Source organism: Bacillus sp. 220_BSPC (genome assembly GCF_001054655.1).
GTDB classification, from domain to species: domain Bacteria; phylum Bacillota; class Bacilli; order Bacillales; family DSM-1321; genus Peribacillus; species Peribacillus frigoritolerans.
On record NZ_JVPL01000078.1, the window covers coordinates 1 to 102,924 of the forward strand.

The 102,924-nt window shown below is 40.1% G+C and carries 86 protein-coding genes, 4 pseudogenes and 1 riboswitch; of the genes and pseudogenes, 14 read left to right on the forward strand and 76 right to left on the reverse strand.

Going from position 1 to position 102,924, the window contains the following annotated elements:
- The first annotated feature begins 352 nt into the window (after positions 1-352).
- Complete coding sequence (locus ADA55_RS04370; protein WP_048679624.1) at positions 353-952, forward strand: exonuclease domain-containing protein; 600 nt, start codon at positions 353-355, stop codon at positions 950-952.
- A gap of 543 nt (positions 953-1,495) precedes the next feature.
- Here the strand turns inward: ADA55_RS04370 and ADA55_RS04380 are convergent.
- The 8 genes from ADA55_RS04380 to ADA55_RS04415 form a co-directional block, all read right to left on the reverse strand.
- Complete coding sequence (locus tag ADA55_RS04380; RefSeq protein ID WP_048679629.1) at positions 1,496-3,892, reverse strand: YhgE/Pip domain-containing protein; 2,397 nt, start codon at positions 3,890-3,892, stop codon at positions 1,496-1,498.
- 416 nt (positions 3,893-4,308) lie between these two features.
- Positions 4,309-5,307, reverse strand: coding sequence for an NAD(P)H-dependent flavin oxidoreductase (locus tag ADA55_RS04385; RefSeq protein ID WP_048679632.1), 999 nt, complete (start codon positions 5,305-5,307; stop codon positions 4,309-4,311).
- A gap of 172 nt (positions 5,308-5,479) precedes the next feature.
- Complete coding sequence (locus ADA55_RS04390; protein WP_176474892.1) at positions 5,480-6,223, reverse strand: Cof-type HAD-IIB family hydrolase; 744 nt, start codon at positions 6,221-6,223, stop codon at positions 5,480-5,482.
- A 167-nt stretch (positions 6,224-6,390) separates the two neighbouring features.
- Entirely contained in the window at positions 6,391-7,386 is a 996-nt protein-coding gene (locus tag ADA55_RS04395) for a cation diffusion facilitator family transporter (RefSeq protein ID WP_048679638.1), read from the reverse strand.
- A 266-nt stretch (positions 7,387-7,652) separates the two neighbouring features.
- Positions 7,653-8,402, reverse strand: coding sequence for a hypothetical protein (locus ADA55_RS04400; RefSeq protein ID WP_048679641.1), 750 nt, complete (start codon positions 8,400-8,402; stop codon positions 7,653-7,655).
- Between the two features lie 784 nt (positions 8,403-9,186).
- A complete protein-coding gene (locus ADA55_RS04405; protein WP_142398482.1) occupies positions 9,187-10,605 on the reverse strand; it encodes an amino acid permease in 1,419 nt (472 codons plus the stop codon).
- A 798-nt stretch (positions 10,606-11,403) separates the two neighbouring features.
- Positions 11,404-12,549, reverse strand: a complete 1,146-nt coding sequence (locus ADA55_RS04410) for a histidine kinase N-terminal domain-containing protein (protein WP_048679646.1) — start codon at positions 12,547-12,549, stop codon at positions 11,404-11,406.
- Between the two features lie 243 nt (positions 12,550-12,792).
- The gene (locus tag ADA55_RS04415) at positions 12,793-14,625 is read right to left on the reverse strand and encodes a sigma-54-dependent Fis family transcriptional regulator (RefSeq protein WP_048679648.1); all 1,833 of its coding nucleotides are present in this window, start codon (positions 14,623-14,625) and stop codon (positions 12,793-12,795) included.
- Between the two features lie 441 nt (positions 14,626-15,066).
- On the opposite strand from ADA55_RS04415, the gene ADA55_RS04420 reads away from it, so the two are divergent.
- Complete coding sequence (locus ADA55_RS04420) at positions 15,067-16,548, forward strand: aldehyde dehydrogenase family protein (protein ID WP_048679651.1); 1,482 nt, start codon at positions 15,067-15,069, stop codon at positions 16,546-16,548.
- Positions 16,549-16,740: 192 nt separating this feature from the next.
- Here the strand turns inward: ADA55_RS04420 and ADA55_RS04425 are convergent, their stop codons facing one another.
- The 4 genes from ADA55_RS04425 to ADA55_RS04440 form a co-directional block, all read right to left on the reverse strand.
- Complete coding sequence (locus tag ADA55_RS04425) at positions 16,741-17,445, reverse strand: TerC family protein (RefSeq protein ID WP_048679653.1); 705 nt, start codon at positions 17,443-17,445, stop codon at positions 16,741-16,743.
- A 324-nt stretch (positions 17,446-17,769) separates the two neighbouring features.
- Complete coding sequence (locus ADA55_RS04430) at positions 17,770-19,257, reverse strand: tagaturonate reductase (protein WP_053087362.1); 1,488 nt, start codon at positions 19,255-19,257, stop codon at positions 17,770-17,772.
- Between the two features lie 67 nt (positions 19,258-19,324).
- Positions 19,325-20,338, reverse strand: a complete 1,014-nt coding sequence (locus ADA55_RS04435; RefSeq protein WP_048679655.1) for a zinc-binding alcohol dehydrogenase family protein — start codon at positions 20,336-20,338, stop codon at positions 19,325-19,327.
- Positions 20,339-20,383: 45 nt separating this feature from the next.
- The gene (locus ADA55_RS04440) at positions 20,384-21,889 is read right to left on the reverse strand and encodes a UxaA family hydrolase (RefSeq protein ID WP_048679657.1); all 1,506 of its coding nucleotides are present in this window, start codon (positions 21,887-21,889) and stop codon (positions 20,384-20,386) included.
- Between the two features lie 198 nt (positions 21,890-22,087).
- On the opposite strand from ADA55_RS04440, the gene ADA55_RS04445 reads away from it, so the two are divergent.
- Positions 22,088-22,957: an AraC family transcriptional regulator gene (locus ADA55_RS04445; RefSeq protein ID WP_048679659.1), complete on the forward strand. Its 870-nt coding sequence runs from the start codon at positions 22,088-22,090 to the stop codon at positions 22,955-22,957.
- Positions 22,958-23,046: 89 nt separating this feature from the next.
- On the opposite strand, the gene ADA55_RS04450 is transcribed toward ADA55_RS04445, so the two are convergent.
- The 8 genes from ADA55_RS04450 to ADA55_RS04485 form a co-directional block, all read right to left on the reverse strand.
- Positions 23,047-24,288 (reverse strand): MFS transporter, encoded by a 1,242-nt coding sequence (locus ADA55_RS04450; protein WP_048679661.1) that lies wholly within the window; start codon positions 24,286-24,288, stop codon positions 23,047-23,049.
- Positions 24,289-24,446: 158 nt separating this feature from the next.
- A complete protein-coding gene (locus ADA55_RS04455; RefSeq protein WP_048679665.1) occupies positions 24,447-25,448 on the reverse strand; it encodes a LacI family DNA-binding transcriptional regulator in 1,002 nt (333 codons plus the stop codon).
- 161 nt (positions 25,449-25,609) lie between these two features.
- Positions 25,610-26,446 carry an SDR family oxidoreductase gene (locus tag ADA55_RS04460; protein ID WP_048679670.1) on the reverse strand — a complete coding sequence of 279 codons (837 nt, stop codon included), beginning with the start codon at positions 26,444-26,446 and terminating at the stop codon, positions 25,610-25,612.
- Positions 26,443-27,519: a mannonate dehydratase gene (gene uxuA / locus ADA55_RS04465; RefSeq protein ID WP_048679674.1), complete on the reverse strand. Its 1,077-nt coding sequence runs from the start codon at positions 27,517-27,519 to the stop codon at positions 26,443-26,445. Before uxuA ends, ADA55_RS04460 begins: the two co-directional genes overlap by 4 nt.
- A gap of 12 nt (positions 27,520-27,531) precedes the next feature.
- The gene (locus ADA55_RS04470) at positions 27,532-28,152 is read right to left on the reverse strand and encodes a bifunctional 2-keto-4-hydroxyglutarate aldolase/2-keto-3-deoxy-6-phosphogluconate aldolase (protein WP_048679678.1); all 621 of its coding nucleotides are present in this window, start codon (positions 28,150-28,152) and stop codon (positions 27,532-27,534) included.
- A 14-nt stretch (positions 28,153-28,166) separates the two neighbouring features.
- The gene (locus tag ADA55_RS04475) at positions 28,167-29,186 is read right to left on the reverse strand and encodes a zinc-binding alcohol dehydrogenase family protein (protein WP_048679683.1); all 1,020 of its coding nucleotides are present in this window, start codon (positions 29,184-29,186) and stop codon (positions 28,167-28,169) included.
- Positions 29,187-29,195: 9 nt separating this feature from the next.
- Positions 29,196-30,206 (reverse strand): ureidoglycolate dehydrogenase, encoded by a 1,011-nt coding sequence (gene allD, locus ADA55_RS04480; protein ID WP_048679687.1) that lies wholly within the window; start codon positions 30,204-30,206, stop codon positions 29,196-29,198.
- Between the two features lie 26 nt (positions 30,207-30,232).
- Positions 30,233-31,189, reverse strand: coding sequence for a sugar kinase (locus ADA55_RS04485; protein ID WP_048679691.1), 957 nt, complete (start codon positions 31,187-31,189; stop codon positions 30,233-30,235).
- Positions 31,190-31,534: 345 nt separating this feature from the next.
- Here ADA55_RS04485 and ADA55_RS04490 point away from each other — a divergent pair, with 345 nt between their 5' ends.
- A complete protein-coding gene (locus tag ADA55_RS04490) occupies positions 31,535-32,470 on the forward strand; it encodes a DMT family transporter (protein ID WP_048679696.1) in 936 nt (311 codons plus the stop codon).
- A 345-nt stretch (positions 32,471-32,815) separates the two neighbouring features.
- Here the strand turns inward: ADA55_RS04490 and ADA55_RS04495 are convergent, their stop codons facing one another.
- From ADA55_RS04495 to ADA55_RS04605, 23 genes are all read right to left on the reverse strand, one after another.
- The gene (locus ADA55_RS04495; RefSeq protein ID WP_105718812.1) at positions 32,816-33,454 is read right to left on the reverse strand and encodes an urease accessory protein UreH; all 639 of its coding nucleotides are present in this window, start codon (positions 33,452-33,454) and stop codon (positions 32,816-32,818) included.
- Positions 33,451-33,927: a nickel insertion protein gene (larC, locus tag ADA55_RS30930; RefSeq protein WP_048679706.1), complete on the reverse strand. Its 477-nt coding sequence runs from the start codon at positions 33,925-33,927 to the stop codon at positions 33,451-33,453. The genes ADA55_RS04495 and larC overlap by 4 nt, the downstream gene beginning before the upstream one ends.
- Positions 33,924-34,772, reverse strand: a complete 849-nt coding sequence (locus tag ADA55_RS30935; RefSeq protein ID WP_048679710.1) for a LarC family nickel insertion protein — start codon at positions 34,770-34,772, stop codon at positions 33,924-33,926. The genes larC and ADA55_RS30935 overlap by 4 nt, the downstream gene beginning before the upstream one ends.
- Positions 34,753-35,523, reverse strand: coding sequence for a nickel pincer cofactor biosynthesis protein LarB (gene larB, locus ADA55_RS04510; protein WP_048679713.1), 771 nt, complete (start codon positions 35,521-35,523; stop codon positions 34,753-34,755). The genes ADA55_RS30935 and larB overlap by 20 nt, the downstream gene beginning before the upstream one ends.
- The gene (gene larE / locus ADA55_RS04515; protein WP_048679715.1) at positions 35,520-36,335 is read right to left on the reverse strand and encodes an ATP-dependent sacrificial sulfur transferase LarE; all 816 of its coding nucleotides are present in this window, start codon (positions 36,333-36,335) and stop codon (positions 35,520-35,522) included. Before larE ends, larB begins: the two co-directional genes overlap by 4 nt.
- A gap of 161 nt (positions 36,336-36,496) precedes the next feature.
- Positions 36,497-37,129: a bifunctional 4-hydroxy-2-oxoglutarate aldolase/2-dehydro-3-deoxy-phosphogluconate aldolase gene (locus ADA55_RS04520; RefSeq protein WP_048679717.1), complete on the reverse strand. Its 633-nt coding sequence runs from the start codon at positions 37,127-37,129 to the stop codon at positions 36,497-36,499.
- 14 nt (positions 37,130-37,143) lie between these two features.
- A complete protein-coding gene (locus ADA55_RS04525) occupies positions 37,144-38,100 on the reverse strand; it encodes a sugar kinase (protein ID WP_048679719.1) in 957 nt (318 codons plus the stop codon).
- 21 nt (positions 38,101-38,121) lie between these two features.
- Complete coding sequence (locus ADA55_RS04530) at positions 38,122-38,985, reverse strand: fumarylacetoacetate hydrolase family protein (RefSeq protein WP_048679722.1); 864 nt, start codon at positions 38,983-38,985, stop codon at positions 38,122-38,124.
- Between the two features lie 14 nt (positions 38,986-38,999).
- Positions 39,000-39,959 carry a C-terminal binding protein gene (locus tag ADA55_RS04535; protein ID WP_048679726.1) on the reverse strand — a complete coding sequence of 320 codons (960 nt, stop codon included), beginning with the start codon at positions 39,957-39,959 and terminating at the stop codon, positions 39,000-39,002.
- Between the two features lie 38 nt (positions 39,960-39,997).
- The gene (locus ADA55_RS04540; RefSeq protein WP_048679730.1) at positions 39,998-40,945 is read right to left on the reverse strand and encodes a U32 family peptidase; all 948 of its coding nucleotides are present in this window, start codon (positions 40,943-40,945) and stop codon (positions 39,998-40,000) included.
- Positions 40,942-41,853 carry a dihydrodipicolinate synthase family protein gene (locus ADA55_RS04545; RefSeq protein WP_048679734.1) on the reverse strand — a complete coding sequence of 304 codons (912 nt, stop codon included), beginning with the start codon at positions 41,851-41,853 and terminating at the stop codon, positions 40,942-40,944. The genes ADA55_RS04540 and ADA55_RS04545 overlap by 4 nt, the downstream gene beginning before the upstream one ends.
- A gap of 17 nt (positions 41,854-41,870) precedes the next feature.
- Positions 41,871-43,019 carry a galactonate dehydratase gene (dgoD, locus tag ADA55_RS04550; RefSeq protein WP_048679740.1) on the reverse strand — a complete coding sequence of 383 codons (1,149 nt, stop codon included), beginning with the start codon at positions 43,017-43,019 and terminating at the stop codon, positions 41,871-41,873.
- Positions 43,020-43,086: 67 nt separating this feature from the next.
- The gene (gene gucD / locus ADA55_RS04555; protein WP_048679742.1) at positions 43,087-44,556 is read right to left on the reverse strand and encodes an alpha-ketoglutaric semialdehyde dehydrogenase GucD; all 1,470 of its coding nucleotides are present in this window, start codon (positions 44,554-44,556) and stop codon (positions 43,087-43,089) included.
- 21 nt (positions 44,557-44,577) lie between these two features.
- Entirely contained in the window at positions 44,578-45,735 is a 1,158-nt protein-coding gene (locus tag ADA55_RS04560) for a UxaA family hydrolase (RefSeq protein WP_048679869.1), read from the reverse strand.
- 4 nt (positions 45,736-45,739) lie between these two features.
- Positions 45,740-46,039: a UxaA family hydrolase gene (locus ADA55_RS04565; protein WP_048679745.1), complete on the reverse strand. Its 300-nt coding sequence runs from the start codon at positions 46,037-46,039 to the stop codon at positions 45,740-45,742.
- 11 nt (positions 46,040-46,050) lie between these two features.
- Positions 46,051-46,938: a fumarylacetoacetate hydrolase family protein gene (locus tag ADA55_RS04570; protein ID WP_048679749.1), complete on the reverse strand. Its 888-nt coding sequence runs from the start codon at positions 46,936-46,938 to the stop codon at positions 46,051-46,053.
- Positions 46,939-46,969: 31 nt separating this feature from the next.
- The gene (locus tag ADA55_RS04575) at positions 46,970-47,737 is read right to left on the reverse strand and encodes an IclR family transcriptional regulator (RefSeq protein ID WP_048679752.1); all 768 of its coding nucleotides are present in this window, start codon (positions 47,735-47,737) and stop codon (positions 46,970-46,972) included.
- Positions 47,738-47,800: 63 nt separating this feature from the next.
- Positions 47,801-50,005: a dihydroxy-acid dehydratase gene (locus tag ADA55_RS04580; RefSeq protein ID WP_048679755.1), complete on the reverse strand. Its 2,205-nt coding sequence runs from the start codon at positions 50,003-50,005 to the stop codon at positions 47,801-47,803.
- A 64-nt stretch (positions 50,006-50,069) separates the two neighbouring features.
- Positions 50,070-51,320 carry a lactate racemase domain-containing protein gene (locus ADA55_RS04585; protein WP_048679757.1) on the reverse strand — a complete coding sequence of 417 codons (1,251 nt, stop codon included), beginning with the start codon at positions 51,318-51,320 and terminating at the stop codon, positions 50,070-50,072.
- A gap of 24 nt (positions 51,321-51,344) precedes the next feature.
- A complete protein-coding gene (locus tag ADA55_RS04590; protein ID WP_048679759.1) occupies positions 51,345-52,391 on the reverse strand; it encodes a TRAP transporter substrate-binding protein in 1,047 nt (348 codons plus the stop codon).
- Positions 52,392-52,451: 60 nt separating this feature from the next.
- Entirely contained in the window at positions 52,452-53,729 is a 1,278-nt protein-coding gene (locus ADA55_RS04595) for a TRAP transporter large permease subunit (protein ID WP_048679762.1), read from the reverse strand.
- Positions 53,726-54,298 (reverse strand): TRAP transporter small permease, encoded by a 573-nt coding sequence (locus ADA55_RS04600; protein WP_048679765.1) that lies wholly within the window; start codon positions 54,296-54,298, stop codon positions 53,726-53,728. Before ADA55_RS04600 ends, ADA55_RS04595 begins: the two co-directional genes overlap by 4 nt.
- A 36-nt stretch (positions 54,299-54,334) precedes the next feature.
- Positions 54,335-55,363 (reverse strand): TRAP transporter substrate-binding protein, encoded by a 1,029-nt coding sequence (locus ADA55_RS04605; RefSeq protein ID WP_226990408.1) that lies wholly within the window; start codon positions 55,361-55,363, stop codon positions 54,335-54,337.
- A 606-nt stretch (positions 55,364-55,969) separates the two neighbouring features.
- Between ADA55_RS04605 and ADA55_RS28220 the strand changes: the two genes are divergently transcribed.
- The 3 genes and pseudogenes from ADA55_RS28220 (at position 55,970) to ADA55_RS27895 (ending at position 57,695) form a co-directional block, all read left to right on the forward strand.
- Entirely contained in the window at positions 55,970-56,614 is a 645-nt protein-coding gene (locus tag ADA55_RS28220) for a hypothetical protein (protein WP_048679768.1), read from the forward strand.
- Positions 56,586-56,756: pseudogene (locus tag ADA55_RS31315) on the forward strand (HAMP domain-containing protein); the annotation flags it as partial. The gene ADA55_RS28220 and the pseudogene ADA55_RS31315, both read left to right, overlap by 29 nt.
- A gap of 87 nt (positions 56,757-56,843) precedes the next feature.
- Entirely contained in the window at positions 56,844-57,695 is an 852-nt protein-coding gene (locus ADA55_RS27895) for a methyl-accepting chemotaxis protein (protein ID WP_414629827.1), read from the forward strand.
- Positions 57,696-57,771: 76 nt separating this feature from the next.
- Here ADA55_RS27895 and ADA55_RS04620 read toward each other — a convergent pair whose 3' ends face one another.
- From ADA55_RS04620 to ADA55_RS31320, 5 genes and pseudogenes are all read right to left on the reverse strand, one after another.
- The gene (locus ADA55_RS04620) at positions 57,772-58,731 is read right to left on the reverse strand and encodes a DUF4822 domain-containing protein (protein ID WP_048679774.1); all 960 of its coding nucleotides are present in this window, start codon (positions 58,729-58,731) and stop codon (positions 57,772-57,774) included.
- A gap of 83 nt (positions 58,732-58,814) precedes the next feature.
- Entirely contained in the window at positions 58,815-59,516 is a 702-nt protein-coding gene (locus ADA55_RS04625; protein ID WP_048679776.1) for an ankyrin repeat domain-containing protein, read from the reverse strand.
- Positions 59,517-59,790: 274 nt separating this feature from the next.
- Positions 59,791-60,477 (reverse strand): response regulator transcription factor, encoded by a 687-nt coding sequence (locus tag ADA55_RS04630; protein ID WP_034307161.1) that lies wholly within the window; start codon positions 60,475-60,477, stop codon positions 59,791-59,793.
- Positions 60,474-61,922 (reverse strand): sensor histidine kinase, encoded by a 1,449-nt coding sequence (locus ADA55_RS04635; RefSeq protein ID WP_048679780.1) that lies wholly within the window; start codon positions 61,920-61,922, stop codon positions 60,474-60,476. The genes ADA55_RS04630 and ADA55_RS04635 overlap by 4 nt, the downstream gene beginning before the upstream one ends.
- Before the next feature lie 1,824 nt (positions 61,923-63,746).
- Positions 63,747-65,057, reverse strand: a pseudogene (locus ADA55_RS31320) (metallophosphoesterase); the annotation flags it as partial.
- A 411-nt stretch (positions 65,058-65,468) separates the two neighbouring features.
- Here ADA55_RS31320 and ADA55_RS04645 point away from each other — a divergent pair.
- Complete coding sequence (locus tag ADA55_RS04645; protein WP_063594989.1) at positions 65,469-65,885, forward strand: DUF2690 domain-containing protein; 417 nt, start codon at positions 65,469-65,471, stop codon at positions 65,883-65,885.
- Positions 65,886-66,047: 162 nt separating this feature from the next.
- Here the strand turns inward: ADA55_RS04645 and sdaAA are convergent, their stop codons facing one another.
- The 9 genes and pseudogenes from sdaAA to ADA55_RS04685 form a co-directional block, all read right to left on the reverse strand.
- A complete protein-coding gene (sdaAA, locus tag ADA55_RS31185) occupies positions 66,048-67,610 on the reverse strand; it encodes an L-serine ammonia-lyase, iron-sulfur-dependent, subunit alpha (protein ID WP_048679788.1) in 1,563 nt (520 codons plus the stop codon).
- A gap of 69 nt (positions 67,611-67,679) precedes the next feature.
- Positions 67,680-68,861, reverse strand: coding sequence for a M20 family metallopeptidase (locus tag ADA55_RS04655; RefSeq protein ID WP_048679790.1), 1,182 nt, complete (start codon positions 68,859-68,861; stop codon positions 67,680-67,682).
- A 14-nt stretch (positions 68,862-68,875) separates the two neighbouring features.
- A complete protein-coding gene (locus ADA55_RS04660; protein WP_082162807.1) occupies positions 68,876-70,111 on the reverse strand; it encodes an MFS transporter in 1,236 nt (411 codons plus the stop codon).
- Between the two features lie 162 nt (positions 70,112-70,273).
- A complete protein-coding gene (locus ADA55_RS04665; RefSeq protein WP_048679793.1) occupies positions 70,274-72,592 on the reverse strand; it encodes an AraC family transcriptional regulator in 2,319 nt (772 codons plus the stop codon).
- Between the two features lie 212 nt (positions 72,593-72,804).
- A complete protein-coding gene (locus ADA55_RS04670) occupies positions 72,805-73,365 on the reverse strand; it encodes an HPP family protein (protein ID WP_034307163.1) in 561 nt (186 codons plus the stop codon).
- A 194-nt stretch (positions 73,366-73,559) separates the two neighbouring features.
- On the reverse strand, positions 73,560-74,084 hold the full coding sequence (locus ADA55_RS04675) for a GNAT family N-acetyltransferase (RefSeq protein WP_048679797.1): 525 nt from the start codon (positions 74,082-74,084) through the stop codon (positions 73,560-73,562).
- A gap of 147 nt (positions 74,085-74,231) precedes the next feature.
- On the reverse strand, positions 74,232-75,215 hold the full coding sequence (locus ADA55_RS04680; RefSeq protein WP_048679801.1) for an NAD(P)-dependent alcohol dehydrogenase: 984 nt from the start codon (positions 75,213-75,215) through the stop codon (positions 74,232-74,234).
- Between the two features lie 252 nt (positions 75,216-75,467).
- Positions 75,468-75,572: pseudogene (locus ADA55_RS29145) on the reverse strand (hypothetical protein); the annotation flags it as partial.
- A gap of 210 nt (positions 75,573-75,782) precedes the next feature.
- The gene (locus ADA55_RS04685) at positions 75,783-77,498 is read right to left on the reverse strand and encodes an ABC transporter ATP-binding protein (RefSeq protein ID WP_048679803.1); all 1,716 of its coding nucleotides are present in this window, start codon (positions 77,496-77,498) and stop codon (positions 75,783-75,785) included.
- A gap of 219 nt (positions 77,499-77,717) precedes the next feature.
- On the opposite strand from ADA55_RS04685, the pseudogene ADA55_RS04690 reads away from it, so the two are divergent.
- A pseudogene (locus ADA55_RS04690) lies at positions 77,718-78,168 on the forward strand (aldo/keto reductase); the annotation flags it as partial.
- A gap of 154 nt (positions 78,169-78,322) precedes the next feature.
- Entirely contained in the window at positions 78,323-79,117 is a 795-nt protein-coding gene (locus tag ADA55_RS04695; RefSeq protein WP_048679807.1) for an SDR family NAD(P)-dependent oxidoreductase, read from the forward strand.
- A gap of 903 nt (positions 79,118-80,020) precedes the next feature.
- On the opposite strand, the gene ADA55_RS04705 is transcribed toward ADA55_RS04695, so the two are convergent.
- The 6 genes from ADA55_RS04705 to ADA55_RS04730 all read right to left on the reverse strand — a co-directional run bounded on the left by ADA55_RS04705 (position 80,021) and on the right by ADA55_RS04730 (position 86,212).
- Positions 80,021-81,283: a LysM peptidoglycan-binding domain-containing protein gene (locus ADA55_RS04705; RefSeq protein ID WP_048679814.1), complete on the reverse strand. Its 1,263-nt coding sequence runs from the start codon at positions 81,281-81,283 to the stop codon at positions 80,021-80,023.
- A gap of 186 nt (positions 81,284-81,469) precedes the next feature.
- Positions 81,470-82,219: a (S)-benzoin forming benzil reductase gene (locus tag ADA55_RS04710; protein ID WP_048679817.1), complete on the reverse strand. Its 750-nt coding sequence runs from the start codon at positions 82,217-82,219 to the stop codon at positions 81,470-81,472.
- A gap of 438 nt (positions 82,220-82,657) precedes the next feature.
- Positions 82,658-84,115: a cardiolipin synthase gene (gene cls / locus ADA55_RS04715; RefSeq protein ID WP_048679819.1), complete on the reverse strand. Its 1,458-nt coding sequence runs from the start codon at positions 84,113-84,115 to the stop codon at positions 82,658-82,660.
- A 228-nt stretch (positions 84,116-84,343) separates the two neighbouring features.
- On the reverse strand, positions 84,344-84,607 hold the full coding sequence (locus ADA55_RS04720) for a metal-sensitive transcriptional regulator (RefSeq protein WP_034307218.1): 264 nt from the start codon (positions 84,605-84,607) through the stop codon (positions 84,344-84,346).
- A gap of 167 nt (positions 84,608-84,774) precedes the next feature.
- Positions 84,775-85,218: a CoxG family protein gene (locus tag ADA55_RS04725; RefSeq protein ID WP_048679821.1), complete on the reverse strand. Its 444-nt coding sequence runs from the start codon at positions 85,216-85,218 to the stop codon at positions 84,775-84,777.
- 463 nt (positions 85,219-85,681) lie between these two features.
- Positions 85,682-86,212, reverse strand: coding sequence for a DUF4309 domain-containing protein (locus ADA55_RS04730; protein WP_226990410.1), 531 nt, complete (start codon positions 86,210-86,212; stop codon positions 85,682-85,684).
- A gap of 485 nt (positions 86,213-86,697) precedes the next feature.
- Between ADA55_RS04730 and glpT the strand changes: the two genes are divergently transcribed.
- Entirely contained in the window at positions 86,698-88,059 is a 1,362-nt protein-coding gene (gene glpT, locus ADA55_RS04735; protein ID WP_034307225.1) for a glycerol-3-phosphate transporter, read from the forward strand.
- Positions 88,060-88,338: 279 nt separating this feature from the next.
- Here the strand turns inward: glpT and aspA are convergent, their stop codons facing one another.
- The gene (gene aspA / locus ADA55_RS04740) at positions 88,339-89,769 is read right to left on the reverse strand and encodes an aspartate ammonia-lyase (protein WP_048679826.1); all 1,431 of its coding nucleotides are present in this window, start codon (positions 89,767-89,769) and stop codon (positions 88,339-88,341) included.
- A 23-nt stretch (positions 89,770-89,792) separates the two neighbouring features.
- A complete protein-coding gene (locus ADA55_RS04745; RefSeq protein WP_048679883.1) occupies positions 89,793-90,782 on the reverse strand; it encodes an asparaginase in 990 nt (329 codons plus the stop codon).
- A 230-nt stretch (positions 90,783-91,012) separates the two neighbouring features.
- Between ADA55_RS04745 and ADA55_RS04750 the strand changes: the two genes are divergently transcribed.
- On the forward strand, positions 91,013-91,387 hold the full coding sequence (locus ADA55_RS04750; RefSeq protein WP_048679829.1) for a helix-turn-helix domain-containing protein: 375 nt from the start codon (positions 91,013-91,015) through the stop codon (positions 91,385-91,387).
- A 498-nt stretch (positions 91,388-91,885) separates the two neighbouring features.
- Here ADA55_RS04750 and ADA55_RS29980 read toward each other — a convergent pair whose 3' ends face one another.
- The 7 genes from ADA55_RS29980 to ADA55_RS04780 all read right to left on the reverse strand — a co-directional run bounded on the left by ADA55_RS29980 (position 91,886) and on the right by ADA55_RS04780 (position 98,252).
- Complete coding sequence (locus tag ADA55_RS29980) at positions 91,886-92,053, reverse strand: hypothetical protein (RefSeq protein ID WP_162878727.1); 168 nt, start codon at positions 92,051-92,053, stop codon at positions 91,886-91,888.
- Positions 92,054-92,350: 297 nt separating this feature from the next.
- Positions 92,351-93,313 (reverse strand): homocysteine S-methyltransferase, encoded by a 963-nt coding sequence (gene mmuM, locus ADA55_RS04755; RefSeq protein ID WP_048679832.1) that lies wholly within the window; start codon positions 93,311-93,313, stop codon positions 92,351-92,353.
- Complete coding sequence (mmuP, locus tag ADA55_RS04760) at positions 93,303-94,697, reverse strand: S-methylmethionine permease (RefSeq protein WP_048679835.1); 1,395 nt, start codon at positions 94,695-94,697, stop codon at positions 93,303-93,305. Before mmuP ends, mmuM begins: the two co-directional genes overlap by 11 nt.
- Before the next feature lie 83 nt (positions 94,698-94,780).
- Positions 94,781-94,883: riboswitch (SAM riboswitch) on the reverse strand.
- 184 nt (positions 94,884-95,067) lie between these two features.
- Positions 95,068-95,676 (reverse strand): flavin reductase family protein, encoded by a 609-nt coding sequence (locus ADA55_RS04765; RefSeq protein WP_048679840.1) that lies wholly within the window; start codon positions 95,674-95,676, stop codon positions 95,068-95,070.
- An 18-nt stretch (positions 95,677-95,694) separates the two neighbouring features.
- On the reverse strand, positions 95,695-96,303 hold the full coding sequence (locus ADA55_RS04770; RefSeq protein WP_048679844.1) for an alpha/beta hydrolase: 609 nt from the start codon (positions 96,301-96,303) through the stop codon (positions 95,695-95,697).
- Positions 96,303-97,250, reverse strand: coding sequence for a ring-cleaving dioxygenase (locus ADA55_RS04775; protein ID WP_048679847.1), 948 nt, complete (start codon positions 97,248-97,250; stop codon positions 96,303-96,305). Before ADA55_RS04775 ends, ADA55_RS04770 begins: the two co-directional genes overlap by 1 nt.
- A gap of 24 nt (positions 97,251-97,274) precedes the next feature.
- Positions 97,275-98,252, reverse strand: a complete 978-nt coding sequence (locus tag ADA55_RS04780) for a ring-cleaving dioxygenase (protein WP_048679851.1) — start codon at positions 98,250-98,252, stop codon at positions 97,275-97,277.
- 242 nt (positions 98,253-98,494) lie between these two features.
- Here ADA55_RS04780 and ADA55_RS04785 point away from each other — a divergent pair, with 242 nt between their 5' ends.
- A complete protein-coding gene (locus ADA55_RS04785) occupies positions 98,495-99,094 on the forward strand; it encodes a nitroreductase family protein (protein WP_048679855.1) in 600 nt (199 codons plus the stop codon).
- Between the two features lie 178 nt (positions 99,095-99,272).
- On the opposite strand, the gene ADA55_RS04790 is transcribed toward ADA55_RS04785, so the two are convergent.
- Genes ADA55_RS04790 through ADA55_RS04800 form a run of 3 tightly spaced genes read right to left on the reverse strand, consistent with a single transcriptional unit; the run spans position 99,273 to position 101,610 of the window.
- Positions 99,273-100,325, reverse strand: a complete 1,053-nt coding sequence (locus ADA55_RS04790; RefSeq protein ID WP_081088619.1) for an alpha/beta fold hydrolase — start codon at positions 100,323-100,325, stop codon at positions 99,273-99,275.
- Entirely contained in the window at positions 100,318-100,821 is a 504-nt protein-coding gene (locus ADA55_RS04795) for a hypothetical protein (RefSeq protein ID WP_034307255.1), read from the reverse strand. Before ADA55_RS04795 ends, ADA55_RS04790 begins: the two co-directional genes overlap by 8 nt.
- Positions 100,822-100,848: 27 nt before the next feature.
- Complete coding sequence (locus tag ADA55_RS04800; RefSeq protein WP_048679861.1) at positions 100,849-101,610, reverse strand: SDR family oxidoreductase; 762 nt, start codon at positions 101,608-101,610, stop codon at positions 100,849-100,851.
- A 405-nt stretch (positions 101,611-102,015) separates the two neighbouring features.
- On the opposite strand from ADA55_RS04800, the gene ADA55_RS04805 reads away from it, so the two are divergent.
- Positions 102,016-102,465, forward strand: a complete 450-nt coding sequence (locus ADA55_RS04805) for an OsmC family protein (protein ID WP_048679864.1) — start codon at positions 102,016-102,018, stop codon at positions 102,463-102,465.
- Between the two features lie 55 nt (positions 102,466-102,520).
- Here the strand turns inward: ADA55_RS04805 and ADA55_RS04810 are convergent, their stop codons facing one another.
- Complete coding sequence (locus ADA55_RS04810) at positions 102,521-102,772, reverse strand: YkuS family protein (RefSeq protein ID WP_034307261.1); 252 nt, start codon at positions 102,770-102,772, stop codon at positions 102,521-102,523.
- Positions 102,773-102,924: the final 152 nt, after the last annotated feature.

Sequence of the window (102,924 nt, forward strand, 5' to 3'; positions counted from 1 at the left end):
TTAAACATAGTTGATTGGAGCGGGTGTGCGAGACTCCTGCGGGAATAGCGGTCCAAGGGAGACCCCACAGGCGCAAGTGCCCCCAGGGCGGACCGCCCGCGGAAAGCGAGTGCCTGAAGTGGAAATTAACGTCCAAATTTTTATAAGCAAAAAACAGTAGACAAATTCGATTTTCATCAAGTTTGTCTACTGTCTAAGATAGAGATTGCTTAAAAATCTCTATCTTTTTTTAGTTTCGTTAGTTCACCCTTACCTTCAATATTTCAAATCCTTTAAAACGATCATAATGCTTTCAATAGCCATTCTATGTCAGCTATAATAGAAGAATGTAACCCAACTGGAGGAAAAAAAATTGACTAATAGATTAGGTTTAGTACTGGACGTAGAAACTACTGGTTTACGTCCCTCTTCAGATGAAATTATCGAGCTTGCCCTTATACTCTTTACATACAGCAGTGAAACAGGGGAAATCATTAATCTTATTGATCAAGAATCATTTTTAAGGGAGCCTCTCTCCTATGGAGCAAGAAGGAATTATGATCAAGCATACAGAATTCATGGAATTCCATACAGCTCCGTAGAAGGAAAGAGTTTTCATGATGAAAAAATTAAAACCTTCATTGACCGTACCGATTCGATTTTCGCACATAATGCTTCTTTCGATAGAAGTTTTCTCTACCAAATGTATCCGGAAATCAATGATCAAAAGTGGTACTGTACGATGCGGAATGTACCTTGGAAGCAATATGGATTTGAGAATAGTAAACTCTTAACATTACTGCAGGCACATAATATCACCAATTTTCAAACACACAGGGCCATGGACGATATATCTTACCTAATGGAGCTTATGAGAAAACCAGGTCCTTCTGGCCATCCTTATTTAAAGGATGTCATTGCAAAAAATCCAATGAAGAAATATGCACCTGCATCCCAAAAGACAAGGGTATAAAAGCTGTTTAAATACTTTTACACTCTTGTACAGGTTGCGCCATAGTTTTGTCACTATAATCGTTTTTTGACATCTTTCCCTTTCCTTGTGAACAGGAAGCGCTTGGCACATATAATACTCAGGTTTTTAATAGCGACTCATGACGGGTACCTGTTTCAGTTTGTAGACAATGGGGTTCGGAATTAAAAAATTCAGAACCCCCTTTGAAATATGTTTAGAAAGGATCCTCATCACCTCAGCTTTTAAAATTATATTTTAAACCAATAAAGACTTTAGGCAAAGGGTTCTATCTAAAAGTTAAAACAAAGTTGATTGAAGCAGAGGGTGCGAGACTCCTGCGGGAATAGCGCCTCTAGGGGAGACCCCGCAGGCGTAAAGGCGCCGAGGGCGGACCGCCCGCGGAAAGCGAGTGCCCGAAGCGGAAATCAACGTCTAAATTGTACATCCATAAAATACTGTAAACAAACTCACTTTCCTCGAATTTGTCTACAGTCTGAAACAGCGACCCAGATGGGTCGCTGTTTTTTTGATCATTGTTTTTGATCATTGTACAGTTGCTTCTTCCTGATTTTCATTCAATGTGCCGTTCATTTTCTTATACCGATAAATAAAGTAAAGAAGTGATAAGATTAATGCTGTAACGAGGAATATCGCCAATATGGCAAGATTATGCCACATGAAGCTATAATCTCCTGTTGAGATGACAGCACGAAAAGCATTAATGGAATAAGTCATCGGCAGGAACGGTGTGAATCCTTGCAAGAAACCAGGTACTAATTCATTGGGGAATGTTCCGCCACTGCTGGTCAGTTGGAGAATCAAAATCAATAATGCTATGAACCGGCCTGGATTGTCAAAGGCTGAACCCAGGAACTGAATGATTGCCATGAATGTGCAGCTAGCAAGAATGCTTACTGCAAAAAACAGCGGCAGGCTCGTAACATTGATTCCAAGGCCCAAAATTAAAATCGAGTCCACCAATATGGCTTGACAGATTCCGATGAGTGCCATGACGCTGTATTTACTAATAAACCAGCTAAATCCACTCGCAGGTTTAACAGCAGGATCTCTTAACGGGAAAATGATCGTCAGAACGATAGCCCCGATAAATAAACTTAATGAAATTAAATACGGTGCAAAACTAGTGCCATAGTTCGGTACATTATTAATTGGTAATTTATCTACTTTAACTGGGCTTGCAAACATGTCATAAACTTCTTCATTGGATTTGATCTTGCCTGCTTCATTTGCCCCGTCATTCAATTCGTCATGTAATTCTGCAGAACCATCTGAAAGTTTGGCGATTCCATCTTGTAACTTAATGGCTCCATTCGCCAGTTCTCCCATACCGCTAGTTAGGCTGTTTGAACCCTCCTTCAATCTATCCGTTCCTGTAACGAGACCTTTGGAACCTTCTGAAAGCTGTGAGGTTCCACTTGATAATTGCTTGGAGCCATCTTCAAGCTGATCAAGCCCGCTTACCAAGTTATTGCTGCCTTCCGTTAATTGTCCAAGTCCACTCTGTGCTGAATCTATACTTTCGCCAAATGTTGTCAAACCAGACACCAATTGACCTTGGCCATTTTTCAGTTCATTCGCCCCATTGGCGAGTTTATCCTGAGCTTGCTTCAATTGCGTGAAACCGCCGCTTAACGCACTAGTGCCTTCACTTAACTGATTGGCTCCATCACTAAGGCTATTTGAGCCTTTAGCCATTTCGGTTGCACTGGCCGATAGTTTTCCCACTCCTTCAGATACTCCTTTACTACCTTCACTGATGCGTGTTAGAGAAGAAATCACTCCCTCCAAACGCGCTTTCTCTGCAGGATCATCCGTAGCTTCAGATTGTTGTTCCAATCCGGAAATAACCTCATCCAAACCTGCCGAAACTTCAGATGCCCCCGCTTTTGCTTCGTTCGATGCTGCACTCCATTCAGACAATGAACCTGAAAGCTGGGCGGCACCAGCCGCTACACCATTTGCCCCCTCAGTCAAAGCGGGCAGCTTTTCATCCATTTGATTGAAGCCCTCTAATGACTGCTGCAATCCAGAGGCCAATTCACCAGTTCCCGCTTCAGATTTCTTTGCCCCTTGCAAAAGCTCGGATTGACCATCTTTCATTTGCCCAACACCAGAGCTAAACTGTTGTAACCCTTGATTAAGTTCCTTTGATCCTGCAGCTGCCGAACCGACCCCATTCGAAAAGGTCAATGATTTTTCAGCTAATTTTTCCAGGTTTTCATGGATTTCGACAGAACCTGAATGAAGGGAGTCAATTCCTTTATCCACTTTTTTGGAACCTTCTTTAGCTGAGATAATCCCTTCACCAAGTTCACTGGAGCCGTTTTTCACTGTATCTGTTCCGTCTTTCAATTCTCCAGCTCCATCACTGGCACTTTTGAGTCCGTCAGCCACTTCGTTCAAATTATCGAACATTGACTCCGCATAGGTTTTCGTTACCGCCGACGAAACCTCCCCTTTGATTCTCTCCGAAGCTGCATCACCTATTTTAGTGGATATATAATTGAACCCTTCATTGGACGTATAAATTAAATCAAGTTTTTTCGGATTGTCCTCCTGCAAGGTCGTTGCATTCTTCGAAAAGTTTTTCGGAATTTCTATTTTCATGTAATAATCTTGATTTTCCAGGCCTTCATTGGCTTCTTTTTGACTGACGAAATGCCAATCGAAATCCTTCTTTTCCTTTAACTCCTTGACTAAATCTTTTCCTATTGTAAGTTCCGTTTCATTGAATTCCGCACCTTCATCCAAATTGACAATGGCTACAGGCAATTGATCCACCTTACCATATGGATCCCAAAATGCCCAAAGGAATGTGCCGCTATATAACAAAGGAATCAGTATGATCCCTATTATGGAAATGAGTATCATAGGATGTTTTATTATGGCTAAAAATTCACCCTTTAAAGATTTTAACACGCCTACCAAGCCCTCCTATACGACGAATATGCCGTTTATTTAATCTATCTCGGTGAAAACGGATGAAAGAATACAAAATTAAGTCATATGCTTCTGCAATGTAAATTTAAAATTCTTCATCTTCACCTAAATATATATTACTTTTTAAACAATTAATAATATATGACTAGATTGTTCATTTGGTCATTATCACGAAAATAATATAACATTTATCCATCTTTTTATCAATATTTTTTCACAGCGATACATCCTATATATATACTGCTGCTTTTATCTTTAAATCCATTTAGATTGCCTTTTAAGCTGAAAATACTTTATTATGAATTAGCCCTGATATTACATGGAAAAAAAGGGTACCCATAATGGATACCCCTTTTATTAGCTATATTAGCATAATTAAATAAAGCGCTTTCATATCATTTCGATATAATTCCTTTTAATTTTTCCGCCTGCCCGGTCAATTTATTCAAGGACTCCTGATACTCTTTTTCTAATTGTTTTATGATGCCTGCAGCGGTATCTATTTTTTTAATCGCCCCCACACCATGACCCGCTGACCAAATATCACGCCACGCTTTAGATTCAGACGATTTGGACATGCTGTCAAAATCGACTTTTTCTTTTTTGGATAATTTTTCTGGGTCCAATCCTTCCTTCCTTATGCTCGGTTTAAGCATATTACAATTAACGCCTGAAAATGCATCAGTCAAGATGATGTCATCATGGTCAGAATCGACAAGCATTTCACGATATTCATCATTTGCCCTGCTCTCTTTCGCCACGATAAAACGTGTACCCATATATGCAAGATCCGCTCCTGCCGCCTGAGCTGCCAAAATACTGTGACCAGTACTGATCGATCCGGCGAGCAAAATAATTCCGTCCCAGAATGTCCTAACGCTGTCCACGAAAGCAAAGCTATTTATGTCACCAGCATGACCGCCTGCTCCCGCAGCAACCAAGATCAATCCGTCCACACCTGACTCCGCAGCTTTCTTTGCAAAATCCACAGAGCTGACATCCGAAAAGACCAACCCGCCATAGCTATGTACGACATCCACCACATGTTTTGGTGAACCTAATGATGTAATGACGATGGGAGGCTGATGCTTTTTGACCAATTCCAACTCTTCTTCAAGCCGACTATATGTACGGTGAACAACCATATTCATTGCCCATGGGGCTATCTTTGAGCCTGGTTCTTTATCCTTTGCTGCAAACAATGTATCGTTTATGTCACCCATCCATTGATCCAGTACCTCTATCGGCCGCGCATTCGGTGCTGGAAAAGAGCCGATCACCCCATTCAAACAGCATTCTTTCACTAACTCAGGGCCGGATATTAAAAACATAGGTGCTGAGATAACTGGTAAAGTTAATTGATTCCACCACTGTTCAGGCAAACTACTTGTCATCCTTATACCTCCCATTATTAATATATTACCAAAATATAACACTACAAGATTATCATACTTCTAAAAGACACAATTTTCAAGAAATTAATTCAGCAGCTAAAATTTACTTGTCATGCAGCGCCATTTAAATAAAAAAACTGTATATGGAATACGTTCCATATACAGTTTCGATTCAATTTGAAAGCACCCATTTCCGAATGGCCTTAGCTACACCATCTTCTTCGTTTGTCGCTGTAATCCAATCTGCTTTTTCTTTCACAATTTCTTGGGCATTTCCCATTGCCACGCCCACTTTTGCTTCAGAAATCATCGCAAGGTCATTAAGGCTGTCACCCACTGCCATTACATTTTCCATGGTAATGTCGAGCAATGAACATACGAGCTTTATCGCTTTCGCTTTATTGACGCCCATGGCATTCACTTCAATATTCGTTGGACTTGAATTGCTTATTTCAAAGGTTCCTTTTGATACCAGTTCATCCATGATGATTTGGCGGATGCTTTCATCATTTGTATCAAAACCGAATTTAAGCCATTGCGAATCATGGATTTTTTCAGGCATTTCAGCTCTGTAAATATTATCGCAGCTAATGGCCCAAAAATGTGTACCATGTTTTTGGCTTAATTCCCACATCCATTGTATGGATTCACTATCGACGATATTCCTTTCCACCAGTTTTCCTTGGTTATCGTAAATTTCGCTTCCGTTTACTGTAATGAGGTATGATTGGAGTTCCATTGACTTTGCAAAATCACTGCACGTCGCATAGGATCTTCCTGTGCTCAATACCACAAAAACCCCTTGATTTTCGGCTTCTTTTATCGCTCTCCGATTTTCTTCAGATATCTCTCCAGCCTTATTGAGAAGCGTGCCATCCATATCAAGTGCAACTAGCTTAATATTTTGTTTCTCCATTCTTATTCACCCTTCCATAATCCTTCTTTATGTAACTAAGTCCATGATAGCTTATAATGCATACCCAAGGAAAGTACGTGATGAATTGAACAGGCATTATCATTAGTGTCATGATTTATAATCACACAATTATCCTGATCATGACACTTTGTATTCTGCCAATATTTCTACTCGCTGTCTTTTTTCATTTCATTCAATTCTTTTTTTATCTGACCTTCCCATTTTGGGATACCATCATTTTCATCAAATTCTATAATGACATCCGTTACCCCTCTTTCCTTTAATATCTGATTAAACAGCCGATCTTTAATGTCGTCCGCCTGTGCGATTGAAATATGGGGATCCAGTTCAACTTCAAGTTCAACATGAAAGTCTTCCCCTTCTTTTATTACGGCCAGTTTCTGTATATCCCTTACGTCTGCATCATCCATGACCATCGTTCCAATTTTTTGCCGCATTTCAATATCGGCTTCCCCAAGAGCACCTGCAGCATTGTCAAGAAATACCCTTCCAACCACATAGAACATACCAAGACCGATCATGACGGAAGCAACTCCTTCCGCCTGGATAAAAGGCGTGAAGTTTGCTAATAAAATGGCAATTATCGCAAGTACGCCGCCACCGGTCGCAACCATATCTTCCATAAATACTAATTTCGTCGCTGGTTTTGCCCTTTTTAAACCAGAAAAGCTCTTGAATATGACGGCTGCCCCTTTAGCTTCGATGCCAGTCTCATGGACCACTTCTTTCATCGCTTTAAATAATACATATGATTCCAACACAACCGCTAACGAAAGGACGGACAAGTTAATAAGGATACCAGTTGATTCTGCAGGGTGCAAAATGTGATGGAACCCTTCTTTAATCGTTTCATAAGACATGATCCCGACAACCAATACTGCCCCTAGTAATACAAGGTTAACCAAACGTCCAAAACCATCAGGGAATCGATCAGTTGGTGACTTTTTACTTAGTGCGGAACCAATGAAGACGAAAAACTGATTCGCAGCATCGCCCAAAGTATGTAAAGTTTCTGCGAACATCGCGACATTTCCTGTCATGAAATAGGCAATCCCCTTTAGCACTGCGATGATACTATTCACACAGGCAGCAATGAACGCCGATTTATTACCTTGTTTCAATAATCGAAATAATTCTTTCATATAAAAATCCCCCCTCATCTTTTTTATAAAAGCATGATCATAATGTATTATCCCCAACACGGGAAAATATGAAACCACAAACCCAAAACCAATACGATTGGAGAAAGGTTATAAGTTGTATCTCCCACAAACGAATATATTCCAGTGGTGGACGCATCTATTCTAATAAGTTCATGTAATCATTCATTTCTTTAGATGCCTGAATACGGCAATAAAAAAAGGAGTAAGCGGCGGCTTACTCCAAATCATCCAATAACTTCGTGTGTTCATCCTTCTTTTTTCACTAACTTGGATGGATTATTTACTTTATAGCGTATTTCTTTATTGTATTTTTTGTCGACCACTTTTCCATCAAATTCGATTGCGTCTCCTTCTTCGAGCTCAGCTTTTTTTAATGTCTTGCTATATCCACACCAAGCATCGCCGATAGTCAATTCAGGCTCCGTTGTCACTTTGACATTCTCCAAGAGTATGACTTCATCTTCTTCACCAGTGAAATGGTTCATTTTTTCCGCGAACTCCTTGACGGTCGCGGTGAAATGCACTTTTTCCCCAGGCAAGTCCAGCTTAGGTTTTGCTGTTTTTTTAGTTTTGGTTTTTGCCTTTTTTGGTTCTTCACTTGGCTGATCGGCGTTTTCCGTAATTGGTGCTTCATCCACCTGCTCAGTTTCACTTGAAACTGCAGCTGTTTCGGAAACCGGGCCACTCAACAGTTCTTTTCCGAAACTGGAGCTTTGCATTTCCTTTAAATAGGAAGGGTTAATGCAGCTAAGCTTACCATTTTCAAATTGAACGACTACAGTGTCAAGTCCGTTGCCATATTGTTCATAACCTGCCAATTTGACTTTTGCTTGAAAACTTCCGCTTTTATATAATAGTTCTCTTTTAACCGAACGGGCAGTGAATAATTTCCATTCCAATCCTTTAGCGATATAGTCCGTATCATCTAAAAAAGGGATATACTCTCCTTTTGGTGCAATATAATGAATCAAACCTTCAGCTGGAGTTTCAGCCACAGTCACCACTCCTAATCTTTTCTATAGATTATATTCTAGCAAAGGATTTCAAAGTTGCAAATGAATGAATATCATAATAGATCAGAGGGGGTGGCAGTCATGGTTACGATCATACATAAACGCCCTCATGAAATGAATGCAATCATTTTTGGAACCAGAAAAAAAACTGCCCACTAAGGGCAGCCCAGGCTGTAGACAAATTCAAAAGAGCCTTTGCCTGCAATTTTATATTTAAAAAAAGTTCCAGTTGATTTCAGAAATCCGCTCCCTTTCCACCAAGCCTCATCAAAGCAGGCGCCTGTAGGATTTCGGCAAGCCAGTTATTCGGCAGGATTGTTGCAAATTCCTTCTATCAAGTGAGGATGGTTTCATAAAACAGTAAAAACCATGAAGTAAAAATAGTCTTTAACATGGTTCAGGATGAGACCAACCTACAGTTTTTTCTTAATAAACAATCCAGTTGATTGGAGCGGGTGTTCGAGACTCCTGCGGGAAAAGCGCGTCCAAGGGAGACCACACAGGCGCAAAGAGCGCCGCTGAGGCTCCCGGGACCGCCCGAGGAAAGCGAGTGCCTTGAGTGGAAATCAACGTCCAAAGTGTACAAACCCCGAAAAAAAGTAAAAAACATGAAGGATAACTTAGTCTTCTTTTAAAATCATGGTTTGTTGGGAAGAGACTATTTCGAAACCCCTATAGTCGACAAACGGAGCTGCCCACTAAAGGGAGTCTTTTATTAGAATAGTCAATCTTTTTTCTCTATAATCGGACAAAACGACTACATTCCTCACCCTTCCTTAACGTGGATATTTTTTAGTTTTTCTTTTTGTTCAGCAGCAATTACGTTTTTCTTATGATAAAACAGAAAGTATGACCCAATAACTAGAATCGTGAGAAGGGTTGTAAGAAAGAATTGCAATCTCATGGAATCAATAAACGCCTGAGCAACGAATATAATAAATAAGACAGCAATGGTCGCATAGGTTAAATAAGGGAATAGCCACATTTTCACTTTAAGTGTCCCGGGATTTTCTTTTTCCGTCTTTTTCCGTAAATATAGATGAGAAAAGGCGATAAAGATATACATGATCATCGTGACTCCTCCCGAGCTGTTTGCGAGAAAAGCAAACAATTTATCAGGGGAAACAAATTTAAATGTCGTGAACACATAAGCAAAGAAAACACTTGCCATTAACGCCCAAATCGGGATTCCCCGCTTATTCACTCGGGAAAGGATTTTCGGTGCATCACCTTTTTTTGATAAAGAATATAACATACGAGAGCTTGTATATAGGCCAGAATTCAAAACAGAAAGCAATGAAGTGAAGATAACGATATTCATGATTTGACCCGCTGCCGGCAGGCCTGCCATGTCAAATACGCTGGCATAGGGGGTTTTCAGTAAATCTTCAGCACCTTGGGGGATTACGAGAACCAACACAGTCACTGAACCAACAAAGAAAAGAAGAAGACGCCATACGACACTGTTTATGGCTCTAATAATGTTCTTTTCAGGGTTTTCAGACTCTCCTGCAGCAATGGCAGCTACCTCACTTCCCGATAAAGAGAAAGTGATGAATATCACACTAAGAAGGACAGGCAGAAAACCTTTTGGTAAAAATCCTCCCTCTCCAGTAATGTTTGAAAGGCCTGGTGAATCAAATCCCGGAACCAATCCAAAAATCATGGCGGCACCAAGGAAGAGGAATATTACAATGGCAGCCACTTTCATGAAAGCTAACCAGTATTCAAATTCCCCATAAGCTTTGACTGAATAGATATTCGTAATCGTCATTAATATAGGGAATGATAGACTGGCAGCCCACATAGGTATACCAGGAAACCAATCATGAATCATAGTTCCCAATAACGTAGTTTCAATAGCAATGATGATAACCCAGTTGAACCAGTATAGCCAGCCGATCGTGTACCCGGCCCAAGGACCGAATGCTTGATGTGCATATGTTGAGAAGGATCCGCTATCAGGATTTACAACAGCCATTTCACCCAGCATACGCATTATAAGCACGATCATCAATCCTGCGATTATATACGATAAAATCGCACCAGGTCCTGCTGAATCAATTATGGTTCCGCTTCCGATAAATAGTCCTGCCCCAATTACCCCGCCAATAGAAATCATTGTGACATGCCTGGTCTTGAGACCATGTTTCAATTCATTTGTTTGAAGTGCCACTATTGTCACCATCCTTTAAAACTGTCAATTTACCGTTTTGTAAGCAGTAAACCACTGCTCATGGGTACCCTAGTAGAAATCTTTCATTCAAAAAAACAATGTTTACAGTCCTATCCTCGTTTCATCATTAGTTTTAATGAGGCCAAATTCACAATCGTTATATGTATATTGCGCGTCGTATATTCTATTGACCGGTAATGCATTTCTATTTATACTCTCTCTTTACTACCATCAGCCCCTCAATGAATTACACGGAAAGTACAATGGTTGTTGATTTTTCACTTTCGCTTTTTGTTGAGTGAAGTCCTTTTATGTAAAAAAACCAGCTCTTATTCTTTCTTTCCTCACTCTTCTTTGTTATAAGCACCCTCCCTCACTAAAATTTCTTACCTATATAAAAATAAAAGCAATATCCATGCCAAAAAAAGGATAGTTATTTAATTAGGGTTTAACGCTTTTATAAATCCAAAACGATTCATTGTTGCATCATAAATGCATTTTTTGATTCATATATTAATTATTGACCCTTTTTGATTCACAATTGAATTAAAAAATGACAATTTAACTGATTTTTTTTAGATTTCGACACCGTTATATACCGAAAAATAACAGAGATAAAAAGAAGATGCCAAAAACCAAATTATGATTTTGCATCTTCCAAAAATATTTATTTTCATTGAATGGTTTTATGTAAAATACCGGCAGATCCGAAACGGCCTTTCCTATTAATCAAAAATCTGTACATGCTTCTAAAAATAACGATATGTATACTATATTGTTATATGAAAAGTCACTATATGATATGTATTAAACCCTTATAAGCTCATTCTGGACTTTAGGGAAATGGATGCTGAATGTGGTTAAATTTTCATTGGAGACACAATTCATATATCCATCATTACTTTCAATGATCTTTTTACATACGTATAACCCAATTCCCGTTCCTAACTCTTTCGTCGTGACAAAGGGTTCAAAAATAGATTCAATCAATTCACTGGCAATGGCCGGTCCATTATTTGAAATTCTAATTATTCTCTCATTCGCCTCGATTAAAGAGTTTATCCTCAAAATTCTTGGATGTTCCTTATCTTTTAAGGCATCAATCGAATTTATAAAAAGATTCAAGAACACTTGTTTTAACCCATCCTTGCTCGCTGTCATGACGAAGTTTGGATAAATATCTATTTCCACATTAACACTGGCATCCACAATATTTGCATAAGTCAGTTCTTGTATTTCTTCAATTAGCTTTAACACTGAAATTTCCTCTCTTTGTTCCTCATTAAAATCTGATTTAGAGGTATGGAGGAATTGGGTTATCCTGAAATTCAACTGATTTAACTCATAATCAATGATATCCAAATATTTCAAATCCGGGTTCTCCCTCTTCAGTAATTTATTGAACCCCATGATAGCTGTAAGAGGATTTCGGAATTCATGTACAAAGCTTGATGATATCTGGCCCAATACCGCTAATTTATCTTTGTGGTTTTCACTTATATAAGACTTTTTTTCCTCAATCACTTCATTTGTAAGATTCGTATATCTCGTTACTGCATGGTAGCTGAACGTATCAAAGTGCAAGTTGATGTCATTAATGAATTTCTGCATATAATTAATCGGGATATTTGCCCCAAAAAGATTTCTGATTATGATATTTCTCCCCAAATTGATATTATATAGAAAATCCCCAATGTTGATATTCGCTTCAAGACGTTCTTTTGCAACCTGGTAAGCCAATTTAATCAGCACATCTTCAGACAGTACTTCCTTGAACGTTTGGATCACCAGTGAGTACATTCCATAACCATTTTCTTTAATCTTTTCTTTGTAGGGATCTATTTCATTGATCTTAATAGTCTCGTTCCATTCATTTAAAAACTCAGATTCTTTTTCTTCCAAATATTGAATCAATACAAATTTATACTTCTTATGTTCAGATGACAACTTCATACTATTGACCACACATCCCCTTACGGAAATTTAGATACTATATCAATAACATCATTCTATATGAGATTTTGATTTCCTGCACTTCATTATTTATAGTAGTGAAATGTAGCTTATAAGGAGACAAGGTATGCATGTTCGCATATAGTTACTTGCAATAACAAGAACCGACCAAATCAGGTCGGGAATCTGAGAGATTTTAAAAGAAAAATTATCATACATGTTTTTTTATATACTAAGGAACTCTTACTTTTGAAAGTTGATTCCATATTTTTTCATTTTTCTATAAAGCGTATTTCGGCCGATGTCGAGTTGTTTCGCGGCGTTACTGATATTTCCACCTGTTCGTTCCAATGCATTTCTGATAAGCTGGGTTTCTTGTTCTTGAAAGTTTCTTGGTTCTCGATCGGCAATTGCCCCTTCCTCATTTGTAATGGAAGAAACAGGACAAAGTGCCACAAGCATGTCCCTTGTAATCGGGCCCTTATCAGCTAGGAATGCAGCCTGTCCGAGAACGTTTTGCAATTCACGGAAATTTCCTGGCCACGAATATTCCAAAATGAATGTTTTAGCTTCGACTGTTAGTTCGGTATATTCGCTCTTATAAGGTAAATCCGCTAAAATGTATTCTGCTAAGAGCAATAAATCTTTACGACTCCTCAGATTTGGAAGTTTTAAAGATAATCCACAAAGGCGGAAAAATAAATCTGCACGGAATTCTCCAGCTTCCATTTCTTTTTGTAAGTCTTTATTGGTGGCAGCAATGACCCTGACATCGATTGGAATGGAAGCATGTCCGCCGACACGCGTCACACTTCGTTCCTGAAGCACACGGAGCAGAGACGCTTGAGCTTGAAGCGGCATGTCCCCGATTTCATCCAAAAACAGGGTTCCTCCATCTGCAGCTTCGAACTTCCCCTTATGCCCGCCGCTTTTTGCTCCAGTAAAGGCACCCTTTTCATACCCAAATAACTCACTTTCCAATAAGTTTTCAGGAATTGCGCTGCAATTGACGGCGATGAAAGGCTTATCACTTCTTAAGCTATACCCATGAATGGATTGGGCGAACAGTTCTTTTCCCGTTCCGCTTTCTCCAGTGATTAGCAGGCTGATATCAAGCGCTGAAGCTCTTTTAGCAATGGATATGGTTTGATTCATTTGCGGATCATTACTTATTATATCGGTAAATTGATAACGATTGGTTGTTAATCCATCAATCAATTTCTGTTTTTTTAACCGTACGGTCACGGATGATTGATGTTCCATATTTTTGCCAAGGGTTTGAACCAAGAATTCCTGGTCTTTAATCGAAACCCTCCGCTCTAGAACAAGTGGGTCTGTTCCTGATACAATATTCGATACCTGTTTTTCCAATGTGCCGATAACATGTGACGCCGCTGAATTGAGATCTGTAACTTTCCCCTCTTTATCAAGGGTAATTAACGGATCAGGGTATGAGTCATATATAAAATAAAGGTTTTTCTCCCTTTTTTGTGTATGGGACAACAAGAGTGCTTGTTTGATGCTATCAGCCACCCTCTGAACTAAGCTAATGGAAAAAGGATGATAATTCTGTTGATGACTGCTTAAGTTCAAAACTCCAAGCAGGTGCCCATCAGGGTGATAAATGGGCGATGCGGCACAAGTAAGGAAATGGTTATCCTGATGAAAGTGTTGACTGCCATGAATCAATACAGGGTTCTTCTCCACTATGGCTGTTCCTATTGCATTTGTTCCTTTTGATTCTTCTAGCCAATTGGCCCCTTTTCTTAAGGAAACATTATCTGCATGGCGGATGAAAGCTGGATCCCCAACTGTTTCGATGATATATCCTTCAGGAGCAGCAAGTAATAAAATGGACTCCAAACCATTAATCGAATGATAAACTTCTTCTAAAATGGGAGAAGAATGGTACAGGAGTTCTGCATATCGATCGTGGTATTCGGCCAGCTCAAAAGCACCAAGCATATCTTCCTTATCCATCATGCTTGGCTGAAGTCCCTTCGAAATGCACCGCTGCCATGATTCTTGAATAAATGCCGGTATGGTTCCTTTATCCGCGCTTATATTAACAGACATTGAATAATCCTCCCGTATGTATAATCAAGTAAATCGGCTTCTTTTTTTAGGGTTCGTTCCTTCAATTTAATTATAACAGAAAATTCAGATATCCACCAAAATGAAAACAAGCATATGTGAACTACTAAACTTTTTTGTTCCATATTGGAACACCTGCCTGTTCCAATATGGAACAGTAAGGCACCTTCCCTTTTCCCTCCACCACCTTATTAACTGATTTCATCGGTTTTTTGTTATGGCATCAGTCTTGCATAATTACATGTCGAGATATTGATTCCTTTTGATAAAGGGGGGAAAGAAAGAAATCAAGATAGTCAGAATTGCTGCAAGTCTGCCAAAGGGAATTGGATAAAAAACATAATAGTATGCCTGATCCTTTTACTTAGAGCCATTGTCCAAAAGATATCGAACTTATAATCCAATTGAAAAGGGGTATTATACATGGAACAAACTATTAAACTCAATCCACGTGTGCAAGAATTCTTGAAGGGCACTAAAAAGCTTTTGATAAATGGGGAGTTGGTGGAAGCTGCTTCAGGAAAAACCTTTGAGACTCTCGATCCTTCAAACGGCAAGGTTTTAGCGGTTGTGAGTGAAGCAGGTCCGGAAGATGTAGATAAAGCAGTCAAAGCAGCCCGTACGGCTTTCGACAATGGTCCTTGGAAAAAAATGAGTGCATCGGAACGCAGTCGCCTCATTTATAAATTAGCGGACCTCATGGAGGAACATAAAGAGGCGTTAGCGCAATTGGATACCCTGGATAATGGCAAGCCAATTGGCGAAACCACTAATGCCGATGTCCCCCTTGCAATCGATCACTTCCGTTATTATGCGGGATGGACCACTAAGATAGTAGGACAAACCATACCTGTTGCTGGGAATTACTTCAATTATACCCGTCATGAAGCGGTTGGAGTGGTAGGACAGATCATCCCTTGGAATTTCCCTCTACTTATGGCCGCATGGAAATTAGGTGCAGCCCTTGCCACCGGATGCACGATCGTTTTAAAACCAGCGGAGCAAACGCCGCTTTCAGCCTTATATTTAGGACAGTTGGCGCTTGAAGCAGGTTTTCCTCCTGGCGTTCTCAATGTCATACCTGGATTTGGTGAAACAGCAGGGTCACCGCTTGTAGACCATCCAGAAGTCGATAAAATTGCCTTTACAGGTTCAACCTCGGTAGGAAAAATGATCATGCGCCAAGCTTCTGGAACCGTGAAAAAAATCTCGTTGGAATTAGGCGGGAAATCACCTAATATCATTCTACCGGATGCAGATATGAGTAAAGCCATTCCTGGTGCTTTAATGGGCATCATGTTTAATCAAGGACAAGTATGCTGTGCCGGTTCACGCCTGTATATTCAAAAGAAATCCTATGACAACGTGGTGGCTGATTTAGTGTCCCATGCAAAAAACATTAAACAGGGGGCAGGTCTTGATCCAACTACCCAGATAGGACCTTTGGTTTCCGGTGAACAATTGGAACGAGTGGGCAGTTATATTGAAAAAGGAAAGTCTGAAGGAGCTGAAGTGGTTACCGGGGGCAATTACGGACAAGGAGAGGGTTATTTTGTAACACCTACAATTTTTGCTGGCGTTGAAGATGAAATGACAATCGCTAAAGAAGAAATCTTCGGTCCAGTTGTAGCTGCCATGCCTTTTGATGATTTGGATGATGTGATAAACCGGGCAAATAACTCAGAATATGGATTGGCTGCAGGTTTATGGACACAAGATGTAAAAAAAGCCCATTATGTGGCTAATGAATTAAAAGCCGGAACAGTTTGGGTAAACTGCTATAACGCTTTTGATGCAGCTTCTCCATTTGGCGGTTATAAACAAAGTGGAATCGGTCGGGAAATGGGCAGTTATGCTTTGGATAATTATACGGAAGTCAAAAGTGTATGGATTAACTTAAACTAAAATAACAGAGTGAACGCTCCATATGATCATTTAGCTCAAATACCGTTATTGAAATGCATGTTATCGCTTGCTTAAAAATTCGCAAAAAGGTATACCAAAGTACGGGCTTTGGTATACCTTTCTTGTTTTGTAACTTATAGGGCTTAAACAAAAAAAGAGACCTTTCATTTTCGAAAGGTCTCTTTATATCCATCATCCATTACGTTCAATTTGCATTTTATCTCTGTTTGCTTTTTCTTTTTCGATATTTTTCTGTCTTGAAATCCCGGCAAACAGGATTCCAATAACCACTATCGCTTCAAATCCATATTTAATGAATGGATTTGCAAAGTAGTCGTGCATGAAAGGTTCAGCTACGATCATTTTAGCAGCTGTCCAGCCTAGTATTCCCGCACCAATTATTATGATGAATGGGAAGCGTTCGATCAGTTTCAGGATCAAAGTGCTTCCATACATCACTACTGGAATTGATACAAGTAAACCGATTACCACTAAAGTGAAGTTACCATGAGAAGCACCTGCAACAGCTAGGACATTGTCCAATCCCATCAATGCATCTGCAATAATGATGGTTTTTATAGCAGCCCACATCGAGTCTGCAGGCTTCACATCATGTTCTTCTTCATCGATAAGGAGCTTATAAGCAATCCATACAAGAAGTAATCCCCCTATTAAATGCAGTCCTGGCACCTCTAATAGCCAAACAACCAACAGCGTTGCGATGATCCTTATCACTATTGCCCCGACCGCTCCCCAAATTATCACCTTTTTTTGCTGTTCTTTCGGAAGCTTTCTTGCAGCCAATCCAATAAGGATTGCATTATCACCGGCTAGAACTAAATCTATCATAATGATCGCTAAAAGTCCTGAAATGAATTCACCTGTTAAAAAATCCAACACAATTTCCTCCTTTTTCACAAAAATAAAGAGACCTCTGCCAAATATGGCAAAGGTCTCGCTAAGCACTAAATGAATTAGGCCAATAAAGCCGGTGGGATTCCCACGTAATGACGACTTTATTTCAGGTTATCCCTGACGCTACTCCCCTTCACGGGAATATAAGAATATGTAATTCTTTTAATATCTTTTCATTAGGAAACTAACAAGAAAAAATATCACTAATCCAGTATACCAAAAATACAAATAAAATAAAGAAAAAAATACGAGATAGGGAGAATATTCATGAAATTAATTTTACTAAAATCCTTTCAAAGGCTAATTTCAGTCGATCATCCCTTCTAGATATTGGCATAATTCGTTTCCTAGGTTCGGGATACCGCTCAAATCCTTCCCCCATAGATATTGATTACTTAAGGTCGCCTCTATCAATTGTCTAAGCGGGATTTGCCCCCTCTCATAACTAAGCCATTGTTCACTGAAAAATTCAATTGTCTTTATATCGTCTCTAACGACATAATCTTTACCCGCAAAGCTTTTACCAAGATAAGTCCCCTTCATTTCATTAACCCTATAAAATCGGATCATGCCCGAAAATCCTCTTACGATACAGTCGGGCAGCGTGCCTTTCGACCTTTGATATTCCTCTAATGTAGGCAGGAGACGAACTTTGAACTTAGAAATGCTATTCAACGAAATATCGGTCAGGAGGTGATGTACAAAAGGATTCTTAAATCGCTCAAGAACACTTTCCCCATATAGCTTCATCTCATTTTGATCAAAGGGTAATGAAGGAATTATTTCCTTTTCGATGGCATTGCTCAGAAATTGGTTGAATTCCGGATGATCGATTGCCTGTTTCACTTCTTCCAATCCAGATAAAATCCCTAAAGGAGCCAACAAGGTATGTGAACCATTAAGTATCCGTACCTTCCTCATTTGATAAGGCGTTAAATCTTTTACCCAACGCACATTCAATCCGGATTTTTGTAAAGGAAGACGTTGATCAATACTAGGGTCACCTTCAATAGCCCATAAATGGTAGGGTTCTGCCGTATTTAGCAGAGTATCCTTATATCCCCATGCCGCAAATAGTTTTTCTGACTCATTGGCTGGGAACCCTGTAACGATTCGGTCTACAAGCGAGTTTAGGAAGAGATTGTCGCGGTCCACCCACTCAATGAATGACTTGGGTAAATCCCAATCCCTGCCATGCTTAAGAACACATTGCTTCAATGAATCACCATTTCTCTCTAAAAGCTCACATGGAAGCATGATCAATCCTTTTTTCGCATCTCCATTGAAATGCAGATAACGGTGATACAAAAAAGCAGTCAGTTTTCCTGGAAAAGATTCCATCGGCTTTCCTTCTTCCAAAGGTATCGGCTGATATTTGATTCCTGCTTCAGTCGTGTTGGAAACTACAAATTCCAATTCAGGATTTTCTGATAGTGCTAAAAATTCCATCCATTCTTCATATGGATCAATTGCCTTCGAAAAAACGGAAATGATCTCTGTACTTTCCACTTTCTCCCCTTGGTGAAAACCACGTAACATTAATGTATACAGTCCATCTTGCCGCTTCACTTCTTCAATTTTCCCTTTACCGGCAGGCCGAGGCTGGGTAACTGCAATGCTTCCCTTGAAATGACCTTGTTTATTACACTCATGAATCATCCAATCAAAGAAGCCCCGAAGAAAATTCCCCTCACCAATCTGCAATACTTTTATGGGGAAATCCATCTTAAGTGAGGATTGGACAGCTTTTGTATCTTTACGCAAACGCTTTAGTTGACTTTTATTTATGTTCAATGATAAAAGAACTCCTTTCTTATTGAAATATCCAATTCAGAGTGCGAACTAACAGCATACCTAATGCTTATATTTCGACAATCGCCTTGATCACTTTAGCTTCAGGAGTTAACCACCCTTCGAATTGATTGATCATTTCATCCATATGTGTGCGGTGTGTAATATACTGGCTCATATCCAGCTTGTCATTCTTCAGCGTATTCACGACAAAATCAAAGTCTTCCTTTGTTGCATTACGGCTTCCCATCAATGTAAGCTCTTTACTGTGGAATTCAGGATCATTGAAGGTAATATCCGCTTTAACTAAACCTACATAAATCAATCTTCCCCCGTGAGCAGGATATTTAAATGACTCCATCATTGAATTAGCATTACCTGTAGCATCAAATACCACGCTTGGCATATCTCCATTCGTCAATTGGGCCAATTTCTCCATTGGATTCTCCATAACGTTTATAGTATAATCGGCATTTGCCCATTTTCCAGCAAACGCAAGGCGTTCATCATTTACATCCATTGCGATCACCTTCGCACCCTGTTCTTTAGCTAATGCCATGACTCCCAAACCAATGGGACCAGCACCTATTACTAGTGCAAATTCCCCTTTATGAATAGCGGCGCGCCTGACTGCGTGAGCTCCGATACTTAAAGGCTCTATCATTGCGGATTGATCAAGTGTGAGACCTTCTGTTTTCACCAAATGATTATAAGGAACCGTAATCCACTCACTCATGCCTCCTTCAGCATGTACACCCAACACTTTCATATCCGTACAACAGTTCGTTTTTCCACTTCTGCAAGCCAGGCATTTTCCACATTCCATATAGGGGATGATCGATACCTGATCCCCGACACTAAGCCCTGATTCATTTTCCGGTATGGACTCAATTAAACCGGATAATTCATGGCCAAGTATTCGAGGATAGCTAAAAAAGGGCTGATTACCTCCATAGGCATGGATATCCGTACCGCATATACCTATGCGTCGCACACGAATCAAAGCTTCCCCTGAGTTTGGAATAGGTTTTTCCGATTCGATCATCTTAAATTCAAAAGGTTGTTCACAAACGATACTTTTCACTGAATAACACTCCTTTTTTTATAGCTTAATATAAACCGTGTACTATTAGAGAATGACACCTTCTTTAAAGATGCTTATCTCCCTATATCCGAATTTTTCATTATTCGTTTTCTTTTTACCGGATGAAAGCTCAAGAATGTAATGGAATAACTCGTCATTTAATTCATCGATCTTTTGACCTTCAATCAACCGTCCGGCATTATAATCAATCCAATGCTTTTTACGATTGGCTAATTCTGAATTCGTAGCTATTTTTACAGTTGGCACCGGTCCGCCGAATGGTGTTCCTCTTCCCGTAGTGAATAGAACGATATGTGCGCCGGCTGCTGCCAAAGCCGTCACCGAAATCAGATCATTTCCAGGGGAATTGATCAAATTCAAACCATGCTTCACCACTCGTTCTCCATATGGACTTACATCCACTACAGTGGCATGGCCCCCTTTTTGCGTACATCCAAGTGATTTTTCCTCCAGTGTACTTATGCCGCCTTCCTTGTTTCCAGGTGAAGGGTTTTCATAAATTTCTTGATCATGGCGAATGAAGTACTGTTTGAAATCATTAATAAGGCCAACGATTTTCTTAAAGGTTTCTTCATCCCTTGCCCTGTTCATCAATATCGTTTCCGCTCCAAACATCTCAGGAACCTCTGTCAATATCGTGGTCCCGCCATTTTCCACTAATAAGTCGGAAACAGCACCAACCAATGGATTAGCGGTAATGCCTGAAAAACCATCTGAACCCCCGCACTTCAAGCCTATTTTCAACTTTGAAACAGGTACGGTCTGGCGTATGAACCCTTCCGCATATTCCACTAGTTCACCCATTAAGCGTAAGCCGCTCTCCAATTCATCTTGAACCTCCTGGGCTTTTAAAAATTTAACCCGACTTGGAGGAAATTCGCCTATGACTTCTTTGAATGCTTCGATTTGATTGTTCTCACATCCTAATCCAACTACTAAAACCCCTGCTGCATTTGGATGTTGAACCAAGGCTGCCAATAGTTTCTGTGTATGGGTCAAATCGTCTCCCAATTGAGAACAACCGTAGGGGTGGGAAAAGTGATGAACCCCATCAATTTGTCGATCTTTAAACTGCTCATTTCCCATTTTAGCGAGAAGTTCACATGTTTTATTGATGCAACCAACTGTGTTGATGATCCAGATTTCATTCCGGATACCCACTTCCCCATTTTCACGGATATATCCTTGGAAGGTATGATTTTGACTGGGTCCTTTTGTATTTTGTCTGCTAGGTTGATAGGAATAATCTAATATGCCATGCAAACCGGATGTCAGATTGTGTGTGTGAATCCAATCTCCAATGGAGAGATCTTCTTTAGCTTTTCCAATCGAATAGCCAAATTTGATTACGTCCTCCCCTCGCTTAACCGGATTCACTAACATTTTATGCCCTTTAGGAATGTCATCACGTGCCCTGATATGGATCATTCCCCTATCTTTTGTTTGAATCTTGAGGCTCTGTCCTTTCTGAATCCCCTCCAAGGAAATAACAACATCATCGTTTGAATGCAATTGAACAAATTTATTCATTTTGTTCCCTCCTTATCATGAGTGAAGAAGTTCTAAAGGTAACGTCAATCCATTCCGAAAGCCCTTTCATTTTTCCCTTGAATTTTTTTAATTTTCAAATCTTCTATTAATTTTAACATCAATTTTTGAAATATTAATTGCGTATTTTGCTATAAATATACTCATTTTTGTTGTATTATACTTTCAGGAGATGAACAAATGAAAAAAATCCATAATGCATTAAATCATGATTTACTCTTCCCATTTTCTTTTGTCTATCAAGATACGAAAAGTCCCCAGAATGAATTGTCCGATCATATGCATGACCATTATGAAATTGTTTATGTTTATAACGGTAAAGGGACCTTTTTTATCGGTGATGTATTTTATGATATGCAGCAAGGGGATGTATTCCTGATCCCGAATAATACCATTCATAGGGCATTACCGAATAAGGACGACCCTGTTACCTCCACCATTATCTTTTTCAGTCCCACATTAATATATAAAGATGTGGTTGATGATTCTTTTTCATATTTACATTTGTTTGATCTGACAAAAAAGAGTAAGAATTATAAAATATCATTGCCGCAAAAGAAACAAGTAAAGATGGAAGAACAGCTAGAACTCATCCTGCAAGAAACGAATAGCCGATCGATGGGCTCGAGGCATGCTTGTTTGCTGATCGTTCATCAGATCATACTTGATTTATACCGTATCCGGATAAATGGCAAACAAGAATTATCCGAGGGCAAGAGCTATAGTTCAGAATGGATGAAAGATATTTTAATCTATATTAATGAACATATGGATGAACCATTGACGCTGACGATACTTGCACAAAAAGCATTGGTCAGTCCCGCTCATTTTAGCAGGGTTTTTAAGGAAACGACTGGAATTGGGTTAGTCGTGTATCTAAACACGAAAAGAATCATCAAGGGAAAGGAACTTTTACTGGAAACGAATTACACCATTGCCCATATTGCCGAAATGTGTGGTTTTGAAAGCATGCCACAATTTTATCGTACCTTTAAGAAGTACAATGAAAAGACACCAGCTACATTTCGAAAAGAAAATAGGATCCGCTAGGCATGCCTAATAAACAATTATAATTCATTAAAAATGGAAGTGTCCCCCCTTGATATTTCTTTGGGGGACACTTCCATTCTAACAATCTCTTACACAGGCTTTACTATCGGTCGTACAAAACGGATGACTGCAAGCGATGCAACGATGGCCAATCCACCAGCAAGCAAGAATGCAACTGTGTATGTGCCTGAGGTATCGACAATGTATCCTGTTAACGTCGGTCCGATGATTCCTGCTGTATTTGCCAAGAAATGCATAAAACCTCCAACAGATCCAACATTACCAGGGTCTACGACATCGTTGACGATTGCCCAGTAAATGGCACCAGTCAAATATAGGAAGAAGACGGAAAGTGCGACAAGCGTTACTGCACTGACCGTTGTGGACACAAGTCCAGCAAAACCGATACATACTGCCGATAAGAACAAGCATGTTACTAGCACGAGTTTACGTGAGAATAAAACACCTTTTTGTGCGAATTTTTTAAAGAAGAAATCCGACACGAATCCACCCAAAGCAAGTCCGATGAATCCAAAAATCCAAGGAATCACTGTAATGATACTCATATTTTCCACACTTAGGCCGCGTGCATCCACCAAATAGCTTGGGAACCAAGTTAAGAAAAAGAAGAGAATATAGTTGTAGGAGAAAAAGGCTAGAGCTGTAAATAAAACCGTTTTTTGTTTTAAATAGAAGGTGAATTTCACCTTTCCTTCAGATGTTGCCGCTACATAAGATTTTCCTGTATGTTTCTGTTCTTTTGACTCTTCTGGTTTTTCTTTAACGAACTTCCACCAGCAAATCGCCCATATAAGACCAATTATCATTATGGCAATGAAAGAAACTCTCCATCCATATGAGATGGCTATGAATCCAACTATAGGACCTGCGATTGCGCCACCAAGCGGAGTCCCGCTATTCGTCAAACCAACGACAGAGGCCCGTTGATTTGACGGGAACCAGTTATTCACCATTTTATTGATGGTTGCCGAAAGAGGGCCTTCGCCCATCCCAAACAGGATGCGGATGACGATCATACTGGCAAAACCGACAGCAAGTACAAGCGCACCACTGAATAAAGACCAAACGATCATCGCCACGAAAAGCGTAAGCTTTGCTCCCCATTTATCGGACGCCATGCCTCCAAGGAAGTTAAATACGGCATAACCAACGGAAAAGCTACTAAAAATAATTCCCATCTGCGTGGCTGTTAAAGATAAATCATCTTGGATGAACGGAGCTGCAATGGACAGTGCAGATCGGTCCAGATAATTTATTACCCCTGCCAAGAACAAGAAAACGATAACCATTCCTCTACCATTTGAAAACATAAAGAACCCCCCTATACATTTCTGTAAATGCAGCAGCATTTTTGGAAACGTTTCCATTTAATAACCAAGAGTAAAACCTATATGACTCAAAAACTAAATCGGTTTAGAATCCCCGTAAAAAAAGCGCTTTCTTTTTCACAGGAATTCTTATACCGAATCTAGCAAGAATTCCTTGAAAGCAAAGTCGGTTTCAAGCGATGGACACTTGTATCCTCTTTTCCTGATTTATTGATTTGACTAAGCAGTAACTCCGCTGCCAAGTTTGCCATTTCAATGGCTGGCTGATTAACCGTTGTGATGGTCGGTGTATAGAAACTGGCATACGGTACATCATCGATGCCTATGACCGCTATGTCATCAGGTATATGGATTTCATGCAGTTTCATATAACGCAATACTTCATTAAGTACGATATCATTTCCTGCCAATATGGCTTGAGGCGGCTTTTCCAATTCGAAAAATTCTGAAAGTGCAAGCGGAATTTCATCTGCATTCACGGTTTTTATATAATCAGAATTGACTGGTATCCCATGTGACGCGAGTGAATCCTTATACCCTTGGATCCGTTCGATTCGAGGGCTGATATCGCGTATTATTGAAGTGGTTATGATTGCAATGTTTTCAAAACCCTTTTCAATAAACCGATCGATCGCTAACTTGGAAGCAAGGTGATTATCGAGCATGACTGTAGCAATATTCAATTCTTGGATTGTCCTATCCATGAATACAATCGGGAATTGATCACTCTTCATACGTTGATATAAATCAAGATTGTCCCCTGTGGGGAAAATGATGATCCCATCCACTTGTTTAGCTCTTAGCATTTCAATATAATTCTTTTCCTTTTCAGGATTGTCATCCGCATTGCATACGATAATATGGAACCCTTGTTCATAAAAGTAGTTTTCTATCGCTCTAATAACTTGCGTTGAAAACGTATGAAGGATATTGGCCACCACCACCCCAACGGTAAAAGTGGACTTTTGTTTTAAACTGCGCGCTATTATATTAGGCTGATAGTTTAACTCTTCGATTGTTTCTTCAATTTTTTTCCTGGTTTTTTCACTCATATATTCATAGCGTTTGTTCAGGTATTGGGAAACTGTGCTTTTTGATACTTTCGCGTGATTGGCGACATCAGTAATTGTAATGGTTTTCATTTCATTCATCCCTGTCGTGTGATTTCAATATATAAGGAATATTCTATTATAATAAGTAAAGCTTTACAATCACCTTCCGATGCAGTAAAAAAGTCAATTTCCCCATACCATGGAACTAATTTAATCACGTTAACTTGTTTGCCTTTTTATAGGAGCTGAATTCAGACACCGGAGTATGCCATGAAACCACCATCGACCGGTACCGTAATTCCTGTGACAAAGCCCGAGTAGGATTCATCAACGAGCCAAAGCAACGTTCCAAGTAAGTCTTCAGGCTGCCCAAAACGCTTCATGGGTGTTGAAGTAATGATTTTATTAGACCTTGCTGTCAGACTGCCATCTTCATTAAGCAGAAGATCCCGATTTTGCTTCGTCAAAAAGAATCCTGGAGCAATGGCATTCACCCGTAAACCTGCTTCGGCAAAATGTACAGCCATCCACATCGTAAAATTATTTATCGAAGCTTTGGCCGCACTGTATGCAGGCACTTTAGTCATCGGAGCGTAGGCACTCATGGATGATACATTTACGATAATTGGTGCTTCCACTTGCAATAACTCTTTCCCAAAAACCTGACTGGCCAAAAATGTACCAGTGAAATTACTGGCAAAAACCTGGGAGAAACCATTTTCATCTAAATCAAAAAAGGATTTCCCTTCCGCTTCTTCCCCATATTTCTCTGGTGCTGTAATGGCATCAGGATGATTGCCTCCCGCTCCATTTATTAATAGATCCACTCTTCCGAACGATTCTATTATTTTTCCTCTTGCATTCTCCAATGAGGCTCTATCCAATACGTCTGCTGCTATGGATATCGCAGTGCCCCCTATTTGTTCAATGAGTTCGACCACTTCTTGCCCTTTTTCGGCCGTTCTGTTCAATATAGCTATCCTGACACCATGACGGGCCAATTCCACAGCCATTTTCGAACATAAAACACCGCTGCCCCCAGTGATCACTGCCACCCTGTTCGATAAGTTTTCATGGATGGGAATCATGATTTCCCACCTGATTTACCAGCTTCATATGCATCCCATAATCCGAGCAAATACATGATGCCCAATGCTCGGTCATATAAACCGTAACCTGGGCGACAATCTTCACCCCAAATATGGCGGCCATGATCCGGTCTGACATAACCAGTATAATTCTGCTTATTCAATTCTTCCACGACGCCCTGTATATTGATGGATCCATCCTGGGTATGATGGGATGTTTCCACAAAGTCACCATTTTCATAAATCTTCACATTTCGAATATGGGAGAAAGGCGAACGATTTGCATACTTTTTAGCCACTTGGACCATATCATTTTCAGGGTTTGCCCCCATCGATCCAGTACACATGGTAAATGCATTCGACGGTGAGTCCGAAATCGAAATCAGTTTTTCATAGCTCGATTCTCCGGTGATGATTCTTGGCAAGCCAAAAATGGACCATGGCGGATCATCCGGATGAATAGCCATTTTAATGCCGCAAGCCTCGGCAACAGGTAATATTTCTTTAAGGAATATTTCAAGATTGGCCCATAGTTGCTCTTCGTCGACAGTTTTGTAAGCTTCGAATAATTCAGAAATCCGATCCATCTTTTCTGGTTCCCAACCTGGTAAAGTTAAATCGGAAGCTTCCGTCACCGTACGAATCAAATCTTGCGGTTCTAACGTATCCACTTTCGCCTTTTCATAAAATAGGGCAGTTGAGCCATCTTCCAAAGGATGGAACATTTCCGTACGAGTCCAATCAAAAATCGGCATGAAGTTATAACAAATGACTTTCACTCCAGCTTCCGAGAGATTTCGGATCGTCTCTTTGTATTTCTCAATATATATCATGCGGTCTTCGTTACCCATTTTAATCGATTCATGGACATTTACACTTTCTACAACATCCGTGTGAAAACCAAATGATTGGATATATTCGATTTCTTCTTTAATTTCTTCCTTTTCCCATACCTCACCAACAGGTTTTTGGTGTAGTGCCCATACGATCCCTTTCACACCAGGAATCTGTTTAATGTGCTCCAATGTAACGGTATCATTGTCTTTCCCATACCATCTAAATGTAATGTTCATCATGCACCTCCGTCATTCCGCAATCTTTTGCATATATTTTCCGCTTAATTCCACTGCTGCTTCATAGCCGCCATTTTGATAGGCTTTGTTCAAGTCACTGCCGATTCCGATTGCTACCGCACCTGCATTCAGCCAGTCCTTCATGTTATCCAAATTAATTCCGCCGGTTGGCATGATTCTTACATTAGGCAGTGGACCATTAACCGACTTGATGAAAGAAGGTTCAAAATGGTTTGCCGGAAATAACTTCAAAACATCACAACCTGCTTCCATTGCCTTAGCCATTTCTTTGATTGTCATGCAACCAGGCATATAGGGAATGCCGTATCGATTACAAAGTTCGGCCACTCCATTGACAAAATAGGGACTGACGATAAAATTGGCACCAGCTAAAATCGCATGTCGAGCCGTTTCAGAATCAAGTACCGATCCTGCTCCTAAGAGTGCATCCGTATTCTGCAGTTCTTTGAAAGCCTCTTCAATTCCCGGTGTTGTATAAGTCAATTCTATTGCCCGAACACCGCCTTCCACAGCTGCTTTAGACAGTTGTGCCGCTTCCTTTGCATCCTGTCCCCGGATAACAGCTACAACTTTCGTTTCCTTTATTCGATGAATGATTGAATGTTTGTCCATACTCCTGCCCCCCTTTAATTAAAAACGATGATCGCTTTTCGAACTTGTTCGGGATGATTTTCCACAAAATTAAATGCTTCCTGGATATCATCCAGCGAAAAGGTATGGGTTATTAAACCTTCTTGTCTGAGTTTTCCTTCATTTAAAAGTTTAACTACTTTTGGGAACTGATTGGTTTGCAACCTAGATCCTTTAACCGATACTTCCTTTTTGGTGATTGGCAGTTGGGAAACCGATGCAGGCCGTTCATCAAAACCGAGTACGACAATCCGGCCCGCCGTTGATACGACATCAATGGACAATTTAAATGTCATCGGCAAGCATACTGCATCTATGACGACGTTGGCACCTTCTCCATTCGTCCATTCTTCCACTCGTTTTTGAACATCTTCTTTTCCCGCATGGACGGTGATATCGGCGCCGCTTTCTTTAGCGAATTCCAAACGCTCCTCACTTAAATCCGTGATCATCACTGATGCTCCTTGAAGCTTTGCCATCTTTAATATGCAAATCCCAATAGGCCCAGCTCCCTGGATAAGCACTGTTTCCCCTTCCTCCACTTCGCCTCTCCAAACGGCCTGTGCGCCGATTGTATATGGCTCAGCCAATACTATTTCTTCCCAAGCTAACGCTGAATCCACAACATGTAATTGTTTCTCGGGAAGGACGAACCATTCTCTCATACCACCATCTTCATGTACGCCAAAAACGGACAGTTTTTCACAAACATTTTGGCGGCCTTTGCGGCAGGCGTAACACTTCCCGCAGTAACTGATGGGCTCAATAACAACATGGTCCCCAACTTTTATGCCCACGACGCCTTGTCCAATCTCCACAACTTCTCCCGCTACTTCATGCCCGACGACTCGCGGCAGCGTAGCAAGAGGATTCGTACCATGGTAAATATGCATATCCGATCCACAAATCCCGACTCTTTTTACTTTTACAAGGACATCCGTCGAGTTCGAAATCCGTGGTTTTTCCACTTCTTGTATGATAAGTTCATGAGCTTTCCGTACTTGAACCGCTTTCATTTCTCCCACCTACTTTGTAAGAAATTCATAAACACTTGATGCTATCGTAATACCTTGTTTCAGGTTTTTTTCTTCATTGATTTGTTCAATCTCACCCGGTACATATACGCGATCGAACCCTGGAGCAGGTTCAACCTGTTGCAGCTCTTCAATCATTTGATCCATTTGCTCTAAAAATATATCAGTATCTGTAAAGAATGAAGGATTAATTACACAAAAATAATGCCCCAGCTTTCGTTTCTTATCAAGATCGTCATACATTTTCCCAATGTGCGGGCCAAATGCCGCACCGGCCAATAATCCAGAAAACACATCTACAATTACTGATAGACCATAGCCTTTCGGGCCTCCGAAAGTGGAAAGGGAAACGACTTTATTCGGATCCGTGACCGCAGCTCCATTTTCATCGACACCCCATCCTTCAGGGATTTCCTTTCCTTCTTCGCGTGCCTGGAGAATTTTCCCCCATGCAACATTGGATGTTGCCATATCAAGAATATAGGGTTTCTTCGTTTTGGCAGGAACTCCGTAAGCGATTGGGTTGGTACCAAGAAATGATGTTTTTCCCCCGAACGGGACCACAATTTTATCGGTATGTGACATCGCGATGCCAATCAACTTTGCATCAGCGGCTTTTTGAACGAAATAGCTTAGCGCTCCGCAATGGCTGCTATTAAAAACAGTCACCATGCCCACGCCATTTTCTCTCGCCATATCGATTGCATGGTCCATGGCCACGTCACTAATCACATGCCCAAATCCATCATCTCCATCAACTACACCGGTAACGGGCCCTGTCTTTTGGAAGGAAATCTGGGCTTCGGGATTTATACCCCCTGCCTGTAAACGGTTCACATAATGCTCTGTTCGCAAAACACCATGGGAATTTACATTTCTGAGATCAGCATGAACCAATACTTCCGCAATTTTTCCGGCAGTTTCTTCATTCAAACCCACTTTGGTCAGCTGCTGTATAACTAATCGTTTTGCTTCCTCGGCTTGTATCGTTACTGTTGCCATTTCATTCCCTCGTTTCTTTCAGTCATCTATCTTTCTATAACGGCCTCATTCTGTATGAAAGGCATTACTTCATCCAAATATGGTAATCCTTCATTGTCCCCTGCAACAGTGGTGACAAGAGCCCCTACACCATTTGCGAATGCCAATCTTTCATCAATTGATAAACCATTAAGGTATCCGTAAATATAACCGGCATCATAACCATCTCCCGCACCAACTGTATCTACAGGTATTACAGGGAAAGCTTCTTTTTCATGCCATTCACTTTTGGTATATAGTTTTGAACCATGTTTCCCGTCCTTAATGACAAGCTGATCAATAGCATTCACCTTTGCGAATTCCGCCAAAGACTCTTTTGAGTCAGTACCGATGATCAATCTTATTTCTTCTAAACCTGTAAGCAAAATATCAACATATGGAAAAATATCATAGTAAACTGATCTTGCTTCCTCGATGGTCCATAGCTTTAAGCGGATATTCGGATCAAAAGAAACTGGTATATTTTTTTGTTTTGCAATTTCCATTACCCTCTTGGCAATGTTGACATTTTTCGGATCTATAGCCAAAAATACTCCAGTAAGGTGGACTATATCAATCCCTTCAAACATCTTCTCTGTTATATCTCCAGGGTTTAATGTTAAAATGGGAGATTGATAGCGGTAATAAAATGTCTTTCCGGAACCATCTTCCCGAATTTCTTTAAAGTTAAGAGATGTTGGATATCCATTTACATAGGCCACATCACTCATGTCCACGCCTTCCCCACGAGCAAAATTATAAATAACTTTACCGAACTCATCCTTGCCTAAACGGCTTATCCATTTTGACCGCAAGCCTAGCCTTGCACAGCCAATCGCAAAATTCAGTTCAGCGCCTCCTACTTTTCGCTCAAAACGGTTAACGAATCTTAAAGGTCCTGTCTCTTCCGGATTTAGCGTAATCATGGCGTCGCCCAGCGTTAAAACACCATATTTTGATGACAATACAGTACCTCCTTCTTACGAACATTCACAAATGGAAACAAAAACATTTGATCATATCACTTTCATTATGCTTATTAGCTAAATCGATTTAGTTATTTACTAAACCGGTTTGGTAAATCATAAGGAAATTGTAAATGAAAACCCTATCAAAAACAATAGAAAAGTTTGATAATTTATAATTTTATTTTTATTCGATACTATTTCATATGATATTTCAGCTGATTTTACGATAAAACAGTGATTGACAGTTTCAGATTTTTTTCATTCAAATTTACTCTTTGCTATTAATTTGGAGAAAGTTGTATAATATATCAATTGTTAAATAAGTTTGAAAGGTTGTTTGGAATGAGTTTTTTGAAAATATACATCTTACTTACCGGAATAATGATTACATGGGGGTTAAATGTCTCAGTTATTAAAATTTTAGTTGCGCATACGCAGCCCGTAACGATAACTTCTATGAGAATTTTCACTGCTTCTCTTATCGTCATTATTATCCTTTTCTTCTTTGGACTAATACGCCTTCCTAAAAAAAGTGAACTTTTTTACGTTTTTGGAGGAGCACTTTTAAGTGTAGTTTTTCATCATTATTTTTTAGCTGAGGGATTGACGAAGACTTCCGCCTCGAATGCTGGATTGATTTTGGGCATGGGGCCAATATTGACTGTCATTTTGACCATGATTTTCTTTCGAAAAAAACCCACTTTAATCAAGCTGCTTGGCTTTATATGCGGTTCCCTGGGTGTGAGTTTTACCGTTATGGCAGGAAGCGGAGGAATTCATTCTATTAATCTTGGGGATGTGGATATTTTGCTTTCCATTCTTTCACAGGCATTGAGTTTCATCCTCATTAATAAAGCCTCAAAAACAATGGATCCACGATTACTAACCGGCTACATGATGCTGATCGGGTCTTTTATTCTTTTTGCCATCAGCTTATGGAAGGAACCAGAGGGCTTATCTTCCCTGGCAACCGCACCGCCATCCATCTGGGGAGCTTTCTTTTTCTCCGCTATTTTTGCCACCGCCCTCGGGCACATGAGCTATAATTATGCCATTGGTAAGGTAGGCGCAGCCGAATCATCCATATTTCTTAACTTAAACACCTTATTCTCTTTGTTAGGAGCAGCATTTTTCCTTAATGAAGCCCTTGTGCCTGCACATTTCATCGGACTTATCTTCATTGTTTCAGGAGTATTGCTTGGCTCTGGTGCAATTGAAATATGGATTCTCCAAAGGAAAAATAAACGTTTATCTGCTAACAGCCGGAGCAGAACCTAGATTTCTTGACTTGTAACATATTAACAGATCCTACGACACTTCCATTCTTATAAAAATGGCAGTGTCATGGGGTCTTATTTTTTTTGTCCATCCCTTCTTCCAACTACAAATTTTTGCAGAATAATAATTGGAGATTCATTTCCGTTACAATATACCCAGAAATTAGCTTGGACATGTCCATTGAAGTGTTCCCATTAAGCCAAGCCTTTTTGTCAGTTGTGGCCCTTTTCTTTCTGAGAAACCTCCTAGAAGACATAATGTCTTCTTAGATGAATTAATAAAAATGAAAGAGGCTGTCCATGGGTTACAGACAGCCTGAGATTACAGTCATGCTTATAAAGTAAATCAATTAGCCCAGAGCGCAAACAAACCTTCTGTTACACCCAATTTGTATATATAATAAAGTCCGAATGAAAAACTTATAGCTCCCGCCAGCTTGATGAAGATTCGGTTTAAAACGATGTCCTTTCCATTCAAAGCAAACGGTATGCCTAGTAAAGTTGTAAAGCACAGCATGCCAATAATAGTTCCCGCGCCAAATATTATTATATAGATGGACCCTTGGCCTATTCCGGTTACGGTCGACATCGTTAGAATGACCATTGCGGCACTGCCCGCGAGACCATGGACGAACCCAATTAAAGCAGACACCAAAAAAGGGCGAAATCTATCCTTGTCGTTCGTAATATCAGGGCGCGCTTTAAATAAACTTCTCGCCCCTAGCATAACAAGCATAATACCTACGCCGAATTCCAGCGTCATGCTTAACGACTCTGGAATCTCCCCTTTCATCCAAATGAACATCATACCTATAAGAAATAGCGTACATGTATGACCTATACCCCAATACACCCCCGTTAGAGTGGAACGCGATAATTTTTTCGTATTTCCTGCCGTGGTTGCTACCGCAATAACATGATCCGGCTCTAACGAATGCTTTATCCCTAATATGAATCCAAATGTAAGAATCGACACCAAACTCATTTCTCTTTGACCTCCCCGAGACACTTCCATACTTCTTCATACACCCTTTTAAGAGGTATGTTGTTCTGTACGGCAATTTTACGGCAATCTTCATATTCAGGTGCCTGCTGCAAGGTCAATCCCTCATGAATCCCTCTCTTTATCGTCACTTCCCCCCATTGAGTATTCACATTGAAAAAAGAGCGCTCAAGCCGGTGCACGGTAAGAGGGTAGTAGCGAATGCCGAGAGTCGTCGTTTCAGCAAATAATATCTTCTTCATTTTCGAAATCTCCTGCTGTGAACAGAGAAGTTGCAATAATATCCCCGGTCGATTTTTTTTCATATAGATTGGCGTATAAAATACATCATTTGCTCCTGATTCGAACAACAAATCCATTACATGCCCCAGCCATTCACCGGAAATATCATCTAGATTCACTTCCATTTTTACCATTTGTTCATCAAGATGCTCATGATCAGGCGGGCGGTTCATTGAGTCTCCCCTATGATAACGCGAAGGACGTTCGGATGATTTTCAAAAGTTTTTGTGCCCGCACCATAGCCAATCGATTCGACATTCATGGCTGGAAGCGAGCCAAATGTTTCAGCCAAAACCGCAGCGATGGCAGCACCGGTCGGCGTTGCTAATTCAGAACGAATATCGTTTGAGGCAATCGGTACCCCCTTTAATATTTCAAGAGTGGCAGGTGCAGGAACAGGATATATTCCGTGATCAATATGTACATGTCCAGATCCCGTTGGAATGGCTGATGACTGAACTGATTCAATACCTAGCTGATCGATTAAAATTGCAGCCCCGATTATATCTATTATTGAGTCTACCGCCCCCACCTCGTGAAAGTGAACTTTATCAAGAGGAAGCCCGTGTATATGCCCTTCCGCTTCACCAATCTTTTTAAAAATGGCGAGTGACATGTTTGCTACCGATTCATTAAAGTTCGCCTCATTGATAGCTTCTACAATTTGTTTGTAGGTACGGCTGCTGTGATGGCTGTGAGGTACATGGCTATGGTTGTGTTCATGTCCATGACTGTGTTCGTGTTCATGGCTGTGGCTGTGTCCATGACTGTGTTCTTGTGCATGGCTGTGGCTATGTTCAGGTGTTTGCTCTGATTTACTGGTAAGAATGACATGAAATTTAGTACTCGTAATGCCATTTTTGACGACCTTCCCCCATGACAGATTATATTCTTCATCTATGTTCAGCTTTTTTAACTCTTCTTCCATTTGTACAGGGTCTGCACCTGCATCAATCAACGCACCAATAACCATATCTCCGCTTATGCCGGAAAAGCAGTCAAAATATAAAGTCCTCATCACAATTGACCTCCTTTTTATGTACGAGTTTGTATATAATGGCTGCATTGTAGGCTGCACCAAATCCATTATCGATGTTCACCACACTTACACCCGATGCACATGAATTGAGCATTGATAAAAGGGCAGATAAACCGTTAAAATTAGCACCGTAACCAATACTTGTCGGCACAGCAATAATTGGATTCGTGACAAGGCCTCCTAACACACTTGGAAGTGCCCCTTCCATTCCCGCGACACAAACTGATACGGTAGCACCCCTTATTTCGTCTATATTATCAAGGAGGCGATGAAGCCCAGCAACGCCAACATCGTATATACGCCTGACAGGAATACCTAGAGTTTCGGCCGTTACGGCTGCTTCTTCAGCAACAGACAAATCTGATGTCCCGGCGCATACAATTGCAATATATGAATCAACGGATTTCGGCTTTTCTCTAACCCAAGCAAGTGTCCGTGCAATCTCGTTATATTCAAAATCACTACATTCTTTTTGTACAAATACCGCTTTTTCACGAGAAATACGAGTCACAAGCACAGAATCATTCCTTGTCCGCAGCGATTGGACAATCGTTAAAATTTGTTCAGCAGTTTTCCCTTCCCCAAACACAATTTCTGGAAAGCCTTGTCTCCTTTTACGATGATGATCGATTTTCACAAACCCTAAATTTTCATAGGATGCAAGTTTTCCCTTCGCTTCCGCAACTGTCAATGAACCCTTTTGAACCTGCTCCAAAATATCGTCAATCATGACATTTCTTCCTTTTTAAGCGCCATATTCATACTTCCGCTTGTATAGCCCGTGAGATCCATTGATACATACTTATAACCAAATTGCTTCAGCCGTTTCGTGATCGCCACATGGTATTGAAGCACTCGTGGCATATCATCGGGTTCAACTTCAATTCGGGCAGTATCTTCATGGGTCCTGACTCTTACCTGATGAATATCCAGTGATTTTATGTAAGCCTCTGATTTATCAACTTTGGTCAATTTTTCCTTCGTAATGATATCACCATATGCTATTCTTGAGGATAGGCAAGCAAATGACGGTTTATCCCAGGTTGGCAATCCGGCTTGCTTGGACAATACTCTTATTTCTTCTTTGAATAAATCGGCTTCTAGAAGAGGTCCCCTGATTCCTTTTTCTTTAGCTGCTTTCATGCCTGGACGAAATTCGTTAGCATCATCAGCGATAACTCCATAAATAATATTATTAAATTCATATTCTTCAAGAATAGGAAGCAGGTGGTCAAATAAACTACTTTTACAAAAGTAACAGCGATTCTGATTGTTTTCTTTATATCCAGGAATGGCCAACTCCGAAGTTTGAATGACACGATGGTTGGCACCAATCCATTTTGATAGCATAATGGCTTCTTTCAACTCACTCGATGGATAGGTTTCCGAATCCGCTGTAACGGCTAACACATTATCATAACCCAGAGTATCAATAGCGACTTTTAGCAAAAACGTGCTGTCCACCCCTCCTGAAAAAGCGACCACAACCGACTCCATTTTTTGAAGAATATCCTGCAGATTTCTGTACTTTTCTAGTAACATATCACTTTTCCCCTTTCTGGTTTATCTGAATTTATCCACTGCCCACCAGCATTATCACACCCTTGATGGACTACAAAAAAATTGAAAAGGAGGAAACAAAGCAGTCGTACTTTCATTCCCAGCGCTTATTGAAATGATATTCATATAAGCGATGGACGGCTTTAGCTTTTTTGTACGATAGCCGAGAATTTTTTTGCCGTTTCTGTCAGCCTGGTGTAATCTTCACCTGTAATCAATTTCGCAGGATTGATCAATGAACCGCCTACTCCCGCCGCGATGGCCCCTGCCTTAAAAAATGGCGCGAGGTTGTCAAGGTTGACACCGCCAGTTGGCATAAGGGGAATATGAGGAAGCGGTCCTTTAAGATTTTTAAAGTAGCTAACACCCAATGCATCTGCCGGGAAAACTTTGATAATGTCAGCTCCATGCTCGTAAGCAGTCAATATTTCGGTTGGTGTGAGTGCACCAGGGATGCTAATAACGCCATAGCGCTTCGCCAGTTTAATCGTTTGGACATTGACGGTTGGAGAAAAGATAAATTCAGCCCCTGCCATGATGACCGCACGGGCCGTTTCAGGATCCAATACTGTACCGGCACCCGCTATGATATCATCACCGAACTCCTCTTTCAGTCTTTCGATTAAATGGCACACTTTGGGAGTTTCCACTGTTATCTCTAGCGTTCGGATGCCGCCCTCTTTCAGGGCCCGGGCGATTGGTATAATTTGATCGGGGCGTGCATCGCGAATGACGGCGACCAGCTTCCCATGTTTAAGTTCTTCTAGTTTAGTCATTTTTTCCCACCTTTCTACCTCGTTACATCCTCTGTGCCGCCATTCATGAACAAATTGAGGTCGGCACGGATTGGCAAACCCTCAACATCGCCATTTACCATCGTTGCCATTGCTCCCATAGCATTTCCACGCCTTGCAGCTTCAGCTAGCGGCAGTCCATCCAGCATGCCGGAAAGTACACCGGATGCAAAAGCATCCCCAGCACCGATGGGATCAACGACCCGGTCCACAAAGAATCCCGGAACGTATGTTTTCCGTACAGACGGGGCTGAAATTAAACAGCCTTCTTTGCCCAATTTAAGTAAAACTGTTTCGACACCAAGTTCATGAAAATGATCGACAAATTCTTCCGGGGTATGGGAACCGAATAAAAATTCGGCTTCGGCCACCCCAGGCATGACGATATCACTTTTCGAGGCGTACTTTGTTATGATGTGACGTGCTTCAGTTTCATCGCCCCATATTTTCAAGCGAATATTCGGATCGAAGACGATTTTTTTTCCGTTTTCTTTAGCAATGCGGACCGCTTTATCCAAGAGCGACTGACAAGAATTTCCTAGTGCGGGTGTAATCCCCGTAATATGGAGATAAGCGGCGTCTTGGATGGCAAGATCCGTTAGTAATTCCGCCGTCATTTTACTAGCTGCCGAATCTTTCCGGTAATAATAAACTCGAGTATCATTCAGCCGTCTCAATTCTTTAAAAAAGACTCCGGTAGGCGCTTCAGGGTCTCTTGTTACATAAGAGACATCAACGCCTTCTCCGCGAATGAACGATTGCATGGCATCGCCAAATTCATCCTCACCGAGACGGCTAATCCAGCGTGAGCTATGACCGAGTCGGCTTAACCCAATCGCGACATTGGATTCCGCACCGGCAAACTTCATCGAAAAAGATCTGGCGTGGCGAAGCGGTCCTTCTTCATTCGGGGTAAACACTGTCATTGTTTCTCCGATGGTTACAACATCCATGTCATCATCTTCTTTCTCTTGTCATGCTATTACGTGATTAGAAAGCGTACCGATCTTCTCAATGCTGACGTTCATCCGGTCACCGTTTTTCAACCAGATTTTCGGATTCCTTCCCATTCCAACGCCTGGTGGCGTGCCAGTTGCAATCAAATCACCTGGCATTAGTGTCATGGACTGTGATAGAAATGAAATGATTTTCGGAACCGTAAAAATTAGGTTGCTTGTATTGGAATCCTGCATAATTTCACCGTTTAATTCAAGCGAAATCGCTAGATTGTGGGGGTCACCCACTTCATCTTTTGTCACGATAACTGGACCAAATGGAGCAAATGTGTCCGCCGTTTTGCCTCTTGACCACTGACCGTCCTGAAATTGCAAATCTCGGGCGCTGATATCATTCATAATCGTGTAGCCAAAGACGTAGTCATCCGCCTCTTCTTCTGACACACGTTTCGCTTCTCTACCAATGACAAACGCAAGCTCTGCTTCAAAGTCGACCTCGGTTGAATTAATCGGAATTTCAATCGCATCATTATGCCCGGCAATGGCATTAGCATATTTCGAAAAAATGACCGGTGATTCAGGAGGCTCCATCCCGGATTCCTTGCAATGATCAAAATAGTTAAGTCCTACGCAAATGATTTTATCCGGCTTTGCGATTGGCGGCAGGATATTTACTTCTGACAGTTTGAATATTGCATCGTCATTTACCCGTTGCTCGATTATCTGTTCAGCACGTGAACGCAACTCGCTTCCTCGTTCTATAAATTTTTTTATGCAAGCAGGAAATTCTTCTGGACAGAGAGCCGTTAAGCTGATAATTTGATCATCTTTAACAAGACCGATGTGCTGTTCGGTTTGCACGGAAAAAGTTGCTATTTTCATATTTTTCCCCTTTCTTAGGTTAATGCGTATGGTGTTTTTTCCCCTTTTAAGACCTGAACGATATTTCTTGCTGCTTTTTGACGAAGTTCAACCATCGCTTCCTCAGAATACCAGGCGCTGTGAGGCGTAATGATGACATTGTCCATTGTGAGTAGCGGGCTATCGATGCTGACCGGCTCATTTTCTGTCACATCAAGTGCAGCACCTGCAATTATCCCTTTTTCAAGTGCATAGGAAAGTGCTTTTTCATCGATTATCGGTCCACGTGCCGTATTAATGATGACCGCGTTACTCTTCATCTGTTTAAGGCGCTCCTCATTGATCATGTGGTATGTATCATCTATTAAGGGCACATGGATCGACAAATAATCGGCTTCGCCTATAATTTCGTCGAGATCCATTTTTTGAACCCCGACAGCAGCCATGTCTGCTGCCGATACGAAAGGGTCATAAGCAGCGGTTTTAAAGCCGAGCGGTTTCACCTTTTCAATGAAACGGCGCGGAATCCGGCCAAAGCCGAGAACCCCAACCGTTTGTTCATTAAAACGGTGAATCGGGACACACACCTTAAAGTCCCAGTTACCTTTTTTCACTTCCTTGTTTAACAGTGTCACTTTCCGCGCCGACGAAAGTAAAAGTGCCAATGCATGATTCGATACTTCTTCCATGCCATAATCCGGTACATTGGCGACAGTTATCCCCTTTTCCTTAGCCGCATTGAGATCAATTGTATTGACGCCAACACCATAGCGGGAAATGATTTTCGTGTTCTCAAGCGACTCAATGACTCGGCGTGAGATAGGAGCATATTGATTTAAAATTGCATCCGCTTCTTTTGCCTGCTCCATTACTTCTTCTTCCGTTTTGCATTGCGCTTTGATGAAATCGATTTCCAAACCGCTTTTTTGAAAAATCTCTTCTTCATATTTCAAATGGTCAAATTCATAATCCGTTAATAATATTTTAAAGGGCATTTGGGCTAAACTCCTTTATAGTAATAAATACCTGACATCTATTTCGCTGCTGCCTTTTCAATTTTTGCAATACCGAGTCCTTCTGCACCGAGTTTCGATGTTTTGGCTTCTGGGAAGTATCGTTCGATCATTTGAATACCAATTGCGGCACGGCGTACACGTTCTTGAGCGAGTGAGATGTTCGTACTTTCCCATTGTTTCCCTGAAGGGTATACATCAGGATGATTACGCAGACCAAATTTAATGTATACAGGCGCCAATACACGGATAATTTCCGGTATTTCATAATAGCGAAGAAAGCCTCCAAAGGTATCCGGAACTTCAACGTATAAATCAATTGGAATGTTTATTGATTGTCGGATCGCTGCAAGTTTGGACAGCGTTAATGCAGGTGGCACGTTGTAGGTATCCGCTCCGATGTCTTCCATTAATTTAACGGATACTGGATTGGCTGAACCCATTTGAACCGATACTTTAACAACAAAGTCTTCCGGAAGCTGTCCGTATTTTTTCATTTCTTTCGTTAAAAGTAGGAGTCCTTCATCCGCAACTAACGCACCGCGAAGACCAAGTGCAGCTCCTCTTTTCAAGTCTTCCATGGCATAAACAAGCTGGTCCGATCCTTCATGGCGGATTCCCTGAGATTTACCTCCTGGCGTAAGCGGTCCCGCACTGACATCCCATGAACCCCTGGGACCGACAAACAGACTGAGCTCCATGCCGCGCTCTGCTGTCATTTCACACATTTCTTTAATTTCTTCATCCGTTTGAAGCATGATGCCGCTGCCCTGGGATATCCGGTGAATAGTCAAACCGAGTCGGTCAATTTCTTTCAATGTTTCTTTTAGGGCAGCTGGACCTTCTACACTTGGTAGTTCAATACGATATTGAGCTCCATCCGGAAATGTTTTCGTTGATGTAGGAAGTTCTTTAAGATCAGTAGATGGGTAGCCTAATTGTTCGAGCAAGTCGCGTGATTCTTTCATTTTTGGACGCCTTCTTTCATATTTATATTTTTTAAGAGAACAGCTACTTTGTCACTCAAATCAGCAGGGTAAACATCGCATGGGGCACGGTGTCCAGCCGCAACGTCAAACCAGCGCTGATGAACGGCTTCTTTCATGGCTGTAAAAAATGTCGGACCGTAATTGTACACATCCATCAGTTTTGAAATCACTTGATGATTTTTCTGGGCTTCAGCGAGATCTCCTTTATGATACGATTCATATAAATGTACGGATATTTCCGGGGCAAAGACAGCGCTTCCATTAATGCTTCCAGCTGCACCAATCATTTGAGCCGGAAGCAAATGCTCGTCAAACGCGGAGAAGACTTTGAAATCACTGCGAACTTTCTTCACTTCCGCCAGCACTTGACGAAGGTGGCCGAAATCACTGACCGTCTCTTTAATACCTGCTATATTTAAATGATTTTGGGCTAATTTTTTAATCAATTCGATTGATAAATTTTGTCCGGTCAAGAGCGGGATGTTATAAATGAAAACTTGCAGATTAGTATGATTCGCCACACTGGAAAAATGTCGATATAATTGCTCGTCAGACAGCTTCCAGTAATATGGGTTTACTACGAGAACGCCGTTCGCTCCATGCTCTTCTGCATAAGAAGTCAGTTCATGCACCTCTTTTAATGCGGTATGCCCGACTCCGACCATAACTGGCACTCGTCCGTTAATGTGCTTTAACATTTCGCGTACATATAATTTCCTTTCTTCAGTCGTAAGTGAGGAGAACTCACCTGAACTACCCATCAACAAAATACCGTCAATATTCCGTGAGATTAATAGGTCGATATACCTTCTGTTCAACTCCAAATCCAAGTTCCCCGTTTCATCAAATAAGGTGACTACCGGTGGAATGATGCCATGAAAGTCCATTATTTTCCCTCCTTTTATTACCATTCAGCGATACTCCCGTCTTCATTACGCCAAATTGGGTTTTTCCAATTATGTCCGGTCTCTGCTGCCTGCTTCACTTTTTCCTCATCAATTTCCACTCCAAGACCCGTTTTATCCGGAATGTTCACATAGCCATTTTCATAATCGAATAATTCTGGATTTTTCATATAATCGAGAATGTCCATGCCTTCGTTGTAATGAATACCAAGGCTTTGCTCCTGAATAATGAAATTCGGTGTCGTTGCGTCCAGATGAAGGGATGAAGCAAGAGTCATTGGACCGAGCGGGCAGTGCGGCGCAATGGCTACATCATACGCTTCTGCCATTGCGGCAATTTTTTTCCCTTCTAAAATACCACCTGTATGAGACAGATCCGGCTGAATTATATCGACATAACCATCTTGAAGTAGCTGCTTAAAGCCCCAGCGCGTATACATTCTTTCTCCCGTCGCAATCGGACACGTAGTATGCCAGGCAATCTCACGAAGTGCTTCATTGTTTTCCGGGAGCACCGGTTCTTCAATGAACATTGGACGGTATGGTTCGAGTTCTTTCACAATCACCTTTGCCATCGTTTTATGAATCCTCCCGTGAAAATCCACACCGATGCCAAAGTCTTTGCCAACCGCTTCCCTGATTGAAGCAACGCGTTCGACGACCGCTTCTACTTTTGAAAAGCTATCTATGTAATTCATTTCTTCTGATGCGTTCATTTTGACTGCAAGGAAGCCTTCTTTCTGTTTTCCTAGTGCGGCAGCAACTACATCCACCGGTCGATCTCCTCCGACCCATGAGTACACTTTAATTTTTTGACGTGCTTTACCGCCGAGCATTTGGTATACAGGAATATTGAAGTATTTCCCTTTAATATCCCATAGTGCCTGCTCAATGCCGGAAATGGCACTCATTAAAATTGGCCCCCCACGATAAAATCCACCTCGATATAGAGTTTGCCAGATGTCTTCAATATCGTTCGGATTTCTTCCGATCAGATAATCGGTCAATTCGTTAACTGCTGCTTTAACCGTTTCAGCACGGCCTTCCACGACAGGCTCTCCCCATCCGGAAATGCCTTCATCCGTATCGATTTTTAAAAACAGCCAGCGGGGCGGGACTTTGTATAAAGAAATTTTTATGATTTTCATCAAGCACCTCGCAATGTTTTTTTGAAGAAAGAGAGATTTTCAAAAATGGAAACCTCCCTTGCACCTGTTAAGAACCTTTAATAAAAACCGTTTTTATGGCTGTATAAAATTCTTTCGCCGCTTCCCCTTGCTCTCGCGAACCCGTGCTTGATGCCTTCATGCCTCCGAATGGGGCTTGCAACTCTACGCCCGCGCTTTCTGCGTTAATGCGGACAAGACCTGCTTCAATTTCATCAATGAATTCCAAAATTGAGCTAATATTTGATGTGAAGATTGAGGCACTCAATCCGTATTTCGTATTATTTGCCAAGTCAATCGCTTCGGCAAGATCGGTTGCTTTCATAAGTGCGATAACTGGTCCAAAAATTTCTGCCTGTGCAATCTCCATTTCGGACGTCACGTCTTCAAAAATCGCTGGTGTGATGAAAAAGCCCCTATCATAGTCTCCGCCAGTTAATATCTCCCCGCCATGTATGAGTTTTGCTCCCTCCTGCTTGCCTTTTTCAATGTACTCTGTGACCGTATTGAACTGGCTTTCGCTTGCACATGGGCCCATCCAAATACCCTCTTGAAGACCGTTGCCCACTGTAATTTTCGCTGCTGCCTTTACCAGTTTTTGTTTGAATTCATCATAGACGGACGATTCAACGACTACACGACTTGAAGCTGTGCATTTCTGGCCGGAAGAACGAAATCCACCGCTGATGACCGCCTCGACAGCTTGGTCGATGTTTGCATCTTTCGTTACGATGACTGGATTCTTTCCACCCATTTCAAGTTGATATTTTATTCCGCGGGCGGAAGCTGATTTTGCGACGCTCTGACCGACACTTTCAGAACCGGTAAATGTGATCGCATTTAAAAGCGGATGATCGATGAGTCCTTGGCCAATGATCGATCCTTTACCGGTAATAAAATTCACAACACCCTCAGGAAAGCCTGCTTTGGTAAAGCATTCCATGACTTTCGCTGCCGTAACGGCTCCCTCAGTAGCCGGTTTCCATACGATTGAATTGCCATAAACAAGAGCTGGAGCCATTTTCCAGATGGGTATTGCAACTGGGAAATTCCAAGGTGTGATTATCCCTACAACACCTAGTGGGGTCCGTTTCGTGAACATTAGTGCGTCTTTATCGGATGATGGTATGACATCGCCGTCTTTCCGCATCCCTTCCCCAGCATAGTAACGCAGGATTGCAACACCTCGTGCCGTTTCACCCTTTGCTTCAGGAAATGTTTTACCCATTTCACGAGTCATGGTTTCAGCAATTTCATCTAGATTTTCTTCCAATATATTGGCTGTTTTAAAAAGGATTTGTCCACGTGCAGATTGCCCGAGCCTGCGCCAATCCCTTTTTGCCTTATGCGCTGCAGCCACAGCTTTATTCAAGTCTTCTTCGGTTGAGCTTTGTACGTAGCCAACCGGCTCTTTGTCCGCAGGATTAATACTTTCGATGGTATTTCCAGAAGATGCATCCACCCACTCATTATTAATGAAATTTTTATATGTTTTCGTTGCAAATGTAGTTGATATCATAATCTTTAGCTCCTTTTACGTTTAGAATGTCGGTCCAATTCTCCAAATGCCAAAGTCATGCTGCTTTAATATCTCCGCTTTTGTTAGTTTTCCATTTGAAACGTGTTGAATTTCCTCCATAATGCGCCTGCCCACTTCATCAACGGTTTCTAACCCATCGACAATGGTCCCAGCATTCAGATCCATATTTTCATTCATCTTTTCAAACATTGGTGTATTAGTTGAGATTTTAATGACGGGTGAAATAGGAGATCCTGTTGGCGTGCCCCTTCCACTAGTGAAGAGAACGATTTGGGCTCCGCCTGCGACCATGCCTGTCAATTGCTCAATGTCATGGCCAGGTGTATCCATCCATACTAGCCCTTTTTTCGTGGGCACCTGTGCATAATCAATGACTTCTTCCAATCTGGTTGTACCTGATTTTGTCGCTGCCCCCAGAGATTTTTCTTCTAGTGAGCTGAGACCTCCCTCAATGTTTCCCGGACTTGGATTTCCGGTGCGGATGTCTACGCCCATTTGAATCGAGCGGTCTTCCATCATTTTAATAACCGCATAAGCTTTTTTTGCTACCTGGCCGTTTGCCGCCCTGTTTGCGATCAAATGCTCAGCACCGATGAGTTCAGTCGTTTCCGCTAATATTGCGGTTCCCCCTTGCTGAACTACCAAATCGCTTGTACGTCCGACTGCCGGGTTCGCCGATAAGCCTGAGCATGCATCCGACCCACCGCATTCTGTGCCGACAATCAGCTCGCTAAAATCACATAATTCCCGTTGCACCATCGAGGCATCCTGGACCATTTTTACCGCAATTTTAGATACTTCGGCAATGGTTTGAAGAGTGCCTCCATGATCCTGGATCGATATGGTTTCCACTGGTTTACCGCATTTGGCAATTTCATCTCCAATGCGGTGCGCCTGATGTGTTTCACAGCCAAGTCCGAGTACAATGACACCATATACATTAGGATTCATGCCCATCCCCGCATAGGTTCTGGCCGTTTGATCATAATCAGTGCCCACTTGCGCACAGCCATGCTGATGAATGAATGTAACGGTTCCGCTCACCAATTCCGTGACGCGCTGAGCTGTTTGAGTTGCACATGTTATCGTTGGCAAAATCAGTACATGATTCCGTACACCGACGCGGCCATCCGGACGGCGGTAGCCCCAAAATTGCATTTTTTCATTCAGCAATTTTGTCACCCCTTCCTCTTTTGCCTTCTAAATTGTGTACATGAACATGTGCACCAGCGGGAATAAAAGCTGAGGCTGCACCTATGACTTCTCCATATTTAATTATGTCTTCTCCTTCTTTGATGGCTTTGACTGCGAACTTATGTCCAAAACGAATCGGTTCAAGGATGGCTACGACAAGTTCTTCAAGGTCTGATTTCACAACTACTGATGTGTTTGCAGGGATTTCGGCTAAAGCGACAGCTACACTATCTTTCCTACTTAAGTAAAGTGTTTTATACTCGCTCATTTTGTCACCCCTTAAATGGTTTGAACTGCTTTACTTTGGATAACCGGGTTGTTTAATACCCCTATCCCTGGTATTTCGATTTCAATCCGGTCATCGCCTTTCAATGTAAATTCATTTGGCGGTACCACGCATGTACCTGTAAGTAAAACGGATCCGTCAAATACAGTATTATCCAAGACTAAATAGTCGACGAGCTCTTCTAATTTTCGTTTCAGTTGGTTTACTTTCGCTTCACCTTCAAATACTTTTTCTTCATTTCGAAAAATCCGGCACATGATTTTAAGCTCATATGGATCCGGAACAGCCTCTTTTAATAAGATGGCCGGTCCAATGGAACAAGAGTTTTTCCAAACTTTTGCCTGTGGGAGATAAAGCGGGTTTTCACCTTCAATATCACGGCAGCTCATGTCATTCCCTGCGATATATCCGAGCACCGTTCCCTTTTTATCGATGACAAGACCAAGCTCCGGCTCCGGAATTTGCCATTTTGAATCTGAACGCAAGTATACTGGGTCATTCGGGCCTACGGTTCTTGCTGCAGTTGATTTAAAGAAAATCTCAGGACGCACTGCATCATAAACTTTGTCATAGAAAGTTTGGCGGTCCAGTTTTCCTTGCGTTGCTTCGTAGTTACGTGCTTCCTTGCTTTTCTTATACGTAACACCAGATGCCCATACTTCCGGTGCGTCGATCGGCGTTGTTAATTGAAGACCTTCCAATGGCTGTTTTTCCCCTTCAGCGACAATTTGTTTTACAATGTCAAACGCCGTTCTGTTTTCACAGCGTGCCGTTGTAATCAACGACATAAAATCCGTAAATGGAAGGTCCACCACATTATTTTCGTTTGTCACGGCAGCAAGTTGTTTTTTGTTTTCATGTACATAGCGAATAATTCTCATTTGTTAGTTCCTCCTAATGGCAGACCTCTTTTTATATTTTTTGATATTCATAACCGAGCTCCTGCGAAATCTTACTGCTGCATTCCTTTAAGAGACGTACATAATACTCATGTGATTCTTCGTTTACTTTCGAAGCTGGCATCGATACACTCATTGCAGCGATTACCTTTCCTGAATAATCTCTTATCGGTACGGCAAGACAGAAAATGCCCGGTTCATTTTCTTCATTATCCATTGAATAACCATTAATGCGTGCTTTTTCGATTTCGGCTAAAAACTGTTCCTTGGATCTAATCGATTTTTCTGTCGGTCCCGTATAATCATAGCCGTCCAAGAGCAAATCCAGTTCACTATCCGTTTTGGTTGCAACAAGAGATTTGCCAACTGCACTTGTATGAATCGGAACACGACGGCCAATACGGGAATACAGGACCGTTACCCCAGTACCTTCCACTTTATCGACATAGACACCTTCCTGCCCGTCCAATATGACAAGGTGCAGCGTCAAATTCGTTGTTGCTGAAAGCCCTTCAAGATGTTTTCTTGCTACATTGCGCAAATCGAGATGGGTCACAACAACGCTTCCCCTCTCCAATAGCTTTAATCCTAGCGAGTATTTTCCATTTTCTTCGCCTTGTGAAATATAGTGATGCTCCTGTAAGGTTTTTAATAGTGAATGAACCGTACTTTTATGTAAATTCATTCTCTTACTTATCTCTGTGATAGTTAGTTCACGCTCACGCTCATCAAATAAATCCAATATTTTCAAGGCACGCTCCACCGATTGGATGATAGGCATCGTTCCTCACTCCTTTTATCATTCTGTCTACCTTTATCTTATCGGATTTATGACGAGCATACCTCACTTTATTTCTACTTTTTTTTCATGGATTATAATATCTTGTTCATAATCAAGTACCGCATCCTCAATGACAGCGATTGGAACAACACCATTTGCTGCATCTGTATGCCCAAACATCCTGTTGCTTGCCGCAACCATTTTTTGTCTAACTTTCATCCGCTGCTTGCGTTCAGCTGCCAATGATTGTCTTTCTTCTTTATAATGATCCGCAAAATCATGAATAACCTTTCCAGAATGAAGTTGAGTAGAATCTACAAAATCAATCCGTCGATCACGAAGCTGAAGGTGAATTACATCCCCTGATTTAAGTAATCCAATGCCGCCACCTTCATACGCTTCCGGGGTCATATGTCCTATGGCAGCACCATATGTGACTCCTGAATAGCGGCCGTCGCTAATGATTGTAGCGATTTTTTTCATAACACGATTTGCATTGATGTGTTGCATTGGTGTAAACATTTCCGGCATTCCGAATGCCACTGGCCCCTGCCCTGAGATAATAACCGCAATTTTCAATGTGCCTGCTTCAACCATCCTGTCAAATAACTCCCCATAGGTAGCGGTTTTTAGAAGAGACCATTCCGGCTCATTGTTGTATTTAAGAGATTCTAGCAATAGATTATGTTCGAATAGCTTTTGCTCTTTTATTTTTGAAAGCAGATTCGAATCGAGCAGGCTTTTATTTGCATCATCTTCATTTTCGTAATATAGGACAAATGCAAGCTTATCGTCGAATTGGTCAAGCTGTGGTGTCGGCATTCCGCTGATTTTTACAACGGCGCTTTCAAAGAAGTTTCCTTTTAATACATCAACACCGCTGAATCCACGGCGTGGATTGGATAAAATGACCTGATTTTTCTTTACATTAACCGCTTTTAGGCTACTTGTGATCGAAAGACGTTCTTTCCAAGTTTTTGCTGCGACAGTCGGCGCATCCTGATCCATTGGAACACCATTCTCAATAAGTTCATGAAAAAGTGTTTCCATTCCTCTGCTTTTCCCGCTGCAACACTGCATCGCAAGTGAATATATGTCCCTTCCTTCTGTCAGACTGTAATCAAATAAGTCAGGAATTGGATGTGAATGATGAATGCGGTCAAGATCCCATAAACTGAATTTGAATCCTGCATAAAGCATGCCTGCGACAATATGCATCATTAAGTTAGTAGAACCACCCGAAGCGCTGTGAATACGGATTGCATTTTTTATGTTCGCAGCGACAATGTTGGCCACGCCGTAGCGCTCTTCGTTTATCATGCCGGCAAAGCTATCAAGCACCGAGTTAATCTGGCGTTGTGTTGGTGGATCGGTCAATAGCTCCACTGCTGGATGAACGAGACCCATGCCTGCCACTAAATGACGTGAACTATTCCCCGTACCATTAAAGGCACATACACCTCCCTGCCCGTCACATGTTGCGACAGCAAGTCTCATTTCAAAGTATTTATGCTGTTCCTTCGTCAATATTCCTCGTTCATAGGCCCGTTCAAACACGCCCTGGAAAGCAGTATTCGATGAACATTGCAATATATATGCCATCGTATCTCGTAAATCTACGGCTACATCGGCTGCTCCTTTACTTTCCGCTTTTTTCGCAAGAGTTTCCAATTCTTCAATCACGTCAGCTGGAATCGAACCGCCTTCCAATACGTGAGCAGGTGCGAATGTTGCGAAAAAGGGCGCTTCACCACGGTTTCGACGAACACGATCAACATGTGCGAGTGCACTTACAACACCAAGAGGCTGTTTATCACACCCTTGAATGACGAATGCACCATGATAACTGTGAGCTTCTAGCTGGTTGACAACCATTTGTGCAACCGCGTTTCGGCTCTGGAGAGAGTAACTCATTCCTTGATTGTTTTGCGCCGTGCCATCACACATCACCGGTGTCGAGAAATGAAACGGCACACCGCCGTTTTGCCAAATGCGGATTGCTGCCCGTGCTGACGTTTGGTAATCCATTATATGGGCCGGATGATCGGACGAACCACCGATTATTGCGATCCGCGGGGCATTCCTCTCTAGCCGCATATAAATTTCTTCAAGCGTCCAATCAGGCTTGCCCCCTTCATATGTGGAGCCAAGCGTCAGCTTTGAACGGTCCAACAGACCTGCAACCGTAATGGGTTCATTTGCTTTTCCCTGTACATTATCGCGGTAAGGGTTTATCCCGTTATCAATTAGTGGATATAGGTGTGTCATTTCAGCGCTCCTTTTCTGATTTCAAATGATTTCTTCCATTCTCTAAAAATAGTAAAGAAGGTTTTTAGTCTAGTGCCAATTCTTCTGGTTCTGATAGGATTTTTAAATTTTTGTTTTTTAAAGCTTCTTCCATCATGCTTTCAGAAATCCAAATTTCACCGATTTCTAGCGTGTTTTTTATTCTTACGACTCTCACTTTAGTTAAGTCAAATGCATTGCACGTTTTGATGGCAGCTTTAACAGCTAATTCCTGCGTATCCAAAAACATCGGGAGCTTTACTACATCTGTCACTGTGCTTGTGAGTGCATTGGCATAGCCTTTTTCCCATTTGATTTCATTCATGACGGCCTTCGTCGTCATATCAGCCATGCCGATGCCGTTTGCATTACCGTGAGTTTTTTCAGTAAGTCCAAGTACAACGGTCCGTTTAACGTCTGGTCCCCCGGTAGCGTATGGAGTGGCGAAGTTACCCGTTATATTCGGATCCATTCCATCCCCCGAAATATCCTTTCCGAGTTCATTTACAATAAGTACGTCGATCGAATCGAAATGTATTTTCGGCATCAATGATTTTGCTTCAAGCAACAGTCCCGGTTCCACTACCTCCAGGTCCTCAGCTGGGACTGCGACGATTTTCGCCGGTTTATCATAAGCATTTTCAATCGACGCAAGACCAAATATGATAGGAGCTTTTGACAAGGAAACCTTAGCCATTTCAGGGACATGTTCCGCCATATACTTAAAGCTGTATGCATGTGCAGCTTCGGCTCCCTTTTGCTTTCCTAAACCGATAGTTATCATTTTCATAAGTCCGCTTTCAACCGGTCCGCGAAATGCTGTATGTGGTTTTATCCGATTAATGACTATGATTTTATCCGATTCGTAAGCAAGTTTATCAATATAGACAGGGAGGCCATTTGGCAATTCATCCAGTTTAATAACTTCCATCGATGACCTGATAGGCGCTCCAACCGCTTCTTCTGAAATACCCAGCTGAAGCAACACATCGATTTGCCCTTCCGCCGTGGCACCACCATGGCTTCCCATTGCAGGTACGATGAAAGGATTACCTCCCGCCTCCTTAACGGCAGCCACCGTTTCTCTTACTAATGTAGGAAGGTCCGCTACCCCTCTGCTTCCTACTGCAATTGCCACCCTGTCTTCTTCATTTATTCTTGATAAGACACCTGCTTCTTTTATCGCCTTCTTCACCTCACCGGCTACATCAGCGATTTGAGGTGTACGAAAATTCTGCCTCACTTTGACCATTTTCGGTAATTGGATTTCACGTAAAAGTTCAGAGATAATATCCATTTTCTATCCTCCAAACAATCTGGATTATTTATCGCGTACTTTTTCAACTTCGCTCATCATTTCCTCTACAAGATCCGGTCCGAATTTCTTGGCATATTCGTCCGTCACTGGTTGGATGGCCTTCTTCATTTTTTCCATTTCTTCCGGCTCTACTTCATTGATTTTCATTCCTTCTTCTTTTAGATATTTAAGTGCCTTTTCATTTTCTTTTTGGTTAACTTCCCGTTGATACTTTCCAGCCTCTTGTGCGGCCTCACTCATGATTTCTTGCTCTTGTTCTGATAGGTCATCCCAGAACTTTTTACTTACAAGGAATACAAATGGTGTATAAACATGATTTGTAAGACTTAAGTATTCTTGCACTTCATTATATTTTTGCGTTTGAATTGTTGCGAGTGGATTCTCCTGACCATCAACAGTGCCTGTTTCCAGTGCAGTAAACACTTCTGAGAAAGCCATCGGCGATGGATTCGCCCCTAACTTTGAAAATGCATCTAAATGCACTTCATTTTGCATGGTACGAAGTTTAAGCCCTTTGAAATCTTCAGCCGTTTTAACAGGGTGTTTACTGTTGGTTAAGCTTCGGAAACCATTTTCCCAGTATCCCAAACCTACTAAATCATGTTCCGGTAATTTATCCAAAAGTTTTTTTCCTACTGCACCATCAAGTACTGTATAAGCTTCTTCTTCATCATTAAAGACAAAAGGGAAGTCATAAATTCCAAATTCCTTAATCATACCAACAAGTGGTGAGGTTGAAGGAACAGTTACTTCCTGTAAGCCACCTTGAAGAGCTTCTGTCATTTTCTGATCATCTCCGAGGGTGGCATCAAAAAAGTTTTGGACTTTCATTTTCCCCCCGCTTTTTTCTTCAACCAGTTCTTTAAATTTCTCCATTCCTTTTCCTTGTGGATGCATTTTACTATTTCCGATCCCTGCTTTGATTGTTCTTTCCTGTATACCGTCAGCTGAAGCGCTTTCATTCTGTCCGCTTCCACAAGCGCTTAATAATAGTAATGAAGGTAGTAGTACTCCAACCGCCAAACGTTTGAACAAATTATTCATTTTCATTTTCCTCCTATAAAATAAGATGAATACCAGCAAACAGACCCATATACTTGTTTAATTCCGTTAGGAGGTAAACCATTCTAGAGGAACCAGCACTAAGGAAGGAAACAAAATCAACAAGATCAATATAATTACTTCCACGAGCAAGAATGGCCAAATCCCCTTCATGATTTCTTCCATACTGATCTTACTTATGCCGCACATGACATTTAACACGGTTCCGACCGGTGGTGTAAGTAAACCGATGGCGTTATTCAGGATAAACAGGACACCGAAGTAAACTGGGTCAATACCTGCAGCGACCACCAATGGCATCAATACTGGCGTTAGAATAAGGATTGTCGGCGTCATATCCATAGCAGTTCCAACTACGATGACCAATAAGTTTATCATTATTAATAGAAGGAATGGATGATCCATAAATGGCTCCAGCAATTCAATCACCTGAGCAGGTAAATCGGCTACAGTTATCAGCCAGGATGACACGAGTGCTGCGGCGACCAGAAACATGACAACACTTGTCATTTTTCCTGCATGAACAAAGACCTCATATAAATCTTTCACTTTCATTTCACGATAGATTACTAGACCGACAAATATTGCGTAGACTGCAGCCACTACTGCCGCTTCAGTCGGTGTGAATAAACCGAATTTCAATCCACCAATGATAATGACGGGCAGGAATAGAGCCCAAATGCCTTGACGAAGAGAGGTAAGTATTTCTTTTGTTGAAGCTCGGGGGTTAACGGCGACTTTATCTTTTCGTGCAACAATGGACCAGGTAACCGTTAGTCCGACCGCTAGTAAAATACCAGGAACGATTCCTGCCATGAACAGCTTTGTAATGGACACACCACTTGCGACACCAAAAATGATAAAGCCAATACTCGGCGGAATGATCGGGGCAATGATACCACCGGATGCAATCAACCCACTTGACCGGTTCACATCATATCCTGACTTCACCATCATGGGAATTAATATAGCTCCAAGCGCTGCTGTATCGGCAACAGCAGATCCTGATAAACTTGCAAACAACACACTCGCAATGATCGCAACATAGCCAAGGCCTCCCTTGATATGGCCAACCAAGTTCATTGCCATCTCAACGATACGCCGTGATAATCCGCCCCTATTCATCGCCTCTCCTGCAAGCATAAAGAACGGTATGGCCATTAGAGGGAAGTTATCGGCGCCACTGATTAGATTTTGTGCGATTATTTGACTATCAAAAATACCAAGGAAGTACATTAACACTACACTACTTACAAGTAAGGCAAAGGCAATAGGTATTCCAAGTCCCATGGCTCCCAGTAAAGATCCGACAAATACACCTATCATCCCTGTTTCTCCTCCTTGACAATCCTAATATCTGAAGCAAATTCATCAGTATGGAGAGAAATTAGCTCTTCTGACTCACTTATCATCACCAATTCTTCGTCTTTAATTTTATTGAAGAAAATCCTATACAAATTGAAAATGATCATGCTGCCCATTGACACACTCACAAGAATACCTGTCCCATATACAAATGCCAGTGGCATGCCGGTGGCCGGGGCAGTACTGTCAATGTTTATCAATGTCATTTTCCAGCTGCCATCCAAGATTAGGATGAGAACGAATAACATCATCAAATCACTAATAACTAGAACCACTTTTTTCATCTTATTCGGGAGTCGTTTGATGACCATATCGACACCTAAGTGTTCTTTATTTTTGAAAGCTCCGATGGCGCCAAGGAACGTCAACCAAATAAAGAGATACCTTGACATTTCTTCTGACCAAGTAATCCCTGAATTAAAGAAATAACGAAGAACTACATTACCAAACACGAGTACGACCATTATTGCTAAAGCAACTGCCATAATAATGTTTAACGAATTTTCCAAGATTCTTGATATTTTATTCACCTATACATCTCCCCCTTCCTATCTAGAGCGCCTGCTTCATTCTGCTTGTATTTTACCGACAAGCTCCTTCGCCCAGTCATTTTTCTCAAAGACTTCATCATAAACAGGTTGAGATGCTTTTAACATTTTTTGTGAAAAGTCTTCGTCAGGCTTTGTAAATTTGATTCCATTATCCATAAGATATGCTTTGTCATCTTCATAACTTTTTTCCATCAAATCAAACTCATATGCTGCCGACTCCTTTGCTGCTTTTTGAATGATTTTTTGTTGCTCCTTTGTTAGCCCTTTATAGAATTTGCTATTGATAATGTAAATATTGGGGCTGAACATATGCTTGGATTCCAGTACATCACTTTGTACTTCATTCCACCCCGAGGATCTCAGTGTGGCTATGGGATTATCTTGAGCATCAACAACCTTTTGTTCAAGTGCGGTAAAAACTTCTGAAATAGGCAATGGGCTAACATTTGCCCCCAATGATTCACCTAATTTTATGTAATTCGGGATGTTCGGCATTCTAAGTCGAAGTCCATCAAAATCTTTCATTCTCTTAATTGGACGATTACTCGAAAACATCCTAAATCCGTTTGCACTCCATGCGAGCGGTGTCACCCCATGCTTTGGATCAAGATCTTCTGTCAATTCCTCTCCTATAGGTCCATTCAATACCTTCTTTACATGATCGTAATCCCTAAATAGGAAGGGCCATTCCGGAACACCCATTTTAGGAATGTCCGACTGCATAATTAGCCCTGGAACGCCCATTTCGATCGTTCCGTTTCTAACGCCGTCATAAAATTCTTTTTCTGCACCTAATGTACTGTTCGCATAAATCCGAACCTCTAGTTCACCATTACTCTCCTTTTCAACCATTTTTTTGAACTTTTCTTTCAAAGCAATGTTTTGAGGATGATTTTCAGCAAAATAATGTGCCACTTTTATCGTTTTCTTTTCAACTCCAGATCCACTGGTTTTTTCTCCCTCACCTCCACCACATCCTGATAAAAGGAATGTCATTGCAAGAGTTAAGCTTGTGGAAAATACAAAAAGCTTATTTTTTTTCAATAAAAACCCTCCCCTGAGTTTTTTGTAAGCGTTATCATTTGTGGCTGATCTTAAAAACTTCTCCTCACCCTTGTATAAGCAAAAAACAAATTGTTTTATATTATAAAACACAGTTTTTGTTTTATTCAGAGTAAGGATAAAACACTTCACTTCTCATTACGTTTCACAGGTTAATTCACTTTTTAAGCCATTACTTTAATAAAATAAAAGGTTAATTTGTTCTATAATATAAAACTCGGTTTTCGAATTTTATATCTTACGTTGATTATAAGCTCCCATTTTTACTAATGTCAAACCATTTTTTGAATTTTATAACAATTTAACAAATATTCTATTTCACTAATTAATATTTACAGAGATTTTTAGAAACAAAACGGGAAAGATAAAAGTCGTTTTTTTCTATATTAGAATATTTATAGGATAGAAAATCAAGCAAAACCAGGTTTCCCTTAAAATACATACAATATGAACCCCTCTTACAACAGGTTAAAGACTTAAGGAATAAAAACTCCAACGAAGCTTTTAAAGTCTCATTAAATATATATTTAATTATTACCGATATATAAAACATGGTTAATATATAACACGGGGAAGGAATAAACAAAGATGAATAAACTCAGTACGAAAATAGGTTTTGTTCTTTTAACAGGCATGGTCATTACATTAATTGGAAGTTTATTATTAATGTATAAAAGTACAAATGATACGGTTGAGAAAACAATCGCTATGAGCAGCTTAGACATTGCAAGCAACATCTCTCATGCAATAAATCCAACATCTTATGCTGAATTTTTAAGTAATCAATCCGAAACCTCTACATATTGGGAGATATGCGAGCAGTTAGACGATTATAGACAAAAAACTGGAGCATTATATGTATATACATTGGGAATTGACGAAAATAACAAAAAAGTCCATATTCTTATAGACGGAATGGGTAAGGGAGATAAAAAAGCATCTCCCATTTTAACACCCACAACCGCAACTTCATTTCAGGATGTAGATAGCGTCATGAAGGGAAAGGTTACTACCACTTCCATCGTTCATGATCCTGAATATGGTGACTATTTATCCGTTTTCGTTCCCATAAAGAATGGGAACGAGGTCATTGGAATTCTAGGGGTGGATATCGATGCCAGCAAAGTCGATGCTACGGCCAGCACGGTTCTGGGTGGCATCCTTCCCCTGATGATAATAATCAATGTAATTATTGACGATCGTAGTGGGTGCACTAATATGGTTCTTGACTAAAAAGTTAAGCCCGCTTCTCAAGGTCAGCTTGGCTGCAAAGGAAATCTCAAATGGAGATTTATTAACAGCCAATAAACTGATTAGCAACACAAGGGTTAAGGGAAATGACGAAATCAAGGTTTTAGTGAAATCCTTTGAAGAAATGATCACCAATACAACTATGATCGTCAATTCCATGAAAAGCTCATCACTCGAATCATCAAGTGATATCGAGCACAAAATCAAAGAAATGGATACTTCCACACAATATATCGTTAATGGGATTCAGCAAGTTTCAGGAGCTGCGGAAGTACAATTGCACAGAAGTGAAGAATCATCGAGGGTCATCGAGGAAATGACCATAGGTATACAAAGAATTGCCAAAGCTTCTTCAGAAGTCAGCGAACAGACAAATCATGTTTCAACTAGGATGTCCATTGGAAATCAAGATATAAATGAACTCTCAAATCAAATTCTGCAAGTAAAAGATGTGATGCTGCAAACAAGTTCAAGAATAAAGAATTTGGACGAACAAGCAAATGAGATTGTGAATATTGTACATGTAATTACAGGAATTGCCGAGCAAACAAACCTGCTATCACTAAATGTGGCAATTGAAGCTGCTAGAGCCGGTGAACAAGGTAAAGGTTTTGCGGTGGTATCGAACGAGGTACGGAAATTGGCAGTGGGCACGAAGGAATCTGCCATCCATATTCAAGAGTCCCTGCTTCATTTTAAATCCATCATAAATGAATCAGTGAAAATGATGGAAACTGGAACTAATGAGGTAGAGGAAGGGACAAAATTTGTGCTGAATACAAGAGAAACTTTTAAACAGACTATAAAATCTTTTGAGCATGTTAGTGATCAGATTCAAGAAATATCAGCCATTACAGAGCAAATGGCAGCAAGTTCTCAGGAAATCAATGCTTCGATAGAAGATTTTGCAGGGTTGACAAGGGAAACGGCAGTGGCTTCAAAGCAAGTGGCACAATCAACCGATCAACAAGCGAAATCCATGGAGGACATTTCCTTCTCCACCTCCTCAATGGTTAAGCTCGCTAATGACCTGGAAACATCTGTTGAACGGTTTAACGCTTAAACATCTCTAACCACTATTCTATTACTATATCAAGAAAGGGATTTTGCTATTCATGCAAAATCCCTTTCTTACTATTTTACTTAGTTGATTTTAGTTTCAAATCACCTTCATAAGGTATATGTTCCACTGTTATCGTTATATCTTTTCCCTCTTTATCTTTACCGATTCGTTTATACGTGAATTTATTTTCATTAAGCTCTGTAAGTTCAAGAACTGCGCCATATTTATTTTCCCCTAGTGAAACATGTGCTCTTATCTTATTTCCGTGAACAACATCGTAATAGCCGTAATCACCACGGCTTTCACCGGTTTTAGCATCAAAAAATTCATACTTATTTGTTTTATCATCATATTTTGCAAGACCTAAATAATTCGAGTTATAGCTTGATACATCATTTCCCTTTTCATCCAATGCCACTGTTCCTTGCCATGGGGTGCTTGATAAAATTTTATCTCCATCAACATCTGTTTCTACGTCTCCAGTGTAAGTTTCCAAATTTTTGTCTGGATCTGTAAAGGAAAGTTCTGTTTCCTTATAAGGAATATGATCAACAAACACCTCTACGTCATTTCCATTAGCATCTTTACCCATTCTTTTATAAGTAAACATATCCTTATTCAGTTCTGTTATTTCAACAACGGCCTGGTAACCCATCGATTCTGAAATTAACACTCGCATCTTCCCATTGGTAATAAAGAAAGTTCCCTTATCACCACGACTTTCTTTTGTATTTTTATCAAAAAATTCATATCTGGATGTTTCATCGTCATATTTTGCGAGACCAATAAAGTTAGCATTCTCCTTTGTTAAGTCATTATTATTCTTATCATAAACTTTTGTACCTTGCCAATTCGTGCCACTAAGAATTTTAGTCAATTCCTGGCCTGCTGTTAACTTATTTTCTTGTTTACTTTCTTTGGCAGTTTGTTCCTGCCCCTGTCCACTATGACTGTCTTGTGCGTTTGTGTTACATCCTGTTAGGGCCAATGTTAATCCAAGTAGTATAGATGATGAAATTTTTGCTTTTTTGTTCATTTTTTCGTCTCCTCATATCCTATTGTGATTTTAATTAATTAGCGGTGCAATTGACATTACAAAATGAAAGTATCGCAATCTGGTTATTTTGCTCCTGCTGTTAATAAAATTTGTTCAATCTCTTTAAATCCTTTTTCGCGGGCATGTTGTAAAGGGGTAATATTATTATTATCAGGAATGTTGACAACTGCACCATGATCTATTAACAATTGCACTGTTCGCTGCTGTTTTCCATCACCATCATTCAAAATGATAGCTTCTAGCAAAGCTGTCCAACCAAGATCATTTACATGATTCACATCAATATCAGTTTTAGTTAGGAGTTCTTTAATAACCTCTACATATCCATGTTCCGAAGCAGGGATTAAAGCCGTTCCTCCATAACGGTTGGTTATGGACGGGTCGGCACCTGCTTCAATCGCAAGTTTAAGTATATCTAGATAACCTTCAGCACCGGCATACAAGAAGGGGCTATTTTTCATGTCATCCTGAATGTTGACGTCTGCACCCGCTTCAATAAGGATTTTTGCAGACTCTGCATCGTTCTTATAAGTCGCAATCATAGTGGCGGTTCGCCCTGCCGAGTCCTGTGTATTAATATCTGCACCTTCCTCAATCAAACTCCTTATTCTTTCCGTTTCTTTTCGTTCTACTGCTTGAATCAGTAATTCATTCATTCCCTTTCCTGACTCCTTATGCTGTTTATTTGGCTCTCTTTCGCTATCTAAGACACACCCTTGAAGGATGAATAGGCATCCGATGACAATCGTTAGCCGTCTCCACATGAAACACACCATCCTTTCATCTGCCCAAATGGATTTTCCGTCATCTTGATGCACCAAAAATGACTTGTGCTATAAATGTGTTTGAGGTAGCATGAGTATTTTTCTCCCTTTTTATTTTTTAGTTGCTTTTATTAATCCGTCTCCATTATATTAGTGCTTAATCTTAAACTCCCTCTAAACAATTTCTTAAAAATTGATTAACTTATTCATAAAGTTTCTTAAGGTTTTATAAAAAAATCCCGTCACCTTCGTGACGGGTCATAAAATATACTAATTAAACATTAAAGCGATACCCTGCTCCCCAAACAGTTTCCAAAAATTTAGGATGTGCAGGATTTCTTTCAATTTTTTCACGTAGTTTCCTGATATGGACAGTGACAGTTGAAACATCCGCAGCCGATTCCAATCCCCAAATATTTTCATAAAGCTGCTCTTTACTTAATACTTGATTCGGATGCATGACAAAAAACACTAAAGTATCGAATTCCTTTGTTGTAAACGGGACCACCTCCCCGTTTATGTGAACCCTGCGTGCTGACTTATCTATTGAAATTCCATGGACATAGATTGAATTAGATTTGGGGTGACTTCCTGATAAACGTTCATAACGCGCTAAGTGCGCTTTCACTCTTGCAACTAGTTCACTTGGACTAAAGGGCTTTGTAATATAATCATCCGCTCCTAGTCCAAGCCCCCGAATTTTATCAATATCTTCCTTTTTCGCAGATACAAGCAAAATCGGGATATTTTTGACAGCACGTATTTGTTTGCATATCTCAAAGCCATTTAACCCCGGAAGCATGATGTCCAAAATGATTAAATGATAATTTCCTTGAAGGGCCTGTTGGAGACCTGCATCACCAGTGTGTTGAATATCGACACTAAAATCACTAATTTCCAAATAGTCCCTTTGTAATTCAGCAATACTGACTTCGTCTTCAATAAGTAATATCTTTTTCACATTTCCTCACCTTTCTTTATGGAAAAGAATACACTTGTACCTTTTCCTACCTCACTGGTAGCCCAGATATCTCCTCCATGCTCGTCGATAATTTTTTTTGCGATTGCAAGTCCTAAACCACTTCCACCTGTCAGGGAATTCCTAGATTGCTCAGCCCGATAAAAGCGGTTAAAAATATAAGGCAAAGCGGAAGATTCTATTCCATAGCCATTATCTGTTACTTGTACTACTACATCATATAGTCCTTCATGCAGAGAAATGGAAATGTGTTTTTCATCTTTATTCATATACTTTACACAATTGCTGATCAGGTTGGCCAATACGCGTTTCAGTTTCTCTCTATCCGCAGACACGTATATCGGTTTATACAGCTGTTGAAGTTCAATTTGTATTCCTTGTTGAAGTAAATCCAGTTGAAGCTCTTCTACATAGTCTTTCAAATATTTATCCATTCTGACCGTCTCAAAAGTGAATAGTTCCTTTTTTAAATCCAACTTCGAAAATAAAAACAATTCATCTATCAATGAATCCATATCCCTTGCTTTCAGGTATACCGTCGATAAATACTTTTCCATTTTCTGCGGGGTATTTGCTACCCCGTCTTTTATCCCCTCAACATATCCCATAATCGAAGTGATGGGTGTCTTCAAATCATGAGAAATATTGGAAAGAAGTTCTTTGCGATTTTCCTCATACTGAAGCTGAAGGTTTACGGACTCTTTTAACTTTTTTCTCATTTCCTCAAATTCCCTATTCAATTGTCCGATTTCATCATTGGAAGTCGCTTTGATTTCAAAGTTTAAATCTCCTGATTTTATCCGCTCCGCTCCCTCTTTAAGTATTGAGATAGGTTTGATGATGCTTCTTGAAACTAAATAATTTAAAAGTCCAATAATCATTACCAACAGTAATAACAATAGGGCGAATAAAATGGGAAATGACTCCCGAATCAGCTCGGCATAGGAACTTGCCTTTCTCATGACAAAAATGCTTCCTTCACTTTTATCCGAAAAATAAAAATCAAACTTCACATAAGTGAAAAAAGAGTCTTTCATTTTGATTGTGTCCCGGGTATTGATGTTCGTTTCTTCGAACATGGGAAGTGATTGAACCAAGCCTAGCTTATCAAGTGCGGGTGACGCATACTCAATGTCATTAACTTTTCTAACGACAATCTCAATATCTCCATGTTCAAGCTTCTTCAGCTGCTCTTCGTTCAGAAGCTGTTCTGGATTATTTTTTGCCAAAAGCTTTAAATCGAGAAACACACTTTCTTCTGCTGCAGTCAAAGGTTTTTGGAGATAAGAGTTTTTATATAGATGCTCTATCGATTTTACATCACCTGTTATTGCAAAAATAAGTAAAAATCCAGCCGCTAAAAATAAAGTGATGGAAATAAGAATTACGCCAACATAGGACATCAGAAACCTCATTTTAATTGACAAATATTTTCACCCCGTATAAAATCTCTCGTTTTCTCTTTTATAGAAGAGTTCACCGTTTATCTGCTGTTCCTGCATTTCCATGAATAATTTTCTTAGAACTTAAAAAAACATATCACACAAATCTTAAAATTTTCTAAAATACTTGGAAAAAATCCTATTCTATTTTAGATCTATATTTTTTTATTTGAAAAACTGAATGCTAAAATCCGCTTCCTTACCGCCTTCTGTCTGCCAAACCTCCTCGCCGCAAACATCTAGCGGGGTATCGAATAGCCAATTATTAGGCAGGGGTCAGGGGTGACGCATATTTCTTCAATTTTTTGAGGTTTCATAAAACAATAAGAACCTTGAAGAGCGAGATTTCAGAAATCCTTCCGCCGTCTCGGCTAGCCAGTTTTTCGGCAGGGGTGACGCATATTTCTTCAATCCCATTGGGTTTTCAGTATTAAACAATAAAAAATCATGCTGTATAACCAAGTCTTCATTTAGTTTACCTGTGGTTTTTTAATTTATGAAAGTTTCAGATGATTTACGAAATCAGCGCCTTTTCGCCGACTTTTTATCAAGCTTCCTCGACGCAAGCATCTAGCGGGGGACCGGCTAAGCTTGTTTTTTGTTAAAATATTTTTTAAACACCTTTTATAATAATGATATTATTTATAAATTATCCAAGAATTATATATAGCTGCACTTCAGTATTTTCATTAAAGATACGAAATTAATTAGGCGAAACCTTTATCAAGCACACGGAAAAGATCATGAAGGTTTATTGGTTTACTATTTGTCCCGATTTGTGAGACATAGAAAAAAGCGAACTTCCCCTTAAGGAAAGTCCGCTTTTTATAAATTTCAAGAAAAGTTCACCCGTTCTTCTCATTAATTTGGCGAGACGATCATTTGGTCATCCAATCTAATATCGTCAATCGACCAAAACCAATTATTTTTCGCATTATGCATTCTCCATTGTAATTTCATAGAAGATGCATCTTCAGGAACATTAATCGATTTAACTTCATACTTATTCAAGACATGTCCATTTTTATTATCCGAAGCTGCTTTATTGTCATAAACGAGAACTTGTTGTTTTTCCCCATTATCAAAGACAGCAGTTACTTCAGCTGTTTGTGTTCCTTCTTGTTTATAGTGAGAAGCAAATCCTACGTATAGATCTTTTGCACCCTCAACTTTTACAGAAGGGGAAGTTAATGTACTATCAAAAAAGCCTTTTGATGCTGGTGAACCGTTATCATCCCATTCATCAGGATCCGCTACTGCTATAACACCTTGTCCAAGTTCAAATTTGCTACGATCTTGGTCTTCCGCTTTTGTCCAAAATTCCTTTGTTGTGAAGCTCCACCCTTGCCACTCCTCTGTACCAGCTGGCATATTCGAGCTATTTGTAACCGACCAGCCGTTAGGAGCTTTATGGCTCCAACCGAGAATGGAGCTTGGAATGTTTTCATTCACTGCTGGCTTTAATGCAGAGTCCAATTGGTCAAAACCTTCTCCAAGCATCATGTTGACGAATACATTTATATTCTTGGAGCCAATTATTTGGCCGCCCTCGTAAGCAGTAATCGTGAATTGAGAAGAACCGGAACTTTCTTTACTAGGTATAGCTTTTATTGGCAAATTCTTTTCTTCAGATCCTGAAAGCTCATATTCAAGTTCATTGTGCTCCACACTCCACCCTTCAGGTGCATCAACTTTAATTTTTCCTTTTACACTATCATTTCCAAAGTTTTTCATCTTCACTTGGAGTGTAGTCGATTCACCTGTCGTTACTAAAGAAGGAGAAGCCTGTGCAGAGACCATTTCCAGTGCTTTTGTCTGACCATCAGCCAGTAACACCTTTTTACTGCTATTGTTAAATGAATCCAGTGCTTGTACCTTAATTTCATAATCTGTACCTGGCTTAAGCCCGGCTACAGGGAACTCTAAATTCTTTGGCACAGGATCTTGATAGAATTCAGAAAATGCGGTGAAATCTGCGTCTAGTTCCCCTGTTACCTTGTTTTTAGCCGTTATGTGATAAGAATGTACGAGCAAGTTATCTTTCGCCTGTGGAAATGTCACATTTAAACTTCTTAGTGTCGATTTTTCTTTTACAATCGAAGCCTTGTCTTTACCTGCAAAAGACGGTGGCAACTGATCTCGGTCGTCTGTATATTTAAATTTATTTTTTTTAGAAGGATTTTTTATTACCCATGGTTTTCCTGTCCAATCGTCTTTATGAAAGTCACGTTTTTTAATGATAACTTCATTATTATAAACTTCTACAATCATTCCTTGACTAATATCACGATATCCTTCTGGATGAAACCCTTGAAGTTTGCCCGGTTCCAATTCCAAATAACTTACAGAAGACGTGCCAACAGACGTAAAGTCTTTTTGATGAATCGTTCTGGGGTCTTCAAGTGGATAATGAGAATGGCCTGAAAAAGTAATAACTTGTGGATGTTTCTTTAATGTATCATATAAAAGTTCTTTGTTTTCCTGAGTCCCCCACAAGTCACTTCCATATACCGTGTCTTTTATGTGTTGATGAAGAAAAACAAAGATTGGTTGGTCCGGATTCTCTTTTTCTGCTGCAGCTAACTTTTCACCCAGCCAGTTTATTTGATTAACAGAATATAAACCATGCGTATTACCATTTTCGGGACTTAACGTAATAAAATCATATCCATTTACTTTTTTATGATAGTAAAGGGAATCCATTCCTGATTTCTCGAGAAAACGATCTTGTGCTTTTTCAACGGAAAGTCCATTCCAATAATCATGGTTTCCCATTGTAAACATGGATTGGACATCAGCTTGTTTCTTCTCATTATAAATGGAGAAGAACTTATCATATTCAGTAGCGTATCCATAGTCCGTTAAATCCCCAACGACAACAAAAGCATCCTGTTTAGGCGCAGCTTTGTTTAATTGATCCATGGCTGTTCTAAACTTGTTCATATCAGCATTTGATCCATCATCAATATGTACATCACTGATTACAGGAAAAACGAGCTCCGGTTTACGTTTATTTTCTGAAATTGAAGATTCCGAGAATGCTTGTACACTTGATAAAGAAGTTGTTAATCCTACCGTTACAACTGTCAACATTGCAGCAAATTTATTTTTCGCTTTCAAAATCAATTCCTCCTACTTATCGGTTAGCCCCATACATTATGTAATCATTTTGCAAAAAGACAAATATCCTCCTCATTTTTAAATTTTTAGGTAATTACCAATTAAAATACTACCTTTGCATTATTAATAAAATATAAGAACAATGTAATTTATCTATTAATAAATCAAAAAAAGGCCTATGGCCCGTATTCGTTCCATTAATGGGAATGGGGTACTATCCCTTCACTGTGTATATACCCATAAAATGGTAAAATTTATAAAGGTGGTAAATAATTCCAAGGTGCATAGAAACACCAATTTTTGTATGTTAAAGTCTAGAAGAAGGAAAGGGGAGAGAATGTTATAAAAAAATTATTAAATATTGGGTTGGCAGTAACACTTGTTTTTGGACTGTTTTTTGCGATTGCACCCATGAATAAAACGTATGCCCTGTCCTATGATAATACAAATCCTTATTCGACAGGCTGTGTGAATAAAAGTCCAATCACCTATGAAACAGAATATATTTATAAAAACGGTGTGAAAATTGGATATGTTCAGCTAAAAGGAAGTGCGTATTGTCATACGGCTTGGGGATACTTAAAGTTTTATTCGGCTGCTCCGTATGATTATTATGCAAATGTTTGGGTGGATAGTTTTAATGGCACGACAAAGAGAGCATTTACAAGTTGTGCCAGTTCCGGTGGTAACGGTTGGATCATGAAAGGTCAGACGTCCTGTTATACTGCACAATTATGGAATTTAGATCCGTATAATGCTTTGGCCAAAGCAGGTATTTATTCATCAAGTGGAGCTCTCATTATTTCTGCGAACACTGGTCGTTATTAATAGGTATAAAAGGGGTCCTGACAGAGAAAAAGCCTCTATAACAGTCGATTCCATGCAGTTTATTGACAAAAGGCATTCGGAAAGAATTTATTCCGAATGCCTTTTATGAATTTAATCGCATACCATGCTTTTTTGCATCAGCGAAAATACGATTGCAGGTAACTACTTAGTTTGAACCAAGACAATTTCGTCAATAATCGGAATCTCTCTTTTTAATAAAGATAAGAAAGTGTCTTCGATTATATTGTCGATTTCACAAACCGTTATGGCAGCACCATTGATTTTGGAACGTTCATTGGCCATACGGGCTATATTGATCCCTTTTTGATAAAGAATATCCGATAATTCGGCAATAACCCCTTTTTGATCGGAATGGCGAATCACAAGTGTTGGCCGTTCTCCTGAAAATTTAAATGGATATTCATCGAATTCCTGAACCTCCACTTTTCCACCGCCTAAAGAGCTGGCCAAAACCTTTACAGTACGTGCGTCCCCTGTCAATTCTACGAGAACGGTATTCGGATGATAGCTTCCGAGCACCCTTTTCGTGAATTCATATTGTAAGCCATTTTCCTCAGTAATTTTTTTTGCATTTGGAATGCCATCATCCATGGTAGATAACCCAAGAACACCGGCCAATAAAGCTAGGTCTGTACCATGGCCTTGATAGGTTTCGGCAAAAGAGCCCATCAGCGAGAACTTTACATATATTGGATTTTCATTTAAAAGCTGGCGGGCAATATTCCCGATCCGAACAGCCCCGGCTGTATGGGAACTCGAAGGGCCAACCATTACGGGCCCGATGATTTCATACGCACTTTGGTATTTTGCCGGCCCACTGCCACTAGTTTTTCCGTTTAGAATCTGCTTCTTTAATTTTTGCCCGGTCGGAGTTCCGGCAAGACCGCCTTTCCCGGTTTCTCTCAACGATTCTGGCATTTGCTGCCCGACTTCATGCATCACATGGATCACTTCATCCGGTGGGATGACGCTGGCTATCCCGGCTAAAGCCATATCTGCTGCGGCTTGGGCGGTAATTGCATGTAAACCGTTGCGGATGATGCACGGAATTTCCACCAGCCCTGCAACCGGGTCACAAACCAATCCCAATGAATTTTTCAAAGCAATTCCGACGGCGTTTCCAACTTGCATTGGTGTTCCACCGGCAAGCTCCACCAGGGTGCCGGCCGCCATCGCGGTTGCTGAACCGATTTCAGCTTGGCACCCGCCGGCTGCCCCTGATATCGAAGCTTTATTTGCAACAACTAAGCCGAGGGCAGAAGCAGTGAATATGGACTGGACAATCTGCTTTCGGGTAAATTTCCCGCTGTCAAGGGCGTGAACAAGAACAGCGGGCAAGATTCCCGCTGACCCAGCTGTTGGCGTCGCCACTATCCGCCCCATTGCAGCATTTACTTCTGATACAGCGAGCGCATTTGCTGCAACTTTCAATGTTTTAGCATTGACAAAGGAATTACCGTTTTGGGCATACTGATAAAGACGGTTTCCATCCCCGCCCGTCAAACCAGTACGCGACATGACCGGGCTCTTTGTACCTCTGCGGACAGCCTCCTCCATTACAATAAATTGTTCTGCCATTTTTTCGATAATCGTCTCCCTGGAACAACCTTTCTGCTGTACCTCTGTTTTGATCATCAATTCCGAAATAGTGGATTTTTCCTGCTCAGCTCGTTCAATTAACTCTTTTAAATTAGTAAAAGACATGTGATCACCCCTGTTAAGAAGAAGGTTCCCACGCTGGAAGCATAAGAACCTCTCCTTTTTTCCCTTTGTTTACTTCTGTCCAAAATATTCTGCAACTACAGCTGCCATTGCTTTTGCCGCGATGATCAAGCTGTCCTCATTAATGACAAATTTAGGATGATGGTGAGGATAAACTGGACCATCATCCGGCATTGCGCCGACATAAAACATACTGCCAGGTATCTTTTGCAAATAGTAAGCAAAATCTTCTGACCCAGACGTTGGCGGTGTTTCCACTAACGCTTTGACTTCGGGAATTGCAGCATTTTTAATTCCGTTTACAACCAGTTCCGTCATGGCTTTATCATTCACCAAAACAGGGTAATCATGTGAGTATATTAAGTCATAGGTAATGTCAAATTCTTGAGCAAGCCCCGCTAGAATTCGCTTGAATTCCGTTTCCACTTTAGCGCGAACTTCACTGGACATGGTTCTAACGTCTCCTTCAAGTTCCACGCTGTCCTTTATGACGTTAAATGATCCCTTTCCATCAAACGAGCCAATCGTTACTGTCGCCATATCAAAAGGATTGATTCGGCGACTGATGATCGTCTGGGCTGCTACAACAAAGTGGCTTGCTGCGACAATACTGTCATTGCTTGTATGCGGCATCGAACCATGTCCGCCTTTTCCTTGGATTTTCACTTTGAAATACGAGCGCCCGGCCTGCATTTCTCCAGCACGATAACAGACTTCCCCAGTCACCGACAGGGACATGAGATGAATACCGAAAATACTATCCACACCTTCTAAACATCCATCTTCAATCATGGCGATTGCTCCACCTGGAGGCGTTTCTTCCGCAGGCTGATGCAAGATAACGACGTTTCCTCTTAATTGGTCTTTCATTTCGATTAATGCTTCGGCTAAAATCATTAAATAGGCAGTGTGCCCATCATGACCGCATGCATGCATAACACCTGGATTGCTCGATTTAAATGGTACATCTGCCTCTTCCATAATTGGCAGTCCATCAAAATCGGCACGCAGGGCAACTGTTTTACCAGGGAGTCCGCCCTCGATTGTCACAACCACTCCATATCCGCCAACATTTGTCCGTATTATTACACTCTTATCTTTATAAAAATCAGCAATGTATTGAGCCGTTTTTTCTTCTTTAAAAGATAATTCAGGATGTTGATGGAGATATCTGCGAATTTCTATCATTCTTTCTTTTTTCTCTTCAAGTTTTTGTAATAATTGATCTAACATCTTATTCCCTCCTATTATTTTTCAGTTTTAACGGTAAGTAACACTAGACCGCATATTACAACGGATATTGCCAAGGTGATAAATACGATGGAAAACGAGCCACCTGCCATGGAAATTAAAGCACCGAATGCCATAGGGGCAATAAAACCCCCAAGTGTTCCCCCCGTATTGACGATCCCAATGGATGACCCAATTACTTTCTCAGGCAAAATTTTGTGCGGCCAAGAGAAAATTCCCACAAAAATCGTGGTTAGTAAAAATGTGAGCACATATAAGAAAGCAATGGAAAGGGCCAAGGAATTTGAGAGTACTAAACCAAGAAACAACAAGGATGAAAGGACTGAACATACCATTAACAGTAACTTTTCCTTGCCAGCGAAATATTTTGTCAACAATACACCTGCAAATATGGAGGCTAACGTTCCTCCAATAGCGTTCACTGCCAGAATTATCCCAACCGTACTAATGGATAGTGCAAATTTTGTCTTTAGGAAAGTTGGCAGCCATGACATATTTCCATAAAAAGCCACATTCGCCAGCAGCATGGCGACGAATAAAATAATTACATTTCGATTAGAAATCACTGACTTAAAACTAACTTGTTTCTTTTCAATCTTCGTTTTGGCAGTTGGTTGGCTATTAGGTACCAATAAAGCAACCATAAGTAAAGCAATGGCAAAAAATGTCCCCAGTGCATAGTAGGCATATTGCCAATTTAAGTCAATCAGCCGTGCCCCGATTACAAAAGCAAAAATTCCGCCAATTCCACTCGTTGACAAAATGAGCGATTGAATAAAAGTCCGTCTTGTTTTCGGGAAATTTTCGGCGATTCCTTTTGAACAGCTTGGAGGATAGCCTGCATGGCCAATACCAGCCAAGAAACGAATCAAAATAAACATCAATAAGCTTCCAGCAAGGCCAAATGCAAATGAAAATATCGTAATGAGCGAAAGCGAAAGCATTAGTACCTTTTTATATCCAATCCTATCTGCGAGCCATCCCCCAGGTATCTGCATTAACGAATAACCCAAGAAAAATAAACTCATTATCAAACCGGTTTGACTTGTTGTTAAATGGAATTGTTCTGCAATTGGGATAATTGCAGTCGAAATCATGTTTTTGTCCATGTAAATCATGGAATAACCAGCCATTAAAGCTGTAGTCAACAAAACTCCACCGGTATTCTTTTCCTTTGATACCGAAAGTTTTGCTTCGCTTTGCTTCTTAATCGTTCCTTGAGAAACAGACATAAAAGGCTACCTCCGAATTAATATTTATGTAATCGCTTTCTTGTCTTCATTATAAATTTTTAAAGTATTGAAAACATTCCAATCATTGTCGAAAACATCCCCCTTCATTTGCCCTTTTTCATAACTTCGCTTAACCAAACAACAAAAAAAGACCATTAAGTTTTAACCTAATGGCCTAATTTCAAAGAGATGAATGGCATTTAACGTCAAGGTGGATTGCACTAAGAGCTCCGATTCAATGTTTTCCTCATAGATTTGCAAATCTGGATAGGCTCGCTGCTTAAGATACGTAATGATCTCTTGATCATAGATATACTGTTGGTTGAGATTGAGCCAATTAAAGTAAAAAGCACCGTTATTTCTATCGAGAATGTATTTGCGAATTTGATAAGTGCCAGAAGGCAGCCCTGAAATCATGATTTTCTTTTCCTTTGTTAAAGAGCTCAAAAAGAAACTTTCAACAGAATAAGTGGGATTAACATAGGAATTGTTATAAATTGCTAATTGGTACCCTTGTTTCCCCTTCGTCAGTACAAAGTCCTCCCCTTCAGCTAAAATCTCCAGTCCTATTTTCGCAATTAATTGGATGTTAAAAAACGCCGGACGTTTTATTTGATAATAATAAAGCAGGGCAATTCCATTCATAGCAATATCTTCGTTATCCATATTACTTTTTTCTAACGAATGGGTATCAATCCAAAATCCCAAACCGGAAATCTCTTTTATAACATCGAGCATGTCTTTAAAAATGAGAGCTGATCGAAAAAAAGTTCCGCTTAAATTTACTGTATTACCGTATAGTGTATTCCAGTTTGTCAGGTAAATGGGTGTGCCTGCCAAGCCAGCTGACGAAAGGTTCGCTTTTAATTCCATACACGATTTCTTTATATGATCTTTTACTCCCTTAAAGGAACTGTTATCCATATCGGTAAAGTCAACTTGTTCATTTGGATTGCAGCTAAAGCACACCAGATCAATTTGGTCCATTTGCTTTAAAAATTCATTTACAGTGACTGATAATCCTTTTTCTAAGGAAAATGGCACATGAACTCCGACTTTAGCGGTGGAAGCCCTCTTTTTCACAGTTTGAAAGTATTGTTCATAAAAAGTCCGTGCTGTTTGATCCCACTTTGCGAAAACCAATTCAAATTGCCATTTCCCGACAAAGGCATCGCCAAAATAACTGACAGCATGCTGTAAAAATTCATCTAACATCTTTATATAATCCGGACAGCTTACGACTTCCTTTTCAAATTCCACACTAATGAATGGAATTAAACCCAGTCTTTGAAACTCGTTAAATAACGCATCAATCTTATAATACGGCCCACCTATTTGCAAAAGCGGGTCCATTATCGTAAACGAGGGGGAAAATAGGTTCGTGAAATAGGCATATTCAAAATGCAGGTGTTCCTGAATTAGCTTTAATTCAGCTTGGACCTCTTCATTTAAGGCATATTCCAGCTGTCCCATCACCAGTAATCGCTGGGCTTTATCCCGGACAAGGACAGGTTCTTCCGGGAGGTTGATATGTACCGTCGAAACCCCCGATTCTTTCACCGTAACATTTCGGTCCTTTTGCGAAATATACTTGCTCAATTCAATTAAAAAGTGCGGTGAATTCACCAAGGTATATTGTTCGCTTATATTATTTACTTCCTGGAAAGGTTCTTTTTTATGAAGACCTCGATATTCGGCAGGTGTTTGATTGTACATTTCCTTAAAAGCCTTGTTAAAAGCTTTCACATTAGGAAAACCATTATTTAACGAGACTTTCATGATGTTATGATCGGTATATAATAACTCATGAACAGCGGATTTCAAACGGGTTTGCTTTACATATTGTGAAAAACTGACACCAACAGCCTGCTTGAAATAACGGGACAAATAGTATAGTGATAAATATTGCCGTTTGGCAATCTCTTCTAAAGACATCTGTTTGCGATAATTTTTTTCAATAAAAGTAAGGATGTCCCTAATTCTATCATCCTTCATTTCAATAAATCGATTGTGACCGAGATGTGTCGTTTTGAAATTCCGGATAAGAAGTGTAACTAACTTGTAAATCAGGCTGTTGATTTCAAGTTCACTTCCATCCTGCTCTTGGTAATGTGCGATCAAAATTTCAGCCAAGAGTTGACGGATTTGATCAAAAAGAAGATATAACCCATTATCTTCTTTGGATGAATGGCAGTCAAAATAACACACATGAATATCCTGATAAAGCTGCTCGATGGAATTAAGGGGAATTTGCAGCAATAGAACTACATTGTCTTCATCCCCCTTTACGGTATGGACATCTTTGGCATTAATTAGCAGGAGATCATTTTCCGCCAAATGCCAGGAATCTTGATTGACCATGACCTCGACTTCTCCCCGGATCACGAAAAGAATTTCAATTCCTAAATGGATATGCTGTGAGTGATGGCGAATATTTTGCAAACTGATTTGATACGAATCTTCTTTTACTGATCCAGACATGAACATTCACCTTTTTTACTGGGATTTTACCACTGCCCATCAAGCTTTAGTAAATCATTATCATACGTTATTTATATGTAATAAGATGGTAAGTAAGGCTTTTAACTCTTATAGTAAGAAAAAGCAGCTCCCCGCTTATTGAAGTAAGGCAATTAGAACGATAAGGGGATGAGCCATAAAACAGTCACATTAAAAGTATGTGATATAAATCTTCATAGCCAGTGTTTTGGATATTGCCTTGTTTGAAATAAATTATTATAAATCATCGATATAAAAACTAATAATAAAGTACCTATTACAATTGAAGTCAGGAATCCCCAGCCAGCTTGAGAATTGATCGAAACAAGGGCACTAGCTGCTGCGGGCGGGTGAACAGTTTTTGTAAAAGTCATTATAATTAATACAATGGCCAATACGAGACCGATAATGAATAAGCTTTTACCAAAGATGCTCCAAATGATAAGAGCTATTGTTGTAGAGATTATATGACCTCCAATAACATTACGGGGTTGTGACAAGAGACTTTTATGCGCACCAAAAACAATGACACAGCTCGCCCCAAGAGGAGCTAATGCCATCGGATATCCTAAATAGACAGCTATAAAACTAATAATGATTATAGCAATGAGCCCACCTATAGCTGAAACAAAGGAATCTATATAATCAATTCTATCCTTTTCCCTAGCTTCGCCCTTCATTTTCTTTAAATATGCTGTTAAACCTATGTTTTGTTGATTGCTCCAACTTTTTTCAACACTTTTTTCGAATTCCATAATGTCTATTTTCCTCACGTTTTCTAAGTAAGTCGACAAGTCGACAGGGTTTATATATACTGTTATCTTACAGGAAAACAATGAATTTTTAAATATATATCTGAATATTCATTTATTGATTCCCGTAAAACAGTTACCACCCCCCACTTTTTCTCTGTGAACCTATCAATATTCCTTGGCATATCATTAAGGATTTACTGTAAAAGGGAGTATAGATTAGTATCAAATGAAACATCATTTTGATACATATAATTTCTTAATATCCCTTCCTTTTTGAAACCTAAATTGATCAACAATTTGTTGGATGCTTTATTTTCAATAAAAACAATTGCTCCAATACGCGTTAATTCAAGCTCTTTAAAACCATAAGAAACCACCTTACTGACAGCTTCTGTTGCATAACCGTTACCCCAATATTTTGGGAAAAGTGCATAGCTCAGTTCTGCTCTTTTATGTTCATGAGACCATTCTTGAAATCCAATCGTTCCAATAATGCCCTCCTTTCCTTTCCATTCAATTCCCCATTTAATTCCATGTTTTTCTTCGAAATTCTTTGAAAAATTCCTAATGATTTGCTTCACCTGATCTGCATTTGTTAATGGAGTTTGCCCATAATATCTTAATACATCTGGATTGGAAAAACATTTTAATAGATCTGCTGCATCACCTTCAACCAATTCTCTCAAGACCAACCGTTTTGTTTCTAAAATCGGAAACATTTTTCCACTCCCTTTGCTATAATTAGATCTATTTCGTTCCAGCGGCGGACCTCAATAACACCCGTACCCAATACTTCCGTATAAACCGGCTGCCTTATAATTAAGAACACACCCCTTAGCTTTTTAAGGGCTCCGTTGTTTCACCCATCAGGATACCCCATTATGTTCCATAGTTATTACGACATTTCCCTTCTTGTGTCCTTTCTCTACATACCTATGGGCTTGAACTAATTCTTCAAACGCATAACATCTGTCAATGACCACTTTTATCTTCCCTGCTTCTACAAGCTCCTTGAGGAAGTTTAGAGCTTCGGGAGTTTCTGGTGAATTTTGACTCAATATCAGCTTCTTGCCGGTTGTCAATTTAGTCCATAGCATTCGAACACCAGGTACCGGTACAGTGACATTTAGATAGGTTCCGTCCTTCTTCAGCGATTTCATACAAGCTGAAAACGGACTCTTGTTTACCGCTTCAAAGATAACATCATAGGTCTCACCATCTCTGGAAAAATCCTCTGAAGTGTAATCGATGACCTTATCGGCTCCAAGAGATTTTACCAATTCTACATTCGCGGTACTGCAAACCCCTGTAACTTTTGCTCCGAAATACTTGGCAATTTGTACTGCATAACTTCCTACACTCCCTGAAGCACCATAGACAAGAACCTTTTGACCACTCTGAACGTTAGCTTTTCTAAGAAAAAACAATGCTGTACGTGCCCCAATTGGAATGGCTGCGGCTTCCTCAAAAGATAAATTATTAGGTTTTATGGAAACGGGCCCGTCACGCAAGCACTTATACTCGGCATAAGCACCATAGCCCACTTGGGAAGCTGCAAAAATCTGGTCACCTGCTTTAAACAGCTTGACATCTTTGCCCACTGACTCAACTTCTCCAGATAACTCCAAGCCCAATATGGTTTTCTTGGGACGTCTTAATCCCATAATAATCCGAGCTGGCAGCCAAACAGAGAGGGGAACTGTAAAGCTCCGTGACCGAATATCCCCCATTGTTACCGTTGCCGCTTTTACTTTTATCAGTATTTCATTCTCCTTAGGATCCGGTTTTTCTACCTCTTTCAAATGAAGAACGTCAGGGGGACCGTACTTGGTGTACACGATTGCTTTCATTAATCCTCCTCCAATTCGTTATATCACTTAAAATCCACTAACCCTCAAAAACTGTACTTGAACTATCGCTCCATTCGTTGAATAAAGAATACCGATTTGTAGAAATGGAAAATTGATTGTTCCGGATACATACTCTCAAAAAAGCAATCAACATTTGAATATATCTTTAAACGCGTTTACATTAGCTTACTCGCCTTCATTTATCTTCATGCCTCTAATAAGAACTCAGCCAGCTTAGGACGAGTAACTCAAGTTTTCCATCCTTACATCAGCTGGTATAACATCTTTTTTCGTTTCACCGACAAGCGGATGCAATAATAGTCCATCAACGGATCCAGTTTTTTGCAAATATTCATGCACAGTCTCTTCTTTTTTAGAAATACTAAATAACGGCAAATGTTTCTCCTATTTCTCAAGTTATTTCATTATGTGGATTTCTATGTTGTATATGGTTATGTTTGATACCCCTTGAAATGTCATTTTTTGAAATTATACGAAATCAATATTGAACTCCTTTCCATTCTATTAAAAAAGCTATATGTCCTTGTTAGGACATATAGCTTTTTATCATTTTTGGAATTGTAATTGATGCAGATTGGCAAAAATGCCCCCCTGCTTAAGTAAGTCATCGTGACCGCCTTCTTCAGCAATTCCTTCTTCCGTAACAACCACGATCTTGTCAGCGTTCCGAATGGTTGCCAATCGGTGTGCGATGATTAACGTAGTTCGGTTTTCAGCTAGTTCCGTAAGAGCCTGCTGGATTATTCTTTCCGTCTCCGTATCGAGTGCAGAGGTTGCCTCATCGAGAATTAATATTGGCGGATTCTTCAAAAACATCCTTGCTATTGCAATTCGTTGTTTTTGTCCTCCGGATAATTTCAAGCCTCGTTCACCTATTTGAGTTTCATAGCCTTCTGGAAGTCCTTCAATGAAAGTCTCCAAATGGGCTTTCCTTGCGGCTTCTTGAATTTGTTCATCCGATGCTCCAAGCATTCCGTACGCAATATTCTCTTTTACCGTTCCTGTGAAAAGGAATACATCTTGCTGGACTATGCCAATTTGTGAGCGCAATGACTTTTTCGTCATTTCACGAATATCAATTCCATCAATGGATATTGAACCGGCCTTAACATCATAAAAACGTGGGATCAATGAGCATATGGTCGTTTTCCCAGCTCCTGAAGGCCCGACAAAAGCGACGGTTTCACCAGCTTTAATTGTTAGATCAATTCCTTTTAAAACTGGCTTTTTGTCTTCATAGTTAAAAGAAACATCTTTAAAGGAAATATCCCCTAATAGGGTGGTCACCTCAATTGCATCCTTTTTATCCACTACATCAGGCGCGACATCCAATAGTTCCGTAAAACGCTTAAAGCCGGCCATCCCTTTTGGATAGAGTTCCATCAACGCACTGATTTTGTCGATCGGCTTAAATAATACGTTAACATATAAGACGAATGCAACCAGTTCCCCATAAGAGAGCTGCCCATGAAAAGTTAGCCAAGCTCCAATCACCAACACGGCAAGGGTCATAAACCTCGTCATCATGTAAATGCCTGATAAGCTAAAGGACATAACCTTATATCCTAGTAGTTTCGCTTTACGGAATCTGCGATTATTAGTAGCAAATCTTTTCATTTCATATGTTTCATTCGTAAAGGATTGTACAACCCTCACTCCTGAGACGCTATCTTCCACACGGGCATTTACATCCGCGACCTCTGTATACATTTTCTTCCAAGCTTTGTTCATCTTTAAATTACTTATGACAATCAATAGCACGAGGAACGGTAAAATACAAACCGATACGAGTGCCAGTTTCACATTGATTGTCAACATAATCCAAAATGCACCTATAAAAGTCATGAAGGCAATGAATAAATCTTCGGGACCATGGTGAGCAAGTTCACCAATATCGAACAGATCATTGGTTATGCGGCTCATGATATGGCCGGTTTTCGTGTTATCAAAAAAACGAAAAGATTGTTTCTGCACATGCTCAAATAATTCCTCACGCATATCAGTCTCGATATTTATACCCAATTTGTGGCCCCAGTACCCTACTATGAACTGTAAGAAGGTACTAATGATATAAAGCAGGAACAAACCGGCACTTACCGAAACTATGGCAGACCAATCGTCGCCAGGCAGCAGTGTATCAATAAACCACTGAACAGCTAGCGGAAATGCAAGTTCAAGTACAGCCACGACCACTGCACTGAAGAAATCGATAATGAATAACCGCTTATGCGGCAGGTAATATGAAGCAAAACGTCGAATCATCAAATTTTTCTCCTTTTTTACATATATTAAGGAGTATAATTCCATATTCATTATTCGGCAAGCATTTCAGAACCCCCATAATCATATTTGGTAAATTCATCATATAAAGCACCCCTACCCGGCACATGCAATCTTTTGAATGAAGGAGTGAATCCAGTGTAAAAAAATAACCATTCTAAATATCCATGAACATATTTTCGTAAAGGATGGTATTCATGAAAAGCATGGAGAGCGTTAGAAACGCTTTATAAAGAGGGCAAGGTAAAGGCTATTGGGGTAAGTAATTTCCAAATATCTCACCGAAGAAATAAGCAGAAATCAAACCTGTGATCAATCAGGTGGAATGTCATCCCCGTTTAACACAAAAAGAGCTTCAAGCATTTTGTCTTAAACATGGAACCCACCTAGATGCGTGGACTCCATTAATGCAAGGTGAATTATTAAACAATGAATTTTTAACTGGAATTTCCTCTAAATATAATAAATCTGTAGCCCAAGTAATTCTACGCTGGGATGTACAAAATGACATTATTACCATTCCAAAATCAACAATAGAACATCGTATTGTCGAAAATGCATCAGTCTTTGATTTGAATTAACCAAACAAGAAATGAAACGCATTGATGAATCAAAAACACCGTGTAGGGCAAGACCTTACAATCTTGATTTTCAAATAAGATCGAAGGAGATAGACGCATTCAATTTGTCTATCTTCCATCTGTATAAAAACAGGAAATTTATCCAAACTAGTCACAAGATGTGTTTACTTTATTACCTCTATCTAGCCAATAATCTTGATTTTATATAAAATAGGAGGAATTTAGATGAAATTAAGTTTAAAAGGAAAAACAGCCCTTGTCACGGGATCGACAGCTGGCATTGGCAAGGCCATAGCACTTACTTTAGTAGCAGAGGGCGCCACTGTTCTTATTAACGGACGACGGGAAGGAAATGTACATCAAACAATTAAAGAAATTCAAACACAATATCCCCAAGCCATTCTTCAACCTGCTATACATGATTTAGGAGCGGAACAAGGATGTCAACAGATGATTGAACAATATCCAGAAGTAGATATTCTGATTAATAATCTTGGCATTTTTGAGCCCATTGAATACTTTGATATACCAGATGAAGATTGGTTTCGATTATTTGAAGTGAATATCATGAGTGGAGTTCGTTTAACTCGCTCTTACCTCAAGAAAATGATTCAAAAAAAAGAGGGAAGAATTATTTTTATTGCAAGTGAAGCAGCTATTATGCCTTCTCAGGAAATGGCTCATTACAGTGCAACAAAAACCATGCAATTGTCGCTTTCCCGTAGTTTAGCTGAGTTATGTAAAGGCACAAATGTCACTGTTAATACAGTCATGCCTGGGTCTACTCTAACAGAAGGTGTAGAAACGATGCTAAATAGTCTTTATCCAAATGAACAATTAAGCATGGAAGAAGCTGAAAAACGATTTATGAAAGAAAATCGCCCAACATCTATTATTGAAAGATTTATTCGTCCCGAAGAAATTGCACACCTTGTCACTTTCTTAAGCAGTCCAATTTCTTCAGCTATTAATGGATCCGCATTGCGAATAGACGGTGGATTAGTACGTAGCGTATTTTAATCAATAAACCTACATAACTCCGTACTCGTTAAATAGGTTATATATATCTATTAAAAGACTTCTGCGTCATAACCTTTCTCCGTCAAACTGGGGTTCGATTAAATCCGGATGGGTTGCGATTCGTCAAATCCCAACTATCCGTACCCTCATTCCCATTGATTTCATAACCACTTTAGCTTCAAGCGTGTGGCTGGCTGTCCTTATCTATATGTATGTAGAACAGAACCTGCAACTGGGTGAGGAATGGTGGGGGTACATTAACACATGCTACTTTGTCGGCATGATTTTCAGTGGATTGATCGTCATCCGTTTTGCCAAGTTACTAGAAAAATATAATGGATTCTTCATCATTTTCGGGCTATTTCTCAGTTCACTGCTGATCCAGTTTTTTGGAACTACCAGTATTCCTGCATTAGCTTTGCTGCTGGCATGCCTGTACGGTCTCCCAGAACAAATTCTATACCAAGCTATTCCAAGACCATGCTACGGAAAAGACTCTTGCAAAAATTCATGCCGTTTGGGGAGCAGTCATCAATATTACATTTGCCGCTCTGTCTTACTATTAGGCTTTATAACGGAAACATACAGTGTCAAAACAACGTTCCAATTTTCCTCCACGCTGATATTCCTTGCCTTTCTTTATGCAACTTTTAAAAGGAACGACTTAATAGGGAAGCAATGTGATCAATCGCTGTCAAGTAAGTCATCTAATCTTCCTAGATGATTTCGATTCACGAAAAAAAGGAGCCTTGGTTTTCCTTGGCACCTTTTTTATCGTTTCAAGACCCGTCTAACAATATTGCCTCTCTTTAAAATCTTGCTCGGTATGATTGGCTTGCCTCTGTTAAAAGCCGTACAACCAAACAAGTAAGTAAATATATAAACCGCCTGCACCCATTCATTCTATTTGATAATCCAGATATTATTATTTATAAACTCCCAATTCTGCGGGAATTCCAAACCAATCTGCCAATAAGTTGCTCCTATCAGTTCATATGCATCAATCATTTCATATTTTGCACTTATCGATCGTATATCTTCAAACCATACGACATGATTCGAATTCTCTCTTCGGTAGGAATAGGAAGGTGAAGCCGCTGAGGTGTCAAAAGTTATTTCAGCACCAGTGGCAATGGCAAGGTTTTGGGCATTTTGAGCTGATAAAGCTTTCGTCTCGTGGCTCGGTACTATCCAATCGTAACCATACATTGGAAATGCCGACTGCAATTTATATTCAGGAATATTCAACAAAGCATAACGAAGAACCTCTCCCATCCACCAAAGTGGGGATATGGGTTCAGGCGGTCCAGTCGGATACCCATAGTCAATGGTCATCACGGCAACAAGGTCAGCTGCCTCTCCGATCCCCCGATAATCATGCCCGCCTACAATTCGATTATCAGGATTATCCGCTGTTTTTGCATGTACGTTCACATGCAGGATCAGTTCGTTCAACCCCTCCTTTAATTCTTTTAAAAAAAGCACATAATCGGAACGCCTGGCAGGTGGGATGAATTCGATGTCCATGCTGACACCCCCATAGCCTTTCTGCCTAACGAAAGTCAGCATACTATTGATTAAATTCGCTCTGTATACTGAACTGGCAAGGACATCACCAGCCAAATCAGCATCGAAATCACCATCTTGAAAGTTTCGGATCATCAGTAGCGGCTTCACCCCTGTCTGTTCGCATTTCGCGATAAGCGGGAGATCATCTCCATCAACGTACGCATTCCCTTCCCTTGTAAACGAATAAGCGACAATGGCTAAATAGGATAATTTATCACCATTCTGCTCAAGTGTTTCAAATACGACTCCACCTGAAGTCGGGAAGGCAAAACCCAGCGTAATCAATTGATTTTTGTAAGGAGACGGTATCAAAATTTCCATACCGACTTTTAGCGAGTTTTCAGAGATTCCTGGGTTTGCCTCCTTGATTGCCGCTGCACTCGTACCAAAACGACTGCCGATTTTAGTAAGGGTATCCTGACTTTTAATTAGATACCTTCGATTCACCGCTTTTTCATTAGGTATATACAATGCCAGACCAGGAACCAAAGTTGTTGATTCCAATCCGTTGACTTCAATTATCCTCGATGGGGCAACTTTATTTTTCGAGGCAATTTCCCAAAGGCTGTCACCTTTTTTCACAATAATGATCGTCATTCAAAACCCTCCAAACTCCCTCCAAAAAAGTTTATGTTATTCAGGTAATTGGATAGAACGAATTATCACATTTCCTAATGGTGATTTTCTGGTTTTTCAGTCGTTTTTTAATGGAATAAAGGATCACAAAAAAAAGAAGCTGTCCAAAGGGACACCCCCACGCTATAAGCCATATTCTCCTATACATCAAAGTAAATTCTTAATGTCGTAGAACTTCCCATTCTCCAAATCTTCTGCTTCAAGCAGCTGCAAAAGTTTATCTGCCACAAATTCGGGGCTTCTTAATATGCCCTTCTCTTTATATTCATGAAATTTGTCTCGATCGGCAAAGTCCCGTTCGTCTGCTGATCGGATTGTCCCTTGCATCTCCGTATCCATTACACCTGGTGAAAAAGAAATGAGAGACGTAGGAAAAGACGTTTTATCCTGTTCCAACCCTGCAACCCGTGTAAACATTTCCAACCCCGCCTTAGTACTGCAATAGGCTGCCCAGCCATGATAAGGATTTTTTGCTGCTCCTGAAGATATGTTGACCAATACCTTCTTTCTGTTCCAGTCCTTTGTCTGTTTAACGAATTCATCAGCCAATACGATGGGTGCCATGAAATTCACCCGCATGCTCGTTTCCAAATTTACTATACCAAGGTTTCCTACCGGCTTAATAGGTTCAATGACACCTGCATTATTAATGAAATAAATGTCACTTGTATCATCGACGGCAGTAAGAATCTCATTGACTAAGGAAGGTAACTTTTCAGTTTCATTCAAGTCCAGCGAAATAAATGTAAGTTTCGTCCCGGAACGGTCAGCCATCCGCTGCATTTCAGGATGGGCCGTACGGGAAACTAAAATGCAATGATCACTCGTCTGCAAACACCCTTTGGCGATGGCAGCACCTAAACCTTTTGAAGCTCCTGTGATTATAAACGTTTTCACGGCTTTTCCCCCTTTTCTGGATATAAACTATTGTATCAAATCGAGTTCGGAATGGTCTCACCACATACCGTGATTTTAAGATAAGACTACTGTTTTATGAAATCAAGCTCCTTACTTGTTTTAAAAATGCAGGAAGCCTCAATTGAAACAAAAGAAGTTCCATCTAAAATAAAGCAAAGTTGATTGGAGTGGGTGTGCGGGACTCCTGCGGGAAGAGCGCGCCCTAGGGAGACCCCGCAGCGGAAAGCGAGTGCCTGAAGAGGAAGCCAACGATTTTGCAAACTCAATGAATAACAATGGTCTAAAACTGAAAGGGAATGGATTTCTGAAATCAAGCTCCGTACTATTTTCCAGGAAAAAACTGCAGGCAAACTCGATTTTTCGAATTTGTCTACAGTCTGAACAGACCATGTAGTAATGGTTCGTTTATTTATAATATTATAATATCGGTGACACGAGCCTTGCAATGGACTCTTTAAAACGAATCCACTTTGATCGCTTTTCAAACTCTTCAATTGTAAGCTGCCTGCATACTTCGACATCCTTATAAAAAATCCTGGTCAGCGTTTCGGCCATTCCTTCATCATAAATGAAGGCATTGACTTCAAAGTTCAATTTAAAACTACGGACATCAATGTTAGCTGTCCCTACCGAGGAGACCTCTTCGTCCACTACGATCATCTTCGCATGAATAAAGCCGTTATCATAGATGTATACCTTAGCACCCGCTCTTAATAACTGCCCTGCATTGAAAGTCGTTGCCCAATAAACAAAAAGATGATCAGGTTTATTCGGAATCATGATTTTTACATCTACCCCTGATAAGCTGGCAATCCTGAGTGCATCCAATAAACTGGCATCCGGTATGAAGTAAGGTGTTTGAATGAGAATCGATTTCTTTGCTGATGAAATTAATTTAATATAGCCATTTTTAATTTGTTCCCATTCAGAATCCGGCCCACTTGTCACTATTTGCAAATCTATATTCCCTTGAGTCTCTACAATAGGGAAATAATGAGGCTGATAAGTTATATCATGATGCTTTGATGCCTGATTCCAATCCAGGATAAACCGAGTTTGAATGGCTTTGACAGCCGAACCCTCTATACGAAGGTGTGTATCACGCCAAAAACCGAATTTTGGATTAAGCCCTAAATATTCATCACCAACATTAAAGCCTCCAACATACCCTACTTTTCCATCTATGATGACGAGCTTTCGATGGTTACGGAAATTCAGTCGTAAATTTATAAATTTTAATTTGGATGGAAAGAATGCCTCCACTCGTCCTCCAGCCTGCCTAAATTCCCTGAAGAAACGTTTAGTCATCCCTCTAGATCCCAGTTCGTCATAAAGCAGCCGAACTTTGACGCCTTCATTCGCTTTTTTAGTCAAAGCTTCAATGAATCGTTTACCCAGGCCGTCCCTTTGAATGATGTAATATTGTATATGTATATGGTTTTCGGCCGCTTCGATATCTTTAAAAAGCTGGTCAAACTTATTTTTCCCTTCCGTAAAAATATCGACTTGATTATCTTCAGTAAGTACGGCATCATTGTTTCGGAGATGCATATAAATCAAATCACGATAATTACTCGAAGAAGCATTTCGAAAAGGAAAATGATTCGTTGAAAGCTCTTCCATCTGTTTATCAATGATTTCTTCGATCCCGATCTTCTTCTTATCCTCCCATTGGAATAAGTGTGCGTGCCTTAGACTTGTTCCAAAAAGCAGGTATAAAATAAAACCGACTACAGGCAAAAAATATAAAACCAATAACCAAGCCCAGGTCGTGCTCGCTTCCCTTCTTTCAAAAAATATGACAATCGTTGCAAATAAAATATTTAGAATGATGACGAGGCCGAGCAAAACCGATGTAACATGCGTAAATTCCATAGCATACCCTCACTAAATTTTTATCCCTTTAAGGATACCATGCAAATTCTTTATATCAAAGGATTTGCTTATCAGAAATGAAAACAGAGAATTCACAAAAATGGACCTCTTCTTGTAGAGGCCCATTTTAAAAATCCCATCCACCCCGGACACTAAAATTTCTCAGATTGGCCAGGCTGTCTAATAATATTTGTCTTAAAAATCCCTATTTAACAATAATATAATTGCTTACCGGCTTTTCACTAATAAATTCACAGCTTCTTTCACTAGCTCTTCGGGATTCTTTTCTCCGGATTCATTAGCCTCCCGGACGCATTCAACAAGATTGGAACTTACTATTACCCCAATTGTCCGATCGATTGCAGATCTGGTTGCAGATAACTGAGTAACTACATCCCTGCAATCTTTATTATCCTCCATCATTTTCAAAATCCCACGAAGCTGTCCTTCAATTCGCTTCACTCTATTTTTAACCTGCTTATCGTATTCCATGTGAGGCCTCCTACCCTGCCTATTACTTATGAATCCTATCCAGACATCCATCATAAAACCTTTTCAGTCGAAATGAAGGTTTGATAAAAATCTTACAATTTATAATACATACCACTTAGGTATAATTGTCAAGTGCCAATATCCAATGAAACTCCGATATGTAATTCCTATTTTTGTACAAGAAGACTTTGTGCAACTGCCTCAGAAAACTCGATCGTCGTTTGGGGAACGTAGGTTTTTAACAAAGCATTGACGATAGGTGCTTTAGCGCCTTTTGCCGTAATCGCCAGGCAGCCAGTCATTTTAGTCTGTCCAATTCCGCACTCTTCCGCTAAAAAATAGCCATGCCCATCAAATTTTTCATTTAATCCCTTAAGCTTAAATGTTACCTTATCGGGTTCAATCCATTCCAATATATTCACTTCCAGTTTAATTTTCTTCTTCATTAATCCCAAATCGCTTTTAAACTCCCAAATAAGTGTCCGCTCATTTATCATCTCATGATTGATATATCCTGGGACTAGAGGTGCCCAACGATCTATGCTACTTACAAAACCCCATACCGTTTTTTTGGAAACAGGTAATATGATACTATGCACACCTTCTGACAAAGCAGTTCCCCCTTAATCATTCTATTTACATCTTTGTAATGTATGGCTGAACAATATTGAATAGAACGGTAAGATTAGATTCTTGAACAAAATTCTCCCTGTGTAAGAAACCATATAAAGATAATAACAGCAAAGAATCGCCCCAGTAAAAAAGGGACGATCGTTTTTTATTGCTGGGCCTCAGACTTTAGACAAACTCGATACAAATATAGAAGCCTACATTTTTTTGAGGGAGTGTAAAATATAAGCGTTGATTTCCACTCCAGGCACTCGCTTTCCGCGGGAGGTCCGGGAGCCTCCGTTCCAATCAAACTTTGCTTAAAATTCAGATGCAAACCCTTTGGTCTACAAACTCAGACCCAGCTTAATCACTGGGTCTTTTTTTTATGCAAAGATCATTCTTCCGTATCTTTTTCAGTTTCTTCATTTTCTACAATTAAAGAAGGTTCAGGATCAGAATAACTTAATAATCTGGTGCGAATTCAACCGTATACATATTCAATCTTGGATTTGGGTCAATCCAGGCGCTTTCAAACACGAAGACCACTTTATAATTTGCGTAATCGGTATAAGTGACATAGTACATCCCTTCTTGCTCCACTTCACTTAACGGTTCACCAATCAATTCCTTCAACATGGATAAATGAATGGTTTGCAATTGCGGATCAAAATCATCAATGGCGGTAATCGTCTTTCTACCTGTTGAACCGTCATAGAGGAATCGGACATTCCGGCTCCAATAATTGGCTGCAACAGTACTTATATCTTCCGGTGCCCCCCAGGCTTTTTCCACTTTCTTCAGCGAATCACCTACAGAAAATGGTCCACTGCTAATGGATTGTTGTGATTCGTATGCTAAACCCATAATCTTCCGAATCAAAAGGTCTGGTGTGGATTGCGATGATATTGGATCTGTTGAAGCATAAGCAGCCTGCACACTAAACATGAGTAATGCAAGCATTAGAAATGTAACGCTTCGGATAAAACGATTCACTTGTTTCAAAATATCCTCCCTTTCCATATGGAAATGACTGATTACATTATTTTAACAATCTAAAAAAAGATGAAAAATTGCGCATGTCATTCCATTGGTTTTTACCATTACCATTAATATTCATTGGAACATTGGACACATACCACTCGTTAAGAAAAAATTTTCAAATGAAATATTAACCGATTAAGCCATTTCAAGTGAGCCGCATTTTATCCTGATCTAAAACCGATGCCAAAAAGGACTCAGTCAGTAACTTGAAGTCAATGGTTCCTTCTTTGTCCGAATGGGCACAAAAAAATGTTGACAGCGTTTTCTTATGAAGATAGTATAATTATTACAAGTTAACGATGGTGGAGATTTGGAGACTCATGCTTTAATGGGACCTTTTAACAAAAAGGTTACTATTTTGGTATGGGTTTTTTTATGTGTCATCATCATTACTTTATTTAATTAGGTTCAAAAATATCATATTAAGGAGGAATTGGATGCTCAAATTATTTAAGCCAGCTCTACCAGTTGAAAGATTACCGGAAGGAAAAATAGATTCTGAATATAAGAAACTCAGATTACAAGTTTTCATCGGTATCTTCATTGGATATGCAGCGTATTATTTAATTCGTAAAAACTTTTCCATGGCAATGCCATATTTAAAGGAGGAAGGCTATACAACTGGAGAGCTAGGACTTGCATTATCAGCTATCTCGATTTCATATGGGATAAGTAAGTTTGTAATGGGAACTGTGTCAGACCGAAGTAACGCGAGGTATTTCTTGCCAGTAGGTTTGATACTTGCTGGAATCGTCAGCTTACTTATGGGACTTGTGCCATTTTTCACATCATCGGTTACAATCATGTTTATCATGTTATTCATTAATGGGTGGTTTCAAGGAATGGGCTGGCCTCCATCAGGGAGAGTCCTTGTTCACTGGTTCAGTGTAAGTGAAAGAGGAGGGAAAACGGCAATATGGAATGTTGCCCACAATGTGGGTGGTGGCTTAATGGCACCATTGGCCATTGCAGGTGTCTCCATCTTTGCAACATTAATGGGTTCTTCATATGCAGGTTATGAAGGAATTTTTATACTACCTGCTCTAGTTGCCATATTAATAGCAATCATATCATTTATCTTAATACGTGATACACCACAATCAGTTGGATTGCCGCCGATTGAAGAGTATCGTAATGATTTTCCTAATAAAATGAAAAAAACGTTTGAAACAGAACTGACAACAAAAGAGATATTATTTAAATATGTATTAAATAACAAATGGGTCTGGGCGATTGCGATTGCAAACATCTTTGTATATTTCGTCCGTTATGGGGTACTTGATTGGGCACCAACCTATTTAAGCGAAGAAAAGGGCTTCAACATGGACGAGTCCAGTACGGCTTATTTCTTATACGAATGGGCAGGTATTCCGGGTACTTTATTATGCGGCTATATCTCTGATAAAGTTTTTAAAGGCCGTCGGGGGCCTGCTGGCGTTGTCTTCATGCTAGGAGTATTAATCGCAGTCCTTGTTTATTGGTTTAACCCTGCAGGCAACCCAATGATTGATATTATATCCCTAATTGCGATTGGATTCTTAATTTATGGACCAGTAATGTTAATAGGCCTGCAAGCACTTGATTTAGTTCCCAAAAAAGCTGCAGGCACTGCAGCAGGACTGACTGGCTTATTTGGATATCTAGGTGGATCTGTGGCGGCTAATGCCATTATGGGATATGTAGTTGACTTTTCAGGCTGGAATGCAGGCTTTACATTAATTACGATTTCTTGTGTATTGGCAGTAGTGGTCTTTGCATGTACTTGGAATGTTCGAGGACAGGAAGTAGTAAAGGGCTAATACAGGCATATTATTGAGCTCAAGTTTCCCCATCCCCCTGGATATATTCTAAGGGGGATGGGTTTTCTATTATTAGTTAAACCCATCCATGATTAGATTGACGCCTTACATTAACTGAATATTCAGTTATATATGGCAAAAAGCAGTTGACGGACGTTTGTTTGACATACCTTATTGAAATGCATATAAAAAATGACCATGCCTTTATACCAACGGTCCTAAAGGCATAGTCATTATATCAAAAATCATATAGATTCATGTTTTCTACCAAAATACTGGTTATTGCCGATCAAAAAGAGAAGCTCCCGCTATTCCGGGTTTAGTCATCTCATAAGGATTTAGAATCAGATCCAATTCTTCTTCTGTCAACACATCATATTGTAAACAAAGTTCGCGAACTGACTTCCCTTTCAATATCGCTTCTCGGGCAATACGTGAAACCACTTCGTACCCAAGGTGCGGATTGACTGCAGTAATCACTCCGACACTTTGTTCGACATAATCCTTTAAATGCTGCTCATTAGCCTCAATGCCTTCCAAACAATAATCTGTAAAGACATTGAAAGCATTGTTCATAATGCTGATTGATTGCAACAAATTGAATACAAGCACTGGCTCCATTACGTTCAACTCTAGTTGTCCCGCTTCTGATGCTAAGCAAATCGTATTATCGTTCCCGATCACTTGGAAAGCGACTTGATTAATTAATTCTGGCATGACTGGATTTACTTTACCTGGCATGATGGATGAACCTGGTTGACGGGCTGGAAGTGTGATTTCTCCTAATCCAGCTCTCGGTCCTGAAGCCATCAAACGTAAATCATTTGCAATTTTAGACATATTCATCATACATACTTTCAATGAAGCTGAAACCTCAGTGTATGCATCCGTATTTTGGGTTGCATCTACTAAATGTTCTGCTCCTACAAGCGGCAAGTTACTGATTTCAGCTAAATATGTAACAACGTTTTCAATGTAACGCGGATCTGCGTTCAATCCCGTTCCCACTGCTGTTGCTCCCATATTCACTTCATATAAATGTTGACGTGATTGACTTATTCTTTTTATATCCCGATCCAAAACGCGACTGTAAGCCTCGAATTCCTGACCAAGGCGAATCGGCACTGCGTCCTGTAGATGTGTGCGTCCCATTTTGATAACATGATCAAATTGTTTTGCTTTTTTCTTTAAAACCGTACTCATCTTGGTCATTGTTTGTAACAATTGCTCCAAAAGACGCAGTGTTGATAAATGAATGGCAGTTGGGAATACGTCATTGGTTGATTGAGACATGTTAACATGGCTATTTGGGCTAACATGTACATAATCACCTTTATTGTGTCCCATAAGTTCTAACGCACGGTTGGCAACGATTTCATTAATATTCATATTCATCGATGTCCCCGCACCGCCTTGAATTGGGTCAACGATGAAATATTCATGCCACTTTCCATCGATCACTTCTTCAGAAGCTTTGACGATAGCGCTTCCAATACCATCATATAACCGTTTGGTATCCATATTCGCTAAAGCGGCCGCTTTTTTAATCATGGCCAGTGCACGAATCATTTCTTCATTGACTTTGTAACCGGTAATCGGAAAGTTTTCCACTGCCCGTAAAGTTTGTATACCATAATAAACTTCTGCTGGAATTTCCTTTTCCCCAAGAAAGTCTTTCTCGATTCGGTATGTTTTCTCTTCTATCAACATTTCCTCTTGCCCCTTTGTTTGTTCTAGAATGTAATGTCCTCTGCAATCGGTGTTTCCATCATTTCCTTCACTTTTTTAGGATCCTGCGTCTTCGCTAATATCCACATCAACTTAGGAACGATGGCTTCTGTATTCATATTCCTGGAACGAATGATGACATTCTTGTTCACTTTTCGTCCCACTTCGTAAATATCCATATCTTCCCCTTCTTCTAAGCATTGGGTAGTAATGACAACGGATATTCCACATTGTACTAACTCATTCAATTTCTCTAAAATGTTTCTTCCTTGAAATGGAATACCACCGCTTCCATAACTTTCAATTACGATTCCCCGACATTGGTTTTTCAGGAAATCAAAGAATTCAGGCTTAATACCGGGATGCAGCTTGACTAAAGCAACATCAGTACATAGGGAAGCATCAAACTTAGCTTTCTTATTCTTTGGTGAATGAACTGGCTTTAGATACTCAATTTTATCTTTGAATATGGTAGCAATATAAGGATAGTTAATACTTTCAAACGAATCATAGCTTTTCGTTCTCAATTTAATGGCCCTCGTACCCTGAATGACTCTGCCATCAAAAACAACATATACTCCTCCAATATCTTCACAAGCAAACCGGATCGCATCAGAGATATTCCTTTTGGCATCTGTCTTTTTAAAGGCAATCGGGACCTGAGAACCAGTAATGACGATTGGTTTCCCTAAATCTTGTAACATATATGAGAGCGCAGCAGAAGTGTAAGCCATTGTATCTGTTCCATGGGTAATCACAAAGCCATCGTAATCATGGTAGTGCTTATGGATGGATTGTGCCATTTCTGTCCAATCTTCCGGCTGCATATTTGTACTATCAATATTCATCAAAGGCTTACTATCAATCTGACATAGTAAATCCAATCCCGGTAGGTGGCCTAAAATTTCGTCAGCTTTCATTTCTGGAACAAGTCCATTTTTTCCTTCTAACGATGCAATTGTACCACCTGTAGTAAGCAACATCAACTTCTTCATTTTTGATTTTAACTTTTCCAATATACTACCCCCTAATAAGCCTCCCTGTTTCACTATCATTCTAATCATCTCAGAAAAGGATGTTTCCGCTGTAAATGTTCATGTAACGCGTACAACACATGTTATTATAGTCATGTTTCATAGTGAAATCAAGCGAAAGTTATTCATTACGCGTACACTTTTTTCAATATGATGTTATAATGGATTTATATAAAAGGAGAGTAATAATAATGATTTTAAATAGATTGACTACATTAAGGAAGGCCAAAAGATGGTCTTTGCAATATACCGCTGACAGGCTCGGAATCGCCAAAAGTACCTATGCCGGTTACGAATCGGGCCACCGCCGCCCTTCATTAGAAACGATTAATTTATTGGCAGGCTTATATGATACCTCAACTGATTACATTCTGGGTCGAGTAGATTATCCATCTAAGGTTATGGATAATGAGTCGCCTCAAGTCATGGAATTAACGGATTTACCAGATATGAAGCTAGCTGTAGATGGAATTTCCCTTTCTGAAGAGGAAACGATTCAATTTATCGCTTTTATTAGAGCTAAACGGGAAGTGGAAATAAATCGTGATAAACAAAATGAAACATAGCAGGCATTGAGTTTAAACTTGTATTTGGTTAAAGAACCGTACTTAATCAGCAGGTTCTTATACTGCCTGGCATGTTCATTATAACTGTAAAATACCGGGGCTTCATCAATTAGGATAGGTCGGTTCACCCATTTTGAAGTTGCATGGAATTATATCTGTGTTTAGAAATTTAAATTTTATTAATTATTATATAGAAGAAAGTCGGTTTTTCAAAAAATCATCCATCTTCATGTTTCTGTTGTCCTCTTTAAACTTATTCATTTTCCATCAAGGGAAGATTGATTTAAGTTTTATCTCTAATTTTCCCTCTTTATCTATTTGAAATGATAGAAAAAACATGGCAAAGATCATGGTTTCCCCCGGTGAATTAATCAAAAAAAAGAAGCAACATGAAGTGAGAGTTATGTCTTATTTCATGTGCTTCTATTATTGGAATCCTTAAAGAAATGGAAAATTGCTCAATAAAATGTCTCAACAGATATGCTGCATCTCCATATCTTAAGGCATCTCATCTTCTTTTTCCCGATTCTTGAAAGCTTCATGTGTGACAATATCTTCAATCTGTTCATACTGGCGGCTGTGTTCCTTCTCTTCACTAATTCTATTATTGGGTAAATTTCCTGGATGTCCTTTTTCTTTGTGATTAAAATTTTTACCACGACTCATATCGCATTCTCTCCTTTCCATTCATTGTTTGTATAGTTTTCCCAAGCACGAAAAAAATATGATTTAATTTCTCTTTTTACAGTTTTTGCAGCAGGGTTGGTTTACCTGTAATTCCCAGACGATCTTGCGTGACTTATCTCTGAAGTGCCAAGAAATTAATAATTCAAACCCTTCAAATTACTCGAATCTGAATAAAAGCTCAAAAAGAACAGGAACCGCCAGATTCCTGTTCTTTATGTTTATAGGTTTCCCGACTACTTGCATATTTAATAAAAACATTTTTGATAACAAAAAAGGCTAGGAGAACGTTACCACGGAAGGTCGCCACTTTCTTGAAATGCCCGCAATATGATGAGGAGCGGTCCTGCAACATCCTCCAATTATATTTGCCCCCGCATGGTGCCAATCTTCAGATTTCACATCGAGCCTATTACATGATTCTGGACCATGCCATGTTTTAGTTTCTGGATTATAGGTTTCACCGGAATTCGGATAGACGATAATTGGTTTATGCGTGTTTGCACGCAACACCTGTACGGCTTCCGTGATAACTGATACAGGCGCACAGTTGATGCCAATTGCGGCAATTTGCTCACTCTCCCCAAACAATCTGGTACACTCCTCCAGCAATGTGCCGTCACTTATCGCTTTTTCATTTTTCAAAGAAAAGGATAGCCAAGCATAGACTTCTGGATATTCTTTCAATAATGAATGTAGTACTTTTGCTTCTTGCAGGGAAGGAATCGTTTCAAATGCTAAGATGTCAGCTCCTGCTTCAATCAAAGCTGATATTCTTGAGCGATGAAATGCCGCCAAAGTTTCATCTGAAACACCATAATTCCCAACATACTCTGAACCATCTGCAAGATAAGCCCCATAAGGTCCAACTGATGCAGCAACCAATGGCTTAGGTCTAATCGTTTGATATTCTTCCTTCCAAAATTCATCTCTTGCTTTTCTTGCAAGTAAAACCGTTTTCCTGATTAGATCCAATGCCTCTTTTTCTTGTATTCCGCGGAGGGCGAAACCTTCAACCGTTGCTTGATAGCTTGCCGTTATCGCACAGTCAGCACCCGCTCGAAAGTAGTCAGAGTGCACCTGGTAAATCAATTCTGGATTTTCAAGTAATACACGTGCAGACCACAGGGGATCGTCCAAATCACACCCATGACTTTCAAGCTCTGTAGCTAAAGCCCCGTCCAAAATCATGACTGAATGACCTCGTAAAATTACTTCAATTGGGTTAATTTTATTCTTCATTGTCTACTCCTCTTTTCTTTATGGTTTGTGTCAGATAATAACTTCCATAGCAAAACAAAATAAACGGAATGCCACAATATAATGCAATTCTTTGTGTAGGATCAAATGCAATTCCTATGCAAGAAGCAAGACATAGCATAAATGAAACGATTGGTACGAATGGATATAATGGTGTATGATAAGCCAAATCATTAACTGAGTTTCCTTCGTTTATATATCGTCTGCGAAATAGAAACTGTGACGCGCTAATACTCATCCAAACTATAACCACGGCTAGTCCAGAAATGGATACAAGCACTATATATACAGTATCCGGCGCAATAATACTCGAGAAAAGTGCTAAAACACCGCCCAGCATACTGAAAAGGACTGCATTCAAGGGAACACCCCGTTTTGTCAATTTTGCAAATATTGGTGAAATAGTTTTCTTATCTGCAAGTGACCAAAGCATCCTGGATGAGGCATATAGTCCTGAGTTTGCAGCAGACAAAATGGCAGTTAATATAACAAAGTTCATAATATCCGCTGCATATGGCACTCCAATTCGTTCTAGAACGGCAACAAAGGGGCTCTCTAATACGCTTGCATCCGAAACAGGCAATAATGCGGATAAAACAACGATGGTACCTACAAAAAAGATAATCAATCTCCATAATGTCATACGGATTGCCTTTGGAATCGTTTTTTCCGGATTCACAGTTTCTCCAGCTGCAACTCCGATCAATTCAGTTCCAGAAAATGCAAAATTCACAGCGAGCATCGTCATTAGAATGGCAAAAGCACCATTTGGAAATAAACCTGCACTTGTAACATTGGAAAATAACGGAGCTGATTGTGCGTTAATCATTGGAATAAAACCTATCATTGCCGCAGCTCCCAGAATAATGAATATTACAATAGCAAATACCTTTATAGACGCAAACCAGAATTCGGATTCAGCGAAAAACTTAACGGTCCACGCATTTAATGCCAAGACCAAAATGGCAAATAGAGCACTCCATATCCAGACACTGATTGATGGAAACCATCGCTGCATCAACAATCCTGCAGCCGTGAATTCCGAACCTAGTGCAACAGTCCAGGTTAGCCAATACAACCAGGCTACTGTATACCCTGTCCCTGGTCCGATGTATTTGGCTGCGTAACTATGAAACGCACCTGTCTCGGGCATATGCACTGACAGTTCACCTAGACATAGCATGACTAGATAAACCACTAATGCACCAATCAGATACGAAAGGATGGTTCCGAACGGACCAGCCTGTTGAATCGTATAACCCGAACTTAAGAATAAACCAGTTCCAATCACCCCGCCAAGCGATAGCATTATTATATGCCGTGCTTGCATTTGCCTTTGAAAATCATACTTCCTTTTGTTCTCCATTCTAACTCTCCTTAATCTTGCATCCAGAAAAAACGAAAACGCACTCTAAAAAAGAGTGCGTTACTGACAAATAAACACGTACGGTCTTATCTATCAAGGTTTCACCCCCTGGAATTAGCACAGTGTCTTTGTAGACCTGTTGCTGAGGTTTCATAGGGCCAGTCCCTCCACCTCTCTGGATAAGAAATTATTTTTTTATAACTTTATCAATCTATGAAAAAATTGTCAAGTTTTGTTTCGGAATGTAAAGACTTCCTTTTAAATGCTAACGATCATGGCTGGGGTATTAATATTAAATTGTTTTTGGAACAAGCGCTAAGCGTATTATAATGGCAAATAAAACTAACCGGGGTCATGTTGGTCTTTTTCCTTAAGGACGTTCTATTTCAAATAATTCCCCTAGTTTTGTATAAGTATGACCGGCTAATCTCGCTACAGGTTTTAGCCCATTCGGGTCAATACGGCCATTATGATAAATATCTTGCTCTATATGATAACAGACTATTTTCCCTATCAGTAAATCACAACCAGGTTTATTCTTGGAACCTGCCAATGGAATCGATTGCTCTAATGTACATTCGAACCGCACCTTCGCTTCTTCCAATCCTGGTACGGATACCTTATCACTAACAGCCATCGTGAAATTAGTAAGACCCAATTCACTTTCTTCAGATGGGAGTTCCTTGGCCGTTCGATTTGCATCAGCAACATTATTTTCGTCAGTGATATGAACAACGAACTCACCTGTTTGAATTGCATTTCGGGCTGTATCCTTTGAAACTCCTTCTTTCCGTTGAACAGAAATGGAAATCATCGGAGGATTTGAACTGACTATGTTAAAAAAGCTGAACGGCGCTATATTGATTGTACCGGTGTCGGATTGTGTCGTAACCAGCGCTATAGGTCTCGGTATAATGCTTCCAGTCAAAAACTTATAATTATCCCGTTCAGCCAAATTTTCAGGATTAACAGAAATCATCTTCATTCCCTCTCATTCTTATAAAAAGTTCTTTTGAAACCATAAACCTGCTGCATCAACCTCTGAACGTGTCAACTGATGACCGTAATTTTCCCACTGAACTTCAACTGTAGCGCCAGCTTGCTGTAAAAGTTGATTAAGTTCATCAGTTTCTTCTGCCGGGCAAATCGGATCGTTTTTACCTGCAGCTATAAATACAGGTATATCTGAAAGGGACGGCAAAGCGATCCCTCGTCTTGGAACCATTGGATGATGAAGAATCGCTCCTTGTAATGCCCCCTCGTAATGGAACAGCAAACTTGCCGCTATATTTGCACCATTGGAATAACCTAATGCCACCACTCTGTCACGGTCGAAGTCATATTTTCCGGACGCTGATTCCAAGAAGTCATAAAGCTCCTTCGTTCGGAAAATCAAATCCTCTTCATCAAAAACCCCTTCAGCTAACCGTCGGAAATAACGGGGCATTCCATTTTCAAGTACATTTCCCCGTACGCTCAGTACGGACGAACCCGGTGAAACCATTTCGGATAATGGCAAGAGATCTGTTTCCGTTCCTCCAGTGCCATGTAAAAGCAGTAGTAACGGAGCTTCTGGATTACTTCCTTTTTGAAAAATATGTTTCATCATTTATCCTCCTCTAGTACTCTCGGCACTGCCGGCAGTAACGTTTTTTCCATAACTTCCCGCTTTTCTTCCAACCATGGCGGCAGCATTAATTTACTGCCCATCGTTTCCTTCGTTTCATCATGAGCAAAGCCAGGTGGATCTGTGGCAACTTCAAAGAGTATGCCTCCATCTTCCCTGAAATAAATGGCATCGAAGTATTGTCGGTCTGTAAAGGGTGTCACACCATAGCCATGGTTACCGATATGCTCCCTCCATTCTTTATGATCTTCATTATCGCTCGCACGCCATGCAATGTGATGGACAGTTCCCACTCCGATTTTACCGTTTGGTAAAACCGTTTTTTTAACATCAATTAAATTTCCGATATCCGATGTGGATTTGAAGCGGATGAAATCGCCCTCTTCCCCAATCTTTTGCAGGCCCATCACTTCCTCTAATAGTTCCATCGTTTTGATCGGTTTTGACGTCAATAATACTGCACCGCCGAATCCCTTGACCGCCTTATCAGCTGGTACACCGCCGAATGACCACTCGCTATTTTTACCTTCTTTACGCTCAACCAGTTCAAGTTGCAAACCATGTGGGTCTTTGAATTCAAGATATTCCTCACCGAAACGTGAAACCTTTTCAAAGTCTATATTAAATTTACCCAAACGCTTTTCCCAGAAGCCCATTGAACCCTCCGGAACGGCATATGTTGTAATCCCCACTTGTCCGGAGCCAATTGTCCCTCGGTATGCCTCAGGCCAAGGAAAGAAAGTGATGATTGTGCCCGGTGAACCGGATTCATCCCCGAAATATAAATGATAGGTACCTGGATCATCAAAATTAACGGTTTTCTTCACCATACGCATTCCCATTACTCCAGCATAAAAATCCACATTCTCTTGAGGATTGCCTACAATTGCGGTTATATGATGTATCCCTGCATTTTGCTTTTGCATGCCGATTACTTCCTTTCCCGTTGTTTAATTAGTTGATTTTGTATTAAGTGGTTTTAAATTCGATTCAATATCCTTTCTTTTCGATTCCAAAAAAGGTGGCAGGGCAAGGTTCTCACCTAGATGCTGCTCAGCTTCATCCACTTCAAAACCAGGTCCATCAGTAGCTAGTTCAAATAATATGCCATTCGGCTCCCTAAAATAGAGTGAACGGAAATAAAAGCGGTCCACATATCCCGAGTTCACGAATTTCGATTCACTAATTTTTTCTACCCATTTTCTCAATTCTTCTTCATCATCCACCCGGAAGGCAACATGGTGTACTCCACCCCTCCCCAGCCTTTCACGAGGTATGTCATTCCTTTCTTCAATATGGAGTTCCGCTCCTGTTCCTCCTTCACCTGTCTCGTAAACGACTATCGGATTTTGCCCCCTGATTGCGGATGGGTATGTGCCTGATTTCCTGAACCCCAATACCTCGTGAAGAACACTTTCTGTTTGTTCAATATTGGGTACTGTAAGTTTTACTGGTCCTAATCCAAGGATGGAAAACTCTTGCGGTACTGGGCTTCCATCCCACGGAAATCCTCCTTGAACGCCGTTATTATCCTGATCGGAAACCAGAAGAAGCCTCTGCCCTTCAGGATCTTTAAAAGAAAGTACCTTTCTTTCAAAACGGCTCGATATTTCATCGTGTTCAACATTGAATTCCACAAACCGTTTTTTCCAATATTCTAGCGCCTCATCATCCTTCACCCTTAAAGAAATTTCTGAAATGCTATTGTTTCCCTCATGAGTGCGGGCAGCATTTGGAATTTCAAAAAACGTCAATTCCGTACCCGGTGAACCAATTTGATCTCCATAAAATAAGTGATACACACGAACATCATCTTGATTCACCGTTTTTTTGATTAATCGCATCCCTAAGACTTTTGTGTAGAATTCAAAGTTATTTCCCGCTTTTGCTGTAATCGCCGAAACATGATGTAATCCTTTTAATTCCATCCGTACCACTCCTATCTTTATAAATCTCCCCTTACGGAGATGAATTAATCCGCTAATAATATCTCGAATTCGAGGTATTTAACCTAACATAATACTTTTAATGCAAATATCTTGATTTAAAGATAAACCACAGGGATAAAATTGTCAACCATTTTCATTCAAATAATTTCAACCGGATTCACTTATCATAAAATAAAAAAATCAGGCCAAAATAAATCGGTATAAGAATGGAGGTGTGATATATGGTTAAAGATTTTTTTAGCGCAATTGAAGATAGACGCTCTTATTTTTCCCTTAGCAAGGAACATGTTGTTCCTGATAAAAGGATTAAAGAAGTTATCGATCATGCCGTTCAATACTCCCCTTCCGCTTTCAACTCCCAAAGTGCCAGAGTGATTGTTTTAACTGGTCAAAGCCACGACCAATTATGGGATATCACGAAAGAAACATTAAGAATAGCAGCCGATGGTAAAGATTTAAAAAAAACGGAAGAAAAAATGAGGTCATTTATAAATGGTTATGGAACGGTTTTATTCTTTGAAGACCAGGCCATAATAAATAGGCTCCAAGAACAATACAAAACGTATGCCGAAAATTTTCCGATTTGGTCGAACCAATCTTCTGCCATTTTACAATTTGTCGTATGGACTTCCTTGGAAATTGAGGGGTTTGGTGCAAGCCTTCAGCATTATAATCCTTTAATCGATGACGAAGTGAGAAAGACATGGGATATATCACGAGATTGGAAACTCATCGCACAGATGCCCTTTGGAAAACCCACTGCAGAACCTGGCGATAAAGACTTCTCACCACTTGAAGAAAGAGTGAAATATTATCAATGATATAATAGGGGCTGGCTCTACATAACGAGCCAGCCCTTTTATTTTATTTCGCTTTAGTAATCCGGAAATGTTGCAAACAATTTTGAAAATATCAATGACGCAAAGCCTATATACTCAACAACCGGCATGATTTTGATATCCTCACTGAGGTTCAACACGTATATTTCACATCCCCCTCTTATTGAATGGGTGAAGAACGCCCTGGCAGCCATTCCTTCAAATAATATGGGAGTACACCGGAATATTGTTTAGCAGCATGTCCACTTTTCAATAGGTTATATGTCTTATCCTTACATGTTAAATGCTCCATTACCGGATAAATCATTTCCTGTGGGACCAGTCGATCATACTTACTTGCTATGACCAAAACACTAGCATCAATTTTCGATAGCTTCGCTTTTTTTCCCCTTACCTTAAAGCTACCATTAACCAAGCTATTTTTTATCAATAAATCCTTGGTTATTTGTTTTGCGGCTGCTCCGGATAATGGTACATGCCCATTAGCCCAAGCATTGAAGCGGCGCCAGTTTTGAACGTATTTCTCATCATCCGCTTGATTCAATAAAGATAAATAAGGTGATATATAGACGGGCGATGTAATTAACCGGATTCCATATTTAACTGCACTGGCCGGTATCGTTTGATAAATATCTATTGTCTCGTCAAAATCCGCTGTCCCTTCTTTAAGCGCCTCCTGCCATTGATCAAAAAATTCCGAGGCACTGAAATCCACCGGGGTCACGGAAAGTATCAAATTCTTGATCGGCTCGTCTGCAATGGCAGCATATATTGCGGCTATTGTACCGCCGAGGCAAAACCCCATGACTGTAATTTCCGATGCTCCAGAGTGGCGTAATGCACGCTGCACTCCTTTTTGAATATAATCGACGATATAATCTTCGATCGATATGTCACCATCTTCAAATCCCGGGCTTCCAAAATCAAGTAAATACACATCAAAACCTTCATTTACAAAAGATTCTATTAAACTATTACCAGGGGATAAATCAAGGATCAAAGGAGTATTGATTAGTGAATATATAAGAAAAACCGGTACCTCATATTTTTTTTGTGCTGAAGGATAAAACCAAAGCGTTGATTTGTTTTTTTTCCATACCGCTATTTTCGGAGTCAGTCCCATTTCAGGCAATGGCTGATTGGGAATATCCAATAAATGTTGCCATTTAGTTTTGGACTCAGATTGATTTTTCGGCACTTTCCGCTTAGCCATTTGAATTCTCCTGTCGAACTGAATTGAACTCAGGCAACTGTGAGCTTAACAATAAGGAGTTATTTAGAAAATCAGATATCCTTTTTTTACTCCCTTCCTTTTCATTGGATGCCAATCTTGATTTCTTTTTGATGCTGCGGGATGAATTGGCATTGCCTTTATTGCGAATTGAAGAATTACCCCCGACATTCCCGCCCCTATTCTCAACAAGTATAGAGACCAATTCTTCCAACCCATCAATTTTTTCTTCGAGTTGGATGACTAATTTCGCTAAACTCGCCACATCTTTTTTTGTTGGATAATTCATGATGATGGACATTCTTTCTGATGCTTCCTGCAGACTATTTATTCTTGGCACCTGCATTTGCGCATTATCGCTCACTCTTTCGATTAATTCGCGATTATTCAGCAGATTTTGAATTTTACTATTCAGCTGTTGCTCTTTTTGTGTGCCTAGTAATTTAAGCCCTTTATAAAAATTGGATTTTTCCGCCATATATTTCTTCCTTCCTTTCTCCTCCGTTTACACTAATGCCGATATTCCACCGTCAATGATCAAAATATGACCCACCATATAGTCAGAAGCCTGTGAGGCTAAAAATACGGCGGCACCCTTTAAATCATCTTCATCGCCAAACCTGCCAGCCGGAGTTTTACCTAATATGTCATAGTTAGACTTTTCAAGAATTTTCTTTGTGATTTTAGTCGGGAAAAATCCAGGTGCAATTGCATTGACTTGGATACCGTATCTAGCAAGTTTAACTCCTAAATCCTTGGTCATTGTAATGATGGCACCCTTACTGGTGTTATAAGCTATCGTATCCAAAAGCTCTGGAAACGTCCCTCCAAGTCCTGTCACCGATGCAATATTTATGATTTTTCCGGAATTTTGCTGCTTCATGACCTTCGCTACAGCCTGTGAAAACAGGAATGTACCTGTAACGTTAACATTCAATACTTTTTCCCACTTGTCCTTGGGAAGATCCAAAAGCGGACCTGACCAAGATGTACCGCTATTATTGACAAGAATATCAATCGTGCCGAATTGAGCAACCGTTTCCTGAACGACATGGTCAATGGCACTCACATCGGTGATATCACATTCAAAGGCAACGGCATTAACACCCATCGATTGCAAGTCTTCACATACCTCCTTACAGACAGGTAAATTTCGTGAAGCAATGACTATATTTGCGCCAGCCTCTCCCAACGCCATGGCGATCTGTTTGCCCAGTCCTCTGCCGCCGCCGGTAATGATAGCCGTTTTATTAGTCAAATCGAACATATTACTCAATGTAGTCAACTTTTCAGCCCTTCCTTAATGAAGTATTATTTATATAAAACCGTCTATATCATTATAGAAAAGCCTATCCAATATTGTGCTTAAAATAGCCTAATGCCTCTGCCTTTTGTTTCATCAACATGTATCTTATATTTAATAAGTATGCTTCTGTCAGCTAGCAGAAATTGAACCTACTGGAAACGTAATTCGGCAGGGCGGTAATTTATTTGATCGATTCATACCTTAGCTTCGCACAGCGGTGGATTATTCGACCGGTTCGGCATTTCTTCATCCTTCTGGCGGATTAAAAACTCAATCGATTACTGGATTATTTGACTGATTGAGCAAAATCGGATACTTAACCTGTTTTGTCGTTTAAACTATAGAATAGTAAGGAGGTTAAAAAAAATGACGATACATCACTTTCATTTAACTGCGGAGTGGCCTGGCGGCAGAAATGATAGCGGCACGATTCATTCGGGGAATCTTCAAACACAGATAAGTATTCCTACGGGAATGGAAGGACCAGGGATTGGAACTAATCCCGATGAAATGCTGCTTGGAGCGGCATCGACCTGCTATATCATTACCTATGCTGCCATGTTAGAGCGGGCCCATATAGAAAAGGTGAGCTTGACTATGCAGTCGGAAGCGTTAGTGGATGTTACGAATGGTGTATTCACCTATAAGAAAATCATTCATCGCCCCGCACTTATATTGGTGCCGGGTACTTCTGAAAAAGTGTTTGAAAAAGCGAGGAGACTTGCTGAAAAAGCGGAAACATCCTGTATGATTTCCAGGGCGATCAAAGGGAATGTAGAAGTGGAATTGATTGCGGCAATTTCCATAGCACAGTAACCTTGAATAAACAGAAAAAGTGCCTAACCCTATATCGGTTTAGGCACTTTTTGAACTATTGAATGGTATTCACTTTATTTTCAACCTCACGGCACACTTCATCAGCCGTTAAACCATTTGCCTCAATGATAGACGCTTTTAATGAAGTATCGCTTATACCCATCACATTACTTTCCAAACCTGTTACCACACAACAATCCACGTTTTTTGCGTCAGCTTCTTGTTTAATTTCCACAACATCAAAACCTTTTTCACGAAGTGCTTCCTGAATATTCGTTAATGATTCTTCAACACCGATTCTTGACATCAACACACACCTCCTCTACCTTCTAATCTGTCCTTTTCACCCTCAATATATGTATAGGATGCAAAGGAAATAGGGAAAGTAATATCGAGGTGATAAACATGAATGGAAAAAACAAGAAAGATGCTTCACAAACTCGTTTAGGTTCTTCTCAG

Bases quoted from the DNA above. Each gene is read 5' to 3' on its own strand.
- ADA55_RS04645 (WP_063594989.1), top strand. From the start codon at position 65,469: ATGAATAAAACGTATGCCCTGTCCTATGATAATACAAATCCTTATTCG.
- ADA55_RS04565 (WP_048679745.1), bottom strand. From the start codon at position 46,039: ATGAGCGAGTATAAAACACTTTACTTAAGTAGGAAAGATAGTGTAGCT.
- ADA55_RS04670 (WP_034307163.1), bottom strand. From the start codon at position 73,365: ATGGAATTCGAAAAAAGTGTTGAAAAAAGTTGGAGCAATCAACAAAAC.
- gucD (WP_048679742.1), bottom strand. From the start codon at position 44,556: ATGATATCAACTACATTTGCAACGAAAACATATAAAAATTTCATTAAT.
- ADA55_RS04470 (WP_048679678.1), bottom strand. From the start codon at position 28,152: ATGGACAAACATTCAATCATTCATCGAATAAAGGAAACGAAAGTTGTA.
- ADA55_RS04450 (WP_048679661.1), bottom strand. From the start codon at position 24,288: ATGTTTTCAAATGGTAGAGGAATGGTTATCGTTTTCTTGTTCTTGGCA.
- ADA55_RS04410 (WP_048679646.1), bottom strand. From the start codon at position 12,549: ATGAAGTTGTCATCTGAACATAAGAAGTATAAATTTGTATTGATTCAA.
- ADA55_RS04770 (WP_048679844.1), bottom strand. From the start codon at position 96,303: ATGAAACATATTTTTCAAAAAGGAAGTAATCCAGAAGCTCCGTTACTA.
- ADA55_RS04585 (WP_048679757.1), bottom strand. From the start codon at position 51,320: ATGGATATTATCTCTGAACTTTTACGTGAAATCCAATTACCGAAAATG.
- aspA (WP_048679826.1), bottom strand. From the start codon at position 89,769: ATGTTGATAGAAGAGAAAACATACCGAATCGAGAAAGACTTTCTTGGG.
- ADA55_RS04665 (WP_048679793.1), bottom strand. From the start codon at position 72,592: ATGTCTGGATCAGTAAAAGAAGATTCGTATCAAATCAGTTTGCAAAAT.
- ADA55_RS29980 (WP_162878727.1), bottom strand. From the start codon at position 92,053: ATGAGTCGTGGTAAAAATTTTAATCACAAAGAAAAAGGACATCCAGGA.
- ADA55_RS04810 (WP_034307261.1), bottom strand. From the start codon at position 102,772: ATGTCAAGAATCGGTGTTGAAGAATCATTAACGAATATTCAGGAAGCA.
- ADA55_RS04490 (WP_048679696.1), top strand. From the start codon at position 31,535: ATGAGTTTTTTGAAAATATACATCTTACTTACCGGAATAATGATTACA.
- ADA55_RS04575 (WP_048679752.1), bottom strand. From the start codon at position 47,737: ATGCCTATCATCCAATCGGTGGAGCGTGCCTTGAAAATATTGGATTTA.
- sdaAA (WP_048679788.1), bottom strand. From the start codon at position 67,610: ATGTCTTTTACTAATTTAAAAGAGTTAATTGAACGAGCTGAGCAGGAA.
- ADA55_RS04765 (WP_048679840.1), bottom strand. From the start codon at position 95,676: ATGATTTCTGTTAATCCTGAAAATTTGGCTGAACGGGATAATTATAAG.
- ADA55_RS04800 (WP_048679861.1), bottom strand. From the start codon at position 101,610: ATGTTCGATTTGACTAATAAAACGGCTATCATTACCGGCGGCGGCAGA.
- allD (WP_048679687.1), bottom strand. From the start codon at position 30,206: ATGGCAACAGTAACGATACAAGCCGAGGAAGCAAAACGATTAGTTATA.
- larB (WP_048679713.1), bottom strand. From the start codon at position 35,523: ATGATTGACGATATTTTGGAGCAGGTTCAAAAGGGTTCATTGACAGTT.
- ADA55_RS04460 (WP_048679670.1), bottom strand. From the start codon at position 26,446: ATGATTCCCATCCATGAAAACTTATCGAACAGGGTGGCAGTGATCACT.
- ADA55_RS04385 (WP_048679632.1), bottom strand. From the start codon at position 5,307: ATGACAAGTAGTTTGCCTGAACAGTGGTGGAATCAATTAACTTTACCA.
- ADA55_RS04745 (WP_048679883.1), bottom strand. From the start codon at position 90,782: ATGAAGAAGTTGATGTTGCTTACTACAGGTGGTACAATTGCATCGTTA.
- ADA55_RS04455 (WP_048679665.1), bottom strand. From the start codon at position 25,448: ATGAAAACCATTACAATTACTGATGTCGCCAATCACGCGAAAGTATCA.
- mmuP (WP_048679835.1), bottom strand. From the start codon at position 94,697: ATGGAGAACAAAAGGAAGTATGATTTTCAAAGGCAAATGCAAGCACGG.
- ADA55_RS04545 (WP_048679734.1), bottom strand. From the start codon at position 41,853: ATGGACTTTCATGGCATCATTCCACCGGTAGTCACCTTATTTGATGAA.
- glpT (WP_034307225.1), top strand. From the start codon at position 86,698: ATGCTCAAATTATTTAAGCCAGCTCTACCAGTTGAAAGATTACCGGAA.
- ADA55_RS04675 (WP_048679797.1), bottom strand. From the start codon at position 74,084: ATGTTTCCGATTTTAGAAACAAAACGGTTGGTCTTGAGAGAATTGGTT.
- ADA55_RS04805 (WP_048679864.1), top strand. From the start codon at position 102,016: ATGACGATACATCACTTTCATTTAACTGCGGAGTGGCCTGGCGGCAGA.
- ADA55_RS04595 (WP_048679762.1), bottom strand. From the start codon at position 53,729: ATGATAGGTGTATTTGTCGGATCTTTACTGGGAGCCATGGGACTTGGA.
- ADA55_RS30935 (WP_048679710.1), bottom strand. From the start codon at position 34,772: ATGAGGACTTTATATTTTGACTGCTTTTCCGGCATAAGCGGAGATATG.
- ADA55_RS04705 (WP_048679814.1), bottom strand. From the start codon at position 81,283: ATGACGATCATTATTGTGAAAAAAGGTGACAGCCTTTGGGAAATTGCC.
- uxuA (WP_048679674.1), bottom strand. From the start codon at position 27,519: ATGAACATTACATTTAGATGGTATGGGAAAGACAATGATACCGTTACA.
- ADA55_RS04520 (WP_048679717.1), bottom strand. From the start codon at position 37,129: ATGACTAAACTAGAAGAACTTAAACATGGGAAGCTGGTCGCCGTCATT.
- ADA55_RS28220 (WP_048679768.1), top strand. From the start codon at position 55,970: ATGAATAAACTCAGTACGAAAATAGGTTTTGTTCTTTTAACAGGCATG.
- ADA55_RS04695 (WP_048679807.1), top strand. From the start codon at position 78,323: ATGAAATTAAGTTTAAAAGGAAAAACAGCCCTTGTCACGGGATCGACA.
- ADA55_RS04445 (WP_048679659.1), top strand. From the start codon at position 22,088: ATGAAAAAAATCCATAATGCATTAAATCATGATTTACTCTTCCCATTT.
- ADA55_RS04420 (WP_048679651.1), top strand. From the start codon at position 15,067: ATGGAACAAACTATTAAACTCAATCCACGTGTGCAAGAATTCTTGAAG.
- ADA55_RS04750 (WP_048679829.1), top strand. From the start codon at position 91,013: ATGATTTTAAATAGATTGACTACATTAAGGAAGGCCAAAAGATGGTCT.
- ADA55_RS04720 (WP_034307218.1), bottom strand. From the start codon at position 84,607: ATGGAATACGATAAGCAGGTTAAAAATAGAGTGAAGCGAATTGAAGGA.
- ADA55_RS04590 (WP_048679759.1), bottom strand. From the start codon at position 52,391: ATGAAAATGAATAATTTGTTCAAACGTTTGGCGGTTGGAGTACTACTA.
- ADA55_RS04495 (WP_105718812.1), bottom strand. From the start codon at position 33,454: ATGAGTTTGGTGTCGATTCTTACATTTGGATTCATATTAGGGATAAAG.
- ADA55_RS04660 (WP_082162807.1), bottom strand. From the start codon at position 70,111: ATGTCTGTTTCTCAAGGAACGATTAAGAAGCAAAGCGAAGCAAAACTT.
- ADA55_RS04415 (WP_048679648.1), bottom strand. From the start codon at position 14,625: ATGTCTGTTAATATAAGCGCGGATAAAGGAACCATACCGGCATTTATT.
- ADA55_RS04790 (WP_081088619.1), bottom strand. From the start codon at position 100,325: ATGGCTAAGCGGAAAGTGCCGAAAAATCAATCTGAGTCCAAAACTAAA.
- ADA55_RS04775 (WP_048679847.1), bottom strand. From the start codon at position 97,250: ATGCAAAAGCAAAATGCAGGGATACATCATATAACCGCAATTGTAGGC.
- ADA55_RS04685 (WP_048679803.1), bottom strand. From the start codon at position 77,498: ATGATTCGACGTTTTGCTTCATATTACCTGCCGCATAAGCGGTTATTC.
- ADA55_RS04785 (WP_048679855.1), top strand. From the start codon at position 98,495: ATGGTTAAAGATTTTTTTAGCGCAATTGAAGATAGACGCTCTTATTTT.
- ADA55_RS04560 (WP_048679869.1), bottom strand. From the start codon at position 45,735: ATGCAATTTTGGGGCTACCGCCGTCCGGATGGCCGCGTCGGTGTACGG.
- ADA55_RS04625 (WP_048679776.1), bottom strand. From the start codon at position 59,516: ATGTGGAGACGGCTAACGATTGTCATCGGATGCCTATTCATCCTTCAA.
- ADA55_RS04440 (WP_048679657.1), bottom strand. From the start codon at position 21,889: ATGAATAAATTTGTTCAATTGCATTCAAACGATGATGTTGTTATTTCC.
- ADA55_RS04780 (WP_048679851.1), bottom strand. From the start codon at position 98,252: ATGGAATTAAAAGGATTACATCATGTTTCGGCGATTACAGCAAAAGCG.
- ADA55_RS04570 (WP_048679749.1), bottom strand. From the start codon at position 46,938: ATGAGAATTATTCGCTATGTACATGAAAACAAAAAACAACTTGCTGCC.
- ADA55_RS04795 (WP_034307255.1), bottom strand. From the start codon at position 100,821: ATGGCGGAAAAATCCAATTTTTATAAAGGGCTTAAATTACTAGGCACA.
- dgoD (WP_048679740.1), bottom strand. From the start codon at position 43,019: ATGAAAATCATAAAAATTTCTTTATACAAAGTCCCGCCCCGCTGGCTG.
- ADA55_RS04655 (WP_048679790.1), bottom strand. From the start codon at position 68,861: ATGTTAGATCAATTATTACAAAAACTTGAAGAGAAAAAAGAAAGAATG.
- mmuM (WP_048679832.1), bottom strand. From the start codon at position 93,313: ATGAAGAATAAAATTAACCCAATTGAAGTAATTTTACGAGGTCATTCA.
- larC (WP_048679706.1), bottom strand. From the start codon at position 33,927: ATGAACCGCCCGCCTGATCATGAGCATCTTGATGAACAAATGGTAAAA.
- ADA55_RS04620 (WP_048679774.1), bottom strand. From the start codon at position 58,731: ATGAACAAAAAAGCAAAAATTTCATCATCTATACTACTTGGATTAACA.
- larE (WP_048679715.1), bottom strand. From the start codon at position 36,335: ATGTTACTAGAAAAGTACAGAAATCTGCAGGATATTCTTCAAAAAATG.
- cls (WP_048679819.1), bottom strand. From the start codon at position 84,115: ATGGAATTTACGCATGTTACATCGGTTTTGCTCGGCCTCGTCATCATT.
- ADA55_RS04535 (WP_048679726.1), bottom strand. From the start codon at position 39,959: ATGCCCTTTAAAATATTATTAACGGATTATGAATTTGACCATTTGAAA.
- ADA55_RS04395 (WP_048679638.1), bottom strand. From the start codon at position 7,386: ATGAAAGAATTATTTCGATTATTGAAACAAGGTAATAAATCGGCGTTC.
- ADA55_RS04530 (WP_048679722.1), bottom strand. From the start codon at position 38,985: ATGAAAATAGCAACTTTTTCCGTGCAAACCGAACAGCACATCGGTCTT.
- ADA55_RS04525 (WP_048679719.1), bottom strand. From the start codon at position 38,100: ATGGATGTTGTAACCATCGGAGAAACAATGACAGTGTTTACCCCGAAT.
- ADA55_RS04580 (WP_048679755.1), bottom strand. From the start codon at position 50,005: ATGACACACCTATATCCACTAATTGATAACGGGATAAACCCTTACCGC.
- ADA55_RS04540 (WP_048679730.1), bottom strand. From the start codon at position 40,945: ATGAAAGAATCACGCGACTTGCTCGAACAATTAGGCTACCCATCTACT.
- ADA55_RS04680 (WP_048679801.1), bottom strand. From the start codon at position 75,215: ATGAAAGCAATCGTGTACACCAAGTACGGTCCCCCTGACGTTCTTCAT.
- ADA55_RS04390 (WP_176474892.1), bottom strand. From the start codon at position 6,223: ATGGAGAAACAAAATATTAAGCTAGTTGCACTTGATATGGATGGCACG.
- ADA55_RS04475 (WP_048679683.1), bottom strand. From the start codon at position 29,186: ATGAAAGCGGTTCAAGTACGGAAAGCTCATGAACTTATCATACAAGAA.
- ADA55_RS27895 (WP_414629827.1), top strand. From the start codon at position 56,844: ATGGATACTTCCACACAATATATCGTTAATGGGATTCAGCAAGTTTCA.